At 52.8% G+C, this 115,343-nt stretch carries 100 protein-coding genes, 2 pseudogenes and 1 other annotated feature (1 of these 103 running past the window's edge); of the genes and pseudogenes, 62 read left to right on the forward strand and 40 right to left on the reverse strand.

The genetic code is table 11. The annotated features are described in order from the left end of the window. Nucleotides 1–440: 440 nt before the first annotated feature. Both ABK821_RS11715 and mdtD read left to right on the forward strand, forming a co-directional pair. On the forward strand, nucleotides 441–1,142 hold the full coding sequence (locus tag ABK821_RS11715) for a FadR/GntR family transcriptional regulator (RefSeq protein WP_138362624.1): 702 nt from the start codon (nucleotides 441–443) through the stop codon (nucleotides 1,140–1,142). Nucleotides 1,143–1,154: 12 nt separating this feature from the next. Continuing rightward, nucleotides 1,155–2,552, forward strand: a complete 1,398-nt coding sequence (gene mdtD, locus ABK821_RS11720; protein WP_142503245.1) for a multidrug transporter subunit MdtD — start codon at nucleotides 1,155–1,157, stop codon at nucleotides 2,550–2,552. Here mdtD and rbsR read toward each other — a convergent pair. The 7 genes from rbsR to kup form a co-directional block, all read right to left on the reverse strand. Then, nucleotides 2,549–3,532, reverse strand: coding sequence for a ribose operon transcriptional repressor RbsR (gene rbsR, locus ABK821_RS11725; RefSeq protein ID WP_171034933.1), 984 nt, complete (start codon nucleotides 3,530–3,532; stop codon nucleotides 2,549–2,551). The two genes, mdtD and rbsR, sit on opposite strands and share 4 nt — an antisense overlap. Before the next feature lie 12 nt (nucleotides 3,533–3,544). Continuing rightward, nucleotides 3,545–4,474, reverse strand: a complete 930-nt coding sequence (gene rbsK, locus ABK821_RS11730) for a ribokinase (protein WP_343178180.1) — start codon at nucleotides 4,472–4,474, stop codon at nucleotides 3,545–3,547. A 101-nt stretch (nucleotides 4,475–4,575) separates the two neighbouring features. Continuing rightward, a complete protein-coding gene (rbsB, locus tag ABK821_RS11735) occupies nucleotides 4,576–5,466 on the reverse strand; it encodes a ribose ABC transporter substrate-binding protein RbsB (RefSeq protein WP_138362620.1) in 891 nt (296 codons plus the stop codon). A gap of 27 nt (nucleotides 5,467–5,493) precedes the next feature. Then, nucleotides 5,494–6,459 carry a ribose ABC transporter permease gene (gene rbsC / locus ABK821_RS11740; protein ID WP_343178181.1) on the reverse strand — a complete coding sequence of 322 codons (966 nt, stop codon included), beginning with the start codon at nucleotides 6,457–6,459 and terminating at the stop codon, nucleotides 5,494–5,496. A gap of 5 nt (nucleotides 6,460–6,464) precedes the next feature. Next, the gene (gene rbsA / locus ABK821_RS11745) at nucleotides 6,465–7,970 is read right to left on the reverse strand and encodes a ribose ABC transporter ATP-binding protein RbsA (RefSeq protein WP_142503243.1); all 1,506 of its coding nucleotides are present in this window, start codon (nucleotides 7,968–7,970) and stop codon (nucleotides 6,465–6,467) included. A gap of 10 nt (nucleotides 7,971–7,980) precedes the next feature. Further along, a complete protein-coding gene (gene rbsD, locus ABK821_RS11750; protein WP_308562206.1) occupies nucleotides 7,981–8,400 on the reverse strand; it encodes a D-ribose pyranase in 420 nt (139 codons plus the stop codon). 180 nt (nucleotides 8,401–8,580) lie between these two features. Further along, nucleotides 8,581–10,449 (reverse strand): low affinity potassium transporter Kup, encoded by a 1,869-nt coding sequence (gene kup, locus ABK821_RS11755; protein WP_142503242.1) that lies wholly within the window; start codon nucleotides 10,447–10,449, stop codon nucleotides 8,581–8,583. Nucleotides 10,450–10,788: 339 nt separating this feature from the next. Here kup and ravA point away from each other — a divergent pair, with 339 nt between their 5' ends. After that, nucleotides 10,789–12,288 carry an ATPase RavA gene (gene ravA, locus ABK821_RS11760; protein ID WP_308562203.1) on the forward strand — a complete coding sequence of 500 codons (1,500 nt, stop codon included), beginning with the start codon at nucleotides 10,789–10,791 and terminating at the stop codon, nucleotides 12,286–12,288. After that, nucleotides 12,285–13,733, forward strand: coding sequence for an ATPase RavA stimulator ViaA (viaA, locus tag ABK821_RS11765; protein ID WP_138362614.1), 1,449 nt, complete (start codon nucleotides 12,285–12,287; stop codon nucleotides 13,731–13,733). Before ravA ends, viaA begins: the two co-directional genes overlap by 4 nt. A 7-nt stretch (nucleotides 13,734–13,740) precedes the next feature. Here the strand turns inward: viaA and asnA are convergent, their stop codons facing one another. Beyond that, entirely contained in the window at nucleotides 13,741–14,733 is a 993-nt protein-coding gene (asnA, locus tag ABK821_RS11770) for an aspartate--ammonia ligase (RefSeq protein ID WP_142503239.1), read from the reverse strand. Between the two features lie 152 nt (nucleotides 14,734–14,885). Between asnA and asnC the strand changes: the two genes are divergently transcribed. The 13 genes from asnC (at nucleotide 14,886) to ABK821_RS11835 (ending at nucleotide 26,381) form a co-directional block, all read left to right on the forward strand. After that, nucleotides 14,886–15,344 carry a transcriptional regulator AsnC gene (gene asnC, locus ABK821_RS11775; RefSeq protein ID WP_138362612.1) on the forward strand — a complete coding sequence of 153 codons (459 nt, stop codon included), beginning with the start codon at nucleotides 14,886–14,888 and terminating at the stop codon, nucleotides 15,342–15,344. Between the two features lie 90 nt (nucleotides 15,345–15,434). After that, complete coding sequence (gene mioC / locus ABK821_RS11780) at nucleotides 15,435–15,875, forward strand: FMN-binding protein MioC (protein WP_138362611.1); 441 nt, start codon at nucleotides 15,435–15,437, stop codon at nucleotides 15,873–15,875. A 379-nt stretch (nucleotides 15,876–16,254) separates the two neighbouring features. Next, nucleotides 16,255–18,144 carry a tRNA uridine-5-carboxymethylaminomethyl(34) synthesis enzyme MnmG gene (gene mnmG / locus ABK821_RS11785; protein ID WP_343178182.1) on the forward strand — a complete coding sequence of 630 codons (1,890 nt, stop codon included), beginning with the start codon at nucleotides 16,255–16,257 and terminating at the stop codon, nucleotides 18,142–18,144. Nucleotides 18,145–18,258: 114 nt separating this feature from the next. After that, a complete protein-coding gene (rsmG, locus tag ABK821_RS11790; protein WP_138362609.1) occupies nucleotides 18,259–18,882 on the forward strand; it encodes a 16S rRNA (guanine(527)-N(7))-methyltransferase RsmG in 624 nt (207 codons plus the stop codon). A gap of 615 nt (nucleotides 18,883–19,497) precedes the next feature. Next, on the forward strand, nucleotides 19,498–19,878 hold the full coding sequence (gene atpI, locus ABK821_RS11795) for a F0F1 ATP synthase subunit I (protein WP_138362608.1): 381 nt from the start codon (nucleotides 19,498–19,500) through the stop codon (nucleotides 19,876–19,878). An 8-nt stretch (nucleotides 19,879–19,886) separates the two neighbouring features. Then, nucleotides 19,887–20,702: a F0F1 ATP synthase subunit A gene (gene atpB / locus ABK821_RS11800; protein WP_138362607.1), complete on the forward strand. Its 816-nt coding sequence runs from the start codon at nucleotides 19,887–19,889 to the stop codon at nucleotides 20,700–20,702. A gap of 48 nt (nucleotides 20,703–20,750) precedes the next feature. After that, a complete protein-coding gene (atpE, locus tag ABK821_RS11805) occupies nucleotides 20,751–20,990 on the forward strand; it encodes a F0F1 ATP synthase subunit C (RefSeq protein ID WP_000429386.1) in 240 nt (79 codons plus the stop codon). A gap of 55 nt (nucleotides 20,991–21,045) precedes the next feature. Continuing rightward, nucleotides 21,046–21,516 (forward strand): F0F1 ATP synthase subunit B, encoded by a 471-nt coding sequence (gene atpF, locus ABK821_RS11810; protein WP_110276038.1) that lies wholly within the window; start codon nucleotides 21,046–21,048, stop codon nucleotides 21,514–21,516. 14 nt (nucleotides 21,517–21,530) lie between these two features. Continuing rightward, the gene (gene atpH, locus ABK821_RS11815; protein ID WP_138362606.1) at nucleotides 21,531–22,064 is read left to right on the forward strand and encodes a F0F1 ATP synthase subunit delta; all 534 of its coding nucleotides are present in this window, start codon (nucleotides 21,531–21,533) and stop codon (nucleotides 22,062–22,064) included. 12 nt (nucleotides 22,065–22,076) lie between these two features. Continuing rightward, on the forward strand, nucleotides 22,077–23,618 hold the full coding sequence (gene atpA / locus ABK821_RS11820) for a F0F1 ATP synthase subunit alpha (RefSeq protein ID WP_138362605.1): 1,542 nt from the start codon (nucleotides 22,077–22,079) through the stop codon (nucleotides 23,616–23,618). Nucleotides 23,619–23,668: 50 nt separating this feature from the next. Next, nucleotides 23,669–24,532 (forward strand): F0F1 ATP synthase subunit gamma, encoded by an 864-nt coding sequence (gene atpG, locus ABK821_RS11825; protein WP_004107278.1) that lies wholly within the window; start codon nucleotides 23,669–23,671, stop codon nucleotides 24,530–24,532. Nucleotides 24,533–24,558: 26 nt separating this feature from the next. After that, entirely contained in the window at nucleotides 24,559–25,941 is a 1,383-nt protein-coding gene (gene atpD / locus ABK821_RS11830; RefSeq protein WP_343178183.1) for a F0F1 ATP synthase subunit beta, read from the forward strand. Between the two features lie 20 nt (nucleotides 25,942–25,961). Beyond that, on the forward strand, nucleotides 25,962–26,381 hold the full coding sequence (locus ABK821_RS11835) for a F0F1 ATP synthase subunit epsilon (RefSeq protein WP_001251970.1): 420 nt from the start codon (nucleotides 25,962–25,964) through the stop codon (nucleotides 26,379–26,381). Nucleotides 26,382–26,792: 411 nt separating this feature from the next. Here the strand turns inward: ABK821_RS11835 and ABK821_RS11840 are convergent, their stop codons facing one another. After that, the gene (locus ABK821_RS11840; protein WP_308562170.1) at nucleotides 26,793–28,964 is read right to left on the reverse strand and encodes a right-handed parallel beta-helix repeat-containing protein; all 2,172 of its coding nucleotides are present in this window, start codon (nucleotides 28,962–28,964) and stop codon (nucleotides 26,793–26,795) included. A 345-nt stretch (nucleotides 28,965–29,309) separates the two neighbouring features. Here ABK821_RS11840 and glmU point away from each other — a divergent pair, with 345 nt between their 5' ends. The 8 genes from glmU (at nucleotide 29,310) to ABK821_RS11880 (ending at nucleotide 39,672) form a co-directional block, all read left to right on the forward strand. Beyond that, nucleotides 29,310–30,680: a bifunctional UDP-N-acetylglucosamine diphosphorylase/glucosamine-1-phosphate N-acetyltransferase GlmU gene (gene glmU / locus ABK821_RS11845; protein WP_343178185.1), complete on the forward strand. Its 1,371-nt coding sequence runs from the start codon at nucleotides 29,310–29,312 to the stop codon at nucleotides 30,678–30,680. A gap of 241 nt (nucleotides 30,681–30,921) precedes the next feature. After that, a complete protein-coding gene (gene glmS / locus ABK821_RS11850) occupies nucleotides 30,922–32,751 on the forward strand; it encodes a glutamine--fructose-6-phosphate transaminase (isomerizing) (protein WP_343178218.1) in 1,830 nt (609 codons plus the stop codon). A 318-nt stretch (nucleotides 32,752–33,069) separates the two neighbouring features. Then, on the forward strand, nucleotides 33,070–34,110 hold the full coding sequence (pstS, locus tag ABK821_RS11855) for a phosphate ABC transporter substrate-binding protein PstS (RefSeq protein ID WP_138362601.1): 1,041 nt from the start codon (nucleotides 33,070–33,072) through the stop codon (nucleotides 34,108–34,110). A 145-nt stretch (nucleotides 34,111–34,255) separates the two neighbouring features. Next, the gene (gene pstC / locus ABK821_RS11860) at nucleotides 34,256–35,215 is read left to right on the forward strand and encodes a phosphate ABC transporter permease PstC (RefSeq protein ID WP_138362600.1); all 960 of its coding nucleotides are present in this window, start codon (nucleotides 34,256–34,258) and stop codon (nucleotides 35,213–35,215) included. Then, entirely contained in the window at nucleotides 35,215–36,105 is an 891-nt protein-coding gene (gene pstA, locus ABK821_RS11865) for a phosphate ABC transporter permease PstA (RefSeq protein WP_138362599.1), read from the forward strand. The genes pstC and pstA overlap by 1 nt, the downstream gene beginning before the upstream one ends. Nucleotides 36,106–36,153: 48 nt before the next feature. Beyond that, nucleotides 36,154–36,927 carry a phosphate ABC transporter ATP-binding protein PstB gene (gene pstB / locus ABK821_RS11870; protein ID WP_138362598.1) on the forward strand — a complete coding sequence of 258 codons (774 nt, stop codon included), beginning with the start codon at nucleotides 36,154–36,156 and terminating at the stop codon, nucleotides 36,925–36,927. Nucleotides 36,928–36,940: 13 nt separating this feature from the next. After that, nucleotides 36,941–37,666, forward strand: a complete 726-nt coding sequence (phoU, locus tag ABK821_RS11875; RefSeq protein ID WP_138362597.1) for a phosphate signaling complex protein PhoU — start codon at nucleotides 36,941–36,943, stop codon at nucleotides 37,664–37,666. Between the two features lie 827 nt (nucleotides 37,667–38,493). Then, on the forward strand, nucleotides 38,494–39,672 hold the full coding sequence (locus ABK821_RS11880) for an alpha/beta hydrolase-fold protein (protein ID WP_343178186.1): 1,179 nt from the start codon (nucleotides 38,494–38,496) through the stop codon (nucleotides 39,670–39,672). 59 nt (nucleotides 39,673–39,731) lie between these two features. Here ABK821_RS11880 and yieH read toward each other — a convergent pair whose 3' ends face one another. Then, entirely contained in the window at nucleotides 39,732–40,397 is a 666-nt protein-coding gene (gene yieH, locus ABK821_RS11885) for a 6-phosphogluconate phosphatase (RefSeq protein ID WP_343178187.1), read from the reverse strand. Between the two features lie 166 nt (nucleotides 40,398–40,563). Between yieH and ABK821_RS11890 the strand changes: the two genes are divergently transcribed. Next, nucleotides 40,564–41,901, forward strand: coding sequence for an NCS2 family permease (locus tag ABK821_RS11890; protein WP_142503234.1), 1,338 nt, complete (start codon nucleotides 40,564–40,566; stop codon nucleotides 41,899–41,901). 57 nt (nucleotides 41,902–41,958) lie between these two features. On the opposite strand, the gene ABK821_RS11895 is transcribed toward ABK821_RS11890, so the two are convergent. From ABK821_RS11895 to rpmH, 7 genes are all read right to left on the reverse strand, one after another. Further along, entirely contained in the window at nucleotides 41,959–42,525 is a 567-nt protein-coding gene (locus ABK821_RS11895) for an NADPH-dependent FMN reductase (protein WP_142503233.1), read from the reverse strand. Between the two features lie 37 nt (nucleotides 42,526–42,562). Next, the gene (locus tag ABK821_RS11900; protein WP_343178188.1) at nucleotides 42,563–43,300 is read right to left on the reverse strand and encodes a hypothetical protein; all 738 of its coding nucleotides are present in this window, start codon (nucleotides 43,298–43,300) and stop codon (nucleotides 42,563–42,565) included. A 236-nt stretch (nucleotides 43,301–43,536) separates the two neighbouring features. Further along, nucleotides 43,537–44,901, reverse strand: a complete 1,365-nt coding sequence (mnmE, locus tag ABK821_RS11905) for a tRNA uridine-5-carboxymethylaminomethyl(34) synthesis GTPase MnmE (RefSeq protein WP_142503231.1) — start codon at nucleotides 44,899–44,901, stop codon at nucleotides 43,537–43,539. Nucleotides 44,902–45,076: 175 nt separating this feature from the next. Then, nucleotides 45,077–46,723, reverse strand: coding sequence for a membrane protein insertase YidC (yidC, locus tag ABK821_RS11910; protein ID WP_138360901.1), 1,647 nt, complete (start codon nucleotides 46,721–46,723; stop codon nucleotides 45,077–45,079). 2 nt (nucleotides 46,724–46,725) lie between these two features. Continuing rightward, complete coding sequence (yidD, locus tag ABK821_RS11915) at nucleotides 46,726–46,983, reverse strand: membrane protein insertion efficiency factor YidD (RefSeq protein WP_004871831.1); 258 nt, start codon at nucleotides 46,981–46,983, stop codon at nucleotides 46,726–46,728. Next, the gene (gene rnpA / locus ABK821_RS11920) at nucleotides 46,947–47,306 is read right to left on the reverse strand and encodes a ribonuclease P protein component (protein WP_138360902.1); all 360 of its coding nucleotides are present in this window, start codon (nucleotides 47,304–47,306) and stop codon (nucleotides 46,947–46,949) included. The genes yidD and rnpA overlap by 37 nt, the downstream gene beginning before the upstream one ends. Nucleotides 47,307–47,321: 15 nt before the next feature. Further along, entirely contained in the window at nucleotides 47,322–47,462 is a 141-nt protein-coding gene (gene rpmH, locus ABK821_RS11925; protein WP_000831330.1) for a 50S ribosomal protein L34, read from the reverse strand. A 620-nt stretch (nucleotides 47,463–48,082) separates the two neighbouring features. Here rpmH and dnaA point away from each other — a divergent pair. The 4 genes from dnaA to gyrB all read left to right on the forward strand — a co-directional run bounded on the left by dnaA (nucleotide 48,083) and on the right by gyrB (nucleotide 54,313). Then, a complete protein-coding gene (dnaA, locus tag ABK821_RS11930; protein ID WP_138360903.1) occupies nucleotides 48,083–49,483 on the forward strand; it encodes a chromosomal replication initiator protein DnaA in 1,401 nt (466 codons plus the stop codon). Nucleotides 49,484–49,487: 4 nt separating this feature from the next. Beyond that, nucleotides 49,488–50,588, forward strand: a complete 1,101-nt coding sequence (gene dnaN, locus ABK821_RS11935; RefSeq protein ID WP_138360904.1) for a DNA polymerase III subunit beta — start codon at nucleotides 49,488–49,490, stop codon at nucleotides 50,586–50,588. A gap of 208 nt (nucleotides 50,589–50,796) precedes the next feature. After that, on the forward strand, nucleotides 50,797–51,870 hold the full coding sequence (gene recF / locus ABK821_RS11940; protein ID WP_142503230.1) for a DNA replication/repair protein RecF: 1,074 nt from the start codon (nucleotides 50,797–50,799) through the stop codon (nucleotides 51,868–51,870). A 28-nt stretch (nucleotides 51,871–51,898) separates the two neighbouring features. Continuing rightward, nucleotides 51,899–54,313 carry a DNA topoisomerase (ATP-hydrolyzing) subunit B gene (gyrB, locus tag ABK821_RS11945; protein ID WP_308562146.1) on the forward strand — a complete coding sequence of 805 codons (2,415 nt, stop codon included), beginning with the start codon at nucleotides 51,899–51,901 and terminating at the stop codon, nucleotides 54,311–54,313. Here the strand turns inward: gyrB and ABK821_RS11950 are convergent. The 4 genes from ABK821_RS11950 to ABK821_RS11965 are packed head-to-tail and all read right to left on the reverse strand — an operon-like array spanning nucleotide 54,310 to nucleotide 60,906. Further along, complete coding sequence (locus ABK821_RS11950) at nucleotides 54,310–55,494, reverse strand: DUF3322 domain-containing protein (protein WP_138360907.1); 1,185 nt, start codon at nucleotides 55,492–55,494, stop codon at nucleotides 54,310–54,312. The genes gyrB and ABK821_RS11950 overlap by 4 nt on opposite strands. Next, the gene (locus tag ABK821_RS11955) at nucleotides 55,475–58,858 is read right to left on the reverse strand and encodes an SbcC/MukB-like Walker B domain-containing protein (RefSeq protein WP_343178189.1); all 3,384 of its coding nucleotides are present in this window, start codon (nucleotides 58,856–58,858) and stop codon (nucleotides 55,475–55,477) included. Before ABK821_RS11955 ends, ABK821_RS11950 begins: the two co-directional genes overlap by 20 nt. Then, nucleotides 58,851–59,456, reverse strand: a complete 606-nt coding sequence (locus ABK821_RS11960) for a DUF4194 domain-containing protein (RefSeq protein ID WP_138360909.1) — start codon at nucleotides 59,454–59,456, stop codon at nucleotides 58,851–58,853. The genes ABK821_RS11955 and ABK821_RS11960 overlap by 8 nt, the downstream gene beginning before the upstream one ends. Beyond that, nucleotides 59,443–60,906: a DUF3375 domain-containing protein gene (locus ABK821_RS11965; RefSeq protein ID WP_343178191.1), complete on the reverse strand. Its 1,464-nt coding sequence runs from the start codon at nucleotides 60,904–60,906 to the stop codon at nucleotides 59,443–59,445. Before ABK821_RS11965 ends, ABK821_RS11960 begins: the two co-directional genes overlap by 14 nt. Nucleotides 60,907–61,068: 162 nt before the next feature. Here ABK821_RS11965 and yidA point away from each other — a divergent pair, with 162 nt between their 5' ends. Both yidA and ABK821_RS11975 read left to right on the forward strand, forming a co-directional pair. After that, nucleotides 61,069–61,881, forward strand: coding sequence for a sugar-phosphatase (gene yidA / locus ABK821_RS11970; RefSeq protein ID WP_343178192.1), 813 nt, complete (start codon nucleotides 61,069–61,071; stop codon nucleotides 61,879–61,881). A 149-nt stretch (nucleotides 61,882–62,030) separates the two neighbouring features. Next, nucleotides 62,031–63,269 (forward strand): DUF3748 domain-containing protein, encoded by a 1,239-nt coding sequence (locus ABK821_RS11975; protein WP_343178193.1) that lies wholly within the window; start codon nucleotides 62,031–62,033, stop codon nucleotides 63,267–63,269. Here the strand turns inward: ABK821_RS11975 and ABK821_RS11980 are convergent. Beyond that, nucleotides 63,259–63,588: a YceK/YidQ family lipoprotein gene (locus ABK821_RS11980; RefSeq protein ID WP_171034869.1), complete on the reverse strand. Its 330-nt coding sequence runs from the start codon at nucleotides 63,586–63,588 to the stop codon at nucleotides 63,259–63,261. The two genes, ABK821_RS11975 and ABK821_RS11980, sit on opposite strands and share 11 nt — an antisense overlap. A 243-nt stretch (nucleotides 63,589–63,831) precedes the next feature. After that, nucleotides 63,832–63,907 (forward strand) — a sequence feature (ROSE (Repression Of Heat Shock gene Expression) occurs in the 5'-region of heat shock genes and acts as an RNA thermometer to modulate expression.). On the opposite strand from ABK821_RS11980, the gene ibpA reads away from it, so the two are divergent. The 3 genes from ibpA (at nucleotide 63,901) to ABK821_RS11995 (ending at nucleotide 66,819) form a co-directional block, all read left to right on the forward strand. Then, complete coding sequence (ibpA, locus tag ABK821_RS11985; RefSeq protein WP_004126917.1) at nucleotides 63,901–64,314, forward strand: small heat shock chaperone IbpA; 414 nt, start codon at nucleotides 63,901–63,903, stop codon at nucleotides 64,312–64,314. Its footprint overlaps the feature before it by 7 nt. 96 nt (nucleotides 64,315–64,410) lie before the next feature. Then, nucleotides 64,411–64,839: a small heat shock chaperone IbpB gene (gene ibpB, locus ABK821_RS11990; RefSeq protein WP_138360914.1), complete on the forward strand. Its 429-nt coding sequence runs from the start codon at nucleotides 64,411–64,413 to the stop codon at nucleotides 64,837–64,839. A gap of 318 nt (nucleotides 64,840–65,157) precedes the next feature. Continuing rightward, nucleotides 65,158–66,819 (forward strand): putative transporter, encoded by a 1,662-nt coding sequence (locus tag ABK821_RS11995; protein WP_138360915.1) that lies wholly within the window; start codon nucleotides 65,158–65,160, stop codon nucleotides 66,817–66,819. On the opposite strand, the gene ABK821_RS12000 is transcribed toward ABK821_RS11995, so the two are convergent. Continuing rightward, complete coding sequence (locus tag ABK821_RS12000) at nucleotides 66,787–67,533, reverse strand: GntR family transcriptional regulator (RefSeq protein ID WP_138360916.1); 747 nt, start codon at nucleotides 67,531–67,533, stop codon at nucleotides 66,787–66,789. The two genes, ABK821_RS11995 and ABK821_RS12000, sit on opposite strands and share 33 nt — an antisense overlap. A 222-nt stretch (nucleotides 67,534–67,755) precedes the next feature. Here ABK821_RS12000 and ABK821_RS12005 point away from each other — a divergent pair, with 222 nt between their 5' ends. The 5 genes from ABK821_RS12005 (at nucleotide 67,756) to ABK821_RS12025 (ending at nucleotide 72,079) form a co-directional block, all read left to right on the forward strand. Further along, nucleotides 67,756–69,375: an alpha-glucoside-specific PTS transporter subunit IIBC gene (locus ABK821_RS12005; RefSeq protein WP_138360917.1), complete on the forward strand. Its 1,620-nt coding sequence runs from the start codon at nucleotides 67,756–67,758 to the stop codon at nucleotides 69,373–69,375. Further along, entirely contained in the window at nucleotides 69,372–70,694 is a 1,323-nt protein-coding gene (locus tag ABK821_RS12010) for a 6-phospho-alpha-glucosidase (RefSeq protein ID WP_138360918.1), read from the forward strand. Before ABK821_RS12005 ends, ABK821_RS12010 begins: the two co-directional genes overlap by 4 nt. Nucleotides 70,695–70,852: 158 nt before the next feature. Beyond that, nucleotides 70,853–71,200 (forward strand): YidH family protein, encoded by a 348-nt coding sequence (locus ABK821_RS12015; protein ID WP_138360992.1) that lies wholly within the window; start codon nucleotides 70,853–70,855, stop codon nucleotides 71,198–71,200. Then, nucleotides 71,190–71,552, forward strand: coding sequence for a DUF202 domain-containing protein (locus ABK821_RS12020; protein ID WP_343178194.1), 363 nt, complete (start codon nucleotides 71,190–71,192; stop codon nucleotides 71,550–71,552). The genes ABK821_RS12015 and ABK821_RS12020 overlap by 11 nt, the downstream gene beginning before the upstream one ends. Continuing rightward, the gene (locus tag ABK821_RS12025) at nucleotides 71,549–72,079 is read left to right on the forward strand and encodes a radical SAM protein (RefSeq protein ID WP_343178195.1); all 531 of its coding nucleotides are present in this window, start codon (nucleotides 71,549–71,551) and stop codon (nucleotides 72,077–72,079) included. Before ABK821_RS12020 ends, ABK821_RS12025 begins: the two co-directional genes overlap by 4 nt. Before the next feature lie 12 nt (nucleotides 72,080–72,091). Here ABK821_RS12025 and dsdA read toward each other — a convergent pair whose 3' ends face one another. Both dsdA and dsdX read right to left on the reverse strand, forming a co-directional pair. Continuing rightward, entirely contained in the window at nucleotides 72,092–73,420 is a 1,329-nt protein-coding gene (gene dsdA, locus ABK821_RS12030; RefSeq protein WP_308562109.1) for a D-serine ammonia-lyase, read from the reverse strand. A gap of 17 nt (nucleotides 73,421–73,437) precedes the next feature. After that, nucleotides 73,438–74,775, reverse strand: coding sequence for a D-serine transporter DsdX (dsdX, locus tag ABK821_RS12035; protein ID WP_142503220.1), 1,338 nt, complete (start codon nucleotides 74,773–74,775; stop codon nucleotides 73,438–73,440). 203 nt (nucleotides 74,776–74,978) lie between these two features. On the opposite strand from dsdX, the gene dsdC reads away from it, so the two are divergent. Then, on the forward strand, nucleotides 74,979–75,926 hold the full coding sequence (gene dsdC / locus ABK821_RS12040) for a DNA-binding transcriptional regulator DsdC (protein WP_277753113.1): 948 nt from the start codon (nucleotides 74,979–74,981) through the stop codon (nucleotides 75,924–75,926). Between the two features lie 68 nt (nucleotides 75,927–75,994). Here dsdC and emrD read toward each other — a convergent pair whose 3' ends face one another. The 4 genes and pseudogenes from emrD to tisB all read right to left on the reverse strand — a co-directional run bounded on the left by emrD (nucleotide 75,995) and on the right by tisB (nucleotide 78,646). Further along, entirely contained in the window at nucleotides 75,995–77,179 is a 1,185-nt protein-coding gene (gene emrD, locus ABK821_RS12045) for a multidrug efflux MFS transporter EmrD (RefSeq protein ID WP_343178197.1), read from the reverse strand. A gap of 174 nt (nucleotides 77,180–77,353) precedes the next feature. Then, nucleotides 77,354–78,187 carry a DMT family transporter gene (locus ABK821_RS12050; RefSeq protein WP_138360994.1) on the reverse strand — a complete coding sequence of 278 codons (834 nt, stop codon included), beginning with the start codon at nucleotides 78,185–78,187 and terminating at the stop codon, nucleotides 77,354–77,356. Nucleotides 78,188–78,224: 37 nt separating this feature from the next. Further along, nucleotides 78,225–78,350 (reverse strand): annotated as a pseudogene (locus ABK821_RS12055) (hypothetical protein); the annotation flags it as partial. A gap of 206 nt (nucleotides 78,351–78,556) precedes the next feature. Continuing rightward, nucleotides 78,557–78,646, reverse strand: a complete 90-nt coding sequence (gene tisB / locus ABK821_RS12060; RefSeq protein WP_138360924.1) for a type I toxin-antitoxin system toxin TisB — start codon at nucleotides 78,644–78,646, stop codon at nucleotides 78,557–78,559. Nucleotides 78,647–79,228: 582 nt separating this feature from the next. Here tisB and ivbL point away from each other — a divergent pair. The 3 genes from ivbL (at nucleotide 79,229) to ilvN (ending at nucleotide 81,410) form a co-directional block, all read left to right on the forward strand. Continuing rightward, complete coding sequence (gene ivbL / locus ABK821_RS12065; RefSeq protein WP_138360925.1) at nucleotides 79,229–79,324, forward strand: ilvB operon leader peptide IvbL; 96 nt, start codon at nucleotides 79,229–79,231, stop codon at nucleotides 79,322–79,324. 103 nt (nucleotides 79,325–79,427) lie between these two features. Beyond that, nucleotides 79,428–81,116: an acetolactate synthase large subunit gene (gene ilvB, locus ABK821_RS12070; RefSeq protein ID WP_138360926.1), complete on the forward strand. Its 1,689-nt coding sequence runs from the start codon at nucleotides 79,428–79,430 to the stop codon at nucleotides 81,114–81,116. Nucleotides 81,117–81,119: 3 nt separating this feature from the next. Then, the gene (ilvN, locus tag ABK821_RS12075; protein ID WP_138360927.1) at nucleotides 81,120–81,410 is read left to right on the forward strand and encodes an acetolactate synthase small subunit; all 291 of its coding nucleotides are present in this window, start codon (nucleotides 81,120–81,122) and stop codon (nucleotides 81,408–81,410) included. A 1-nt stretch (nucleotide 81,411) separates the two neighbouring features. Here the strand turns inward: ilvN and ABK821_RS12080 are convergent, their stop codons facing one another. Next, nucleotides 81,412–82,203: a DeoR family transcriptional regulator gene (locus ABK821_RS12080; RefSeq protein ID WP_138360928.1), complete on the reverse strand. Its 792-nt coding sequence runs from the start codon at nucleotides 82,201–82,203 to the stop codon at nucleotides 81,412–81,414. Between the two features lie 334 nt (nucleotides 82,204–82,537). Here ABK821_RS12080 and rbsK (ABK821_RS12085) point away from each other — a divergent pair, with 334 nt between their 5' ends. The 8 genes from rbsK (ABK821_RS12085) (at nucleotide 82,538) to ABK821_RS12120 (ending at nucleotide 91,582) form a co-directional block, all read left to right on the forward strand. Next, nucleotides 82,538–83,458 (forward strand): ribokinase, encoded by a 921-nt coding sequence (gene rbsK, locus ABK821_RS12085; RefSeq protein WP_343178198.1) that lies wholly within the window; start codon nucleotides 82,538–82,540, stop codon nucleotides 83,456–83,458. Between the two features lie 27 nt (nucleotides 83,459–83,485). After that, entirely contained in the window at nucleotides 83,486–84,802 is a 1,317-nt protein-coding gene (gene fucP, locus ABK821_RS12090) for an L-fucose:H+ symporter permease (RefSeq protein WP_138360930.1), read from the forward strand. Nucleotides 84,803–84,813: 11 nt separating this feature from the next. Beyond that, on the forward strand, nucleotides 84,814–85,827 hold the full coding sequence (locus ABK821_RS12095; protein WP_343178199.1) for an aldose 1-epimerase family protein: 1,014 nt from the start codon (nucleotides 84,814–84,816) through the stop codon (nucleotides 85,825–85,827). 207 nt (nucleotides 85,828–86,034) lie between these two features. Next, nucleotides 86,035–86,625: a transcriptional regulator UhpA gene (gene uhpA, locus ABK821_RS12100; RefSeq protein WP_138360932.1), complete on the forward strand. Its 591-nt coding sequence runs from the start codon at nucleotides 86,035–86,037 to the stop codon at nucleotides 86,623–86,625. Next, nucleotides 86,625–88,127, forward strand: coding sequence for a signal transduction histidine-protein kinase/phosphatase UhpB (uhpB, locus tag ABK821_RS12105; RefSeq protein ID WP_071259134.1), 1,503 nt, complete (start codon nucleotides 86,625–86,627; stop codon nucleotides 88,125–88,127). The genes uhpA and uhpB overlap by 1 nt, the downstream gene beginning before the upstream one ends. A 9-nt stretch (nucleotides 88,128–88,136) precedes the next feature. Then, entirely contained in the window at nucleotides 88,137–89,465 is a 1,329-nt protein-coding gene (locus tag ABK821_RS12110; RefSeq protein ID WP_071259136.1) for an MFS transporter, read from the forward strand. A gap of 144 nt (nucleotides 89,466–89,609) precedes the next feature. After that, nucleotides 89,610–91,001 (forward strand): hexose-6-phosphate:phosphate antiporter, encoded by a 1,392-nt coding sequence (gene uhpT / locus ABK821_RS12115; protein WP_138360933.1) that lies wholly within the window; start codon nucleotides 89,610–89,612, stop codon nucleotides 90,999–91,001. A 128-nt stretch (nucleotides 91,002–91,129) separates the two neighbouring features. Further along, a complete protein-coding gene (locus ABK821_RS12120) occupies nucleotides 91,130–91,582 on the forward strand; it encodes a DUF1198 domain-containing protein (RefSeq protein WP_343178200.1) in 453 nt (150 codons plus the stop codon). A 60-nt stretch (nucleotides 91,583–91,642) separates the two neighbouring features. On the opposite strand, the gene ABK821_RS12125 is transcribed toward ABK821_RS12120, so the two are convergent. Continuing rightward, on the reverse strand, nucleotides 91,643–91,966 hold the full coding sequence (locus ABK821_RS12125; RefSeq protein WP_317359902.1) for a DNA-binding transcriptional regulator: 324 nt from the start codon (nucleotides 91,964–91,966) through the stop codon (nucleotides 91,643–91,645). Then, nucleotides 91,950–92,309: a type II toxin-antitoxin system RelE/ParE family toxin gene (locus tag ABK821_RS12130; RefSeq protein ID WP_308562075.1), complete on the reverse strand. Its 360-nt coding sequence runs from the start codon at nucleotides 92,307–92,309 to the stop codon at nucleotides 91,950–91,952. The genes ABK821_RS12125 and ABK821_RS12130 overlap by 17 nt, the downstream gene beginning before the upstream one ends. A 226-nt stretch (nucleotides 92,310–92,535) precedes the next feature. Between ABK821_RS12130 and nepI the strand changes: the two genes are divergently transcribed. After that, on the forward strand, nucleotides 92,536–93,717 hold the full coding sequence (gene nepI, locus ABK821_RS12135) for a purine ribonucleoside efflux pump NepI (RefSeq protein ID WP_343178201.1): 1,182 nt from the start codon (nucleotides 92,536–92,538) through the stop codon (nucleotides 93,715–93,717). A 142-nt stretch (nucleotides 93,718–93,859) separates the two neighbouring features. Here the strand turns inward: nepI and ABK821_RS12140 are convergent, their stop codons facing one another. The 7 genes from ABK821_RS12140 to ABK821_RS12170 all read right to left on the reverse strand — a co-directional run bounded on the left by ABK821_RS12140 (nucleotide 93,860) and on the right by ABK821_RS12170 (nucleotide 104,319). Then, a complete protein-coding gene (locus ABK821_RS12140; RefSeq protein WP_343178219.1) occupies nucleotides 93,860–94,762 on the reverse strand; it encodes an EamA family transporter in 903 nt (300 codons plus the stop codon). 209 nt (nucleotides 94,763–94,971) lie between these two features. After that, the gene (gene murP / locus ABK821_RS12145) at nucleotides 94,972–96,405 is read right to left on the reverse strand and encodes a PTS N-acetylmuramic acid transporter subunit IIBC (RefSeq protein WP_343178202.1); all 1,434 of its coding nucleotides are present in this window, start codon (nucleotides 96,403–96,405) and stop codon (nucleotides 94,972–94,974) included. Between the two features lie 24 nt (nucleotides 96,406–96,429). After that, nucleotides 96,430–97,332, reverse strand: coding sequence for an N-acetylmuramic acid 6-phosphate etherase (gene murQ / locus ABK821_RS12150; protein WP_343178203.1), 903 nt, complete (start codon nucleotides 97,330–97,332; stop codon nucleotides 96,430–96,432). 161 nt (nucleotides 97,333–97,493) lie between these two features. Next, nucleotides 97,494–98,660, reverse strand: coding sequence for a multidrug effflux MFS transporter (locus tag ABK821_RS12155; protein WP_343178204.1), 1,167 nt, complete (start codon nucleotides 98,658–98,660; stop codon nucleotides 97,494–97,496). A 50-nt stretch (nucleotides 98,661–98,710) separates the two neighbouring features. Then, nucleotides 98,711–100,075 carry an efflux transporter outer membrane subunit gene (locus ABK821_RS12160; protein WP_395033944.1) on the reverse strand — a complete coding sequence of 455 codons (1,365 nt, stop codon included), beginning with the start codon at nucleotides 100,073–100,075 and terminating at the stop codon, nucleotides 98,711–98,713. A gap of 3 nt (nucleotides 100,076–100,078) precedes the next feature. Further along, the gene (locus tag ABK821_RS12165; protein ID WP_138360941.1) at nucleotides 100,079–103,186 is read right to left on the reverse strand and encodes an efflux RND transporter permease subunit; all 3,108 of its coding nucleotides are present in this window, start codon (nucleotides 103,184–103,186) and stop codon (nucleotides 100,079–100,081) included. Then, nucleotides 103,186–104,319, reverse strand: a complete 1,134-nt coding sequence (locus tag ABK821_RS12170) for an efflux RND transporter periplasmic adaptor subunit (protein WP_138360942.1) — start codon at nucleotides 104,317–104,319, stop codon at nucleotides 103,186–103,188. The genes ABK821_RS12165 and ABK821_RS12170 overlap by 1 nt, the downstream gene beginning before the upstream one ends. Nucleotides 104,320–104,946: 627 nt before the next feature. On the opposite strand from ABK821_RS12170, the pseudogene ABK821_RS12175 reads away from it, so the two are divergent. The 7 genes and pseudogenes from ABK821_RS12175 to ABK821_RS12205 all read left to right on the forward strand — a co-directional run. Next, a pseudogene (locus ABK821_RS12175) lies at nucleotides 104,947–105,144 on the forward strand (GNAT family N-acetyltransferase); the annotation flags it as partial. A gap of 151 nt (nucleotides 105,145–105,295) precedes the next feature. Then, nucleotides 105,296–106,105, forward strand: coding sequence for a lipoprotein NlpA (gene nlpA / locus ABK821_RS12180; protein WP_343178205.1), 810 nt, complete (start codon nucleotides 105,296–105,298; stop codon nucleotides 106,103–106,105). Nucleotides 106,106–106,129: 24 nt separating this feature from the next. Then, nucleotides 106,130–106,990 carry a DMT family transporter gene (locus ABK821_RS12185; protein ID WP_142503208.1) on the forward strand — a complete coding sequence of 287 codons (861 nt, stop codon included), beginning with the start codon at nucleotides 106,130–106,132 and terminating at the stop codon, nucleotides 106,988–106,990. Between the two features lie 251 nt (nucleotides 106,991–107,241). Beyond that, nucleotides 107,242–108,021 carry an MBL fold metallo-hydrolase gene (locus ABK821_RS12190; RefSeq protein WP_138360945.1) on the forward strand — a complete coding sequence of 260 codons (780 nt, stop codon included), beginning with the start codon at nucleotides 107,242–107,244 and terminating at the stop codon, nucleotides 108,019–108,021. A 14-nt stretch (nucleotides 108,022–108,035) separates the two neighbouring features. Further along, nucleotides 108,036–108,989: a helix-turn-helix domain-containing protein gene (locus ABK821_RS12195; protein WP_343178206.1), complete on the forward strand. Its 954-nt coding sequence runs from the start codon at nucleotides 108,036–108,038 to the stop codon at nucleotides 108,987–108,989. Between the two features lie 812 nt (nucleotides 108,990–109,801). Beyond that, the gene (locus tag ABK821_RS12200; RefSeq protein WP_138360947.1) at nucleotides 109,802–110,707 is read left to right on the forward strand and encodes a glycosyltransferase family 2 protein; all 906 of its coding nucleotides are present in this window, start codon (nucleotides 109,802–109,804) and stop codon (nucleotides 110,705–110,707) included. Then, on the forward strand, nucleotides 110,695–111,984 hold the full coding sequence (locus ABK821_RS12205; RefSeq protein ID WP_138360948.1) for an O-antigen ligase: 1,290 nt from the start codon (nucleotides 110,695–110,697) through the stop codon (nucleotides 111,982–111,984). Before ABK821_RS12200 ends, ABK821_RS12205 begins: the two co-directional genes overlap by 13 nt. A gap of 17 nt (nucleotides 111,985–112,001) precedes the next feature. Here ABK821_RS12205 and ABK821_RS12210 read toward each other — a convergent pair whose 3' ends face one another. Further along, nucleotides 112,002–113,399 (reverse strand): PLP-dependent aminotransferase family protein, encoded by a 1,398-nt coding sequence (locus tag ABK821_RS12210; RefSeq protein ID WP_142503204.1) that lies wholly within the window; start codon nucleotides 113,397–113,399, stop codon nucleotides 112,002–112,004. A 227-nt stretch (nucleotides 113,400–113,626) separates the two neighbouring features. Between ABK821_RS12210 and ABK821_RS12215 the strand changes: the two genes are divergently transcribed. Then, entirely contained in the window at nucleotides 113,627–115,249 is a 1,623-nt protein-coding gene (locus tag ABK821_RS12215; protein WP_343178207.1) for an ABC transporter substrate-binding protein, read from the forward strand. 18 nt (nucleotides 115,250–115,267) lie between these two features. Continuing rightward, nucleotides 115,268–115,343: the 5' portion of an ABC transporter permease gene (locus ABK821_RS12220; RefSeq protein ID WP_138360951.1), read on the forward strand. 866 nt of this gene lie beyond the right edge of the window; 76 of the gene's 942 nt are visible here — the first part of the coding sequence; the start codon lies at nucleotides 115,268–115,270; its stop codon lies beyond the right edge, outside the window.

Genomic DNA, 115,343 nt, shown 5'->3' on the forward strand with positions numbered 1-115,343 from the left:
CAGAGACTTGGTATTCATTTATTGTCCGAAGACATTAAGAATCCATGTCACTTTGAGTGCCCACACAGATTGTCTGATAAATTGTTAAAGAGCAGTTGCGACGCGCTTCAGCGCTCTGTCGCGAGGTCCCGTATAATACGTTTTCCTCATTCAGAGTCAAGCGTTAATTTTTGCTTTTCCCTGTCGGTTTTCACGGTGACTTTTCACCGCTTAACCCCGCTGACCCGGCGGCTTGCGTGCCGTTGTTCCGTGTCAGTGGAGGCGCATTATAGGGAGTAATTCCGGTGTGACAAGGGGTAATTGCAAAAAACTTTCCAACTGTCTCTTTTTTCATCATTTTACTGTGTAATATGACAAAAACCGTTATTTTGCCGTTTTAACCAACCAGGTAAGCCGCCAGATGGCATACTGGCAGAGTCGAAAAGAAAGGAACTGCATTTATGTCTTTAAGCGCACAGCAACTGGCGGCACAAAAAAATATCTCCTGGGTTTTAGCGGAGAAACTGGCTCAAAAAATACTGACCGGTGAATATCAGCCAGAAAGCATTCTTCCGGGAGAGATGGAATTAGGCGAACAGTTTGGTGTAAGCCGTACCGCTGTGCGTGAAGCGGTTAAGACACTGGCAGCAAAAGGAATGCTTCTGCCACGCCCACGCATCGGAACCCGGGTTATGCCCCGCAGCAGTTGGAACTTTCTCGACAAAGAGTTACTGTCATGGTGGCTCACAGAAGATAACTTTGCAGAGGTTGTGAACCATTTTCTCATTATGCGCAGCAGCCTGGAGCCTCAGGCCTGCTTTCTGGCGGCAGCATCAGGCACTTCAGAACAAAAAGCGCAGCTCAATACCTTAATGGAGGAGATGGTTGAACTGAAAAGAAATTTTCAGCGTGAACGCTGGATTGACGTCGATATGGCCTGGCATGAACACATATATGAAATGAGCGGAAACCCTTTCCTGACCTCTTTCGCCTCCTTATTCCATTCGGTCTATCATACCTATTTCACGTCGATTACTCAGAATGAAGTAGTAAAGCTGGATCTTCATCAAGCAATAGTTGACGCAATTCTGGACAACGACGGTCCACGAGCATTTAACGCTTGCCAGGCGTTATTGAGCGCACCACCCCATTCAGGCAAATAACAAGGGCATCGAATGACCGGAAAAAAAGGGCACAGTATGGCCGGGCTGCCGTGGATTGCAGCAATGGCCTTTTTTATGCAGGCGCTGGACGCCACCATTCTGAATACCGCCCTCCCGGCTATCGCCCACAGTCTCAACCATTCTCCACTAGCGATGCAATCAGCTATCATCAGCTATACACTTACCGTAGCCATGCTTATTCCGATCAGCGGCTGGCTGGCCGACCGCTTCGGCACACGGAAAGTGTTTATCATCGCCGTGAGTCTGTTTATTCTGGGTTCGCTTGCCTGCGCCCTGTCGGGTTCACTGATGGAGCTGGTCATCTTCCGTGTCATTCAAGGCATCGGCGGAGCGATGATGATGCCGGTGGCGAGGCTGGCATTATTGCGCGCTTATCCACGTAGTGAATTACTGCCGGTATTAAACTTCGTTACGATGCCCGGACTGGTCGGCCCGATACTCGGACCGGTACTCGGTGGCGTCCTGGTCACCTGGGCCAGTTGGCACTGGATTTTCCTGATCAATATTCCCATTGGCATTATCGGGATTATTTACGCCCGCAAATATATGCCGAATTTCACCACCCCCAGACGCCGTTTTGATTTGTCAGGCTTTCTGCTATTTGGCTTCAGTCTGGTGCTGTTTTCCAGCGGAATAGAACTGTTTGGCGAAAAGCTCGTTGCGACATGGATTGCCCTGATTATCCTTGCCTTGAGTATTGTTTTACTGGTGATCTATATTCGCCACGCGCGCCATCATCCCACACCGCTCATTTCGCTTTCTTTATTTAAAACACATACGTTTTCCGTAGGCATTGCGGGGAATCTGGCCACCCGCCTCGGCACCGGGTGCGTTCCGTTCCTGATGCCTCTGATGCTACAGGTCGGCTTTGGCTATCCGGCGATTATCGCGGGCTGCATGATAGCGCCTACGGCTATCGGTTCAATTATCGCGAAATCAACCGTCACGCAGATTCTTCGCTGGTTTGGCTACCGGAAAACGCTGGTTGGGGTCACGGTATTTATCGGACTGATGATTTCTCAGTTTTCACTGCAATCACCGGATATGGCGCTCTGGATGCTGCTATTACCGCTATTTGTACTGGGAATGGCGATGTCCACTCAGTTCACAGCAATGAATACCATCACTCTCGCAGATTTGACCGATGAAAACGCCAGCAGCGGTAACAGTATGCTGGCGGTTACCCAACAACTCTCCATCAGCCTCGGTGTCGCCATAAGCGCAGCAGTACTGCGCTTTTATCAAGGATTCGATAGTGCAAATACTATTGAACAGTTTCACTACACCTTTATTACCATGGGGGCGATCACCGTGGTATCGGCGCTGGTATTTACATTATTAAGCGCGAAGGATGGCCGTAATCTGATTAAGGAGCGGCACAAGCATTAGGCTGAGCCGCGAATCACCAGTTCCGGCGTCAATTGGACACGCTGTTGTTTTTGTTCTGGCTCGGCCATACGGTGGATTAGCACATCAATGGCCAGTTCGCCCAGTTCATCTTTCGGCTGATGAATGGTGGTCAGCGGTGGCGTCATGTAGCGCGCCAGTTCAATATCGTCATAGCCCACCAGCGCCATATCCTGCGGAATATGCAATCCTCGCTGATAAAGGGCCTGATAGGCGCCCACCGCCATAGCGTCGTTACCGACAAATACCGCCTGCGGTCGCTCAGGCAGATCCAACAGCTTCTGCATGGCGCTAAACCCACCGCCAAATTCAAAATCGCTGCTAATCACATATCCTTCAGGTACAACTAACCCGGCGCGAGCCATCGCTGAGTGATAGCCTTCCAGACGTAGCCGCGACGGCGTTTTATCCAGCGGCCCGGCAATGCAGGCGATCCTTATATAACCTTGATCAATCAGATACTGCGTCGCCATATCGCCTCCCAGCAGAGAGTTATCCTGAATCAGGTCGCTATCGCCGTCGAATGGTGCCCAGTCCATCATTACTGTCGGTACAGAAGGATAGCGCTGCATAATCTCCGGGGAAGGTTGGTGAGTTTCAGTGCACAACAGCAGTAAACCATCGACGCGCTTTTGCATCAGCGTTTCCAGATTGCGGTTCATACGCTGCTCATCGCCTTCGGTATTACACAGCACGAGACTGTATCCGCGTTCAAAACAGCTACGCTCCACGCCGCGTACCAGCTCCGAGTAAAAGGGATTGGTACTGGCGGTAATGAGCATGCCTATGGTGCGAGTTTGATTTAATTTGAGGCTGCGCGCCAACGCAGAGGGCGCATAATTCAGGCTCTTAATCGCAGCATTAACTTTAGCGGTAATGGCGTCGCTGACGAAGCGATCTTTGTTGATGACATGAGAAACCGTCGAAGTGGAAACGCCCGCAATGCGGGCTACATCCTTCATGGTGGCCAAGCGTTACCCCTGTTGACGTAAAAATTCGTCTATCTCTTCTCGCCATGGCACGGAGGGCTGGGCGCCTTTACGGGTGACCGCGATCGCCGCGGCAGCATGGGCAAAACGAATCGCTTCAGACAGTACGCTGCCTTCAAGTAACGCGGTAACCAGGGCACCGTTAAAAGTATCGCCAGCGGCAATGGTATCAACTACCTGCACGTTAAAGCCAGGAACCCGGCGACTTTCACCGTCGCTGCTGGCCCAGACGCCACGGCTGCCAAGCGTAATAATCACTGTACCGATACCTTTATCATGGAGCACATTCGCCGCTTTTGCCGCATCATCGTCATTTTCCACTCGAACACCGGTCAGCTTTTCCGCTTCGGTCTCGTTAGGGGTAATAATATCCACCAGCGCTAACAGTTCATCAGGCAGTTCACGGGCTGGAGCAGGATTGAGTATCACTAAAGTCTGATTCTGGTGTGCGATTTTCGCCGCCGCCAGTACGCTTTCCAACGGTGATTCCAGTTGCATCAGCAATGCCTGCGCGCCGACGATACGATCTTTTTCTGCCTCAACCTGAGCAACGGAGAGCGCAGCATTAGCGCCGGCATGAATACCAATAGTATTTTCGCCTTCAGCGTTCACAAAAATCAGCGCCACGCCAGTTGATTCACCGGCAACGGCTCTGACTGGCGCGACATCGATGTTATCGCTTTTCATCTGGCGACAAATACGTTCGCCAATATCGTCATCGCCGGTACAGGCAATAAAGGAGATATTTGCTCCGCTACGCCCGGCAGCAACAGCCTGGTTTGCACCTTTACCGCCAAAGGCGACCTGATAATGATGACCAGTGACCGTTTCCCCCGGTGTAGGGAAATCGTCGAGGTTGAGGATATGATCGACGTTGATACTGCCAAGGACGACAAGTCTGCCTGCGGTTTTCATAATCAATATTCCCGGGAAGCGCGCCACCGGAACCCGGTGGCGCATGCCCTGCTTTTCTTTATTATGTTGTCCCTCGGACTGTCACCAGCCCGAATAACACATTATTGCTTAATGACCAGTTTCAACTCAACCGGGTAGCTGGCATCCACTTTTTCGCCCTTCAGCACTTTATCGGCAATCTCAACACCCTTCACGCCGATCTGTTCCGGTAACTGGGCGATGGTCGCAGCCAGTTTGCCACTTTTTACCGCTTTCTCGCCATCCGCAGTACCATCAAATCCAACAACCATCACATCAGATCTACCCGCAGTTTGCAGCGCACGCAGGGCGCCCAGCGCCATCTCATCATTCTGGGCAAATACCGCCTGCACATCCGGATGCGCCGTCAGCAGGTTTTGCATAACGTTCAGGCCCTTAGTACGGTCAAAATCTGCCGGTTGGCTGGCCAGAACGTTAAATTTATGCGCAGCAACGGCCTGCCGGAAACCTTCTCCACGTTCGCGTGCCGCAGATGTCCCCGCAATCCCCTGTAATTCAATGATTTTCGCTTTGTCGCCAAGTTTCTTCGCGATATAGTCACCGGCCATTTTGCCACCAAGCACGTTATCGGAAGCAATATGGCTAACCACTTCGCCTTTTGATGCCTGGCGGTCGAGAGTGATGACCGGAATTTTGGCCTGGTTCGCCAGCTTCACAGCGTTGCCAACCGCATCAGAATCCGTTGGGTTAATCAGCAGCAATTTCGTGCCGCGAACGGTTAAATCCTGAACGTTGGCCAGTTCTTTTGCCGGGTTGTTCTGCGAATCCAGCACCACCAGGTTATACCCCAGTTTGTCAGCTTCTTTTTGCGCGCCATCTTTCAGCGAGACGAAGAACGGATTGTTAAGCGTAGAGATAACCAGAGCGATGGTATCTTTGGCCATCGCGTTTGCGCTAATGGTCGCACTTAACGCGACAGCAGAGACCAGGGTCGCCAGTTTTTTCATATTCATAGTTAAGATGTCCTGTAGAGTTCTCAGTTACTGCTTCTTGTTATCTACCAGTACCGCCAGCAAAATGACCACCGCTTTCACGATCATCTGGTAATAGGATGAAACACCTAATAAATTCAGGCCGTTGTTCAGAAAACCAAGGATCAACGCCCCAATTAACGTGCCGACAATACGGCCTTTACCGCCAGAAAGACTGGTACCGCCGAGCACAACCGCAGCTATCGCATCCAGTTCATAACCGGTGCCCGCCGTCGGTTGCGCGGAAGAGAGACGAGCGACTTCAATAATTCCGGCCAGCGAGGCGGTCATGCCGCATAAAGAATAGACGATGATTTTAACTTTATTGACGCTGATGCCGGAAAGGCGCGTTGCTGCCTCATTACCGCCAAGCGCGTAAATATAACGACCGAGACGAGTCTGGTGCAGCATGTACCAGGCGGCGAGAAAAACAATCGCCATAATCCATACCGGGGTAGGGATCCCCAGCGGGCGGCCAATCCCGAACCAGCCAAACAGATCGGCATTGTCGGTAAAGCCGGTATTTACCGGGCTACCATCGGTATAAACCATGGTCACACCGCGCAACAGCAGCATCATCACCAGCGTGGCGATAAATGCCTGGACTCGCCCTTTCGCCACAATCACGCCTGTGACTGCGCCGATGGCCGCGCCTAATGCCAGCGCAGCGACAACAGCCACCAGCGCGTTCACCTCAATCCCGACAATTGATGCGGCTACCGCCCCGGTAAGCGCCAGCAGGGAACCGACGGACAGGTCGATACCTGATGTCAGAATAACCAGCGTCATTCCCACCGCCATAATGGCGTTAACTGACGTTTGTTGCAGAATATTGAACAGGTTATTCACGGTAAAAAAGTTGGGGCTCATGGTGGAAACAATCGCGATCAGCACCAACAGGGCAATCAACGATTTTTGCTCCATCAGCCACGCTTTTGTGAAATAGCGACGACCAGAAACAGCCGGGTTATTCATCTTTTTTACTCCTGATTCACTCGGTTAAGCTTGCCCACGGCGGCAGCCATCAATACTTCCTGAGTGGCCTGCTCGCGTGTGAATTCACCGCCGAGATGCCCTTCATGCATCACGATGATGCGATCGCTCATACCCAGCACTTCTGGCATCTCCGAAGAGACCAGAATGATGCTCAGCCCTTCAGCTTTAAACTGGTTAATCAGTTGATATATTTCTTTTTTCGCGCCCACATCCACACCGCGAGTCGGCTCGTCGAGGATCAACACCTTCGGGCGGGTCATCAGCCCACGAGCTATCGCGACCTTCTGCTGGTTACCACCAGAAAGCAGTCCAATGGACTGCTCCATCGAGGGCGTTTTTACATTAAACAAACGGATAAAATCACTCACCGCCTGCTGTTCATCTTTGTGTTTGAGGCTCCCCCCACTGCGGCTGAAGTAACGCAGTGCGGTGAGGGACATATTTTCTTTGACCGACATGCCCAACACTAAGCCATCGCGCTTACGGTCTTCAGAAATGTAGACAATACCGTTCGCCAGGCCATCCTGCGGAGAACGAGTCACCACTTCGCGCCCATCAAGCGTGACCGAACCGCTGCTGCGTGGCAGAGCGCCGTACAGCACCTTCATCAGTTCAGTACGCCCCGCGCCCATCAGCCCGGCAACGCCAAGAATCTCGCCCTGATGCAACGTAAAGGAGATGTTTTCCACACCCGAACCACACAGGTTATCAACCTTCAGACGAACCGCACCTGGCGCTTTATCCAGATGCGGATACTGATCTTCCAGCTTGCGACCCACCATCATCTCAATCAGCAGATCTTCATTCAGACTGGCGACTTCGCGCTCGGCGATAAACTGCCCGTCGCGGAAAACCGTAACATCATCGCAAATCTCAAAGATCTCTTTCATACGGTGGGAAATATAGACAATACCGCGGCCCTGCGATTTCAGTTCACGGATCACGCGGAACAGGGATTCGGTCTCGGTATCGGTCAGGGCGTCGGTCGGTTCATCCATAATGATGACCTTCGACTCGAAACTGAGGACTTTAGCGATCTCCACCATTTGTTGATCGCCGATTGACAGATCGCCCACCAGCTTTTGGCTATTGAAGCGTAAATTCAGCTTCGCCAGCAGCTTGTCGGCTTCGGCATACATCATTTTCCAGTCGATTTTGCCAAAGCGATTGACGAACTCTCGACCGAGGAAAATATTCTCAGCAATCGTCAGTTGCGGGATAAGATTAAGCTCCTGATGAATGATGCCGATACCGGCTTCCTGAGAGAATTTGGGGCCGTTAAACGTGGTCTCTTTCCCCAACCACAACAACGAGCCCGCGTCGCGGGAGTAGATACCGGTCAGCACCTTCATCATGGTGGACTTACCGGCGCCATTTTCCCCGACCAGCGCCATCACGCGCCCTGGATAAACGTTTAGCGAAGCGCCGGAAAGCGCCTTGACGCCAGGAAAGGCTTTATCGATGCCTTTTAATTGCAATAAGGCTTCCATATTAACGGCCTCAGAACGTGACGCCGGCGCAGAGAATAATGTTCGCATACGGGGAACACTCCCCGCTGCGAATCACCGCCTGACTATCCGCGGTTTCTTTTTTGAACTGCTCATGACTGGTGTAACGAATTTCAATGGTGTTTCCCTGGTGTTGCTGCAGTTGCTCAAGATGGCTGAGCAACGTTGCGTGGAGCTGCGGATTAAGCGTTTTAATCTCTTCCGCGAGGATAGCCGCTTCAACCTGCATTTCGCTCGTCACAACCTCCAGAACCTGCATAAAGGAGGGCACCCCGTGAGTTAATGCCATATCAATACGCGCGCTGCTGCCGGGAATGGGTAACCCGGCGTCACAAACCACCAGCGTATCGGTATGACCCAGACGGGAAATGACCGACGAAATATCAGCATTAAGCACGATACCTTTTTTCATTTTCTCTTTTACTCCACGAGCGAAACGTTTCGCTGAGGTAAGTATGAGCACGACAAAAACAAAAAACCATCAGCAAGAGTAAGAATTGTGATCGCTATCGAAACGTTTCGCACACGGGAGAAAAGAAAGAGGGAACAGTTCAAATAACAAAAACCCTTCACGAAGAAGGGTTTTAACTAATCAGATCTCAACCTGGGTTCCGAGCTCAATAACCCGATTAGGCGGAATTTCGAACTGATCAGGCGCCCGCAAAGCATTGCGCTGCAGCAGAAGATACAGTTTGCCGCGCAGACGCAGATACCAGGGGCGTTTGCCGATGATCAGCGATTCATGCGACATAAAGAAGGAGGTCTCCATCATCCGGCAGCTCAAACCTTCCAGCCCGCAACGGTGGAAAACCTCTTCGACGTTCGGCGTTTCGCGCCAGCCATAGCTGGCAACCACCCGCCAGAATGAAGGCGACATTTGCTCGATTTGTACGCGGCGAACGTTATGCACGTATGGCGCATCTTCGGTACGCAGCGTCAGCAGAATGACTCGCTCATGCAGCACCTTGTTATGCTTCAGATTATGCAACAGGGCAAAAGGAATCACGTTCAGCGCACGGGACATGTACACCGCGGTGCCGGGTACGCGCACCGGCGGCGATTTCTCAAGAGATGAGATCATCGCCTCCAGAGAATTACCATGCTCATGCATCCGGCGCAGCAGGCGAAAACGCTCGCTCTTCCAGGTGGTCATGATGATGAACATGATTAAACCAAGCGTCAGTGGCAGCCAGCCGCCGGAGACTATTTTATCCAGGTTGGCCGAGAACAGCGGGACATCAATGCACATAAAGGCCAGCAGCAACAGCGCCACAACAAACTTATTCCAGAGCCAGTTTTGCCGCGCCACCGTCGTGAACAGAATGGTGGTCAGCACCATCGTCCCGGTAACCGCAATACCGTATGCGGCAGCCAGATTCGACGAATGCTCAAAATTAACAATAACAATAACCACCGAGATATAGAGCAACCAGTTGATAAACGGGATGTAAATCTGGCCCGACTCCATTTCCGATGTATGAATAATACGCATCGGCGACAGGTATCCCAGGCGCACCGCCTGGCGAGTCAGCGAGAAGACCCCGGAGATAACCGCCTGAGAGGCGATAACCGTCGCCAGGGTGGCGATAATCAGCATCGGAATCAATGCCCACCCCGGCGCCAGCAGGAAAAACGGGTTTTTAATCGCTTCCGGATGTTTTAACAACAGCGCGCCCTGGCCAAAATAGTTTAGCACCAGAGAAGGTAACACCACCGAAAACCACGCCAGGCGAATAGGTAATTTACCGAAATGCCCCATATCGGCATAAAGCGCCTCCACACCGGTAATCGACAGAACCACCGCGCCCAGCGCCACAAAGGAGACAGTTTTATATTCGAGGAAGAAGTGAACCGCCCAGTAGGGGTTCAGCGCCTGCAGAACGACCGGATTAGCAAAGATGCTACGCGCGCCAAGCACTGCCAGCAGCAGGAACCAGATTAGCATGATCGGCGCGAACAGCTTGCCCACCATACTGGTGCCGTGTTTTTGAATAACAAACAGCAGCGTCAGGACGATAATGGATATGGGGACAACCCAGGTATCCAGATCCGGGGCGATAATTTCCAGCCCCTCTATCGCCGACATCACAGAGATAGCAGGAGTAATCACCACCTCACCATAAAAAAAACTCCCACCGATAAGCCCGAGGATCACCAGAACGGATGTCGTTCGGGCAGACGTATTTCGTCCCGCCAAAGACATTAACGTCAGTATTCCACCTTCACCGGCATTATCCGCCCGCATAACGAAGGTAATATATTTGAGCGATACGGTGAGAATTAATAGCCAGAAAATGAGCGACAGGAAGCCAAAAACAGCATCATGCTCCACGCCGAAGCCAAACTGACCAGACAGACATTCACGAAGTGTATACAGTGGGCTGGTACCGATATCGCCGTATACCACGCCGATTGCCGCCAGCGTTATTGCCGACAACGATTGCTTATTATCAGAGCTCATAGACTAGTCTTTTCGTTTATACACAGCACTGTTCAGGCTGCCTCTGCGTTAGCTGCGCTCAGAAACCCGAGGTCATCTTTATGACGCTCCGAAGAATTCATCCCTTGCCGCCTTGACGCATCCTGAACAATTTTGTGTATATCAAACAGATGTGTTCCTGATCCCTTGGCCCACAAAAAGCGCACAGTATGCACGATTATTTGCTGAATCGTACCCCTAACCGACATCATCTTAACCTGAAGCAAAGAAAATAAATGGATTCTTCGGTCTATTACCACCCCTGATCAAGCATCTATACTCGACTCAACAACGACATCCTGAAAAGCACGCAACTCAATTATGGCTCAATCACATTTACTGGCAGAAAGAATTTCCCGTCTCAGCGCCGCTCTTGAAAATGGACTCTTTGAACGCAGCCATGCAATACGGCTTTGCCTGCTTGCTGCGCTAAGCGGCGAGAGCGTTTTTCTGCTGGGCCCGCCGGGTATCGCCAAAAGCCTGATAGCCCGTCGCCTCAAGTTTGCTTTTCAGCAAGCCCGCGCGTTTGAATATCTGATGACCCGCTTCTCGACGCCGGAAGAAGTCTTTGGCCCGCTCTCCATCCAGGCGCTGAAAGATGAAGGCCGCTACGAACGTTTAACCACGGGGTACCTGCCGGAAGCCGAAATTGTTTTTCTCGATGAAATCTGGAAAGCCGGTCCGGCGATCCTTAACACGCTGCTTACGGCGATAAACGAACGTCATTTCCGCAATGGCGCGACCGAGAAAAAAATCCCCATGCGCCTGCTGGTGGCGGCATCGAACGAATTACCTGAAGCGGACAACAGCCTCGAAGCTCTCTACGATCGTCTGCTCATCCGTTTGTGGCTCGATAAGGTACAGGACAAAACCAATTTCCGTTCAATGCTGATAAGCCAGCAGGATGAGAACAACAATCCCGTTCCGGCTAATTTGCAGGTCAGCGACGAAGAGTTCCGGCAGTGGCAACAGGATATCGGCAACGTCAAGCTACCGGACAGCGTTTTTGAACTGATTTTCCAGCTGCGCCAGCAACTGGATACGCTGCCAAATGCGCCTTACGTTTCAGATCGTCGCTGGAAAAAAGCCATCCGCCTGCTGCAGGCCAGCGCCTACTTTAGCGGCCGCGATGCGATTGCGCCTGTCGACCTGATCCTGTTAAAAGATTGCCTGTGGCACAATATTGAAACCATGAATCTGATGTCCGCGCAGCTGGAAACCTTAATGACCAGCCACGCCTGGCAGCAGCAGGCGATGCTTACCCGACTGGGGGCGATTCTCCAAAGGCGTATTCAGCTTCAGCAACAGCACAGCGACAAAACCGCGCTGAAGGTAACGCGCCTGGGCGGAATGTTTAGCCGTAAACCCCATTATGAACTGCCTGCGTCTGTGCAGGATGCCACCTTAACGCTGCTCCTCCAGCAGCCGCTCAAACTACACGATCTGGACGTTATTCATATTACATTTGTCCGTGACGAGCTATCCCATTGGCTGGAAAAAGGCGGTGAGATCCGCGGTAAACTCAACGGTATTGGTTTTGCCCAGCCGTTGAATATGGATGTCGATACCAGCCAGCACCTCGTCGTACGCGATGTCAGTTTACAGGGGTCGCGTCTCTCTCTGCCCGGCAGCGAATCGCAGGAAAATATGCCGACCGAAATCAGGCAGCAGTTAGAAGCACTGGATGACGAGTGGCATCAACAGCATCACCGATTCAGTGAACAACAAAAGTGTCTGTTTATTCCCGGTGAGTGGCTGGGGCGAATTGAAGCCAGCCTGCAGGACGTCGGGACGCAGATTAAACAGGCGCGCCAGTCATGACGCTGGACATGCTGAATGTCATGCTGGCAGTCGGCGAAGAGGGAATGATCGATGAGATGCTGCTGGCGCTGCTGGCGGCACCTCAGTTAGCCGTTTTCTTTGAAAAATTTCCTCGGCTTAAAAATATCATCGCGGACGACATTCCCCGCTGGCGTGAAACGATTAAATCGCGGCTAAAAGAAACTCACATTCCCGCCGAACTGGATGCGGAAGTTCAGCGTTATCAACAATCTCAACGGCTTTCCACCTCGCAGTTCATCGTCCAGCTCCCGCAAATCCTGAACCAACTGGACAAGCTTCACTCCCCTTTTGCCGCCCAGGCGCAGCAACTGGTGGCGAACAACCCCACGTTTACCCCGTCATTACATACGCTCTTTCTCCAGCGCTGGCGTCTGAGTCTGGTGGTGCAGGCAACCTCTCTCAATCAGCAGTTGCTGGATGAAGAGCGCGAGCAACTGCTAAGCGAAGTTCAGGAACGAATGACCCTCAGCGGACAACTGGAGCCGGTGCTGGTGGAAAATGATAACGCCGCCGGACATCTGTGGGATATGAGCGCCGGAGAACTGAAGCGTGGGGATTATCAGTTGATCGTTCGCTATGGTGATTTTTTAACTCAACAACCTGAACTCATGCAGTTGGCCGAGCAATTGGGTCGCGCACGTGAAGCGAAAATGGTGCCCAAAAAAGATGCGCCGATGGAAACTTTCCGCCGTCTGGTACGCGAGCCAGCCACCGTGCCAGAGCAGATCGACGGACTTCAGCAGAGCGATGATATTCTGCGTTTGCTGCCGCCGGAGCTGGCGACGCTTGGCATTACCGAACTGGAATTTGAGTTCTACCGTAAGCTGGTGGAAAAGCAACTGCTGACCTATCGACTACACGGCGATGCATGGAAGGAAAAAATCACCGAGCGCCCGGTCACTCGCCAGGACGTCGATGAACAACCGCGCGGACCGTTTATCGTCTGCGTCGATACCTCCGGTTCTATGGGAGGGTTTAATGAACAGTGCGCGAAAGCGTTTTGCCTGGCGCTGATGCGCGTTGCGCTGGCGGATAACCGCCGCTGCTTTATTATGCTGTTTTCCAGCGAAGTAGTGCATTACGAACTCACCAGCCCGCAGGGCCTGGAACAGGCGATCCGCTTTTTAAGCCAGCGTTTTCGGGGGGGTACTGATCTGGCCAGTTGCTTGCGGGCCATTATTGAGCGAATGCAAAACCCGCAATGGGTGGACGCTGATGCGGTGGTCATTTCCGATTTTATCGCCCAGCGCTTGCCGGATGAGGTAATCAATAAAGTGGGAGAGCTACAGCGTAAATATCAGCACCGTTTCCATGCGGTTGCGATGTCAGTACACGGTAAGCCCGGCATTATGCGCATTTTCGACCATATCTGGCGCTTTGATACCGGGTTACGCAGCCGCCTGTTGCGACGCTGGCGACGTTAAGCCGTCATTAAAGAAGCGCGGTAACGCTTTGACGAACCTGCTGCGGCCATACGCCGCACTGGACCTGACCAATATGCTCAAGCTGCAGAAGCAGCATGGTCAGGCGAGACTGGCCAATGCCGCCGCCGATAGTCTGCGGCATTTCTCCGCGCAGTAGCGCCTGATGCCAGTCCAGCAGCAGGCGATCCTCATCACCGGTGATGGCAAGCTGGCGTTTCAGCGCCTCAGCATCCACGCGAATCCCCATGGAAGAGAGTTCGAATGCATCTTCCAGAACCGGGTTCCACACCAGAATATCACCGTTCAGACCAGCAAAACCTTCCGTCGTCGGCGTACTCCAGTCATCATAATCCGGCGCGCGAACGTCGTGACGCTTGCCGTCAGACAGCTTACCGCCAATCCCCATCAGGAATACCGCCCCAAGCTCTTTGGCGATTGCCCGCTCGCGGCCCTTAGCGTCAAGCTCCGGGTAGCGGCTTAAAAGCTCCTGGCTATGGACAAACTGGATCGTCTCCGGCAGAAACGGCTTGAGGCCAAATTCTTTACTGACGGCGTCTTCGGTAGCTTTGATCCCGGCATAGATCGCGGCAACGGTTGATTTCAACGTTCCGCAGTGGCGTTCTTCGTCGCCCATTACGCGCTCCCAGTCCCACTGATCAACGTAAACGGAATGGATGGCGGTTAACCGGTCTTCATCGGGGCGAAGGGCTTTCATGTGCGTGTACAGCCCTTCTCCCGCACTGAAATCATGTTGTCCCAGGGTTTGACGCTTCCACTTCGCCAGTGAATGAACCACTTCAAACCGGGCATCTGGCAGCGTTTTCACTTTCACCTGCACCGCTTTCTCGCAACCAGAAAGGTTATCCTGGGTCCCGTCTCCCACACGGCTTAAGATTGGCGCCTGGACTTCAATCAGGCCGAGCTTCTCTTCAAGCTGACGGGAAAAGTGAGACTTAACGAAACTAATCTGTCGTTGTTTGGCGATATATGCGGTTTTCATTATTTATAACTCCTGCGTCCTGTTGCCACTGATTAAGCAACAAAAGCGCGATACAATTCAATAATCCAACAACAAAAAGGTCATCATAGTTTTAATCCATTAAAATATAGCGCTAAAATAGAGTGATCCATCAAACTTCATAAGAAAAAGCTATGGAAAATTATCAGATCGACAATCTGGATCGCGGCATCCTCGAAGCCTTAATGGCCAACGCGCGCACTGCCTATGCAGAACTGGCAAAACAGTTTGGCGTCAGTCCAGGAACCATTCACGTCCGGGTAGAGAAAATGAAGCAGGCGGGGATCATTACCGGCGCCCGTATAGATGTCAGTCCAAAACAGCTGGGTTACGACGTGGGTTGCTTTATCGGTATCATTCTGAAGAGCGCGAAAGATTATCCTTCCGCCCTGGCAAAACTGAATAGCCTGGATGAAGTAACGGAAGCGTATTACACCACCGGCCACTACAGCATCTTTATAAAAGTGATGTGCCGATCGATCGATGCCCTTCAGCATGTACTTATCAACAAGATCCAAACAATTGATGAAATTCAGTCCACTGAAACATTGATCGTCCTGCAGAACCCGATTATGCGTACCATTCGCCCCTGATCGGGCCTTTTAATCCCACATTTTTCCACAGGTAGATCCCAACTCTCACACAGCGTACAATACGCCACTCTGAATAGTTGAGGGGCGATCATGGCAGACATTACTCTTATCAGCGGTAGCACCCTGGGTAGTGCGGAATATGTATCAGAACATCTGGCGGAAAAGCTTGAAGAGGCTGGTCACAACACGACTATTCAGCACGGTCCATTGATTGAGGATCTGCAAGCAGAAGGGATCTGGCTGGTTATCTCTTCAACCCACGGGGCTGGCGATATTCCCGATAACCTGGTGCCATTTTACGAAGCGTTACTGGAGAAGCAGGTCGATCTTTCTGCGCTCCATTTTGGCGCGGTCGGCATCGGTAGCCGTGAATACGATACCTTCTGCGGGGCGATTGATAAGCTCGAAACAGCGCTCAAAGCCTGCGGAGCAAAACAGATCGGCGAAACGCTGAAGATTAACGTCCTCGAACACGAGATTCCTGAAGATCCGGCTGAGATTTGGCTGGGATCCTGGAAGAATTTGCTCTGAGAAATGTAAAGATCCTATTTTTTTCTGTGGATAACCATGCTTAAAAGCTTGGATCAACCGGTAGTTATCCAAGTATAACCGTAGATTGTTTTTTGTGCTGTGTATAACCATTCATTTTGATCCCAGCTTATACGGACCAGGATCACCGATCATTCACAGATAGTGATCCTTCTTAAGCGTTTGATCTTAAATCGCGGATCTGACTTATCCACAACATGAGTCGATCCTAATAAGAGATCACAATAAAACAGATCTCTAAATAAAAGATCTTCTTTTTAATACTCAGGATCCCGGCGCTTTCTCCGAAGGTGAAAGTTGAGTAGAATCCACGGCCCGGGCTTCAATCCATTTTCAAACCGCTTTATGCGAGGCATACCACATGTTTTATCAGGATCCTTTTGACGTCATCATCATTGGCGGGGGTCATGCAGGCACTGAGGCCGCAATGGCCGCAGCGCGTATGGGGCAACAGACCCTGCTTTTGACACACAATATCGACACGCTGGGGCAAATGAGCTGCAACCCGGCAATTGGCGGTATTGGGAAGGGACACCTGGTAAAAGAAGTGGATGCACTCGGCGGGCTGATGGCAAAAGCCATCGACCAGGCGGGTATCCAGTTTAGGATACTAAACGCAAGCAAAGGTCCGGCCGTTCGTGCAACCCGCGCGCAGGCGGATCGCATGTTATATCGCCAGGCGATACGTACGGCACTGGAGAATCAGCCGAACCTGATGATCTTCCAGCAGGCGGTTGAAGATCTGATTGTTGAGAACGATCGCGTCGTGGGCGCCGTGACCCAAATGGGGCTCGAATTCCGCGCTAAAGCCGTTGTTCTTACCGTCGGGACGTTTCTCGACGGCAAGATCCATATCGGTCTGGATAACTATAGCGGCGGTCGCGCCGGTGATCCGCCGTCGATCCCGTTATCTCGCCGTCTGCGTGAACTTCCGCTGCGCGTCAGCCGTCTGAAAACCGGGACACCACCGCGTATTGACGCACGCACCATTGATTTCAGCGTTCTGGCGCAGCAGCACGGTGATAATCCAATGCCGGTTTTCTCGTTTATGGGGGATGCTTCCCGGCATCCGCGCCAGGTACCGTGCTACATCACGCACACTAACGAAAAAACCCATGACGTTATCCGCAATAATCTTGATCGTAGCCCAATGTACGCCGGCGTGATCGAAGGCATTGGCCCACGTTATTGCCCGTCGATCGAAGATAAAGTGATGCGTTTTGCCGATCGTAACCAGCATCAGATTTTCCTTGAGCCGGAAGGGCTGACCTCTAACGAAATTTATCCGAACGGTATCTCCACCAGCCTGCCGTTCGATGTGCAGATGCAGATCGTTCGCTCAATGCAGGGAATGGAAAATGCGAAAATCGTTCGCCCTGGTTATGCCATTGAGTACGATTTCTTCGATCCGCGGGACCTGAAACCAACGCTGGAGAGCAAATTTATCCAGGGTTTATTCTTCGCCGGGCAAATCAACGGCACGACAGGTTACGAAGAAGCGGCCGCGCAAGGCCTGCTTGCTGGTCTGAACGCCGCCCGTCTGTCCGCTGAAAAGGAGGGCTGGGCGCCTGCGCGTTCTCTGGCTTACCTCGGCGTGCTGGTGGACGATCTCTGCACGCTGGGTACCAAAGAACCGTACCGCATGTTTACCTCCCGTGCGGAATACCGCCTGATGCTGCGTGAAGATAACGCCGATCTGCGTCTGACCGAAGTAGGGCGTGAACTGGGTCTGGTGGATGATGAACGCTGGGCGCGCTTTAACGAAAAACTGGAACGCATTGAGCGTGAACGTCAGCGCCTGAAAGCAAGCTGGGTTAATCCTCAGGCGGAGAGCGCAGCGGAAGTTAACGCTCATCTGACAGCGCCTTTGTCTCGCGAAGCCAACGGCGAAGATTTGCTCCGTCGTCCGGAGATGACCTACGAACAGCTGGTGCAACTGTCGCCGTTTTCGCCGGGTCTTGACGATCAGCAGGCGGCTGAGCAGGTGGAAATTCAGGTAAAATACGAAGGCTATATCGCGCGTCAGCAGGATGAGATCGAAAAACAGCAGCGTAATGAAAATACTTTATTGCCAGCCACTCTTGATTATCGGCTGGTTAACGGACTGTCGAACGAGGTGATTGCTAAATTGAACGATCATAAGCCATCTTCGATAGGACAGGCATCGCGCATTTCCGGGATCACCCCGGCGGCAATCTCCATTTTGTTGGTGTGGCTGAAAAAGCAGGGAATGCTGCGCCGCAGCGCCTGATCTTTCCCTGAACGATACATTAAGCGGATAACGTATCCGGTATCCGCCCGATTCATTTCTCAGCCCGGTCAGCGTATCGCCTCCGGGCTCATTATTTTTAGACAGGTACTGACCGTGCTCAATAAACTTTCTCGCCTGCTTGACGAAGCGAGTATTACGCTTACCGATCACCAGAAAAACCAATTGGTGGCCTACGTGGGCATGTTGAATAAGTGGAACAAAGCCTACAACCTGACATCCGTTCGCGATCCGAACGAGATGCTGGTGCGCCATATTCTCGATAGCATTGTCGTTGCACCCTACCTTAAAGGGACACGTTTTATTGATGTGGGTACCGGGCCTGGGTTACCGGGGATCCCGCTGGCTATTGTGCGTCCTGAGTCCCACTTTACCTTGCTGGACAGTCTCGGTAAGCGCGTGCGTTTCCTGCGGCAGGTACAGCATGAGTTAAAGCTGGATAACATCACCCCGGTGCAAAGCCGTGTAGAAGCCTTCCCGGCTGAACCGCCGTTTGATGGTGTGATTAGCCGGGCATTTGCGTCGCTAGCTGACATGGTGAGCTGGTGCAAGCATTTGCCTGCTGAGAACGGACTTTTCTATGCGCTCAAGGGATTAGCGCAGGAAGATGAAATGGCAAATCTGCCTCAGGGATATACCGTTAATGAGGTTCGTGAGCTACATGTTCCGCAACTGGAAGGGGCGCGTCACCTGGTCGTGATTCAGGCAAAAAAAATTTAATTTTTATCAAAAGATGTGACAAAAAGCCGGATTATGCATGTTACAGAAATACTGGTTTCGGCAGAGGATTACTGAAGACGCTTTAACCTTGCTTTTACTGCGCCTTTTCTTTCGGTTAACTTTGTCACCTGCTTTACACACTAAATAGTCAACATTGAAAATATCAGTATGCTAAAAATCAAGGAGATTGCAGCCCATAGTGATGTTAAAAAATTATTATGGATGTCAATGAAAGGTTTTTATTGTATATGGTGTTGTTTTAGAAAAAATACCTGATTTTTATGTTGATTATCAAAAGGATGAAAAAATGCGTTTTATGTACAGAATTAATTCAACGATAAGCTCAATGTTTATTATGTGATCTAAAGCACGCTTTAATTGCCGTGTTTTCGCGTTGTTTGCGGTTTTGTACCCGTGCTCACAGATTGATGAAATTCAGGAAAAGTTGTCAGTCGGAAGATAATTAAACATTTATTCACTATTTTGCTACTTATTGTTTGAAATCACGAGGCGTCACCGTATAATTTGTCCGCTTTTTGATGCTTGACTCTTCGCCTCAAAGGACGTTTTATACGACACGCGACATACCTCAAAGGGAGCAGGAGTAAAAACGTGATGTCTGTGTCGCTCTTGAGTCGAAACGTTGCTCGTAAGCTTCTGTTTATTCAGTTACTGGCGGTAATGGCAAGTGGACTGCTGTTTAGCCTCAAAGACCCTTTCTGGGGCATCTCCGCCGTTAGCGGAGGTTTGGCGATTGTGTTGCCAAATGTAATTTTTATGATTTTTGCCTGGCGTCATCAGGCACATACACCTGTTAAAGGCCGTGTGGCCTGGACCTTCGCTTTCGGCGAAGCCTGCAAGGTGTTGCTGACCTTCACCCTTCTGGTGGTGGCGCTGGCGGTTTTCAACGTGGCATTTTTGCCGCTGATAGTGACGTGGGTTTTGGTGCTGGTGGTACAAGTTCTGGCGCCAGCTGTAATTAACAACAAAGGGTAAAAGGCATCATGGCTTCAGAAAATATGACGCCGCAGGATTACATAGGACATCACCTGAAGAACCTTCAGCTGGACCTGCGTACATTCTCGCTGGTGGATCCGCATAACGCCCCGGCCACCTTCTGGACGCTCAACATTGACTCCATGTTTTTCTCAGTGGTGCTCGGTCTGTTGTTCCTGTTTATGTTCCGCAGCGTGGCGAAAAAGGCGACAACCGGCGTTCCTGGCAAGTTTCAGACCTTTATTGAGATGATCATCGGCTTCGTCCATGGCAGCGTCAAAGATATGTACCATGGCAAGAGCAAGGTCATTGCGCCGCTGGCTCTTACCGTGTTCGTCTGGGTATTCCTGATGAACCTGATGGATCTGCTGCCAATCGACCTGCTGCCGTACATCGCTGAGCACTGGATTGGTCTGCCGTCATTGCGTGTCGTACCGTCCGCTGACGTCAACATCACTCTGTCGATGGCGCTGGGCGTGTTTATCCTGATTCTTTTCTACAGCATCAAAATGAAAGGCGTGGGCGGGTTCGTTAAAGAACTGACTCTGCAGCCGTTCAATCACTGGGCGTTCATTCCTGTCAACTTAATCCTTGAAGGGGTAAGCCTGCTGTCTAAACCTGTATCATTGGGTCTGCGACTGTTCGGCAATATGTATGCCGGTGAGCTGATTTTCATTCTGATTGCTGGTCTGTTGCCGTGGTGGTCACAGTGGATTCTGAATGTGCCGTGGGCCATTTTCCACATCCTGATTATTACGCTGCAAGCCTTCATTTTCATGGTTCTGACGATCGTTTATCTGTCGATGGCATCTGAAGAGCATTGATTTTTTACCAACATACTACGTTTTAACTGAAACAAACTGGAGACTGTCATGGAAAACCTGAATATGGATCTGCTGTACATGGCTGCCGCTGTGATGATGGGTCTGGCGGCAATCGGTGCTGCGATCGGTATCGGCATCCTCGGGGGTAAATTTCTGGAAGGCGCCGCGCGTCAGCCGGATCTGATTCCTCTGCTGCGTACTCAGTTCTTTATCGTTATGGGTCTGGTGGATGCTATCCCGATGATCGCTGTAGGTCTGGGTCTGTACGTGATGTTCGCCGTCGCGTAGTAAGTTGTTCGAAAGAAACCAAGCCACAGAGTAATTTTTTAAGAGGTATTGTGCTGTGAATATGAACGCAACAATCCTCGGCCAGGCCATCGCGTTTGTTCTCTTCGTATGGTTCTGCATGAAGTATGTATGGCCGCCTTTAATGGCAGCCATCGAAAAGCGCCAGAAAGAGATTTCTGACGGTTTAGCTTCTGCAGAACGCGCTAAGAAAGATTTGGACCTTGCACAGGCCAACGCGACCGACCAGCTGAAAAAAGCGAAAGCAGAAGCCCAGGTGATCATCGAGCAGGCGAACAAACGCCGTTCGCAGATTCTGGACGAAGCGAAAGCTGAAGCAGAACAGGAACGCACTAAGATCGTCGCACAGGCGCAGGCTGAAATTGATGCCGAACGTAAACGTGCTCGTGAGGAACTGCGTAAGCAGGTTGCTATCCTGGCTGTTGCTGGCGCCGAGAAGATCATCGAACGTTCCGTGGATGAAGCTGCTAACAGCGACATCGTGGATAAACTTGTCGCTGAACTGTAAGGAGGGAGGGGCTGATGTCTGAATTTGTAACGGTAGCTCGCCCCTACGCCAAAGCAGCTTTTGACTTTGCCGTCGAACACCAAAGCGTCGAGCGCTGGCAGGATATGCTGGCGTTTGCCGCTGAAGTGACTAAAAACGAACAAATGGCAGAGCTACTCTCTGGCGCGCTGGCGCCGGAAACGCTCTCTGATGCGTTTATCGCGGTTTGTGGTGAGCAACTGGACGAAAATAGTCAAAACCTGATTCGGGTGATGGCTGAGAATGGTCGTCTGAATGCGCTCCCTGATGTTCTTGAGCAGTTCATTCATCTGCGCGCTGCCAGTGAGGCAACCGCTGAGGTAGAGGTTATTTCTGCCACCCAAATGAGTGAAGAACAGCTTGCGAAGATCGCCAGCGCGATGGAAAAACGTCTGTCACGCAAAGTTAAGCTGAATTGCAAAATCGATAAGTCTGTAATGGCAGGCGTTATCATCCGTGCGGGTGATATGGTCATTGATGGTAGCGTACGCGGCCGTCTTGAACGCCTTGCAGACGTCTTGCAGTCTTAAGGGGACTGGAGCATGCAACTGAATTCCACCGAAATCAGCGAACTGATCAAGCAGCGCATTGCTCAGTTCAATGTTGTGAGCGAGGCTCACAACGAAGGTACTATTGTTTCTGTAAGTGACGGTGTTATCCGCATTCACGGCCTGGCCGATTGTATGCAGGGTGAAATGATTGCCCTACCGGGTAGCCGTTACGCTATCGCACTGAACCTGGAGCGCGACTCCGTCGGCGCGGTTGTGATGGGTCCGTACGCTGACCTTGCCGAAGGCATGAAGGTTAAATGTACTGGTCGTATCCTGGAAGTTCCGGTTGGTCGTGGCCTGCTGGGCCGCGTGGTTAACACCCTGGGCGCGCCAATCGACGGTAAAGGTCCGGTTGAGCACGACGGTTTCTCCGCCGTTGAAGCTATCGCGCCGGGCGTTATCGAACGTCAGTCCGTTGATCAGCCGGTGCAGACCGGTTATAAAGCCGTCGACTCCATGATCCCAATCGGTCGTGGTCAGCGTGAACTGATCATCGGCGACCGTCAGACCGGTAAAACCGCGCTGGCAATCGACGCCATCATCAACCAGCGTGATTCCGGCATCAAGTGTGTCTACGTGGCTATCGGTCAGAAAGCGTCCACCATTTCTAACGTGGTGCGTAAACTGGAAGAACACGGCGCGCTGGCTAACACCATCGTTGTGGTTGCTACCGCATCTGAATCTGCCGCACTGCAGTACCTGGCGCCGTATGCCGGTTGCTCAATGGGTGAATATTTCCGCGATCGTGGTGAAGATGCGCTGATTATTTATGACGACCTGTCGAAACAGGCTGTTGCTTACCGTCAGATCTCCCTGCTGCTGCGCCGTCCGCCTGGACGTGAAGCATTCCCGGGCGACGTATTCTACCTCCACTCTCGTCTGCTGGAGCGTGCTGCACGTGTTAACGTCGAGTACGTTGAAGCTTTCACCAAAGGTGAAGTGAAAGGGAAAACCGGTTCTCTGACCGCGCTGCCGATTATCGAAACCCAGGCGGGTGACGTTTCCGCGTTCGTTCCGACCAACGTAATTTCTATTACTGATGGTCAGATCTTCCTGGAAACCAACCTGTTCAACTCCGGTATTCGTCCTGCGGTTAACCCGGGGATCTCCGTTTCCCGTGTCGGTGGTGCAGCGCAGACCAAGATCATGAAGAAACTGTCCGGTGGTATCCGTACCGCACTGGCGCAGTATCGTGAACTGGCAGCGTTCTCCCAGTTTGCATCTGACCTTGACGATGCAACCCGTAAACAGCTTGACCACGGTCAGAAAGTGACTGAACTGCTGAAACAGAAACAGTATGCGCCGATGTCCGTTGCGCAGCAGTCTCTGGTTCTGTTTGCTGCAGAACGTGGTTATCTGGCGGATGTCGAGCTGGCGAAAATCGGTAGCTTCGAAGCCGCTCTGCTGGCTTACGTCGACCGTGATCACGCTCCGTTGATGCAAGAGATCAACCAGTCCGGTGGCTATAACGACGAAATCGAAGGTAAGCTGAAAGGCATCCTCGATTCCTTCAAAGCAACCCAATCCTGGTAACGTCTGGCGGCTTGCTTTAGGGCAGGCCGCAAGGCATTGAGGAGAAGCTCATGGCCGGCGCAAAAGAGATACGTAGTAAGATCGCAAGCGTCCAGAACACGCAAAAGATCACTAAAGCGATGGAAATGGTCGCCGCTTCCAAAATGCGTAAATCGCAGGAGCGTATGGCGGCCAGCCGTCCTTATGCAGATACTATGCGCAAAGTGATTGGTCACCTTGCGAACGGCAATCTGGAATATAAGCACCCGTACCTGGAAGAACGCGACGTTAAACGCGTGGGCTACCTGGTGGTGTCTACCGACCGTGGTCTGTGTGGTGGCTTGAACATTAACCTGTTCAAAAAGCTGCTGGCGGAAATGAAAGCATGGTCCGATAAAGGCGTTCAGTGCGAACTCGCAATGATTGGCTCTAAAGGCGTGTCGTTCTTTAATTCTGTTAGCGGTAATGTTGTCGCCCAGGTGACAGGTATGGGAGATAACCCATCCCTGTCCGAACTGATCGGTCCGGTAAAAGTGATGTTGCAGGCCTATGATGAAGGCCGTCTGGACAAGCTGTATATTGTCAGCAACAAATTTATTAACACCATGTCTCAGGTTCCAACCATTACTCAGTTGCTGCCGTTACCGGCATCAGAAGATGGTGAGTTGAAGCGTAAATCCTGGGATTACCTGTACGAACCCGATCCGAAAGCGCTGCTGGATACCCTCCTGCGTCGTTATGTGGAATCTCAGGTTTATCAGGGCGTGGTAGAAAACTTGGCCAGCGAGCAGGCCGCACGTATGGTGGCGATGAAAGCCGCGACCGACAATGGCGGCAGCCTGATTAAAGAGCTGCAGTTGGTATACAACAAAGCTCGTCAGGCCAGCATTACTCAGGAACTCACCGAGATCGTCGGTGGAGCATCCGCGGTATAACCAGGTTAATTCGTAGAGGATTCAAGATGGCTACTGGAAAAATTGTCCAGGTAATCGGCGCCGTGGTCGACGTCGAATTCCCTCAGGATGCCGTACCGCGCGTGTACGAGGCTCTTGAGGTACAAAATGGTAGTGAGAATCTGGTGCTGGAAGTTCAGCAGCAGCTTGGCGGCGGTATTGTTCGTACCATCGCGATGGGGTCTTCCGACGGTCTGCGTCGTGGTCTGGGTGTCAAAGATCTTGAGCACCCGATCGAAGTCCCGGTCGGTAAAGCAACGCTGGGTCGTATCATGAACGTACTGGGTCAACCGGTAGACATGAAAGGCGACATCGGTGAAGAAGAGCGTTGGGCTATCCACCGCGCAGCGCCTTCCTATGAAGAGCTGTCAAGTTCTCAGGAACTGCTGGAAACCGGCATTAAAGTTATCGACCTGATGTGTCCGTTCGCGAAGGGCGGTAAAGTCGGTCTGTTCGGCGGTGCGGGCGTAGGTAAAACCGTAAACATGATGGAGCTGATCCGTAACATCGCGATCGAGCACTCCGGTTACTCCGTGTTTGCGGGCGTAGGTGAACGTACTCGTGAGGGTAACGACTTCTACCACGAAATGACCGACTCCAACGTTATCGACAAAGTATCCCTGGTGTATGGCCAGATGAACGAGCCGCCGGGAAACCGTCTGCGCGTTGCGCTGACCGGCCTGACCATGGCTGAGAAGTTCCGTGACGAAGGTCGTGACGTTCTGCTGTTCGTTGATAACATCTATCGTTACACCCTGGCCGGTACGGAAGTATCCGCTCTGCTGGGCCGTATGCCTTCAGCGGTAGGTTACCAGCCGACCCTGGCGGAAGAGATGGGCGTTCTGCAGGAACGTATCACCTCCACCAAAACCGGTTCTATCACCTCCGTTCAGGCGGTATACGTACCTGCGGATGACTTGACTGACCCGTCTCCAGCCACCACCTTTGCGCACCTTGACGCAACCGTGGTACTGAGCCGTCAGATCGCCTCTCTGGGTATCTACCCGGCCGTTGACCCGCTGGATTCCACCAGCCGTCAGCTGGACCCGCTGGTTGTTGGTCAGGAGCACTACGACACCGCGCGTGGCGTACAGTCCATTCTGCAGCGTTACCAGGAACTGAAAGACATTATCGCCATCCTGGGGATGGATGAACTGTCTGAAGAAGACAAACTGGTGGTAGCGCGCGCACGTAAGATCCAGCGCTTCCTGTCCCAGCCGTTCTTCGTGGCGGAAGTATTTACCGGTTCTCCGGGCAAATACGTCTCCCTGAAAGACACCATCCGTGGCTTTAAGGGCATCATGGAAGGCGAATACGATCACCTGCCGGAGCAGGCGTTCTACATGGTCGGTTCTATCGACGAAGCCGTGGAAAAAGCCAAAAAACTTTAACGCCTTAATCGGAGGGTGATATGGCAATGACTTACCACCTGGACGTCGTCAGCGCAGAGCAACAGATGTTCTCTGGTCTGGTCGAGAAAATCCAGGTAACGGGTAGTGAAGGTGAACTGGGTATTTACCCGGGGCATGCGCCGCTGCTCACCGCCATTAAGCCTGGTATGATTCGCATCGTTAAGCAGCACGGTCATGAAGAGTTTATCTATCTGTCAGGCGGCATTCTTGAAGTGCAGCCCGGTAGCACGACCGTTCTGGCTGATACGGCAATTCGTGGCCAGGATCTCGACGAAGCGCGAGCTCTGGAAGCGAAGCGTAAGGCCGAAGAGCACATTAAGAGCTCTCACGGTGACGTGGATTACGCTCAGGCGTCTGCGGAACTGGCCAAAGCGATCGCCAAACTGCGCGTTATCGAGTTGACCAAAAAAGCGATGTAACACCGGCTTGCAAGTCAAAAAGCCAGTCTGCTTTCCAGGCTGGCTTTTTTTATGGAACCGTTTCATAAATAGCGAAACTAAAAAGCAGGTTTAAAATTTTGTGACTAATATCTCATTTTTGTTGATCGATTAAACAATGAAGCGTAGACTTGTTTTTGTGATGTGAGTCACATAAAAATAATCCATCAAAACATAATCGCTATTCAGGAAGACATCATGAAACTGATCAATAAAATCGTCGCTTTCTTCAGTGCTATGAACATTACTTTTGGTACTTTCAACAACTAAGAAGCAAGCTCTCCAGACTGCACTTGCGCTGTACCGCTAACTAAAACGACAACACATGCGGTGTGAGGCAGGAAAGAAAGTGATAAGGTCGCCCTCCGGCGACCTTTGTTTTTTATGGTGAGATTAGTTGCGGTTAAGGAAGTTACCGGTATTGAAACTCCCGTCCGCATTGCGTAGCAGCGGATCCGGCAGCGTCAGCGTCTGGTAATCGGCGCTGTTGATGCTTTGCCCTTTAGTATTGATACTTTTACCGCCGTGGATAAAGTAGTTGCTGTCGTCGATGTTACCGACCACGGCATCATCATATTTCCCCGGCTGAGTTCGTAGCGAAAGGTTGTCGCTAAACACGCCTTGCGTATCCGGTGCCCCATAAGGGCTTGGGCGGAAGATATAGTTGAAGCGCTGGTTATCCACCGCGACGTTATTTTCCACCACCAGCTTGCCGGGGTTAAAGTTGTCGGTAAAACCGTCCAGATGGTTGCCGATGGCGATGCTGTTACGTACCTCATGAGCAACCGGCTGCCCTTCTCCGCCGAGCTTAAAGCCGTTGCTGGTGTTATTGCGGGCAATTGAATTCTCGATCACCACAACGCCGTTAGCGCCGTCTTCAATCTTGTTAAACAGATCGAATCCGTCGTCGATATTATCGTGCGAATAACAACCCTCCAGCCGATTTCCCTCCCCTACGCGCATCTTCACCGCGAAGCCATCAGCGTTAATTTTCCCAGGATCTTCATTACTAAAGGACTCTGAATTGACCACCCGGTTATAGCTGGCCCATAGCGGTCGGCCAACATTTGCCGGAGAGGAAATTTGAATCCCGGTATCATCGTTACGATAAGCGACAACGTTCTCAATCAGGTTATGGCTACCCTGCACGCGCAGACTTTTGTCCGTAACCTCTATGCCATCAATATGCCAGTAACTGGCGTCCAGCAGCAGCCCGTGAATCACGGCTTTTCCTTCAACCTTCAGCGTCTTGACTTTATCTTTTAATCCACTGGCGCTAAGAGGAATTGTCGTTTGCGGATAATCTCCGGCAGCTAACAGAATTTGCCCGCCAGGTGGGATGAGTTCGACAGCGGAGGCTAAATCCAGCGGCGAATCTGCTGTTCCTTTCGCCTGGGGTTGTCCGTCAGGTGCGGCATAGAGCTTGTCCCCTGTCACATTGGTACTTTGTTCAACCGTCAGCGTTTGAGTTATCGCTTGTGCGCCGGAGGCTGGGGTAAAGCTGATTTCGAACGTGCTTTTATCTTTCAGTACGACAGGCTGGGTAAACATCTCTCCGGCTTTTACCGCTTTGTTCTGCCCGATCACCACTTCATCCTGGCGAATGGTTATGTGTCCGTCATCATTGGTACGAGCCTGTAACACGTAATCTTTGCTTTGGCTTTTTGTTCCAGAGGTTATTTGCATAACCGGTGGCCAGCTTTTGGCGACATAGGGTGCAGAAGGAACCGTTTTTGCCGTAGATGTGGTGAGCGAAGCATCGCTGATGGTGATTTTTGCGTTACGTGAGGCAAAGAAACCCACGTAGTAATGTTTTTTATCCTGCTGAGCGATCAGGTCGGCATGAGGAACCTTCAGGTCAACCCACTGATTGCTGTTCATCGGTGCCCACGCGGTTATAAACCCATCGTTAGTGCGCTCCAGCTTGAGCTGAAAAGTCGGTGTTTGCTGTAAGTCTATCTTCTCTTTATAGCTCTGGCGTTTTATTGTTGCACCTGCGTTCCCCCAGGGGTGGATAATCCCCTCCCGGCTGATAGCCTGTAACTTGATATGTGAGTTATCTTTTTTATCCTGAGTCATAATGGCGTTCATCACCATATTGGATGCTGCCGGAAACTCTTCGTAGCCGACTTTTAGCGGTTGTTGGCGCGGATTGCCTTTCACGTCGCGGACCAGCAATCCGGCCCCTTCCTGAGCAGCCGGGCGAGCGCCATTTTCCGGTCCAAACTGATTGACGGTGACCGTCGCTTGCAGGATAAAATTCTGGCTGGTGGGCAGTTCGGTATAAAAGAAGGTCAACCCATCGTGGGCGTTGGCTATTTTACCGCCGCGGCTCTCGATGGTGATCGGTTGGCTAAGATCCGCGATATCGCTGGGCGTCAGCTTCTTCCCGGCGATCGTCACATCATTGACGCCAATTTTTTCTGGCAGGACGTTGGAGGAAAAATTGCTGTCGGTTGATTGTCCAAAGGTGATAGCCCGCCACTGATGCGCGTCGTTAGCCTGCAGCGGTAACGCAATCATCGTACTGCATAAGGTTAATGCCAGAGGTATTTTGTTCGTCATTTTTTTCTCCTGGGTAATATTTGAATGACATTATCAGGAAAATGAAATGGCGTTTCTATTTATTGCGTCACAATTAATGAATAGTAAAACCGTGTTTTATTTTTATGGTTTTCTTTATTCATGCATCAAAAAAACAACGAAAGCAGTGGGATAGCCGTTATAACCCATCGTAAAATTGATGTTTTAGTGCCAAACAGGTTTGCGCCGGAGAAAAATCCACCTCTAAAATGGAGTTGAGCGTGAAGCTTGTATGTTTTATCTCCGTCTCGTTTCATGATGAAAAATATGTAGATATTTCAACGTGAAAGGCTTTTACTTTTTGTTCTAACAGCTGTCAGGATGCGTATGTCAAATAGTGCGATGAGCGTGGTGATCCTTGCCGCAGGCAAAGGTACCCGCATGTATTCCGATCTTCCTAAAGTGTTGCATTCGCTGGCCGGGAAGCCGATGGTGCAGCATGTTATTGATGCGGCTAAAGACTTAGGGGCCTCAGCCGTGCATCTGGTGTACGGACATGGCGGCGATCTGCTTCGTCAGACGCTGCGCGAAGATAATCTTAACTGGGTCTTACAGGCGGAGCAGCTTGGTACCGGCCATGCAATGCAGCAGGCGGCACCGTTCTTCAGCGACGATGAAGATATCCTGATGCTGTATGGTGATGTGCCGCTGATTTCTGTTGAAACATTAACGCGTCTTAGAGAGGCGAAGCCGCAGGGTGGGATTGGTCTGTTGACAGTGAAGCTGGACGATCCGAGCGGTTACGGCCGTATTACGCGTGAGAACGGTAAAGTGACCGGTATCGTTGAGCATAAAGATGCTACCGACGAACAGCGTCAGATCCGGGAAATTAATACCGGTATCCTGATCGCTAATGGCGCGGACATGAAGCGCTGGCTGGCAAAACTGACCAACAATAACGCTCAGGGTGAATATTACATTACCGATATCATTGCGCTGGCGTATCAGGAAGGCCGCGAAATCGCTGCTGTACACCCGGATCGTTTAAGCGAAGTGGAAGGCGTAAACAACCGTCTGCAACTCGCTCGTCTGGAGCGCGTTTATCAGTCTGAGCAGGCCGAAAAGCTGCTGCTGGCCGGTGTGATGCTGCGCGATCCTGCGCGTTTTGACCTGCGCGGCGTTCTCACCCACGGGCGTGATGTTGAAATTGATACTAACGTTATCATTGAAGGCACAGTCACCCTCGGCCACCGCGTGAAGATTGGCGCGGGTTGCGTCATTAAAAACAGCGTGATTGGCGATGACTGTGACATCAGCCCGTACAGCGTGGTGGACGATGCCCACCTGGAAGCGGCCTGTACTATTGGTCCGTTTGCCCGTCTGCGTCCTGGCGCGCAACTGCGGGAAGGTGTTCACGTGGGCAACTTTGTCGAAATTAAAAAGGCGCGCCTGGGTAAAGGCACTAAGGCCGGGCATTTGTCCTATCTGGGCGATGCCGAGATTGGCGATGACGTTAATATCGGCGCGGGGACCATCACCTGTAACTATGATGGCGCGAATAAACATAAAACGGTTATTGGCGATGATGTATTTGTCGGTTCGGATACGCAACTGGTCGCGCCGGTCACCGTGGGTAAAGGTGTGACCATCGCTGCGGGAACAACCGTTACCCGCGATGTTGCGGATAACGAACTGGTGTTAAGCCGCGTGCCGCAGGTGCACAAACAGGGCTGGCAGCGTCCGGTGAAGAAGAAGTAACTCTTTTTGCCGGATGGTGGCTTTGTCTTACCTGACCTACGTTCGATAACGTTCTGTAGGCCGGATAAGGGTAAGCGCTATCCGGCAGATGAGGGATGAGGCGATAAAGATATATCGCTCGCCCAAAAGCAGTACCTATAAAAATAACCCCACTCTCTACAAGGCTCGGGGCGCCCGAAATACGGGTATTAACAGGTCAGCGACAACGACAGGCATAATGCCAAAATCGGAATTAAAAACTATGTGTGGAATTGTTGGCGCAGTCGCGCAGCGTGATATTGCTGAAATCCTTCTCGAAGGTTTACGCCGTCTGGAATACCGCGGTTATGACTCCGCTGGTCTGGCGGTTGTGGATAACGAAGGCCATATGAACCGTGTTCGTCGCCTCGGGAAAGTACAAATACTGGCTCAGGCGGTAGAAGAACATCCTCTCCACGGCGGAACCGGGATTGCCCATACCCGCTGGGCAACGCATGGTGAGCCGTCTGAAGGTAACGCACATCCGCATGTTTCTGACCATATTGTGGTGGTGCATAACGGTATCATCGAAAACCATGAGCCGCTGCGTGAGCTGTTGCAGTCCCGGGGCTACGTTTTTGTCTCCGAAACGGACACCGAAGTGATTGCTCACTTAGTGCACTGGGAACTGGAGCAAGGCGGGACGCTGCGGGAAGCGGTTATGCGTGCGATTCCGCAACTGCGCGGCGCGTACGGCACGGTAATCATGGATACCCGTCACCCGGATACGCTGCTGGCGGCGCGTTCTGGCAGCCCGCTGGTTATCGGTCTGGGTATGGGCGAAAACTTTATCGCTTCTGACCAGCTGGCGCTGCTGCCGGTAACCCGTCGCTTCATCTTCCTGGAAGAAGGCGATATTGCGGAAGTGACCCGTCGTTCGGTCTCCATTTTCGATAAATTCGGCGCGGAAGTGAAACGTCAGGATATCGAATCCAGTCTGCAATATGACGCGGGCGATAAAGGCATCTACCGCCACTACATGCAGAAAGAGATCTACGAACAGCCGAATGCGATTAAAAATACGCTGACCGGGCGTATCAGCCACGGTGAAGTGGATTTAAGCGAGCTGGGGCCAAAAGCGAACGAACTGCTGTCTCAGGTTGAACATATTCAGATTATCGCCTGCGGCACGTCGTATAACTCCGGTATGGTTTCTCGCTACTGGTTTGAAGCGCTGGCCGGTATTCCGTGCGACGTCGAAATCGCCTCTGAATTCCGCTACCGCAAATCCGCTGTGCGTCGTAACAGCCTGATGATCACCCTGTCTCAGTCTGGCGAAACGGCGGATACCCTGGCCGGTCTGCGCCTGTCGAAAGAGCTGGGCTATCTGGGTTCTCTCGCCATCTGTAACGTTCCGGGTTCTTCCCTGGTGCGTGAATCCGATCTGGCGATGATGACCAACGCCGGGACGGAAATCGGCGTGGCCTCCACCAAAGCGTTTACCACTCAGCTGACCGTTCTGCTGATGCTGGTGGCGAAGCTGGCGCGTCTGAAAGGTCTGGATGCGTCTATCGAGCACGACATCGTTCACGGTTTGCAGGCGCTGCCGAGCCGTATCGAACAGATGCTGTCTCAGGACAAGCGTATCGAAGCGCTGGCGGAAGATTTCTCTGACAAACACCATGCCCTGTTCCTGGGCCGTGGCGATCAGTATCCGATCGCGCTGGAAGGCGCGCTGAAGCTGAAAGAGATCTCTTATATTCACGCAGAAGCGTATGCGGCAGGTGAGCTGAAACACGGCCCGCTGGCGCTGATCGATGCAGATATGCCGGTTATCGTGGTGGCGCCGAACAACGAACTGCTGGAAAAACTGAAATCCAACATCGAAGAAGTCCGCGCCCGTGGCGGCCAGTTGTACGTCTTCGCCGACCAGGATGCCGGTTTTGTCAGCAGCGACAACATGCACATCATTGAGATGCCGCATGTGGAAGAGGTGATTGCACCGATCTTCTACACCGTTCCGCTGCAACTGCTGGCGTATCACGTTGCGCTGATCAAAGGCACCGACGTGGACCAGCCGCGTAACCTGGCGAAATCTGTTACCGTTGAGTAATCGTGATGATGCCCTGCGAAAGCGGGGCATTTTTTCTGCGCTGTTCTGTTTTTAATCAATTCTCCCGTCGTTTTAATGTGACAAACCGTCATCTTCAGCTACTGTTTTCAGTGTCATTAAAAGAAAATCTTCATGACATCTCAACGTCATAAAATGATTAAACATGTTGTTTATTAATGCTTTTTTTGGTGGTTTATTTCATCGTTTTTGATTGTCATAAAACTGTCATATTTCGTACATTTAACTGTCACCTGTTTGTCCTATTTTGCTCATCGTAGCCACTTAACAATGATTTACGAAAATCTTGCAGGAGACATTATGAAAGTCATGCGTACCACTGTCGCAACTGTTGTCGCCGCGACCTTATCCATGAGCGCGTTCTCTGCTTTTGCAGCAGCGAGCCTGACAGGTGCAGGTGCAACTTTCCCTGCGCCAGTGTATGCCAAATGGGCGGATACCTATCAGAAAGAGACCGGTAACAAAGTCAATTACCAGGGTATCGGTTCCTCTGGCGGTGTAAAACAAATCATTGCTAACACCGTAGATTTCGGTGCTTCTGATGCTCCTCTGACTGATGAAAAACTCGCTCAGGAAGGTCTGTTCCAGTTCCCGACCGTTATCGGCGGCGTCGTACTGGCGGTTAACCTGCCTGGTGTGAAATCCGGTGAGCTGGTGCTCGACGGTAAAACCCTGGGTGATATCTATCTGGGCAAAATCAAAAAATGGGATGATGCTGCGATTGCTAAGCTCAACCCTGGACTGAAGCTGCCTTCTCAGAATATCGCGGTGGTTCGTCGCGCCGATGGTTCCGGTACGTCCTTTGTTTTCACCAGCTACCTGTCGAAAGTAAACGAAGAGTGGAAATCTAAAATCGGTGCCGGTACGACCGTAAACTGGCCGACCGGTCTGGGCGGTAAAGGTAACGACGGCATCGCCGCTTTCGTTCAGCGTCTGCCGGGCGCTATCGGCTACGTTGAGTACGCTTACGCCAAACAGAACAACCTGGCCTACACCAGGCTGATTTCCGCTGACGGCAAGCCGGTTAGCCCGACCGAAGATAACTTTGCTAACGCCGCGAAAGAGATCGACTGGAGCAAATCCTTTGCCCAGGATCTGACTAACCAGAAAGGTGAGAACGCATGGCCGATCACCTCCACGACTTTTATCCTGGTTCACAAGACCTCGACTAAACCGGCGCAAACCACGGAAGTGCTGAAGTTTTTCGATTGGGCATACAAAAATGGCGGTAAAGAAGCTAATGCGCTGGACTATGCGACGCTGCCGGAAAACGTCGTTGAGCAGATTCATGCTGCATGGAAGACCAATGTGAAAGACAGCAGCGGTAAAGCGCTGTACTAATAGAATATCTTTAACGAACTGGCGGATGGCGCTACGCTTATCCGCCCTACAGTTCCGACTGTAGGCCCGATTTGTAGGCCGGATAAGCGTAGCGCCATCCGGCATGGGCAAACTTCGTAAACGCGTTTAATGAAAAGAGTAATTTATGGCTGCAACCAAGCCGACATTTAACCCTCCGGGGAAAAAAGGGGACATTATTTTCAGCGTGCTGGTAAAACTGGCGGCGCTGATTGTGTTATTGATGCTTGGCGGCATCATTGTCTCCCTCATCATCTCCTCCTGGCCAAGTATTGAGAAATTTGGTTTCTCCTTCCTGTGGACCAAAGAGTGGGATGCGCCAAATCAAATTTTTGGTGGCCTGGTACCGATTTACGGCACGCTGGTAACCTCTTTTATCGCACTGCTGATCGCCGTACCGGTGAGTTTCGGTATTGCACTGTTTCTGACGGAACTCTCTCCCGCATGGATGAAGCGTCCGCTGGGCATTGCCATTGAACTGCTGGCGGCGATCCCCAGTATCGTTTATGGCATGTGGGGCCTGTTTATCTTCGCGCCGCTGTTTGCCACCTGGTTTCAGGAACCGGTCGGGAATATTCTTTCCAATATTCCGTTTATCGGCGCGCTGTTCTCCGGCCCGGCATTTGGTATTGGTATTCTGGCGGCGGGCGTTATTCTTGCCATTATGATCATTCCTTACATTGCGGCCGTTATGCGCGATGTCTTCGAACAAACCCCGGTGATGATGAAAGAGTCTGCCTATGGCATCGGCTGCACGACCTGGGAAGTGATCTGGCGTATCGTCCTGCCGTTCACCAAAAATGGGGTGATTGGCGGCATTATGCTCGGGCTGGGGCGTGCGCTGGGGGAAACCATGGCGGTAACCTTTATCATCGGTAATACCTACCAGCTCGACAGCGCCTCGCTATATATGCCAGGCAACAGTATTACCTCTGCGCTGGCGAACGAATTTGCCGAAGCGGAGACGGGTCTGCACGTTGCCGCGCTGATGGAACTGGGCCTGATTCTGTTTGTGATTACCTTCATTGTGCTGGCGATTTCTAAGCTCATGATTATGCGCCTGGCGAAGAATGAGGGGGCACGCTAATGGCGACGCTTGAAATGCAAACCACCACAGAACTGGCGGAGTCCCGCCGTAAAATGCAGGCTAAACGCCGCATGATAAACCGCATCGCATTGACACTATCAATGGCGACGATGGTGTTCGGTCTGTTCTGGCTTATCTGGATCCTGATGTCCACCGTGACGCGTGGTTTCGACGGTATGAGCCTGGCGCTGTTTACCGAAATGACGCCGCCGCCGAATACGGCGGGAGGCGGTCTGGCGAACGCTCTGGCGGGGAGCGGGCTGTTAATTTTGTGGGCAACGGTACTGGGTACGCCGCTTGGCATCATGGCGGGGATTTATCTGGCGGAATATGGCCGTAAGTCCTGGCTGGCGGAAGTGATTCGTTTTATTAACGATATCCTGCTTTCCGCGCCGTCTATTGTGGTCGGTCTGTTTGTTTACACCATCGTGGTGGCGAAAATGCAGCACTTTTCCGGCTGGGCGGGCGTGATTGCGCTGGCGTTGCTGCAGGTGCCAATCGTCATCCGTACCACCGAGAATATGCTGAAGCTGGTGCCGGATAGCCTGCGTGAAGCGGCTTATGCGTTGGGAACGCCGAAATGGAAAATGATCTCGGCGATTACCCTGAAAGCGTCTGTTTCCGGGATCATCACCGGGGTACTGCTGGCGGTTGCCCGTATTGCCGGTGAGACTGCGCCACTGCTGTTTACCGCGCTCTCCAATCAGTTCTGGAGCACCGATATGATGCAGCCGATTGCTAACCTGCCGGTAACGATTTTCAAATTTGCCATGAGTCCGTTTGCAGAGTGGCAGCAACTGGCATGGGCCGGGGTATTGATTATCACCCTGTGCGTATTGCTGCTGAATATTCTGGCGCGCGTGATTTTCGCTAAGAATAAACACGGTTAATTTTTTGCGGCGTGGCGAAACGCGGCGCCGAATGAGGAAGAAAACGAGATGAGTATGGTGAATACGACCCCGGGTAAACTTTCAGTGCGTAACCTGAACTTTTACTACGGCAAATTCCATGCCCTGAAGAACATTAACCTGGATATTGCTAAAAACCAGGTGACGGCGTTTATCGGCCCGTCTGGGTGCGGTAAATCTACGTTACTCCGTACGTTCAACAAGATGTTTGAACTGTACCCGGAACAGCGTGCGGAAGGTGAAATTCTGCTGGATGGCGACAATATTCTTACCAATACCCAGGATGTCGCTCTGCTGCGTGCCAAAGTGGGGATGGTGTTCCAGAAGCCGACGCCGTTTCCGATGTCGATTTACGACAATATCGCCTTTGGTGTGCGCCTGTTTGAGAAACTTTCCCGTGCGGATATGGATGAGCGCGTGCAGTGGGCATTGACCAAGGCTGCATTGTGGAACGAAACCAAAGATAAGCTGCATCAAAGCGGATATTCTCTTTCTGGTGGTCAGCAGCAGCGTCTGTGCATTGCGCGTGGTATCGCCATTCGCCCGGAAGTTCTGCTGTTGGATGAGCCGTGTTCAGCGCTGGACCCAATTTCCACCGGGCGTATTGAAGAGCTGATCACTGAGCTGAAGCAGGACTACACCGTGGTGATCGTGACGCACAACATGCAGCAGGCTGCGCGTTGTTCCGACCATACGGCATTTATGTATCTTGGCGAGCTGATTGAATTCAGTAACACGGACGATCTGTTTACCAAGCCCGCGAAGAAACAAACTGAAGACTACATTACTGGCCGCTACGGTTGATTTGGAGCTAACCATGGACAACCTAAACCTTAACAAACATATTTCCGGCCAGTTCAACGCAGAACTGGAAAGTATCCGTACCCAGGTGATGACCATGGGTGGCATGGTGGAGCAGCAGCTTTCTGATGCGATCACTGCGATGCATAATCAGGACAGCGAACTGGCGAAGCGCGTTATTGATGGCGACAAACAGGTCAATATGATGGAAGTAGCCATCGATGAAGCCTGCGTGCGTATTATCGCTAAACGTCAGCCCACAGCCAGCGACCTGCGTCTGGTTATGGCGATTATCAAGACTATCGCGGAACTGGAACGTATCGGCGATGTTGCGGATAAGATTTGTCGCACCGCGCTGGAAAAATTCTCCCACCAGCATCAGCCGCTGCTGGTGAGCCTGGAGTCGTTGGGCCGTCATACCGTACAGATGCTGCATGATGTGCTTGATGCCTTCGCGCGTATGGATCTTGATGAAGCGGTGCGTATTTATCGCGAAGATAAGAAAGTCGACAAAGAATATGAAGGCATCGTGCGGCAACTGATGACTTATATGATGGAAGACTCGCGCACGATCCCAAGCGTCCTGACCGCGCTGTTCTGTGCCCGTTCTATTGAACGTATCGGCGATCGCTGCCAGAACATCTGCGAATATATTTTCTACTTTGTTAAAGGCCAGGATTTCCGTCACGTTGGCGGCGACGAGCTGGATAAACTGCTCGCCGGGAAAGATCCGAAAGAGTGATTTCCACATTAAGCAAAATAAAACGCCAGCCATTGTTGTAATGCCGATCAGTTAAGGATCGGTTGACCGATCCAGTGGCTGTGTAAGAATCCGGAAATGCTCACCCATCTCCGGATTCTTTATGTGTATCACTTCGGCTCTTGATCGGGTTTGTTGCTACAACCCTACTTGTAACCCTCTGACTTTCCTCGGTGACTTGGTGACTTTCTCGAACGAGGCGTGATTTCTCGTTATCCTGAATAATCCGTGATTGCCACTCTGCGCAACCCGCGATTTTGATCGTGGAATACATTAACTAAGCGGCAAACTCTTTCTGCATCCGACCTCACCGGTATTCTGGCTACCAAAAAATATGTCGAACTGAAAATTCGCGGTAAATCACAATTTATCCTTTTGCTTATTGCTGGTGGATTAAAAATTGCTATGTTGAGGACTGAAACTGGATTGCTACCGCTTTGCGGGCTAAACCTGACATCTCCTTTCCGGAGGTGTCAGGTTTTATGCTTTTAGGGCTGGCAAAAAACAGACAGCAGATTAACCGCGGGTGGGTTCAGGCTTTTTTATCTCAAGATGGTGGGATGAGAACCCCGAAGAAACAATATCCTTAATTCAGGCATCATCATTTTTATACTCAGTTCCCCTGGCGATGGCCGCGACTGAGAATATCACCAGACGCCCAGCGTCAGGCTGCGCTGGAGAAGGACCTTAGCGCAACGATATAAGGGGGGACAGAGCGACAAAAACGAAAAAATAAACAGGCGGTCTGCTTCTGTACCCATTCTGACTCCTGTACTTGTTCAAACAGAAAATAAAACGAGAGACTTGATATGAAAAGAAACATCGCTTGTCTGACGCTGGCCATCACTACACTATTGGGTAGTACGGCTATTCCTGTCGTTGCTGCACCGCTTCCGGCTACGCCGAGCACTGCGATCCCGGTCAGCCAGTACGTTACGCAGGTTAATGCCGATAAGAGTATTACCTTCCGTCTGTTTGCCCCGGACGCAAAGCGCGTCTCCGTGGTGACGGGGGCGACGCCGGATACGTTCGTCTCCCATGATATGATCAAAGACACGAGGGGGATCTGGACATGGAAGAGTGAAGTACTGGCCCCTGACCTCTACGAATATTATTTTGATGTCGACGGGTTCCGTTCAGTCGATACCGGTAGCCGTTATCAGAAACCGCAGCGTCAGGTGAATACCAGTCTGATTCTGATTCCTGGCAGCATTCTTGACGATCGCGCGGTCGCTCATGGTGAACTACGGACCTTAACCTACCACTCCAGGGCGCTGAATTCGGAGCGTCGTGCCTACGTATGGACACCGCCTGGCTATACCAGAACAGGCGAACCGCTGCCGGTGCTCTATTTTTATCACGGCTTTGGCGACAGCGGTTTATCGGCCATCGATCAGGGCCGCATCCCGCAAATTATGGATAACCTGCTGGCAGAAGGGAAAATTAAGCCCATGCTGGTGGTGGTGCCGGATACCGAAACGGATATACCTGAAGCGATTGCGGAAAACTTCCCGCCTCAGGATCGTCGTAAGAATTTCTATCCGCTGAATGCGAAAGCGGCCGATAAAGAGCTGATGCACGATATCATTCCGTTGATTGATGAGCGCTTTAATGTGCGTAAAGACGCGGATGGCCGGGCGCTCGCCGGGTTATCGCAGGGGGGATATCAGGCGCTGGTTTCCGGGATGAACCATCTTGAAAGCTTTGGCTGGCTGGCAACGTTTAGCGGCGTGACGACCACGACGGTACCGAATGCGGGCGTCGAAGCGCAATTACATCAGCCGCAGGCTATCAATAAACAGTTGCGTAACTTCACCGTCGTGGTGGGTGAGAAAGATACGGTTACCGGGAAAGATATTGCAGGCCTGAAAGCTGAACTGGAAAAGCAGAAAATCAAGTTTGATTACCACGAATATCCCGGCCTGAATCATGAAATGGATGTCTGGCGCCCGGCCTACGCCGAATTTGTGCAGAAGTTATTTAAGTGAAAAATAGGCCCTAAGCGTAGCGCATTCGGGATATACCCGGATTGCGTTACGCTTCGGTACTATAGCGTGATATCCCATCCGCGCGCTTTCCACAATTCTGGCAACTGCGCCAGATCGGTAAATGTCGTCACATGCGGATGATTGATTGGCTTGTTGTGCGGGTCGGCGCAGAAGTAGAACACCTCCATGCCTGCGTCAATCCCCGATCGGGCACCTGCGCTGGAATCATCGACCAGAATGCAGTTCTCTACGTTAACGTTCATCGCTTGTGCGGCATGCAACATCAGCGCCGGGTCCGGTTTCCAGCGCTGAATGTCGTAGCCGCTGTAAAGACGCTCGTGGAAATGGTGCAGCATGCCTGTTTTGCCCAGCGAGTGCGTCATTTTACTGACTGGCCCGTTGGAGACCACGCACATCGGCACGTTGACCGCATCCAGCAGCGCAGGCGCGCCAGAGATAACGTCCAGCTCAGTATCAAACAGGCGTGCGACTTCGGCGCGGTAAACCGGCTCAAGCGTCGCTTTTTCCAGATTAACACCGTACTCCGCATTAATGGTGTCGATAATCTCGTACAGCTTTACCCCTTTGAAGCGCTTAAAAATCTCGTCTAAATCCAGCGTAATGCCAAATTCTTTGAACATGTGAACGTAAGCACGGGAGCAGATCACCTCGCTGTCGACCAGCGTGCCGTCACAGTCGAAAAATACTGCTTCTGGTTGGGTCATATCGTTTCCATTTTAATAAGTTAACGTTTTCGTCATACTGATTTGTGAGACGCAATCGTTGCCGTATAAGCAAAATCGATGAAAAAAGTATCCCACAGCTGCCCTTATTGTCGCATTTTGGTATAGGATAGCGACGAATTTTCCCTCCTTTGTTCGGAAACCGATAATGAGTCAACAACAAACCAGCCAGTCTTCTGGCCAGGGACTGCTGGAGCGAGTGTTCAAACTACGCGAACACGGTACGACGGCACGCACGGAAGCGATAGCAGGGGTCACCACCTTCCTGACGATGGTGTACATCGTTTTCGTTAACCCACAAATTCTCGGCGTGGCGGGGATGGATACCAGCGCCGTGTTTGTTACCACCTGCCTGATTGCCGCATTCGGCAGCATCATGATGGGGCTGTTTGCTAACTTGCCGGTCGCGCTGGCACCAGCAATGGGACTGAACGCCTTTTTTGCTTTTGTGGTGGTTCAGGCGATGGGCCTGCCGTGGCAGGTTGGGATGGGTGCTATTTTCTGGGGTGCGGTCGGCTTGTTGCTGCTGACGATTTTCCGCGTACGCTACTGGATGATTGCGAATATCCCGGTCAGCCTGCGCGTGGGGATCACCAGCGGTATCGGCCTGTTTATCGGCATGATGGGCCTGAAAAACGCGGGCGTGATCGTGGCAAACCCTGACACCCTGGTAAGCATTGGCAAGCTGACTTCTCACAGCGTGCTGCTGGGCATTCTTGGATTCTTTATTATCGCGATTCTGGCTTCCCGCAATATTCATGCTGCGGTGCTGGTGTCCATTGTGGTGACGACGCTGCTGGGCTGGATGCTGGGAGATGTTCACTATACCGGTATTATTTCCGCGCCGCCGAGCGTCACAACAGTAATTGGGCATGTGGACCTGGCTGGTTCACTGAATCTTGGCCTGGCGGGCGTTATTTTCTCCTTCATGCTGGTGAACCTGTTCGACTCCTCCGGTACCCTGATTGGCGTCACCGATAAAGCCGGTCTGGCTGATGCGCAGGGCAAGTTCCCGCGCATGAAGCAGGCGCTGTTTGTCGATAGCGTCTCGTCGGTTGCAGGTTCCTTTATCGGTACTTCTTCCGTCACCGCTTATATCGAATCTTCTTCCGGAGTTTCCGTGGGAGGCCGTACCGGCCTGACGGCGGTCGTCGTGGGGATTTTGTTCCTGCTGGTTATTTTCCTGTCGCCGCTGGCCGGAATGGTGCCGGGCTATGCCGCCGCCGGGGCGCTGATTTACGTTGGCGTGCTGATGACCTCCAGCCTGGCGCGCGTGAAGTGGGATGATCTGACGGAAGCGGTTCCGGCGTTTATTACCGCCGTGATGATGCCGTTTAGTTTCTCTATCACCGAAGGTATTGCCCTGGGCTTTATTTCTTACTGCGTAATGAAGATTTTTACAGGCCGTCTGCGTGACCTCAGCCCGTGCGTGATTGTGGTTTCACTGCTGTTCTTGCTGAAGATTGTGTTTATCGACGCGCACTAAGCGCCGAATATCCGGAGGCCCGGTAAGACGCGTAAGCGCGCCGCCGGGCATTTCGGATTACGCTTTAACGCGCTGAATGTAATCGCCAAACGCGGTGAGCTGGCCGGTAAGATGATCAATCGTGCTTTGATCAACCACTTCCCCGGTTTGTGGGTCAACTTTATTCTGAATCACACCGCCCATAAACTCCGGTTTGTTCATTACCATCGCATCAAGGAATACCAGAATCTGACGCAGATGATACTGGCAGCGTGCGCCGCCGATTGCCCCCATTGAGCTGGTCTGGATCAGTACCGGTTTCCCGGCTAACGGCTGTTCTGGCAGTCGGGACAGCCAGTCGATGGCGTTCTTCAGTCCACCAGGAACCGAGTAGTTGTATTCTGGTGTGACGATGACGACGCCGTCTGCTTTACGGATTTGTTCCGCCAGCGCTTCAACGCTTGCCGGGAAGCCCTCTTCCTGTTGCACATCAGCGTCATACAGCGGAATATCGCCAATCGAAGGTAATGCGCTGACCTCCATGCCTGCCGGGGCAATTTTCGGCAGCGTGCGGGCGACCATACCGTTAAATGAACCTTTGCGCAGGCTCCCCAGTAACGTAACAACATTCAACGTATCAGACATGATTGCTCCTTTGCATCATGATGGCCGGCAAAACCGGTCAGTTGAGAGAAAAGGCCTTTTCTGGTGGTAAGCTGGTAAAGCGCATCAGTCGGGCGGACGGCGCCTTTGCACGCGCTTGCGCATCCGGCAGGCTACGCCAGCCCTCTTTTCCGTTATATTCCCATACTTTCAGTTGGCCAATATCCGGTGTTGCGGCGATAGACCATACCAGTACTGTTTCAGCATCACAGACAGCCTCGATTGACTGTATTCCGGTCGTACGCAGTCTGCCTGATCCTGGAAGAAGTTGCAGATTAAGCGGCGATTCACCGGTGAGTTTCAGGGTGCTTTTTCGCAGCGCGATGAGCTGGGCACGCGCTTCGTCAGGATCATGTTGATTGTTAATCCATAAATGCTCGTTGCTGTCAAAAGCATGGCACTCTGCGTCGTGCAAGGAATGTAAGCCGTGGGCAGCGTGCTGTAATTCCATATCCAGACCGCAATCGCCTTCGGTGGTTAATGCGACGCCAATGATATTTCCGGCATAGGAGAGAGAAAAACGCGGAAGATGTTCATCGCGAAAAGCCGGTTTTCCATTCTCATCATCAATTATTTCGGGAAGTTCGCTGATGCCATACAACATAAAGAGTAGCTCGGCGAGTAACGATCGCGATGCATAATAGCGATTTTGACGGTATGCAGGCAGGTGTCTTGCGGACTGATGACAAGCCGCAGACAGGCGTGTGGATAGTGGCTCTCGCGTGTTGAGTATCCCTCTAGCAAAATGCGTTGCCATTCGTCGCTCCGTGATTAATGGTCAATGATAAAAACAGCGAATAACATTATCACTCAGAATTACCAGGTTTTACTGCGGAAATTCCCCCCTGGAAAGGGAAATAATGTGAATTTTACAATTTATTGCGTGAGACAATCAAAACAGGAGGATAGCGATTTGCCATGGGACTGTATGAGGAGGACAAAACCCGCTTTAGCGAGTGCTAAAGCGGGTTAGTCAATACTCACAAACTACACTTACTTACCGATACAAAAGCTGGAGAAAATCCGTCCTAACAGGTCGTCGGAAGTAAACTCTCCGGTGATTTCGCTTAATGCTTGTTGAGAGAGCCTCAGTTCTTCCGCCAGCAGTTCGCCGGCCCATGCCCCCAGTAACTGCGCTTTACCCTGTTGCAGATGCTCTGCGGCCTCGGACAGCGCCTGAAGATGGCGACGACGGGCAAGGAAGCCGCCTTCCATATTGGTTTCGAAGCCCATGCTCTGTTTAAGATGGTTGCGCAGTACGTCTACGCCCTCGCCGGTACGCGCGGAGAGGCGCACAACTGAGTGGCTATTTACTTCGCTTAGCCCCAGCGTCTCGCCGGTAATATCCGCTTTATTACGCACGACGGTAATCGGCAAGTTCTTTGGTAAACGGGCGATAAAGTCCGGCCAGATATTCACCGGGTCGGTGGCTTCAGTCGTAGTGCCATCCACCATAAACAGCACGCGGTCAGCTTGTTCAATTTCCTGCCAGGCGCGTTCGATACCAATGCGTTCCACTTCGTCGTTCGCGTCGCGCAGACCGGCGGTATCAATGATATGCAGCGGCATACCGTCGATATGAATATGTTCGCGCAGCACGTCGCGAGTAGTGCCGGCAATATCGGTGACAATAGCTGCTTCACGGCCCGCCAGGGCGTTCAGCAGGCTCGATTTTCCGGCATTCGGGCGGCCGGCAATCACCACCTTCATCCCTTCGCGCAGCAGGCTGCCCTGGCGCGCTTCGGCGCGGACGGCGTCGAGATCGGCGATCACTTCGTTGAGCTGCGCTTCGATTTTGCCGTCGGAGAGGAAGTCGATCTCTTCGTCCGGAAAGTCTATGGCCGCTTCCACATAGATGCGCAGGTGAGTGAGCGCTTCCACAAGATGGTTAACGCGGGTGGAGAACGCCCCTTGCAACGAGTTCAGGGCGGATCGTGCCGCCTGTTCGGAGCTGGCGTCAATCAGGTCGGCAATGGCTTCCGCCTGCGCCAGGTCAAGCTTGTCGTTGAGAAACGCGCGCTCGGAAAATTCGCCGGGTCTGGCGATACGTACGCCCGGTAGCGTCAGAATGCGTTTCAGCAGCAGATCGAGGATTACGGGGCCGCCGTGTCCCTGTAGTTCCAGCACATCTTCGCCGGTAAAGGAGTTCGGGCCGGGGAACCACAGCGCAATCCCCTGATCCAGCACGCTGCCGTCGCCGTCTTTAAATGGCAGGTAGTCGGCATAGCGCGGCTTTGGCAATTTGCCCAGCACCGCCTGCGCGACGTCGTGCGCTTTCAGGCCTGAGATGCGCAGAATGCCCACTCCACCGCGTCCCGGAGGGGTGGCCTGGGCGACGATAGTGTCGTTATGGCTCATAATGACTCTCTATGTAAATGTAAAAAAGGCGGTCTGTTGACCGCCTTCTCTGGCATTTAATTTACCGTAGACTCTCAAAATAATTCACGTTGCAGGACAAAACGGCTAATCGTTTTGAACCGCAGACGCGCTGGCTACGAAGCCTGCGCATCTGCTACCTGAAGAACAAAGAGTATCAGGTTTTTTTCTTCTCACGGCTATGCAGGCCGCGTTTTTCCAGACCACGGTAAATCAGCTGCTGCTGAATAATGGTGACCAGGTTGCTGACGATATAGTAAACCACCAGACCAGACGGGAACCACAGGAAGAACACCGTGAAGATGACCGGCATAAAGGTCATGATCTTCTGCTGCATCGGATCGGTCACGGTGGTCGGGGACATCTTCTGAATGAAGAACATCGTCGCGCCCATGATGATCGGCAGGATGTAGTACGGGTCCTGTGCAGACAGGTCGTGGATCCACAGGATAAACGGCGCATGACGCAGTTCAACCGAGGCGCTCAGCATGTAGTACAGCGCAAGGAAGATAGGCATCTGGATAATCAGCGGGAAGCAGCCACCCAGCGGGTTAACCTTCTCCGCTTTATACAGCGCCATCATTTCCTGGCTTTGACGCTGTTTGTCGTCGCCCAGACGCTCGCGCATTGCCTGAATCTTCGGCTGCAGCATACGCATCTTCGCCATAGAGGTGTACTGCGCTTTAGTCAGCGGGTACATGATGCCACGAACGATGAAGGTGATAACGATGATGGAGAAGCCCCAGTTGCCGAGGAAGCTATGAATCCATTTCAGCAGTTTGAACAGCGGCTGAGAGATGAACCACAGCCAGCCGTAGTCAACGGTCAGATCAAGATGCGGCGCAACGGCGGCCATTTTATCCTGAATGGCCGGGCCAACCCACAGTACGCTATCCAGCTTATCGGTCTGGCCTGGCTGCACCAGGACCGGCTGCGATTTATAGCCGATAGCCACAAGACCGTTACCGAGGTTGGAGGTGTAGAAGCTGTTGGTACCGTTATTCTGCGGAACCCATGCGGTAGTAAAGTACTGCTGCAGCATGGCAACCCAACCGTTTTTGGTGCTGACGTTCAGGTTTTCGTTATCGAGAATGGTATCAAATTTGTATTTTTCGTATTTCGACTCGGAGGTTGAATACGCCGCACCACGGAAAGTGTGCATTGTCGTCAGGCCACCGGTCTGAGTGTCGCGATGGGTCGGCAGATTGGCGGTTTGTTTTAGTTGACCGAAAGTCGACACTTCCAGCGGTTTTTCGCTGGCGTTATGTACGCTGTAGCCAACGTTCACCGCATAGTCACCGCGCTTCAGGGTGAAGGTTTTAGTGAAAACGTTGCCTGATTTATCTGTGTACGTCAGTGGAATGACGATTTCGTTCTGGCCGTTAGCCAGCACAAACGCATCTTTATCGACGTTATACAGCGGACGTGGTCCGTTAGCCGGGTTGTCCGGGCCATCACGGCCGGTTAAACCGCTCTGTGCCTGATAGGTAAACTGCGGCGTGGTTTCCAGTAACTGGAACGGTTCAGTCGATTTCAGCTCTTTTGGATAATCCAGAAGCAGCGCTTGCTCAACATCTCCACCGCGGGTGTTAATGGTCAAATCAAGCACATCGGTTTTAACCGTAATCAGTTTCCCCTGGCCACTGGCCGGTACGCCCTGGTCGGCGGCGCTACCCGCTGCTGTGGTCGTTGTCTGCGTGGTCTGCTGCTGAGGCTGAGGATTGTTATCCTGCTCCCAGGCTTGCCAGATCATGAAAGACACGAACAACAAAGCGATGATAAGAAGATTGCGTTGCGAATCCATCGTTAGTGTTCTCTGGTATCAAATGGTCCAGGCGGGACGGGATCGTCACCACCAGGGTGTAAAGGGTGGCATTTTAATACGCGTTTCACCGTCAACCAACTGCCTTTTATCAATCCAAACCTGCGCAATGCCTCAATTCCGTATTGAGAACAGGTTGGCGTGAAACGACAGTGCGGCCCGAGTAGCGGACTAATCAGGCGTTGATAGACCCGAATCAGGCCTATCAGGACCCGCGAGCCAGGCGACAGTGGCGGCGCCATAATTTTTCCAACGCTTCCGAGAGAGCACGGTTATCGAGGTCGGCAACCCCTTTCTTTGCCACCACCACGAAATCCATCGGCGGGAGTTCGTGTTGACGTAAACGGAAGCTTTCACGCGTCAGACGTTTAATCCGGTTGCGTTCATGCGCGCGCTTAACGTTTTTCTTGGCGACCGTAAGACCGATGCGGGGATGCCCCAGCGAATTTTGGCGGCCGAGGATGGTGATTTGCGGCGTGCCAGCCCGTAATGGCTGCTGGAAGACGAAAGTGAAATGATTGGGAGTTAACAAACGTAACTCCCTGGGAAATGCGAGCTTAACCACTCAGGGTTAGCTTTATTACTTGGAAACGGTCAGACGAGCACGGCCTTTAGCACGACGACGTGCCAGAACCTGACGACCATTTTTAGTAGCCATACGAGCACGGAAGCCGTGAGAACGGTTGCGCTTCAGTACAGACGGTTGAAAAGTGCGTTTCATGGCGATTTCTACCTAAACTTGAATAATTTCACTGACTTTCACGTAAACCCGAACAAACTTTGCACGGCCTACGCCTCAGCGTGGGTGATTAAAGAGGCCGGATTGTAATAATTGTACACTCCGGAGTCAATTCTCTTTCCTTATTTCTCGCACCTTGCCGCACAAAAAATAAGCGATGACGCGTTGCGGAAAACGGTATTACGCGCCGGGTGGGGGATTATACGGCGTGATGAGTAAAGCGCAAGGATCGCAAAGGATCTTCGTTAGATCGATTAAGTCCAAAACGCGCGCAGGTCATTAATTTTTCCAATATGCGGCTGAAATCGTACTCTACTCCAGCCAGGATCGATTACACTTACCGGGCTTCGATCCTTCCTGTGGATAAATCGGGAAGAATCTGTTGAGAAACACAAGATCTCTTTCTCAGTTTAGGCTATGATCCCCGGTCCCGATCGGGATCCAGGGATCCGCATCGGGTAACAACCGCAAATAGCGGTTCGCACGTCACCCCTTTTGTGCAGGGGCTTTTCGGCTATGCAGGGTCTTGTCGACGTGTGCCAACAATCATGATTGTTTCAGTTTCTCTTTGTATATCGATTTTTGTTCGAGTGGAGTCCGCCGTGTCACTTTCGCTTTGGCAGCAGTGTCTTGCCCGATTGCAGGATGAGTTACCAGCCACAGAATTCAGTATGTGGATACGCCCTTTGCAGGCGGAATTGAGCGATAACACGCTGGCACTGTATGCGCCAAACCGTTTTGTGCTCGATTGGGTAAGGGATAAATACCTCAATAATATCAATGGGCTCCTCAATGATTTTTGTGGTGCGGATGCCCCGCAGCTGCGTTTTGAAGTCGGCGCTAAGCCTGCTGTTCAACCGCAGAGAGGCACGGTGAGCGTTGCGGCAGCCGCGCCTGCCGCGCAGATCCAGACGACGCGCGTTGAGCCAACTATCGTGCGGTCTGGCTGGGATAACGTCCCGGCGCCGGCAGAGCCGACCTATCGCTCCAATGTTAATGTAAAGCATACGTTTGATAACTTCGTCGAAGGTAAATCTAACCAGCTGGCGCGCGCGGCGGCACGCCAGGTTGCCGATAACCCAGGCGGGGCATACAACCCACTGTTCCTTTATGGCGGCACCGGTCTGGGGAAAACCCACCTGTTGCACGCAGTCGGTAATGGCATCGTGGCGCGCAAACCCAACGCGAAAGTGGTCTATATGCACTCTGAGCGCTTTGTGCAGGACATGGTAAAAGCCCTGCAAAATAACGCGATTGAAGAGTTTAAACGCTACTACCGTTCCGTTGATGCCCTGTTGATCGATGATATTCAATTCTTTGCGAATAAAGAGCGTTCGCAGGAGGAGTTTTTCCACACCTTTAATGCCCTGCTGGAAGGTAATCAGCAGATCATTCTGACGTCGGATCGTTATCCGAAAGAGATCAACGGCGTTGAGGATCGTCTGAAATCACGCTTCGGCTGGGGGCTGACGGTGGCGATTGAACCGCCAGAGCTGGAAACCCGCGTGGCAATCCTGATGAAAAAAGCTGACGAAAACGACATTCGCCTGCCCGGCGAGGTAGCGTTCTTTATTGCTAAGCGACTACGCTCTAATGTGCGTGAGCTTGAAGGGGCGCTGAACCGCGTGATCGCCAACGCCAACTTTACCGGCCGGGCGATTACCATCGATTTCGTGCGTGAAGCGCTGCGCGATCTGCTGGCTTTACAGGAAAAACTGGTCACCATCGACAATATTCAGAAGACGGTGGCGGAGTATTACAAAATTAAAATCGCGGATCTGCTTTCCAAGCGTCGATCTCGCTCGGTGGCGCGTCCTCGCCAGATGGCGATGGCGCTGGCAAAAGAGCTGACCAACCACAGTTTGCCGGAAATTGGCGATGCGTTTGGCGGTCGCGACCATACCACCGTCCTGCACGCCTGTCGTAAGATTGAGCAACTGCGTGAAGAAAGCCACGATATCAAAGAAGATTTCTCTAATTTAATCAGAACATTATCCTCGTGACGCTATGAAATTTACCGTAGAACGTGAACATTTATTAAAACCACTGCAACAGGTCAGTGGTCCGTTAGGTGGTCGTCCGACGCTACCGATTCTCGGCAACCTGCTGCTGCAGGTTACCGATGGCGCGCTGTCGCTGACCGGTACCGATCTGGAAATGGAAATGGTCGCGCGCGTCGCGCTGATTCAACCGCATGAAGCGGGGGCGACGACCGTTCCGGCGCGTAAATTTTTTGATATTTGCCGCGGTTTGCCGGAAGGTGCGGAAATCGCGGTCCAGCTGGAAGGCGAGCGGATGCTGGTGCGCTCCGGGCGTAGTCGTTTCTCGCTTTCCACGCTGCCTGCAGCAGACTTCCCGAATCTTGACGACTGGCAGAGCGAAGTGGAATTCACCCTGCCGCAGGCGACAATGAAGCGTCTGATCGAAGCAACCCAGTTCTCAATGGCGCATCAGGACGTGCGTTACTACTTAAACGGCATGCTGTTTGAAACCGAAGGGAGCGAACTGCGCACTGTCGCGACCGATGGCCACCGTCTGGCGGTCTGTTCGATGCCGCTGGAAGAGTCGCTGCCGAATCATTCGGTGATCGTGCCGCGTAAAGGGGTGATTGAACTGATGCGTATGCTTGACGGCGGTGAGACTCCGCTGCGCGTACAAATCGGCAGCAATAATATTCGTGCCCACGTCGGCGATTTTATCTTTACATCGAAGCTGGTTGATGGCCGTTTCCCGGATTATCGCCGCGTATTGCCGAAAAATCCGGACAAACACCTTGATGCGGGCTGCGATATTCTCAAACAGGCCTTTGCCCGCGCGGCGATTCTCTCCAACGAGAAATTTCGTGGCGTGCGCCTGTACGTCAGTGAAAATCAGCTGAAAATCACCGCCAACAACCCGGAACAGGAAGAAGCGGAAGAGATTCTGGACGTCACCTATGCCGGCGCTGAGATGGAGATCGGCTTTAACGTCAGCTACGTGCTGGACGTGCTGAACGCGCTGAAGTGCGAGAATGTGCGTATTCTGCTGACGGACTCGGTATCAAGCGTGCAGATTGAGGATGCGGCATCGCAATCCGCAGCCTACGTCGTCATGCCTATGAGATTGTAGAATCTGCAAAGGGGCTGGTTTACTTGCCATTTCGCCTTCCGGCAGTGCTCGACAAAACGCTATGCGTTTTGGACGTCTGTAAGACGGTCCGAAGGACGAGCGGAGCGAGCAAATGCTCACGTACTTCGTGTACGCTCCGCTTTCTGCGCGCTGGCGGTAGACGAACTGGCTGCGACACCCACGCCCCTTGAATGATGACGAGCTGACTATGTCGCTATCCCGACTGCTAATCAAAGATTTCCGTAATATCGAAAATGCGGATCTCGCCTTATCTCCCGGCTTTAATTTTCTGGTTGGCGCCAACGGCAGCGGTAAAACCAGCGTGCTGGAAGCTATCTATACGCTCGGCCACGGTCGGGCGTTTCGCAGTTTGCAGATTGGTCGGGTGATCCGTCACGAGCAGCCGTCCTTTGTTCTCCACGGTCGTTTGCAGGGCGAGGAGCGTGAAGTTTCCATCGGCCTGACCAAGGATAAGCAGGGTGACAGCAAGGTTCGTATCGACGGCACCGACGGCCATAAAGTGGCGGAGCTGGCGCACCTGATGCCGATGCAGCTCATCACGCCTGAGGGCTTTACTTTACTCAACGGCGGCCCCAAATACAGAAGAGCGTTCCTTGACTGGGGATGCTTTCACAATGAAGCCGGGTTCTTCACCGCCTGGAGCAACCTGAAGCGGCTGGTAAAGCAGCGCAACGCCGCGCTGCGTCAGGTCAGCCGCTATGCCCAACTGCGGCCCTGGGATCTGGAACTGATCCCGCTGGCGGAACAAATCAGCCGCTGGCGCGCCGAATACAGCGCCGCTATCGTCGACGACATGGCGGACACCTGTCGGCAGTTTTTACCGGAGTTCGCTCTCACCTTTTCTTTCCAGCGCGGCTGGGAGAAAGAAACGGATTATGCCGAGGTGCTGGAGAAGAATTTCGAGCGTGATCGTATGTTAACCTACACCGCCCATGGCCCGCACAAAGCGGATTTCCGCATTCGTGCTGACGGTGCGCCGGTGGAAGATACTTTATCGCGTGGGCAGCTTAAACTGCTGATGTGCGCTTTACGACTGGCGCAAGGCGAGTTTCTGACTCGCGAGAGCGGGCGGCGTTGCCTGTACCTGATAGATGATTTTGCCTCGGAACTTGATGACGCGCGGCGCGGGCTGCTGGCCAGCCGTTTAAAAGCCACGCAGTCGCAGGTTTTCGTCAGCGCCATTAGCGCTGAGCACGTTATGGACATGTCCGATGAAAATTCGAAGATGTTTACCGTGGAAAAGGGTAAAATAGCGGATTAACCTAAGATGAAATGAGCGAGAAACGTTGATGTCGAATTCTTATGACTCCTCCAGTATCAAAGTCCTGAAAGGGCTGGATGCGGTGCGTAAGCGCCCGGGTATGTATATCGGCGACACGGATGACGGCACCGGCCTGCACCACATGGTATTCGAGGTTGTGGATAACGCTATCGACGAAGCGCTCGCGGGTTACTGTAAAGACATCGTGGTCACTATTCACAGCGATAATTCCGTCTCCGTACAGGATGACGGTCGCGGTATTCCGACGGGTATTCACCCGGAAGAGGGGGTTTCTGCTGCGGAAGTGATCATGACCGTGCTGCACGCGGGCGGTAAATTCGACGATAACTCCTATAAAGTCTCTGGCGGTCTGCACGGCGTGGGTGTTTCGGTGGTTAACGCCCTGTCCCAGAAGCTGGAGCTGGTTATCCAGCGTGATAACAAAATCCACCGTCAGATCTATGAGCATGGCGTACCGCAGGCGCCGCTGGCGGTAACCGGTGAAACGGAAAAAACCGGTACCATGGTGCGTTTCTGGCCAAGCTATGAAACCTTCACCAACGTCATTGAATTTGAATACGAAATTCTGGCGAAACGTCTGCGTGAGCTCTCCTTCCTGAACTCCGGCGTCTCTATTCGCCTGCGTGATAAGCGCGATGGTAAAGAAGATCATTTCCACTATGAAGGCGGCATCAAGGCGTTTGTTGAGTATCTCAACAAAAACAAAACGCCGATCCACCCGAATATCTTCTACTTTTCCACCGAAAAAGACGGCATCGGCGTGGAAGTGGCACTGCAGTGGAACGACGGTTTCCAGGAAAACATCTACTGCTTTACCAACAACATTCCCCAGCGTGACGGCGGTACGCACCTGGCGGGCTTCCGTGCGGCGATGACCCGTACCCTGAACGCCTATATGGATAAAGAAGGCTACAGCAAGAAAGCCAAAGTCAGCGCCACCGGCGACGATGCGCGTGAAGGCCTGATTGCCGTGGTTTCCGTGAAGGTGCCGGACCCGAAATTCTCCTCCCAGACCAAAGATAAACTGGTTTCCTCCGAGGTGAAATCGGCGGTGGAGCAGCAGATGAATGAGCTGCTGAGCGAATACCTGCTGGAAAACCCGTCTGACGCCAAAATCGTGGTCGGCAAAATTATCGACGCCGCCCGTGCCCGTGAAGCCGCGCGTCGCGCCCGTGAAATGACGCGTCGTAAAGGCGCGCTGGATCTGGCGGGTCTGCCGGGTAAGCTGGCGGATTGTCAGGAACGCGACCCGGCGCTGTCCGAACTGTACCTTGTGGAAGGGGACTCCGCGGGCGGCTCTGCTAAACAGGGTCGTAACCGCAAGAACCAGGCGATTCTGCCGCTGAAGGGTAAAATCCTCAACGTGGAGAAAGCACGCTTTGACAAAATGCTCTCTTCCCAGGAAGTGGCGACGCTTATCACCGCGCTGGGCTGCGGCATCGGTCGTGATGAGTACAACCCGGATAAACTGCGCTATCACAGCATCATCATCATGACCGATGCGGATGTCGACGGCTCGCACATCCGTACGCTGCTGTTGACCTTCTTCTACCGTCAGATGCCGGAAATCGTCGAGCGCGGCCACGTCTACATTGCGCAGCCGCCGCTGTACAAGGTGAAGAAAGGCAAGCAGGAACAGTACATTAAAGACGATGAAGCGATGGATCAGTATCAGATTGCGATCGCTCTGGATGGTGCGACCCTGCATACTAACGCCAGCGCTCCGGCGTTAGCTGGTGAACCGCTGGAACGACTGGTCTCAGAGTATAATGCCACGCAAAAAATGATTGGCCGTATGGAGCGCCGCTTCCCGAAAGCGCTGCTGAAAGAGCTCATTTATCAGCCGACGCTGACGGAAGCCGATCTTAGCAACGAGCAGACGATTACCCGTTGGGTGAACGCGCTGGTTACGGAACTGAACGAGAAAGAGCAGCACGGTAGCCAGTGGAAGTTCGACGTTCGCGAGAACGCCGAACTGCAGCAGTTCGAACCGATTGTTCGCGTGCGTACTCACGGCGTGGATACCGACTATCCGCTGGATCACGAGTTTGTCACCGGTGGCGAATACCGTCGCATCTGCACGCTCGGCGAGACGCTGCGCGGTCTGATCGAAGACGATGCGTTCATCGAACGCGGCGAGCGCCGTCAGCCGGTAGCGAGCTTCGAGCAGGCGCTGGAGTGGCTGGTGAAAGAGTCCCGTCGAGGACTTGCGATTCAGCGCTATAAAGGTCTGGGCGAGATGAACCCGGAGCAGCTGTGGGAAACCACCATGGACCCGGACAGCCGCCGCATGCTGCGCGTCACCGTCAAGGATGCGATTGCCGCCGATCAGTTGTTCACTACCCTGATGGGCGACGCCGTTGAACCGCGTCGCGCCTTTATCGAAGAGAACGCCCTGAAAGCGGCAAACATCGATATCTAAGCTATGCTCCCCGGCGGTTGTTGTACCGTCGGGGATAGTTCCTCCAGCGCCTGCTCTATCCAGCGCGGCGAAATATGTTCCTGCTCCAGACGAACGCCCTCTCCAAAGTGATTCTCTGTCAGCGCCTGATAAAGCTGCTGCTCCGACTCTGTCAGGTTGGATAACAGCCGTGTGCAGGGCTTGTCTTCTTCAACCCAGGATGATCTGTGCATTAGCAGGGTATTTTCATCCATTAAAAAACTTTGGGTATGGGGGAAAAGTTGACGGAACTGACTAAGAATTGCAAAGCCGTGGGTATCAATATCTCCCCAGTAATAGAGTTTTTTGTGACAAATCCAGCGAGCGGATGACAACATATCAAAGCCGTACCCGCGTCCAAAAATCACCATACTTCCTGCTGGTCCTGAGAAAGTCAAAAAACTGATTTCGTTTTCAATAACAAAAACGGCAACAACGGCTAAGTCCAGGGAAGCGAATTCGCGGCTATCGATCTCCCGGTCGCTATCTGGCTGGTCAATGAGGCGGTATCGGACGCGCTGAGGCTTATCACGAAAGCCAAAACGGCGATTAAATTGTGAAATGCCACGCGCCTGCAGGTCGATGGCCTCTGGTTGCAAAGTGAGATTGAGTAATTCCGTTAAGATACCGCGATGTTGTTCGATAAATTTACTGTTGATGTCAGGAAGATCGATCTGTCGTAAGTAGATGTCAGGGCGAGGGTTCTCTTGCAGCCAGGCAATAATGGCCAGCAACCGTGCCCAGTCTTGCTCTGGCACGCGTAACGGATATTTTATCAGCCAGCTATGCAGCGTGGGTTGGGCAGAAACAATTTGCTGGTACAGATAGCGATATTTTTCAGCCTGCTTGTGCAAACCGAGTATTTTTATTGCCGTGGCGGCGGAATCAACCCAGATTTTTGCCGGCAAACGGTTGACGCCGATCACCCGATGGCGGACTTCCCGCCATTCAAGCCGGAATCCCTTTTTTTCACTCTGAGCCAGTGAGCTAATCCACTGACGAACCTCATTAAAACGTGAGGAAAGGTCGTCCGAGGTCGGCTTTTTACAGGTCAGGCGCAGCGGAAAGTAGCCGCTGTCTTCGGTTATCTCACGTAACAGCACGCCTTTTTCCCACAGTTTGCGTAACTGCGTTTTGAGCGCTTCAGGCGTTGTCCAGCTCATGCCTTTTCTCTACTTTTTCCTGCTGATAGGCGTCAATGCTGATATTACGCAGACGCGAAATTTTCCCTGCCTCGTTATGAACAAATCCTACGTTTGCCACATAAGGCTCAATAATATGGATTTTTTGCAGCGGCGTGACGATGAGTAACTGCAGATTTAAGCGCTTAAAAAGCTCCAGCCCATACTGAGCGGATTCGTCGGAACCTCGACCAAACGCCTCATCAATCACCACGAAACGGAACGAGCGTGAGCGTTTCTCTCCCCATTCAAGGCCGAACTGATAAGCCAGGCTGGCGGCGAGAATGGTATAGGCCAGTTTCTCTTTTTGCCCGCCGGATTTACCACCGGAATCTGAATAATGTTCATGCTCGCTATCATCCTCCCGCCAACGCTCGGAGGCGGAGAAGGTGAACCAGTTGCGCACATCCGTCACTTTTGCGGTCCAGCGTTTGTCCTGATCGCTTAATCCCTCGCGCCCACGGAAACGTTCAATGATACGTTTTACCTGTAAGAACTTATCTTCTGAATACTGCTCATCTTCGGAGCCCGTCAATGCGCCTTCCGTGCAGACGCGTAGCTCACTCTGAAAATCACGAATATCCGCATCGGTGCTCAGTTGGGCCACCAAAGAAATATAGCGTCCAGGATTGTAATCAACGGGGACCAGGGAGTCGTTAATCTTCTCGATTCGTTCTTTAATCGTCTCTCTTTCCCGGTTGAGCTGGCTCTGAAAGCCTGCGATATCATTGATGGTGTTTTCGTTGAGCAGTTGCTTAAAACGTGCTTCGAAACGCGGGAGATCGTCGGCTTGCAACGCATTCAGCATCTGACGATATTCCTCGGCGGATTCGAGACTGGTATCAATATCCTGTGTCTCCAGGGAGAACTGGTGATTATACTCTGCCATCCTGTTAATGATTTTGTCGCGGGAGCGGACCAGTTTTTTATCTTCGCTGTCAATTTTATCCTGCAACCAACCCCGCATCTCCTGCTGGCAATTATCGCAGGACTCAACGCTGATTTGCCTCCCGGGGAGCGCTTCTTCACGCCACTGTTCCAGTTGCGGATAATATTGCGCCATTCCCCCTTCATTTGCCATTTTTTGTACGGATTCCGCTTCCAGCAAGCTCTCTTCCGCGCGTTCTATTTTTTCCTGTGTGCGCCCACGCAGATCGATTTTATCCGCATGAGTCGTCTCAAGAGACTGAATTTCCTTCAGAACATCATCCAGACGTTGGTTCAGGACTGCCAGTTGATCGGATGCTGCCTCAAGCTCGCGTTTTTCCGCTTCCATTCGGGCAATTTCCTGAGCCTGCGGCTGCCAGTTCATGGCTTGATAATCGTTATGTTCGCTGAGACGATTATAAATATCGCGCTGTTGTTGCAAATTTCTGAGCTTTTCATCAACAGCGGCTAATTTTCCACCGAGTTCCGCAAGCTCTTGCTCAAGGTTTTGCGCCAGTTTCAGCAGGACGGCGATTTTCTCCTTGTTACTCCAGCCGAGGATAAAGCGGCTACGGTCGTTAATATCATGACGGTCATCTTTTTCGTGGCGCTCGCCCGGTGATTTTATCTGACCGCTGCGGGTAATCGCCTTATTTTCCCGGCGGAATTGTTCCAGCGTTTCGCAACAAGCATGGTTAAATTGTTGATGTAGCCTTCTTTCCAGCCAGTCATACCAGCCTGTATTGGGTTTGATTTGTAGCTTTTCACTCAGCGCGCCGGGAACCGGAGAGACGGGCGTGTGATGCGAACTGACATGCACTCTGAAATAACTTAACCGACCGTGAAGATGATTATTTTCAACCCACTGAGCGACCTGCTGATAGTCCCCGTCGGCAACCAGAATAGAGAGGCCAAAGCCACGTAAAAGACGTTCTGCCGCGCCTTCCCATGCTTTTTCTTCTTCGCGAACAGCAAGTAACTCACCAACAAAGGGAAGACGTTCTTCGGAGAATCGGAGCGCCTCGCAGATAGCGGCGCGTAATTGAATTTGTCGTACTTCAATATTACTGCGGCGTAAACGAAGATTGTCTATTTCTGCATTGAGTCGCTGGTGTGTTTCGCGTTTATGGGAAAAGGCGACATGCAGGTCGTTTTTTTGCTGCTGTAATTCGGCTTCGCGATCGGCAATCTCATCGGCGTTATTTTGCAGAAGCTGTCGTGTCGCCAGCCATTCGTCATGATCTTTAACCGGCGCAAGATTAATTTTTCCTAACAGCGCGTTATAGTTTTCCGCCGCTTTCAGACGCCGATTCTTCTCCTGCTCACGATGGGCTATTTCCAGGCGCAATTGTTCAAGGCGATCGCCGCCATTTGCCGCAATATCAGTGCGTAACTGCCTTTCCTGATTTCGTTTTTGTTGTAATTGTTCAGCGGTTATCGTGAGAGTGTTTGTATAGCGCTGTAGCTCATCCCTGAGGTTTGTCAGCCTTTTTTCAAGCAGTGCTTGTTTCAGCCGCGCAAACCAGCCTGCCAGGGCATCGCGACAGACGCGCATGTTTTCTGTTTCCTGAAGTAATAGCGTATGCCTGTCGCACTCAGCAACGAGCGGAGTTAAGTGTTCAATCTGTCGACGGGCTTTCAGAATCGATTCATGGGCGCGATTAAGATCTTCAAAATGTTCAATCAGATGTTTAATTCGCTGAGCCATATCAAAAGGTTCCAGCATATGGCTACGCACAAAATCAGTGAGATTACCAACCGATTTCATCGATACGGTCTGGTGAAACAGCTCCAGCGCCTGCTCATTATTAATACCGAAGCGCCGCCGGAACCAGGTGCCATAAGGTGGAAATGAATCAAATATTTCCGCGTTATTTTTACGTAGTTTTTTTCGTAGATTATTAATATCAGAGCCGAAGCCGGAAAAATCCCTGGCGATGGTGAGTTCACCCTCTGACGCGACATAAAAAGTTACCGGCTTTCCGGCAGGTTCTTTTAACGAAAATACCTGTGCCAGAGTAACGGTTTGGCTAAATCCTTGATTATGAAAAACACCGAGAATTACGGAATAGTTTCTATGGTCGCGGAGCGCGACGGGTTTTCCACCCATGCTGTTTTCCAGCCGCTCCGATTTGTAGTATCCCAGAACATATGAACGCAACGAACGCTCTTTGTTTTCTGCGCCTGCCGCTTTGTTGTAGGCGATGCGGTGAGCTGGCACCAGTAATGTGGTTACCGCATCCACCAGGGTTGATTTTCCTGAGCCAATATCCCCGGTGAGAAGCGCATTTTTTCCCTGTAGGTTAAAGGTCCACACCTGGTTGTTGAAGGTCCCCCAGTTAAAAATTTCCAGTCGCTCAAGGCGAAAACCAGCGGAAGATTCGTCGCTGCTGAAATCAAGCTCCAGTGCATCAGTCATGATTATCTCCCCTGAGATGCTGGTTATAGGCCTGCAAGCGCGTATCAAAATCAGATAACCACTGTGCGTCAACAAAAGCTTTCAAAATACGCCGTACTTCCCATGTTTGATTTTGGTTACGTAAAGGACGCAGAAATCCCATTTCCGCAATTTTATTGATATGGCGCCCAATCTGATCAACCAGACGCGCTTCATTGGTGCTTTCAGTTGTGAAGACTCGCATCAAATCAACAATCTGTTCTTGCGTCATAATCAAACGGGTTTCGCTCCCGCTGGCGTCAAATTCCGCCATTTTTTTGCGTAATAGCGCCAGTAGCAAGCTGACAGGAAAGGACAAAGGGCGGCGGGAAATCAGGCGAGGAACGGATTCATCGTCGACATTATCAGGCGCTGAGCGCAAAAAAGCATAACCTTCTGCTTCGTCCAGATGAAGTTCCAGGTTCATCACCCGGCAATAATCACGAACCTGAATTTGTAAACGCAACAGCGCGCCCCAGAGATGCGGATCGTTCTCCTGATACACCACGCCTTTCAACAGCGAGATAATCAGCGTCGAAAGCGCGCTGTCGTGTGAAATTTGCGACTCATTCTGCTCCATGGCCTGCCTCCTTTGTACGGGTAAAAATAACGGTGTTAATGTGCGCCGCCTTTTTTTCACCTGAAGCAGTGAGCCAATATACGGTCTCGCTGCTGCTTTCATCAAAAGTGGCTGTTGTTGATTCACTGGCGAGCTGAATATAAGTGACCAGTTCGGCAAGCCCTTGTTGCAAGGGATACAGGGATAGCAACGCTTGTAAACTGATTTGTGAACGTGTTTGTAACACCTTGCGAATATTGTGTAATAAACGGGATTTATCAACCGTGATTTGTGAAAACAGGATATCAATATCTATTGACTCGTCGCCTTGTTCCAGTACTTGCTGAATAATTTTGGTTTTTACTGGAGGGGTATAAAGCGGACGTTCGCAAGGTAATATAATCTGTGGCTGGGGATCGCTAATATTCATTATGTCGCCTTCGGGTGGCAGTGATTTGAGGGCGACAGCGTGGTGCTCAATATTATGCAAAATTTCCATAATTCGCTTATTCTCCAGCCAGGCTTGATCGTCAAGAAAACGACGTAACTGTTGCGAAAGTTGTGCCACGGTACGCTGTGTATTTTCTCCAGCTTCCAGCCAGTCATAATGAATGCGTTTAAAGCGATGGTCGGGGTGTGTTTCGGCAATGGCATCAAGGGAGAGTAATTTTTCCAGTAAACGGGATAACTCTTCCTGTCTCGTTTGCGACATCAAAAAATCCCAGAAAGCGCGAAAACTACGTCCTTGATCTGATTCGGTTATCGCGTCCCGTTCGCCAAGCACTTGCGTCAACAGATCGCCTTTCGTGCCGTTCCATAATGCAATGCGCTCACGAACATTGCGGTCAAGCTGACGAAAATTATGCTCAACCTGGCGGAAATCAGAGAGGAGTTCTCGGGATAAATGTACGATCTGTTGGAAACGTTCTTTTTGCGCGGTGCTGTCTAACAGCGTCAGTTTACCCTTGCGGATTGCAGCTATTTCGGCGTCAATATTGTCGCGCTGCTGTTCGAGTTCCTGAATGCGTAATTGCGGATTATTTTCACTCCCGGAGATAACTTGCTTGAGTAGCTCAAACAATGTCACCAGTCTGGATTCTGTACCGATAAAAGCAGAGTCACTCAGTTTATCCAGCCAGCTCAGCGCCTTTTCGGTCGCTGGCGTCAGGTCAAACCAGGGCGTGTCATCGCCGGGCGGATAAAACTTACGTAGCCATCCCCGTTCAGGCGCTGCCCAGTCATTAAGATAATCCCGCGCAGGACGAGGATAAAAGTTATCGCCATACTGCTGACGTAAGATATAGAGCGTATCTTCCAGTTTTTCCGTTAACTCTTCCTGAGGAATACTGCGGGCGTTCGGCAAAGAAAAAGCCTGCCACAGAAAGCTGGCAATTAGCGCTGCTGAATCTGCTCGTAAAAGTTTCCATGCCGGATGGTTCGTGCGCATGGTATCCAGAGTGGCGAAATCCATAAATGCGCATCTCCTGAAAATATAAGGTTATTTTCCATCTTACCTTCTTTAAATTTATTAAGAAAAGGGGAAAACACCGCCATTTACTATCCTCTTTAATATGCTGTTTTTTGAGCGGAATCGCGTTAGCATGAGGACGGACTTATTTAATCCGGGGAACTCATGGCTATCAAACTCATTGCTATCGATATGGATGGCACCCTTTTGCTGCCCGATCACACCATTTCACCTGCGGTAAAAACGGCGATTGCCGCCGCGCGCGCCCGTGGCGTTAACGTGGTGCTGACCACTGGCCGTCCGTATGCGGGTGTCCATAGCTATCTGAAAGAGCTTCACATGGAACAACCCGGTGACTACTGCATCACCTACAATGGCGCGCTGGTGCAGAAAGCGGGCGATGGCAGTACCGTTGCGCAAACGGCGCTGAGCTATGACGATTACCGCTTTCTGGAGAAGTTGTCCCGCGAAGTCGGCTCACACTTCCACGCGCTGGATCGCAACACGCTGTACACCGCAAACCGTGATATCAGCTACTACACCGTACATGAATCCTATGTCGCCACCATTCCGCTGGTGTTCTGTGAAGCGGAGAAAATGGACCCGGCAACGCAGTTCCTGAAAGTGATGATGATTGATGAACCCGTCATCCTTGATCGGGCCATTGCGCGTATTCCGGCGGAAGTAAAAGAGAAATATACCGTGCTAAAAAGTGCGCCGTACTTCCTCGAAATCCTGGATAAACGCGTCAATAAAGGCACTGGCGTGAAGTCGCTGGCCGATGCGCTGGGGATCAAGCCGGAAGAAATCATGGCGATTGGCGATCAGGAAAACGACATCGCGATGATCGAATATGCAGGCATGGGTGTGGCGATGGACAACGCGATTCCGTCGGTGAAAGAGGTGGCCAATTTTGTCACCAAATCCAACCTGGAAGACGGCGTGGCATACGCAATTGAGAAATATGTATTAAATTAAACGATCTGGTTCATTATCTCATCTGTGTTTATCACGATTAGGTAATGAAAAGGATATTAGTTACCCCTGTCCCTGCATTCGGACCATAGCCATTTTTCGGCGGTTCAACTACTCTGAAGCGCTATATACGCTTCAGAGTTTAACCCGATATGAAACAAATCACTTTCGCTTCGCGTCATCATCAGCTTACGAATACCAACACCTGGACGGCGGACAGCCAGTGGCTGGTTTTTGATGTGCGTCCGTCAGGCGCCTCGTTTACCGGTGAGACGATTGAGCGCGTCAACGTACGGACTGGCGAGGTTGAGGTCATTTATCGCGCTACGCAGGGCGCGCACGTTGGCGTGGTGACCGTTCATCCACAAGACGATCGCTATGTGTTCATTCATGGCCCGGAGAACCCGGACGAGACGTGGCATTATGATTTCCACCATCGTCGCGGCGTGATAGCGGCGCAAAATCGCGTGACGAATCTGGATGCAATGGACATCACCGTGCCGTATACGCCCGGCGCGCTGCGCGGCGGCAGCCATGTGCATGTGTTCAGTCCGAACGGCGAGCGTGTCAGCTTCACCTATAACGATCATGTACTGCGTGAGCGCGATCCGGCGCTGGACTTGCGCAACGTCGGCGTTGCGGTGCCGTATGGCCCGGTTACGGTGGCGGTTCAGCATCCTCGGGAGTACAGCGGCAGCCACTGGTGCGTGTTAGTGAGCCAGACCACGCCGGCGCCACGGCCGGGCAGCGATGACATTAACCGCGCCTACGAAGAGGGCTGGGTGGGCGATCATGCGCTGGCGTTTATTGGCGATACGCTATCGATAAAAGGCGATAAAGTACCGGAGCTTTTTCTTGTCGAACTTCCGAAAAGTGAACAGGGCTGGAAGCGGCAGGGAGATGCGCCGCTGGCAGGCACTGATGCCACAATGCCCGCCCCTCCGGCTGGCGTGATTCAGCGTCGCTTAACCTTTACTCATCAACGCCGTTATCCTGGACTGGTGAATATGCCACGCCACTGGGTACGTGCTAATCCACAGGCATCAGAAATTGCCTTTCTGATGCGTGATGATAGCGGCGTGGTTCAGCTATGGCTGGTTTCGGTGCCGGGGGGAGAAATGCGGCAGCTAACTTACAATCACTCAGACATCCAGTCGGCGTTTAACTGGCACCCGTCGGGAAAATTGCTCGGTTTTGTGTTGGAAAACCGCATCGCGCTGTGCGACGGGCAGAGTGGAGAAATCACCTTTTTAACTGTCGGACACAATAATCCTCCATCGGCGGATGCGGTCGTCTTTTCGCCAGACGGTAAACAGGTGGCCTGGATGGAGGAGGTGGACGGTTACCGGCAGCTATGGGTAACCGCAACGGGGCACGGCATTAAGGATTAGGCATTGGCGCGGGTGGGATCAATGAATTGGTCGCCAGCGTCTCTTTCTCGCTCTTTTCCACACGGGATTTGACTGAGCTATCGGTACGGAACATATCCCACGGCAGCAAGAGCGTATCCATTACGGCGGTGAACGGCATATCCAGTGCAACCAGAGACTTGACGCCCAAACTGGTATTGTCATCGCCCAGCATTTGCGCACTGGAACGGGTCCCTGGGTAGGTTCCTTCTTTGCCGCCGGTATGTGACATGACGCTGGAGCAACCACCCAAACTTATTATCCCGCTAAACAGGATTAGCTTTACCAGACTGCTTTTCATCATTCTTCCGTCATCGTTACGGGCGTTGATATAACTTTCTATCGGTTATATCGGGCCATTCCATGGATGCATAGTGTTATTGCGCCGCACTGTGGCAAGCATCGCACTTTGCCTTTGGTGCTGTCACTTCAGTCTAAGCAATAGATTGCAAACTGCAAAAAAAATCGCTGTCTTCGCCTTGAAAAAAACAGGGATATACCCATTTTAAGAGTGTAAACCGTTGAGAATATGCCGAATGGGTATTCCGGTTAATAACGGCCTGTCCAGTATGGAGGGCCAGATAATTCTCGCTGATTTCAGGAGCTAAGTATTATGCGTAATTTCGATCTCTCCCCATTATATCGTTCTGCTATCGGTTTCGACCGTCTTTTTAATCTGTTGGAAAATAATCAAAGTCAGAGTAATGGCGGCTATCCTCCGTATAACGTTGAGTTAGTAGACGAGAACAACTACCGCATCGCGATTGCCGTTGCCGGGTTTGCCGAGAGTGAACTGGAAATTACCGCCCAGGATAATCTGCTCATTGTGAAAGGCGCCCATGCTGCAGAGCAGAAAGAGCGCACATATTTGTATCAGGGAATTGCCGAGCGCAATTTCGAGCGTAAATTCCAGCTTGCGGAAAATATACATATTCGCGGCGCCAACCTGGTAAACGGTCTGCTGTATATCGATCTGGAGCGCGTTATTCCTGAAGCGAATAAACCGCGTCGTATCGAAATCAACTAATTAGGGTATTTACCCTAAAAATTGCCTGCCGTCAGGGGGCAATGCAAATCCACGGAATTTGCAGATATCTACTCGCTTCTTAGAAGGAGAAATACTATGCGTAACTACGATTTATCCCCATTGCTGCGTCAATGGATCGGTTTTGACAAACTGGCCAATGCCTTGCAAACCGCCGATGAAAGCCAGAGCTTCCCACCTTATAACATCGAAAAAAGCGATGATAACCACTATCGCATTACGCTTGCGCTGGCTGGTTTTCGTCAGGAAGATCTGGAAATTCAGCTGGAAGGCACACGTTTGACGGTAAAAGGTACGCCTCAGCAACCGGAAAAAGAGACAAAATGGCTGCATCAGGGACTGGTTAACCAGGCATTTAGCCTGAGCTTTACACTTGCCGAAAATATGGAGGTGACCGGGGCAACCTTTACCAATGGCCTTTTGCATATTGATTTGACCCGCAATGAGCCAGAACAGATAGCACCGCAGCGCATTGCAATCAGCGCACGTCCCGCGTTAACTCGCTAATTAAGCGAACAGTTATTAGCCCCGATTTTTCGGGGCTTTTTTTATGTGATTGAGAAAGCATTGTTCAGATTGCTGACATAGTGCGTTCTTCAGGAATTGCCCAACGGTGCTTTGGTTGATGTTTAACCTATTGATATGTTAGATATTACAGGTTATATCAAACGTCTCCCGATACCCGGAATAAATGCGAACGCAGCATCTTATACAGATTTGTTATTTAATTTAATGCCGTGATTATTGTGCGCCAGGCGGCATACAGCCTGTCAGCTAGCAGTCATACTCCTCTTTGTTCGTAATGTTATTCACAGGGAATAGACGATGAGTGACATAGCATTGACTGTGAGCGTATTGGCGCTGGTGGCGGTAGTCGGATTGTGGATCGGCAATGTGAAAGTGCGCGGTGTCGGCTTTGGTATCGGTGGCGTGCTGTTTGGCGGAATTATCGTCGGTCACTTTGTGGACCAGGCAGGCGTTGCGCTCAGCGGCCCGATGCTGCATTTTATTCAGGAATTTGGCCTGATTCTCTTCGTATATACCATCGGTATTCAGGTTGGTCCGGGCTTTTTCGCTTCGCTGCGGGTTTCCGGTTTACGGCTTAATCTTTTCGCGATTTTAATTGTTATTCTCGGCGGTCTGGTGACGGCGGTCCTGCATAAATTGTTTGATATTCCTCTTCCTGTGGTGCTCGGTATTTTCTCCGGCGCGGTAACCAATACGCCGGCGCTGGGCGCCGGGCAGCAGATCCTGCGCGACCTTGGCGTGCCGCTTGATACCGTCGACCAGATGGGGATGAGCTATGCGATGGCCTATCCGTTTGGTATCTGCGGTATTTTGCTGACGATGTGGCTGGTACGGCTGTTTTTTCGGGTCAACGTTGAAAATGAAGCTCAGCAATTTGATAAGAACAGCGGCAATGGTCATGTGCATCTCCAGACTATCAACGTGCGGGTGGAAAATCCCAATCTGAACAATATGGCGATTCAGGATGTACCGTTGCTTAACAGCGACAAGCTGATTTGTTCGCGTCTCAAGCGTGAGGACATGTTAATGGTGCCGTCGCCGACTACCCTGATTCAGCTAGGCGACCTGCTCCATATGGTTGGGAGACCAGAGGATTTGCATAACGCCCAACTGGTCATTGGTAAAGAAGTCTCCACTTCGCTCTCGACCCGCGGTACCGATCTGAAAGTTGAGCGTGTCGTGGTCACCAACGAGAAAGTGTTAGGCAAAAAAATTCGCGATTTGCACTTTAAACAGCGCTATGACGTGGTGATCTCGCGCCTTAATCGTGCCGGGGTTGAGTTGGTCGCCAGCAGCCATTCCAGTCTGCAGTTTGGCGATATTCTTAACCTGGTCGGTCGCCCGGAGGCGATTGACGCCGTTGCCGCCGAGCTTGGCAACGTCCAGCAAAAACTGCAGCAGGTGCAGATGCTACCTGTGTTTATTGGTATCGGTTCAGGCGTGCTGTTGGGATCGATCCCCCTGTTTATTCCGGGGTTTCCGGTGGCGCTGAAACTGGGGCTGGCGGGCGGGCCGCTGATTATGGCGCTGATCCTCGGGCGGATTGGCAGTATCGGTAAGCTGTACTGGTTTATGCCGCCCAGTGCTAACCTTGCGCTACGCGAGCTTGGCATTGTGCTATTCCTGGCGGTAGTTGGGCTGAAATCCGGCGGCGACTTTGTGGCGACGCTAATTGAAGGCGACGGTATGCGCTGGATTGTCTACGGTATCTTTATCACGGCAATACCGCTGCTGACCGTCGGCATTCTGGCGCGTATGTTGGCGAAGATGAATTACCTGACGCTGTGCGGCATGCTGGCCGGCTCAATGACCGATCCGCCTGCACTGGCGTTTGCTAATAACCTGCATGCGACCAGCGGCGCGGCGGCGCTCTCTTACGCCACCGTCTATCCGCTGGTGATGTTCTTACGCATTATTACCCCGCAGCTACTCGCGGTGCTGTTCTGGGGGATGGGTTAACGGATTTTCCGCATGGACGCGGCGCAGATGGTAGTCCACCTGATACTCACTGGCGTTACGGAACATGACTGAATAGTTAAGAAACTCGCCGCTGTCGCTGTAGGAAAGGGAGGTAATGCGCAGCAGAGGCGTCTGCTCCGGTACATTCATGGACTGCGCCAGCTGCTTGTCGGCCAGCACCGGGGTTAGTGTTTCGTAGTTACCGCTGATCGTTATCCCGCATTCCTTCTCAATGTAGTCAAACTTTGACCCCTCCAGATGTACCAGCGACAGATTACGGAACAGCTTCACCGGCATATAACTGTCTTCCAACATTAGCGGTTTGCCCTCAACATAACGCACCCGGCGCGAGAAGTAGATCCGTTCATTAATTTGTATCCGCAACTGACTGGCGATAGCCGGGGGGGCGGGCATGACTTCGAAGACTAATACCTGACTTATAACCTCTTTACCCTGCTGGCGCAGCACTTCGGCCAGCCCGGTCAGATTGGTGGTTTCATGATGTACGTCTTTACGGGCGACATAGGTTCCGGAGCCGTGCCGACGTACCACCAGCCCCCAGTCGACCAGTAAATCAGTCGCTTTACGGATCGTCATGCGCGCGACGCCAAACTCTTCTGCCAGTTTCTGTTCACCAGGTAATGGGCTGCCAATGTTGTAATCAGATGAATTGAGCCGGATTCTTAGCCTTTCCGCTATTGATTTGTAGATCACTATCAGACCTCTTTTTCCCTTTAAATTCTGCGCAATGAGCCTTTTGATGTCTAATTTTTATGTAAAAAGTAGACATTATTGGTGGAATTAAAACCATGAATGCGATCACGAATCGAAGCGGCGCGTCATGTTCTCAGAATAGCAATTTCTTATTCTCGTCTCAGGCCAGCAATCACTACAAAAAAGGCCTCTCCCTACTGGTTGTTATATGAGGATGTAAAAATGCTCAGTCAAATACAACGCTTTGGCGGCGCTATGTTTACCCCGGTTTTACTCTTTCCTTTTGCCGGGATTGTGGTCGGTATCGCCATTATGCTGCGCAACCCGATGTTTGTTGGTGAAGCGCTCGCTGCACCGGATAGTTTATTTGCTCAAATCGTTCACATTATTGAAGAAGGCGGCTGGACGGTTTTCCGTAATATGCCGCTGATTTTCGCCGTTGGCCTGCCAATTGGCCTGGCCAGACAGGCTCAGGGGCGGGCCTGTCTGGCGGTACTGGTCAGTTTCCTCACCTGGAACTATTTCATTAATGCCATGGGGATGACCTGGGGCCACTTCTTCGGCGTCGATTTTTCTGTTGAACCGACGACTGGCAGCGGCCTGACGATGATTGCCGGAATTAAAACCCTCGATACCAGTATTATCGGCGCGATTGTCATCTCGGGGCTGGTGACTGCCCTGCATAACCGCTATTTCGATAAACCTCTGCCGGTATTTCTGGGTATTTTTCAGGGGTCGTCGTTTGTGGTTATTGTCGCTTTCCTGGTGATGATCCCCTGCGCCTGGTTAACTCTGCTCGGCTGGCCAAAAGTTCAGTCAGGTATTGAATCACTGCAGGCCTTTTTACGCTCGGCCGGGGCGCTGGGCGTGTGGGTCTACATCTTTCTTGAACGCATCCTGATCCCGACCGGATTGCACCATTTTGTCTATGGGCCGTTCATCTTCGGTCCGGCGGTTGTGGAAAGTGGTATTCAGGTCTACTGGGCGCAGCATTTGCAGGCGTTCAGCCAGAGCACCGAGGCGCTGAAAACCCTGTTCCCGGAAGGCGGATTTGCGCTGCACGGTAACTCGAAAGTCTTTGGTTCGGTGGGGATTGCGCTGGCGCTGTATTTTACCTCTGCGCCGGAAAACCGCGTCAAAGTCGCCGGACTGCTGATTCCCGCCACCCTGACTGCCATGCTGGTAGGCATCACCGAACCCCTGGAGTTTACCTTCCTGTTTATCTCGCCGCTGCTGTTTGCCGTCCATGCGGTTCTGGCGGCCACTATGGCGACGGTGATGTATATCTGCGGTGTGGTGGGCAATTTTGGCGGCGGTCTGCTTGACCAGTTCCTGCCGCAAAACTGGATCCCGATGTTTCATAACCACGCTTCAATGATGTTTATCCAGATAGGCATTGGCGTGTGTTTTACCGCGATCTACTTCGTTATCTTCCGCACTCTGATTCTGCGCCTGAACCTGAAAACGCCAGGCCGTGAAGAGAGTGAAATCAAGCTCTACAGCAAAGCGGATTACAAGGCTGCGCGTGGACAGACAACGACGCCCGCGCCGGACGCAAAACTTGGGCAGGCAGCCGGGTTCCTCCAGGCGCTGGGCGGCGCGGACAATATCGAAAGCATTAATAACTGCGCCACGCGCTTACGTATCGCGCTCCACGATATGGCGCAGACCCAGAGTGATGACGTTTTTAAAGCGCTGGGCGCGCACGGCGTGGTTCGCCGTGGCAATGGTATCCAGGTGATTGTCGGCCTGCATGTGCCCCAGGTCCGCGACCAGCTTGAAACCCTGATGAAAGATTCCCTACAGACCGAACAAACCACCATGACGGAGGCAGTATCATGAAAAAATTCTCAGTTGTTATCGCAGGCGGCGGTAGCACATTTACCCCGGGCATCGTTCTGATGCTACTGGCGAACCAGGACCGTTTCCCGCTGCGAGCGCTGAAATTTTACGACAATGACGGTGCGCGCCAGGAGATTATCGCCGAGGCTTGCAAAGTGATCCTCAAAGAGCAGGCGCCGGAGATTGCGTTTAGTTACACCACCGATCCCGAAGCGGCGTTTACCGATGTGGATTTCGTGATGGCGCACATCCGCGTAGGAAAATACCCGATGCGGGAAAAAGATGAAAAAATTCCTCTGCGCCACGGCGTGCTGGGTCAGGAAACCTGCGGCCCCGGTGGTATTGCCTATGGCATGCGCTCTATCGGCGGCGTACTGGAACTGGTGGACTATATGGAAAAATATTCACCGAATGCCTGGATGCTGAACTACTCCAACCCGGCGGCGATAGTGGCCGAGGCGACGCGCCGTTTGCGCCCGAACGCCAAAATCCTCAATATCTGTGATATGCCGATCGGCATTGAAGGGCGGATGGCGCAGATTGTCGGCCTGCAAGATCGTAAGCAAATGCGCGTGCGTTATTACGGGCTGAACCACTTTGGCTGGTGGACGTCGATTGAGGACTTGCAGGGTAACGACCTGATGCCGAAACTGCGGGAATACGTCGCGAAACACGGTTATGTCCCGCCATCTAACGATCCGCATACTGAAGCGAGCTGGAATGATACGTTCGCCAAAGCGAAGGATGTGCAGGCGCTGGACCCGGACACCATGCCGAATACCTATCTGAAATACTATCTGTTCCCGGACTATGTGGTACAGCACTCGAACCCGGAACGTACCCGCGCGAACGAGGTGATGGATCACCGTGAAAAACAGGTATTTGGCTCCTGCCGCGCCATTATTGAAGCGGGCCACTCCTCCGCTGGCGAGCTGGAAATTGATGAACACGCGTCTTATATCGTCGATCTGGCAACGGCAATCGCCTTTAATACGCAGGAACGGATGCTGCTGATTGTGCCAAACAACGGGGCGATTCATAACTTTGATGATGAAGCGATGGTGGAGATCCCTTGCCTGGTGGGGCATAACGGGCCGGAACCGCTGACGGTTGGTGACATTCCGCAGTTCCAGAAAGGGCTGATGAGCCAGCAGGTGGCCGTCGAGAAACTGGTGGTCGATGCCTGGGAGCATCGCTCTTATCAGCGTCTGTGGCAGGCGATTACGCTCTCCAAAACTGTGCCGAGCGCGTCGGTCGCCAAAGCGATTCTTGATGATTTGATTGAAGCCAATAAAGCATACTGGCCGGAACTGCGCTAACGATGCAGACTGGCATCCACCGGATGTCAGTCTGCGTGTTTCAAGGCCAACATGGCGGTATCGGCTGCAGAACTTTCTTTACCCAGAGGCGATTATTAATGCCTTCCGCTTTGGCTCTCAGGTAGAATCGCCGATATTTTACGCAATCGGGAGCCATGATGAAAATTTCCCGCCTCGGTGAAGCGCCGGACTATCGCTTTTCACTGGCCAATGAACGTACTTTTCTGGCGTGGATCCGCACGTCGCTCGGTTTTCTGGCCGGAGGCGTCGGTCTTGACCAGCTGGCGCCGGATTTCGCTACACCGCTGATTCGCGAGATCATTGCTCTTCTGCTGTGCTTGTTTGCCGGTGGTCTGGCGATTCACGGCTACTTGCGCTGGCTGAGCAATGAAAAGGCGATGCGGCTCAAGCAGGATCTTCCCTATACCCGCGCTCTGCTACTTATCAGTATTCTGCTGACGCTCGTCATTGTGGTGGTTACGGTCCTGGTGTTCTATGCCGGATAATCGTCGGATACGTCGCGAAAGCGACCCAGGGCTGCAGCCGGAACGCACGTCACTGGCCTGGTTTCGCACCCTTTTAGGCTATGGCGCGCTACTGGCGCTGGCGCTTAAGCACCACTGGCATCAGGCAGGGCTGCCATTCTGGCTCTCACTGTGTATTTTGCCGTTCGTCGCGATGATTCTTTGGCGCTATACCCGCAGCCGTAATTTGATGCATGTCGGGCAAAGCGATTTTGCCCGGCCGCAGGCGGTTCGTGATAAATTTTTGATCGCATTCGCAGTACTTTCGTTGTCATTGTTGTTTGCTATAACGCACATACGACAGATGATTTTGTTAATTAAGGATGTGACATGACAGGATGTCAGGCCGATTATAGTGACGTTTGGCACAGTGGCGACGGCAAAACCCTGATGAACGAGACTCCCGTTCGGGAAGTCATGATTTATCGCCACGAGTGTGAACACCCGGCGCGTGTTTATCACCAGTTAAGCGTGCAGGGCGCGACGGTTATCCAGTTTGTTCCCCATCTGCAGTCCGCTGACGCCAGGCTTTGGGGAGACTTCCTTTGCGCGGTATTTGCTATTTGGGTCAAAGAAGATGTTAACCGTGTCATGGTCTCGCTGTTTGAGGCCACGCTACATGCCTGGCGCGGCGAAGCGGTGCGTTATGACGATACGCCACCGGGGCCGACTTGCGCAGGCTGTATCTGGTTAAAATTATGCGGTGGCGGCTGCCCACAACTGCGTCTGGAGGATGGCACCAGCGCGTTATGCGAAGGGTACCGGCAGTTTTACAGCTGGAGCGCACCCTATATGCGCGTCATGCGGGATCTGATTAAACAGCATCGCTCACCGATGGAACTGATGGCGATGCTGCGTTAAGGTCAATGGCGTTTAGCGCCCTTTCGCCAGGTATCGGGCCATCTCCTCTTCCGGCACCATGCCGCCGCCGGTCGCCCACACCAGATGGGTCGCGTTCTGCATCTGTTCTGCGGTGAAATTGTGCATTTGCTGATATACCAGGCTGGCGCACACCCGTTGCGGCCCGGCCATTCCCGCCAGCGCGGACGGTTCCAGGCGAATACCATCTTCCTGCGCCAGCCAGCCCAGCATGTCATACATGGTCTGGTCATCAAGGGTGTAAAACCCATCCAGCAGACGCTCCATTGCCCTCCCTACAAAGCCCGAAGCGCGGCCAACCGCCAGACCGTCGGCGGCGGTCTGGTTATCGATTCCAAGATCCTGCACCGAAATTTGGTCATGCAGGCCGGTATAGACGCCCAGCAGCATACAAGGTGAGTGGGTCGGTTCGGCGAAGAAGCAGTGAACGTTGTCGCCAAATGCCAGCTTCAGACCAAACGCCACGCCGCCAGGGCCGCCGCCAACGCCGCAGGGCAGGTAGACAAATAAGGGGTGTTTGGCATCCACAACGCGCCCTTCGCGGGAAAACTGCGCTTTTAGCCGCTCTCCGGCCACGGAATAACCGAGGAACAGCGTGCGCGAATTCTCATCGTCAATAAAGAAGCAGTTTGGGTCAGACTCCGCCGCTTTGCGTCCTTGCTCGACCGCCACGCCGTAATCCTCTTCGTATTCCACGACCGTTACGCCGTGGCTACGCAGTTTGGCTTTCTTCCAGGCGCGGGCATCGGCGGACATATGTACCGTCACCTTAAAGCCGATACGCGCGCTCATAATGCCAATCGACATACCCAGGTTACCTGTGGAACCGACGGCGATGCTGTACTGGCTGAAAAATTGCTCGAATTCCGGGGTTAACAGCTTGCGGTAGTCGTCGGAAGGCGCCAGCAAACCGGCATTGATCGCCAGCTTTTCTGCGTGGGCCAGCACCTCGTAAATGCCGCCCCGCGCTTTAATGGAACCCGAAATGGGCAAATGGCTGTCTTTTTTCAGCAGCAGATCGCCGCTAATGGGCTGGCTGAAGGCATTCTCCAGCCTGGCCTTCATTGCCGGGATGGCGACCAGATCAGATTCGATAATCCCACCGGTTGCGGCGGTTTCCGGGAAGGCTTCCGCCAGATATGGCGCAAAGCGATCGAGCCGGGCATGGGCATCTTCAACGTCATTTTCCGTCAGACCAACATAGGGTAAACCTTCCGCAAGGGAGGTGGTGCCTGGGTTAAACCAGGTCGTTTCTTTCAGGGCTATCAGCTCCTCCAGCAGAGGAAACCGGGCGATTAAGGTGGTCATATCAGCGTTTTTCATATTACGTCTCTTTGCGCTCAGATAATGAAAGAAAGCAGGAATGTGCTCGCCAGTGCAAGTAACGAAGCGATAAAGGTTGCGGTGGTATAATATTTGAACGTTTCGTTGAGGCTTGCGCCGCAGTACTGTTTAACCAGCCAGAACAGGGAATCCGTGACGATAGTGCAGCCAATCGCGCCGGAGCCGATGGCGATAGCGATGATCTCGGGGCTGACGTTGGGATAGAGTGGCAGCATTGGCGCCACGATGGCGGTTGCGCCCATCATCGCAACGGTAGCGGAACCCACTGCGGCGTGCAGAATCAACGCCACCAGCCAGGCCAGCAGAATTGGATGCATGTCCAGATTCGACAGAATTACCGCCAGAGTATCGGCCAGGCTGCTGGTCTTAAGGATTGCGTTAAAGGCCCCACCCGCGCCGATAATCAGCAGAATATTGGCAATCGAACCGAAGCCGTTTTCCGTATGCGTCAGCAGGGCACCCATGCCTATTTCCTGGCGGAGCCCCAGCACATAATAGGCGACAAAGACGGCGATAAACATCGCGGTGATGGGGTTGCCGATAAATTCCAGCAGCATATACAGCGTGCCGCCTTTGGTCATATTCAGTTCGGCTATGGTTTTGACCAACATCAGGCCAATCGGCAGCAGAACCGTAAACAGCGTTGCGCTAAGTGAGGGTAGCGTCTCTTCTTTACGTACTTCGAGATTGGAAAATTCAGTGGGAACCGCTTTAAACGGCAGACGGTTGCCGAGCAATCGCAGGAATAGCGGCCCACCAACCAGCGAAGCCACCAACCCAACCAGCAGACCATAAACGATAACGGAACCGATATCCGCGCCCAGTTTATTCGCCACAAACAGTGCAGCCGGATGTGGTGGCACCACGCAATGCACCGCCATGAGCGCGGTACACAGCGGAATAGCCAGCTTGAGCAATGACGTGTTGGTCTTTTTCGCAATGGAAAACGCCAGTGGAATAAGCAGAACAACGCCCACTTCAACGAATAACGTGATCCCGCAAATCAGCCCCACCAGCACCATGATCACGTCAGCGGAAAGCCAACGGCAGCGCTGGAGCGTCAGGCCGATGCGTTCCGCTGCCCCGGAAACCTCCATCATTTTACCGAGAATGGTCCCGAGGCCAATAACCGCCGCCAGAAAGCCTAACGTGCCGCCAATACCGCTCTCAATAGCATTGACCATATCCAGTGGGCTCATCCCCATCATGGCGCCGACGAAAAAGCTCGCCAGCAGTAGCGCCAGGAATGGATGAAGCTTCAGTTTGATAATAGTTAGCACAATTAACACGATGCTTATCAGCAGCGTGCTGACAACCCAGATCTGAGATTCCATGCCCCACCTCACCTGTGAATAATCTGTGGTTATTGAACAGAAAATCGGCAACTGCTGACAAACGATATAAATGGCGCTTCAGATGAATCAGATTGAATCAAAGTGGTGATTTGGCTCTAAATAAGATGGTTTAATGTGCAATGAGTCACTTTTATTCATCTTTAACCTAAGTCCGGGACGCAAAGTTTCTTACAATCGGCACAATGAAAGTGAAAGAACAGGAAAGGGAGGCGCAAAAAGCGATGGGGAATCGACTGCTTAACGGCTGGCAACTTTCGAAGCTATATACTTTCGAGGTCGCCGCCCGGCACGAGTCGTTTGCGCTGGCAGCGGAAGAGCTGTCGTTGACGCCGAGCGCGGTTAGCCACCGCATAAATCAACTGGAAGAGGAACTGGGGATTCAGTTGTTTGTACGGTCGCATCGCAAGGTGGAACTTACCCATGAAGGCAGACGGGTGTTCTGGGCGCTGAAATCCTCCCTGGACAGTCTCAACCAGGAGATTCTGGATATTAAAAACCAGGAACTGTCGGGGACATTAACGGTCTATTCGCGCCCGTCCATCGCCCAGTGCTGGCTGGTTCCGGCGTTGGGCGATTTTACCCGCCGTTACCCCTCCATATCGCTCACCGTGCTGACCGGCAACGATAATGTCAATATGCAGCGAGCGGGAATCGATCTGGCGATCTATTTTGATGACACGCCTTCGTCGCAGCTTAGTCATTATTTTCTGATGGATGAGGCTATCGTGCCGGTTTGCACGGCGGATTACGCGCATCAGCATCAGCTTCAGCAGAACCCTGGCAATCTTCGTCACTGTACGCTGCTGCACGATCGCCAGGCCTGGAGCAATGATTCCGGTACCGATGAGTGGTTTAGCTGGGCGCAACAGTTTGGTATTGACTTGCCGCAATCGTCGGGAATTGGCTTTGATCGTTCGGATTTAGCGGTGATAGCGGCGATGAATCACGTCGGCGTGGCGATGGGGCGTAAGCGGCTGGTGCAGAAGCGGCTCGACAGCGGTGAGCTGATGGCACCGTTCGGCGACATGACCCTGAAATGCCATCAGCACTATTACGTGACGACCCTGCCGGGCCGTCAGTGGCCGAAAATCGATGCGTTTATCAACTGGTTGCAGCACCATGCACAATAATAATGGCTCGTTTTCTATAATCCGGGTTAGACATTTGAGTCGCAACCCGGAAGAAGGCGACCCAGGGCTTAAACCGGCAGCCGGTGATGATGAAAACGAGATGCCAGCGGCAGCCAGCATAGCAGAATCAGCAATCCCATCAGCATCATCAGTAGCCCCAGGCTGCTCTGGCCGGTTTGCGGCATCATCGCGGACAGCCATGCCAGCACGCCGGAACCGATATTCTGCAATCCTCCCACCAGCGCTCCGGCAGTACCGGCAAGAAACGGGAATGGCTCCATTGCGCCGCTGGTCGCCAGCGGAAACAGCATTCCTGCGCCAAAAAAGAACAATGCGGCGGGCACCAGCAGCGTCCAGATGGTCATCACGCCTAACAGCGCAGGGAGCCACATCAGGATCCCTGCCAACAGGCAGCAAACTACCGACTGCCACATTAGCATCGGGAAGCGCTTATTCGGGCGTCCGGCAAACCAGGCGCCAAAAAATGCCGCCGGAATCGGCACGATAAACAGAATACTCACTGACATGCTGCTCAGGCCCAGCACGGCGCCCATCAGCACGCCGGAACAGGCTTCAAAAACGGCGATCCCCGCCAGACCACCAATCAACATCAGCAGATAGCAGTTAAATGCGCCGGTACCAAACAGGGTTTTATAATTGGTTATCAACCGGCTGCGCGGCGCGCTGGCTGGCCGGGTTTCCGGCATCCAGCGCGCCATGCTGAAAGTTACGCCAGCGCACAGCACTAGCAGAAAAATATAGCAGGCCCGCCAGCTCCAGAGGGTGCCAAGGATACCGCCTATCAGCGGCGCCAGCAGCGGGCTGACCAAAATCCCCATATTAAGCAGACTATTAGCATGTCTTAGCTGCGCGCCTTCATACAGATCACGCGGCAGAGTACGCGCCATAACGCCGCCGACACCGGTGCCCATCCCCTGCATGGCGCTGGCGGCAATCAGCACTGGCAGGCTATGGGTGGTGATAGCAATCAGCGTCGCCAGCATAAAAACAGACATCCCGGCCAGGATCACCGGGCGGCGGCCAATGCGGTCAGACAGCGGGCCATAGAAGAGCTGCGATACGCCATAGGTCAGTAAATAAGCGGCCATGACGCTCTGCACAGCGCCCTCGCGGACGTTGAGTGATACCGCCATATCAACAATCGCCGGAATATAAATGGTTTGCGCCATCTGACCAACGGCCACCAGCAATACCAGCATCAACAATAAATTGACGTTCTTATGCCGTTTCATTCGATGAATACTTTGTAAAAAATAGATATAAAGAATATGTGACTGGAACATACGGTAATAGCGGAGAAATCTACCATATAAAAATAACAGGGCAACCATACGGCGGTGATTGTCGGAGGAGAATCGGGCTGGTTTTGTAAACCAAAATCGGCAACTAATGTTGCCATGTATAATTTATGATAACCGCAGCAGAATCGCCCCAACAGCAATCCCGCAAGCGGCAAGAATACGCAGCGGAGCGACTTTTTCTTTTAACAGGATCAAAGCGATAATCGCGCCGAAAAGAATCGACGTCTCACGCAGGGCGGCGACCACCGCCAGCGGCGCCTGGGTCATCGCCCACAGCGCCAGACCGTAGGAGCCCATTGTACCGACTCCGCCGACCAGGCCTTTCTTCCAGTGCTGGCGCAAATAGCGGCTGGCCTGCGGGCGTCGGGCGATCAGCGCCCAGCCCAGCAGACAGAATCCATTCATAAAAAAGGTCCATAGCGTATAGCCCAGCGCGGTTCCCGAAAGTCGCACCCCGGTTCCGTCAACCAGCGTATAACCGGCAATAAAACAGGCGTTGATTAGCGCCAGTACGATACCCGTACTTGAGCTGGCCCGGCCGTTAAAGGCCATCGCCAGAATAGCCAGGCAGATGATGCCAATTCCGAGCCACGCCACCGGGGAGAGACGATCGCCGAGGAGGGCAACGCTGATTATGGCTACCAGTAGCGGCGCGGTGCCACGCATTAGCGGATAGGACTGGCTCATATCCGAGACCTGATACGTTTTCGCCACCAGTACCGTGTACACCACCTGTAGTGCGCAGGAGACGGCGAGAAACGGTACGCTGGCGAGTGCGGGTTGTGGGGCGAAAGGGAGTAGAGCAAGGGCGATTAGTGAGGCGGAACCGCAAACGCCTACCGCTGCGTACATTTTATCGCCGCTCGCTTTAACGATAGCGTTCCAGCTGGCGTGCAGCAGGGCTGCAAACAGTAAAATGCAGAAGACGGTTATGGTCATCACGGCCCGAAAACAGGGAATAGATCGTTACTGGACTCTAACATGCGTGCGCTTCGGCAGCCAGAGGTGACGAAAGGGCGAAGAACAGGCGAGCCGTGACCCGCGGTTCATCCCACACCGGGCGAAATCCCAGATTTTCATAAAACGACGGGGCATGGGGATTCCCCGCTGTGTCAGTTTTCCTCCAGGCGGCGCAGCATGTTGTCATTTTGCGCCAGGATTTCGTCGCGTAGCGTGGCAAAACCGGGTGTGTTCGGCGTTGTTGCGGGTAATCTGCAGCGCTGGCATAGTCCTCTCCATCAGATCGGTTAATGGGTAGCCTGCAGAGGGGCGGTTTCCCGCCCCTCTCAGGTGCGACTTGAACCTGAATCAGCGGAACTGCTTCAGGACGGCATCAAGTAGTTGCAACACGGCAACCATGAGTTTCAGGATCAAAACGATAATATCCACTCCGCTCATACGCGTCTCCTCTGGTTCAGGAGCACGACCAGCTGGCGTACCTTTCCGCCGCCTGTTGCCAGCCAGAGTATATCCGTCATATTTCTGGTGCAGCCCCGTTGGCTGTGACCTAAATTATTCGGGATATTTGTTGACGTAACACAGTGTGCTCGGCTGGGGTTAAGGCGCTGACGGCACCACCCGTTTCAGCCAGGACTTGATTGCGCCGGTAAAAGTGCGGCCCCAGATGTCACTCTGCGTACTTTTGCAGTATAGAATAAATACTGTATGTATGAACAGTATTTATTGGACAAATTTACGCGCGCGATCGATACTCTAAATCAGCAAAAACCATGGTCAAAATTGCGCCTTCTTCGCCGATCGCGTATACTTTTGCCGTTGACGTAATACAGTGTGTTTGCGGCCACCAACCGGAAAGCGCTGAGCAAAAAACCTCGCCGGGCGGGGTTTTTTGTTTTTATCCCCTCGCAAATTAATGTGATCTTCCACACAGTTTTTTGTGGATGAAAATAAATCCATTGTGAAATGGTACAAGCTGTGTTTGTATAAATTCATTCACTATTTCGATACAACAGGTCCCTAATGAACGCAGCCATGCTGACTCCGACCCTACTACTCACCGCGCCTGCCGCGGTGGTCGTCGTGTCTGTGGTGGTCGTCGTCGGCAATGCGCCGTAGGGTCCGGAACAACACGAATTCCAAAACCCCGCCGGCGCAAACCGAGCGGGGTTTTTCGTTTTATGCCCCCCGGTAAGTCGGCCCAGAATAAAAGGACTGGAGCATGGCAAGTTCGGGCACAACATCACAAAAAATGCGCTTCACTGGCGCGCAGTTAGTCGTTCATTTACTGGAACGTCAGGGGATCACCACCGTTAGCGGTATACCGGGCGGCTCCATCCTTCCCATTTACGATGCATTAAGCCAAAGCACGCAGATTCGCCATATTCTGGCGCGTCACGAGCAGGGGGCGGGGTTTATCGCTCAGGGTATGGCGCGTACTGAAGGTAAACCGGCGGTGTGTATGGCCTGTAGCGGTCCAGGAGCGACTAACCTGATCACCGCTATCGCCGACGCTCGTCTGGATTCGATTCCGCTGGTTTGCATCACCGGCCAGGTGCCTGCCTCAATGATTGGTACCGATGCCTTCCAGGAAGTCGACACCTACGGTATTTCTATCCCCATCACCAAACATAACTACCTGGTGCGTAATATTGCTGAATTGCCGCAGGTGATGAGCGATGCCTTTCGTATCGCCCAGTCCGGGCGGCCAGGGCCGGTGTGGATAGATATTCCTAAGGATGTTCAGGCGGCGACCATTGAGCTGGACGTGCTGCCGGAACCGGGTACCCGGACGGCGGCGCCGGCGTTCGATAGCGCCTGCGTGCGCGAAGCGGCAGCGATGATTAACGCCGCGCAGCGCCCGGTGCTCTATCTGGGCGGCGGGGTTATCAACGCTCCTGAGCAAATTCGCCATCTGGCGGAGAAAGCGAACTTACCGACGACCCAGACCCTGATGGCGCTGGGGATGTTGCCAAAAGCGCATCCGCTGTCGTTAGGCATGCTGGGGATGCACGGCGCGCGCAGTACCAACTTTATTCTTCAGGAAGCGGATTTACTGGTTGTTTTAGGCGCACGTTTTGATGACCGGGCGATTGGTAAAACCGAACAGTTCTGCCCGAATGCGAAGATTATTCACGTCGATATCGACCGTTCAGAGCTGGGTAAAATCAAACAGCCGCACGTGGCGATTCAGGGCGATGTGGGCGAAGTGCTGAACCAACTGATCCCGCAGGTTGAGGCGCGGCCTCGCAGCGAATGGCTGCAACTGGTGGCTGACTTGCAGCGTGAGTTCCCTTGCCCTATTCCGCAGGAGAAAAACCCGCTCTCGCATTACGGGCTGATTAACGCCGTTGCCGCCTGCGTTGATGATGACGCGATCATTACCACCGATGTGGGACAGCATCAGATGTGGGTTGCTCAGGCTTATCCGCTGAACCGTCCGCGCCAGTGGCTGACCTCTGGCGGTCTGGGTACCATGGGTTTTGGCCTGCCCGCCGCAGTTGGCGCGGCGCTGGCTAACCCGCAGCGCAAGGTTATCTGTTTCTCCGGCGACGGCAGCCTGATGATGAATATTCAGGAGATGGCCACCGCGGCGGAAAATCAGCTGGATGTGAAAATCATTCTGATGAATAACGAAGCGCTGGGGCTGGTTTATCAGCAGCAGAGCCTGTTTTATAAGCAGGGCGTGTTCGCTGCAACCTATCCGGGTATGATCAATTTTATGCAGATCGCTGCCGGTTTTGGTCTGCAAACCTGTGATTTAAATAACGAAGCTGACCCGCAGGCGGCGCTGCAGGCGATTATCGACCGACCGGGTCCGGCATTGATTCACGTGCGTATCGATGCTGAAGAAAAAGTGTATCCGATGGTACCGCCGGGTGCGGCCAATACTGAAATGGTGGGGGAATAAGCCATGCAACAGTCAACTCATGAAAACGTTATTCTACAGCTCACCGTGCATAACCATCCTGGCGTGATGACCCACGTTTGCGGTCTGTTTGCCCGCCGCGCGTTCAACGTGGAAGGCATCCTTTGTTTGCCGATTCAGGGTAGTGCCCAGAGCCGTATCTGGCTACTGGTGAACGACGATCAGCGTCTAGGGCAAATGATTAGCCAGATTGAAAAGCTGGAGGATGTCGAGAGCGTGGTGCGTAACCAGTCCGATCCTTCCATGTTCAGCAAAATTGCTGTCTTTTTTGAATGAGTTATTCGCTTTCAGAATCTGGGGTGATGACGTTTATCGAACCATTCCGGCAGTGTGAGGCATAATCTGCCGGTAATGGACGGTCGCTGATAAGCACATCAAATGCCGATAATGGAGCAAGACTGGCAGGCGCGACATCGTCGAATAGCGCGTAGCGCGCGAGTAGTATCTTTCGCAGGCCGCGATCCATCGCTTTACGTTTGGTGGCCAGGTCTTCAGGATTGAACCAACTGACGCCAAAATATTCATGTACTCCACTGGCGGAGATAAATACTTTACGCGGATTGAGTGAATCGAGCGCCGATGGATTGATGGTATCGTAGAAGGCATCACTTTTAGCCCGATAGGTTCCGCCACACAGGATGGCTGTGGCGTTGGGCTTTTCATTGAGCGCCATAAATACCTGATGCGAATAGCAGATACCGGTAAAGGTAATGTCATCGGGGATCATGTTGATGATCAGCGGCATTTCTCTGCCGTTATCAAAAAAGATCAGATCGTTTTCGCTTACCAGACCCGCCGCAAGAATAGCAATGGGTAAATCGTCGCGATGATGTTTTTGCGTAGGCACAAGGGAGGGCGTGAGCGAGGGAGATGAAGGTTTGTTCACCATGACGATATAGCCGCCGAGCAGGGTAAGCGGCAGAGGCTCATCATTTTCCTGGTTGAGATCCCGGCGAATCGTCATCACGGAGACTTCCAGCATGCGTGCGGCGTCTTTAAGATGGACGCGATCGGTTTTCTTCAGCAGTTCCATCAGGCGACGTATACGTTCTTTTTGTTTGGTCTCCATTCATACTCTCCGCGAAGTAAACTAATGATGTTATTTTTATAACATTTTTCAGTGGGAAAACATTGCACACATCCATTACTATACAGTGACTATTCGCAATAAAAAACCCTGGTAGCCCCCATATTTTCACTTAAATTTATTCTTTTTCAGTGTGTTATCTTTTGTTTTTGCCCTTTTCACTTCGCTTTTCTCCGTTGAGGGCCGCTCTCCGTTGCTCGTTAAACAATCCATGAATGATTCAGTAATCGCGATCATTGTCACAAATGATACCAAAGTAACATGATAATGTTATTATAATATCATTGTTACATGGTTGTTTCTGAGAGGTAGTAAAATGGATATCGCGGTTATTGGCTCTAATATGGTTGATCTCATCACCTATACCAATCAAATGCCAAAAGAGGGGGAGACGCTTGAGGCGCCGGCATTCAAAATTGGTTGCGGTGGGAAAGGCGCAAATCAGGCCGTTGCGGCAGCTAAGCTCAATTCGAAAGTAATGATGCTGACCAAAGTGGGAGATGATATCTTCGCGGATAACACGATTCGTAACCTTGAGTCCTGGGGGATCAATACCACTTATGTTGAAAAAGTACCTTGCACCAGCAGTGGCGTTGCGCCGATCTTTGTGAATGCTAACTCCAGTAATAGCATTCTTATTATTAAAGGTGCAAATAAATTTCTTTCTCCCGAAGATATCGATCGCGCTGCTGAGGATTTAAAAAAATGTCATTTGATTGTTTTACAGCTTGAAGTTCAGTTAGAAACTGTTTACCACGCAATCGAATTTGGTAAAAAGCACGGTATCGAAGTTTTATTAAATCCAGCGCCGGCATTGCGTGAATTAGATATGTCTTATGCCTGTAAGTGTGATTTCTTTATTCCTAATGAAACCGAGCTGGAAATATTAACCGGTTTGCCAGTTGATACGTACGATAATATTCGCAATGCCGCACGCAGTCTCGTTGAAAAAGGTCTCAACAATATTATTGTTACTATGGGAGAGAAAGGCGCGCTGTGGATGACTCGTGATCAGGAAGTTCATGTCCCGGCATTTAAGGTCAGCGCAATAGATACCAGTGGCGCAGGAGATGCTTTTATTGGTTGTTTCGCTCACTATTATGTCCAGAGTGGCGATGTTGAATCGGCCATGAAAAAGGCAGCGCTCTTTGCCGCATTTAGCGTCACAGGAAAAGGTACACAATCCTCTTATCCGAGTATTGAGCAGTTTAATGAATTTCTGTCATTAAACGAATAATCACTCTGCACTATCAAAGGTAGCACTATGAACGATAAAAAAATCATTCAGATGCCTGATGGTTATCTGAATAAAACACCTCTGTTCCAGTTTATTTTGTTATCCTGCTTATTCCCGTTATGGGGATGTGCTGCAGCATTAAATGATATTTTAATTACGCAGTTTAAGAGCGTATTTGCATTGAGTAACTTTGCTTCTGCGTTGGTACAAAGTGCATTTTATGGTGGTTATTTTCTCATTGCGATCCCGGCATCGTTAGTAATTAAAAATACCAGCTATAAAATTGCCATCCTTATCGGACTTACACTTTATATCGTTGGTTGTACGCTCTTTTTCCCGGCTTCGCACATGGCAACCTACACCATGTTTTTGGCCGCAATTTTCGCCATAGCTATTGGTTTAAGCTTCCTGGAAACGGCGGCGAACACCTACAGTTCAATGATCGGTCCGAAAAATCATGCCACATTACGATTGAATATTAGCCAGACGTTTTATCCGATAGGTGCGGCGACCGGGATTTTACTCGGCAAATATTTAGTCTTTTCTGATGGTGAAAGCCTGGAAAAGCAGATGGCGGGTATGAATGCCGAACAGATCCATAACTTTAAAGTATTGATGCTGGAAAACACTCTTGAGCCTTACAAATACATGATCATGGTTCTGATAGTGGTCCTGGTGTTGTTCCTGCTGACGCGATTCCCGACCTGTAAAGTTGCGCAGTCCGAGAATCATAAGCGTCCGTCTGCGATCGATACGTTGCGCTATCTGACCACTAATGCACGTTTCTGCCGTGGCATTGCCGCCCAGTTTCTGTATGTCGGCATGCAGGTAACGGTCTGGTCGTTCACTATCCGTCTCGCGCTGGAGATGGGGAATATTAATGAGCGTGATGCCTCAACGTTTATGATCTACAGTTTTGCCTGTTTCTTTATCGGCAAGTTTATCGCCAACCTTTTGATGACCCGTTTTACACCGGAAAAAGTACTGATTATCTATTCGATCATCGGTGCGTTGTTCCTGGCGTACGTTGCGCTGGCACCGAGCTTTAGCGCGGTATATGTGGCGGTACTGGTAAGCGTGCTGTTTGGACCGTGTTGGGCAACCATCTATGCAGGCACATTGGATACAGTCGATAACGAACATACTGAAATGGCTGGCGCCGTGATTGTGATGGCGATTATTGGGGCGGCGGTTATTCCGGCGATTCAAGGTTTCGTCGCCGATATGTTCCACTCCCTGCAGATCTCTTTTCTGGTGCCGATGCTGTGTTTTATTTACGTTGGCGTTTATTTCTGGCGTGAGTGCAAAGTCCGTCGTGCGCTCACCGAAGCGGCAGCATCCTGAGGAGAATTCCTGTGACAACACGTTTACCTTTATGGCGTCAGTTATTTAGCGAGCAACCCCGTACATTACTGGCGAATGATGACTTTACGGTAATGGCATTCCGCTATGCCAGCGGCGTAGAGGCGTTGCGGGTGGAAAACGCGCGCGGTTATCTGGTGATATTGCCCTGGATGGGACAAATGATCTGGGATGCAGTGTTTGACGGTCATGACCTGACAATGCGCAATATGTTCAGTGAACCGAAACCGGCAGCGGAGGTGGTCGAAACCTATGGCTGTTTTGCATTTCATTCCGGGTTACTGGCGAATGGCTGCCCGTCACCGCAAGATACCCATCCTCTGCATGGTGAAATGGCCTGCGCGGCAATAGACGATGCCTGGCTTGAGCTCGGGGAAGGGGAGCTGCGCGTGACGGGACGTTATGAATATGTGATGGGTTTTGGACATCATTATGAGGCGCGGCCAGCGGTAGTATTCCGCAAAGCGAGTGCGCTGTTTGATATTCAGATGGCGGTGACTAACCTTGCCGCTGTCGCTATGCCATTACAGTATATGTGCCATATGAACTATGCTTACGTGCCGGAGGCAACATTTAGCCAGAATATTCCTGATGACGCGTTCTCGCTGCGTGAATCGGTACCAGCCCATGTGAAGCCGACTGCGTCGTGGTTAGCGTTTAATCAACGGATCCAGCAAGGTGAGACATCGCTGTCTATATTGAACGAACCTCAGTTTTACGATCCGGAAATCGTCTTTTTTGCGGATGATCTGGCGCGTTACACCGCTACTCCTGAATTTCGCATGATAGCGACTGATGGGACCATGTTCATCACCCGTTTTTCAAGCTCGGAGCTTAATTACGTCACCCGCTGGATTCTCTATAATGGCGATCAACAGGTCGCGGCCTTTGCGCTACCCGCTACCTGTCGGCCGGAAGGGTTTCTGGCAGCCAGGGCCAATGGTACTTTGGTTTCACTCGCACCACAGCAAACTCGCACTTTCACGGTGACCACCGGTATTGCATGAGGTGGATAATTCTGTTCAATGCTTTGGGCAGTAACGCGTTTATATACAAACGCACTCCAGTTGCATCAAGGCGGCGAGTCTGAGAAGCCCCCGGCGCTTACTTAAGTAAGTACCGGGGGAGCAGACGCAGACAGTGCAGAGGTAGCTTGAAGGATGACGTGTATCTCGCTAAGGTAGGCGCGTTTTTTACACCCGCCAGGACATGCCATGACCACTATCGCCCTTATTGACGATCATCTTATCGTCCGCTCCGGCTTTGCCCAATTGCTGGGGCTGGAAGCCGATTTTCAGGTTGTCGCCGAATTCGGTTCTGGTCGCGAGGCGCTGGCGGGACTGCCCGGTCGCGGCGTGCAGGTCTGCATCTGCGATATCTCCATGCCGGATATCTCCGGGCTGGAGTTATTAAATCAGCTTCCTAAAGGGATGGCGACGATAATGCTGTCGGTACATGACAGTCCGGCGCTGGTGGAACAGGCGCTGAACGCCGGTGCGCGCGGCTTCCTTTCCAAGCGCTGTAGCCCTGACGAGCTGATTGCCGCGGTACATACGGTGGCGACGGGCGGCTGTTACCTGACGCCGGATATCGCCGTTAAACTGGCGGCCGGACGGCAGGACCCGCTGACCAGACGTGAACGCCAGGTGGCGGAAAAGCTGGCGCAGGGAATGGCGGTGAAAGAGATCGCCGCCGAGCTGGGGCTGTCGCCAAAAACGGTACACGTACATCGCGCCAATCTTCTGGAAAAACTGGGCGTCAGCAACGACGTTGAGCTGGCGCGCCGCATGTTTGATGGCTGGTGATGAAAACCATCCTCTCCCGGTTAATTACCGTTATCGCCTGCTTTTTTATCTTCTCCGCCGCGTGGTTTTGCCTGTGGAGCATCAGCCTGCACCTGGTTGAGCGCCCGGAGCTGGCGGTACTGCTGTTCCCGTTCGGTTTACGCCTGGGGCTGATGTTGCAGTGTCCACGCAGCTACTGGCCGGTATTGCTGGGCGCGGAATGGCTGCTGGTCTGGTGGCTGGCGCAGGAAGTGGCGCTGGCGCATCTACCGCTTTTGATGATCGGAAGCCTGTTGACGCTGCTGCCTGTGGCATTAATCTCCCGCTATCGCCATCAGCGCGACTGGCGCACCCTGCTGTTACAGGGCGCGGCCTTGACGGCGGCGGCATTGTTACAGTCTCTGCCCTGGTTAGGCCAGGGGGAAGAGACGTTAAACGCGCTGCTGCTGACGCTTACCGGCGGGTTGACGCTGGCGCCCATCTGTCTGGTGTTCTGGCATTACCTGACCAGCACCACCTGGTTACCGCTCGGCCCGGCGCTGGTCTCGCAGCCGGTGAACTGGCGCGGGCGGCATCTGGTCTGGTATCTGCTGCTGTTCACCGTCAGCCTGTGGCTACAGCTGGGTCTACCGGCTGAGCTGTCACGCTTTACGCCGTTCTGCCTTGCGTTGCCGATTATTGCGCTCGCCTGGCATTACGGCTGGCAAGGGGCGCTGATCGCGACGTTGATGAACGCCATCGCGCTGATTGCCAGCCAGACCTGGCACGATCATCCCGTTGATTTACTGCTTTCTCTGCTGGCGCAAAGCCTGACAGGGCTGCTGCTTGGCGCGGGGATTCAGCGCCTGCGCGAACTCAACCAGTCGCTGCAAAATGAACTGGCGCGTAACCATCGTCTGGCGGAACGCCTGCTGGAAACGGAAGAGAGCGTGCGGCGCGACGTAGCGCGGGAACTGCACGACGACATCGGTCAGACCATCACCGCCATTCGCACTCAGGCGGGAATTGTACAGCGGCTGGCGGCGGATAATGGCGGCGTAAAACAGAGCGGGGCGCACATTGAGCAACTGTCGCTGGGCGTGTATGACGCGGTGCGTCGCCTGCTGGGGCGCTTGCGTCCACGCCAGTTGGATGACCTGACGCTGGAACAGGCTATCCGTTCGCTGATGCGGGAAATGGAGCTGGAAAGTCGCGGCATTATCAGCCATCTCGACTGGCGAATAGACGAGTCTGCGCTCAGCGAAAGCCAGCGGGTAACGCTGTTTCGCGTTTGTCAGGAAGGGCTGAACAACATTGTGAAACACGCTAATGCCAGCGCGGTTACGCTACAGGGCTGGCAGCAGGATGAGCGGCTGATGCTGGTGATTGAAGACGATGGCAGCGGCCTGCCGCCGGATTCCGGCCAGCAAGGCTTTGGTCTGACCGGGATGCGCGAGCGCGTGACGGCGCTTGGCGGCGTGCTGGCCATCTCCTGTACGCACGGCACGCGCGTTAGCGTGTCGTTGCCTCTGCGTTACGTTTAAGGAGCGGCGATGCTGACGTTTCTGAAAGCTCCGGCAAATGCGCCGTTGATAACTGATAAACACGAAGTTGATGCGCGTTACCGCTACTGGCGGCGACAGATCTTACTTACCATCTGGCTTGGTTACGCGCTGTTCTATTTCACCCGTAAAAGTTTTAATGCCGCCGTGCCGGAGATCCTCGTCAGCGGCGTGCTGACCCGCAGTGATATCGGCCTGCTGGCGACGCTGTTTTACATCACTTATGGCCTGTCGAAGTTTGTCTCCGGCATCGTCAGCGACCGTTCCAACGCCCGTTATTTTATGGGCATTGGGCTGATCGCCACCGGCGTGGTGAATATCCTGTTCGGTTTCTCCACGTCTCTGTGGGCCTTTGCATTACTGTGGGCGTTGAATGCCTTCTTCCAGGGCTGGGGAGCGCCGGTGTGCGCCCGTCTGCTGACGTCCTGGTACTCGCGTAATGAGCGTGGCGGGTGGTGGGCTATCTGGAATACCGCGCATAACGTCGGAGGGGCGCTGATTCCGATCGTCATGGCTGCTGCCGCTCTGCATTACGGTTGGCGCGCCGGGATGATGATTGCCGGAACGCTGGCGATTATCGTCGGCATTTTTCTCTGCTGGCGGCTGCGCGACAGGCCACAGGCTATCGGTTTGCCAGCGGTCGGGGACTGGCGGCATGATGAGCTGGAAATCGCTCAGCAGCAGGAGGGCGCAGGGCTGACCCGCAAAGAGATCCTGACCAAATACGTGCTGTTGAATCCCTATATCTGGCTGCTCTCGCTGTGCTATGTGTTGGTGTATGTGGTACGCGCGGCGATCAACGACTGGGGCAACCTGTATATGTCGGAGACGCTGGGTGTCGATCTGGTCACCGCCAACATGGCGGTCACGATGTTCGAGCTGGGCGGGTTTATCGGCGCGCTGGTGGCGGGCTGGGGCTCAGATAAACTGTTCAACGGCAACCGTGGGCCAATGAACCTGATTTTCGCTGCCGGAATACTGCTCTCTGTCGGTTCGTTATGGCTGATGCCGTTCGCCAGTTACGTGATGCAGGCGGCGTGCTTCTTCACCACCGGCTTTTTTGTCTTTGGCCCGCAGATGCTGATCGGCATGGCGGCTGCGGAATGTTCGCACAAAGAGGCGGCGGGGGCGGCAACCGGTTTTGTCGGTCTGTTTGCCTATCTTGGCGCATCGCTCTCCGGCTGGCCGCTGGCGCAGGTGATGGAAACCTGGCACTGGACCGGGTTCTTTGTGGTGATTGCCATTGCGGCGGGCATTTCCGCCCTGCTGCTGCTGCCGTTTTTGAATGCGCAGGCGCCGCGCGAGGCCAGCATTACGTGACGGACTTCACCTTTTTACCCCGAGTGGGGCAAAACTAAGACATTTTCCCGGTTTCGCCTGGACGCTGTCTCAGGCTGGTTGGGCGACTGATTTTTACAATGCCTGCAATAAAGCAGGCTTAAAAAATCAGGAGATACCCGTCCCATGCTGAACTTCTTAAACCAGGTGCGTAAGCCGACCCTGGATCTGCCGCTCGATGTACGGCGCAAAATGTGGTTCAAACCGTTCATGCAGTCCTATCTGGTGGTCTTTATCGGCTACCTGACCATGTACCTGATCCGCAAAAACTTCAACATCGCCCAGAACGACATGATCTCCACCTACGGGCTGAGCATGACGCAACTGGGGATGATTGGTCTGGGCTTCTCGATCACCTATGGCGTAGGCAAAACGCTGGTTTCCTACTATGCCGACGGCAAAAACACCAAGCAGTTTCTGCCGTTTATGCTGATTCTTTCCGCTATCTGTATGCTGGGCTTCAGCGCCAGCATGGGAAGCGGTTCCGTTAGCCTGTTCCTGATGATCGCCTTCTACGCGCTGAGCGGTTTCTTCCAGAGTACCGGCGGGTCGTGCAGTTACTCCACCATCACCAAATGGACGCCCCGTCGTAAGCGCGGCACCTTCCTCGGCTTCTGGAATATCTCCCACAACCTCGGCGGCGCTGGCGCGGCAGGCGTGGCGCTGTTCGGCGCGAACTACCTGTTCGACGGCCATGTGATCGGCATGTTTATCTTCCCGTCGATCATCGCGCTGATTGTGGGCTTCATCGGCCTGCGCTTTGGCAGCGACTCCCCGGAATCTTATGGTCTTGGTAAGGCGGAAGAGCTGTTCGGCGAAGAGATCAGCGAAGAGGACAAAGAGACCGAAGAAAATGAGATGACCAAGTGGCAGATCTTTGTGGAATACGTCCTGAAAAACAAAGTGATCTGGCTGCTGTGCTTCTCCAACATCTTCCTCTACGTGGTGCGTATTGGTATCGACCAGTGGTCTACCGTTTACGCGTTCCAGGAACTGAAACTCTCAAAAGAAGTGGCGATTCAGGGCTTTACCCTGTTTGAAGTGGGCGCGCTGGTCGGCACGCTGCTGTGGGGCTGGCTGTCGGATCTGGCGAACGGTCGTCGCGCGCTGGTGGCCTGCGTTGCGCTGGCGCTGATTATCGCCACCCTCGGCGTTTACCAGCATGCCAGCAACCAGTACGTCTATCTGGCGTCCCTGTTCGCGCTCGGCTTCCTGGTGTTTGGCCCGCAGTTGCTGATTGGCGTGGCGGCAGTTGGCTTCGTCCCGAAAAAAGCGATCGGCGCGGCGGACGGCATTAAAGGCACCTTCGCTTACCTGATCGGCGACAGCTTTGCCAAGCTGGGGCTGGGGATGATTGCCGACGGTACGCCAGTCTTTGGTCTGACCGGTTGGGCGGGCACCTTCGCCGCGCTGGATGCCGCTGCCATTGGCTGTATCTGCCTGATGGCGATGGTCGCGGTGCTGGAAGAACGTAAAATTCGCCGCGAGAAAAAGAAACAAACTTTGCAGACAGCCTGAGTGATTGGCTGTACGTCACGTTACCCGGCTTCTGTGCCGGGTTTTTTTATTTGCGCCGGGTGATGCTCACATTGCCTGTCGACAATTTGTCGCTATGATGAACATCCTGTTGAGTAACGGATGTACGCATGATTTGGATTATATTGGCCACGCTGATTGTGGTGTTTATTGTTGGCTTCAGGGTGCTCACCTCGGGGACCCGGCGTGCGATTCGTCGGTTAAGCGAGCGTCTGGGCATTAGCGTGGTGCCGGTGGAATCAATGATCGACCAGATGGGCAAAGCGCCGGGAGAGGCGTTTTTACAGTACCTGCATCGTCCTGATGAATCACATCTGCAAAATGCCGCCCAGATATTGCTGATCTGGCAGATCGTGATTGTGGATGGCAGCGATCAGAACCTGCAACAGTGGTATCGTCAGTTGCAAAAAACGCGTCTGGCCGCGCCAATTACTGACGCGCAGGTACGCCTGGCGCTGGGGTTTCTGCGCGAAATAGAACCGGATATGCAAGAGATTAACGCCTTCCAGATACGCTACAACGCCCTTTTTCAACCTGAAGATGGCGTGCACTGGTTGCATTGAGAACGGTATGTGCCATTTTGCATATAACGAATGGTGTTAATTGCTTATCAGCGAGATTCATCAGGCCAGCACTTTTAGTCCGTGCTTTTGCACAATGGTAAGAAGCTTCAATGCTATACCGCCGGGGCGCTTTGTGCCGCTCTCCCATTTTTGCACTGTAGAAACGCTGGTATTCAGATAGCGCGCGAAAACGGGCTGGCTGACGTTCAGCTTCTCGCGTAGTGCTTTGATTTCAAGCGGCTGAAGATCCTCCACGCTACTGAGGCATGCTTTGTCAAAGTTGCGCATCGTTTCCTGGGGAATGGCATCAACGCTGAATAATCCAGAAGCTGCGCTGTGAATAGCTTCAAAAGCAGGGCTTTTGAATTTATTTTTTGCAGTCATGGCAAATCTCCACCAATTCTTTACTTTTAATCAATGCCGTCATTTTATCTTCAGCGAGACCAGCATAATGTTTTGCTAACTCGCGGAACCCGGCTAATTCACCGTTGTCGATGTTTGCCATATCCTGTTTGGCATATAAAAATGTATAAAACCAATGTATACCGCCTTTTGCGAGGATGATCGCGCGATCGCGATTCTGATTGAGGCGTTTTTTGTAAACCCCACCACCAAGATCCTCCACTTTTCCCTGCATTGCTGCTGCAATAACCTTACATAACTCTTCGTCTTTGATTGCATGGGACTTTGCTACCCTGGCAAACCATTTGGTTTTAAATACACGCATCGGGTTGACATCCTGTAACCGTAAGTATAGCACTTGGTGCTATATTATGTCCTTTTCTTCCCACAGTGAATGCGAAGGGACGTCAATATCATGGCGCATTTTTCATCATGCGGTCGGGTAAGCATATTTCCCTGCAACAAAGGAAAGTTGCTAAAACGTTAAATACGTCACAATTTAGATGTTACACTGCACGGCTTTTCTGGCAGAGAAAGACGCAGGTAACGAAATGAGTACAAGAATTGCAGAACAATCCCATGCTGAGACGATTATCCGGCCAAACTGGTCGGCTGTTTTCGCTGTGGCGTTCTGTGTTGCCTGCCTGATCACCGTTGAGTTTTTGCCCGTCAGCCTGCTGACGCCGATGGCGCAGGACCTCGGAATATCTGAAGGCGTCGCCGGGCAGTCGGTAACGGTAACGGCGTTTGTCGCCATGTTTGCCAGCCTGTTTATCACCCAAATTATTCAGGCGACCGATCGTCGCTATGTGGTGATCCTGTTTGCCGTTTTACTGACGCTTTCCTGTCTGCTGGTCTCATTTGCAACTTCCTTCACGCTGCTGTTGGCCGGGCGTGCCTGCCTGGGGCTGGCGCTGGGGGGATTCTGGGCGATGTCGGCTTCGTTGACGATGCGTCTGGTGCCGCCGCGTACCGTGCCTAAAGCGTTGTCGGTTATTTTTGGCGCGGTCTCCATCGCGCTGGTGATCGCCGCGCCGCTGGGCAGTTTTTTAGGTGCGATTATTGGCTGGCGTCATGTTTTTAACGCGGCGGCGGTGATGGGCGTACTGTGTGTTATTTGGGTAGTGAAATCGTTACCTTCGCTGCCTGGCGAACCGTCTCACCAAAAGCAAAATATTTTCAGTCTGTTGCAACGTCCCGGCGTAATGGCGGGGATGATCGCCATCTTTATGTCCTTTGCCGGACAGTTCGCGTTCTTTACCTACATCCGCCCGGTGTATATGAATCTGGCGGGCTTTGATGTCGATGGCCTGACGCTGGTGCTGTTGAGCTTTGGCATCGCCAGTTTTGTGGGAACGTCGCTCTCTTCTTCTGTTCTTAAACGCTCGGTCAAACTGGCGCTGGCAGGCGCGCCGTTGGTTCTGGCCGTCAGCGCGCTGGTGCTGACGTTGTGGGGACGCGAAAAAGTGGTGGCGGCAGGGATTGCGATTGTCTGGGGGCTGTCGTTTGCGCTGGTGCCGGTAGGGTGGTCAACGTGGATCACTCGCTCCCTTTCCGATCAGGCGGAGAAGGCCGGGTCAATCCAGGTAGCGGTGATTCAGCTGGCTAACACCTGCGGCGCAGCCATTGGTGGCGTGGCGCTGGATCATTTAGGACTGCTGTCGCCGCTGGCGCTCTCCGGCACGTTGATGTTGCTTGCCGGCATATTGGTGGTAATGAAAGTACGGGTATAACGGGGGAGGAATGCTTCTGTCCCCCGGCCAGTAATGGATGCGGCTGACCGGCGTATCTACCATGCCATACGCCCTGAAACGAGTCGATCTCTGGCGTTCACAGCCTGATGCGTTGATAACATCCAGTGCCGCCAGATTATCGTCAGGTCGTTTTCACTCGCCGCCGTGAATCAAGGGCTATCAGCACCACCGATGAGAGAATCAGTAGCGTTCCCAGCCAGTCCGGAAGGGTAAAGGTAATGCCCAGCAACAGCAGGGAAAGTAAGGCGCTGCTCAGTGGTTCCGCACAGCTGAGAATACCCGCCTTCGCGCCGCCAATCCGCTGTGCGCCGTTCAAATAAAGACTAAAGGTAAGCGATGTGCCGATAACCACCAGGTAGAAAAACGCCAACAGCAGACCGCCAGTAACCACAAAATGATTGCTCTGCCCGGCGTAGAACGGTAACAGCATCGCACCGCCGAGCAGCATGCTCCAGCCGACAATCGGCAAGGTTCCGTAGCGGGCTATCAGCGTTGATGGATAGGTGGTGTAGAAGGCGGCGGCAAACGCCGAGGCAATTCCCCAGAAGAGCGCGGCGGGGGAAATCGACAGGGTTGTCGGATTGCCGTGGGTGACCAGCAGAAATGTGCCAATGAGTGAAGTACAGATAGCCGCCAGCACCAGCGGATTGGGGCGCATTTTACGGGCGACAGCAAACCAGGCGACGATAATCGTCGGCGACAGAAACTGCAGCACCGTCGCGGTGGCGGCGTTTGATTTTTCGATAGTTATCAGGAAAGTGTATTGTACGGTCAGTGCGCCAAATAAGGAGAAGATCAGCAGTCTGAAGGTATCTTTGTGGTTTTGCAGGATACGGAAAATTTTATCGCCGTGAACGAACGAGAGCATCAGGATAATCATGCCGGCGAACAACAGGCGGGTCATGGTCAGAAACGGCGATGACATCTGACTTTGCTGCATAATGAATTGTGCACAGACGCCGGAACTTCCCCACAGCACGGCGGCTATCAGTACATTCAGCATTCCTTTTTTGCTGGAGCCCATCTTTCCCTCAGGTGAAATATCGCAAAGACGCATCATAGCATGAGCGCGCCCGCACAGTGGGGGCGGAGATGGTTTTCAGACGATTTGGTCCGTTGCTGATCTCTGCGGTTTTCGGCGCTATTGATGGGAACGGGTAACCCGGTAAGCGTTGCGCCACCGGGCCATTGCCGCAAACTGCCGTGGTCAGCGATGTTAATCAGGACGGCACCTTAACTTAAATCGACATTTTTACTGCCGAACAGCCAGGTCAGCGCGAAGCCGCACAGGTAAGACACTGCCAGCCCCGCGGCATATACCGCCATTCCGGCATAGATGCCGCTACCGGACGTCATCAGCGGCAGCGCCACCAGCCCGGAAGGGCCAAACACCGTATTCAGGCCGACCGGTAACCCCATCCAGGCAATAAAACCGAGGAAAAACCCGCCGCAGGCGCCGCCGAGGCAGGCGGTGATAAACGGCTTCATTCGCGGCAGCGTGACGCCGTAAATCAGCGGTTCGCCGATACCGAGCACGCCGGGAATTATCGCCCCTTTAATCTGGGTGCGCAGCAGCGAACCATGCTTTGCCCGCCAGAACAGCGCCAGCGCCGCGCCCACCTGCCCGGCTCCGGCCATCGCCAGAATCGGGAACAGCGAGTTAAAACCTTGCGCGTCCACCAGCGCGAAATAGACCGGCACAAAGCCCTGATGCACGCCAAACATGACCGCCAGCAGAAACAGACCGGCCAGCACCGCAGAGCCGAACGGGTTGCCGTTAAGATGCAGGAACAGCCATGACATCCCGGTGAACAGCCAGCCGCCAATCGGCATAATGACGGTAAAGGTTATCGCGCCCATTATCAGCAGCGTCACCGCTGAGGTGAGGATCATATCGAGGTTGGCGGGCATAATACGGCGCACCTGCTTTTCCACCCACGCGCCGATAATGCAGGCGATCAGCACCCCGATAATGTTGCCGCGCGGGTCGATACTTTGCCCGAAGAAGGTCGAGATACCGGAATAAAAACCGCTGGTGGCTTCCGGGTTATAGCCGAGAACAAATAGCGCCGCGATAATCGCGCCATTCACCCCGGAGCCGCCGAACGCCTTCTGGGCGTTATAGCCGATCAGGATGCTCAGAAAGGTAAACATCCCCTTGCTGAAGACCTTCATATAACCGATCAGCGCCACCAGCGCGGCATTCGGATGGGTATTTTCGAGGATAAACATCTGCTCCGCCAGGGTGGCAAACCCCAGCAGCAGGCCGACGGCGATAAAACCGGGGATCAGCGGCGTGAAAATGGTGGCAAATTTGGCGAGAAACTTTTGTACGCCGCTGGTTTGCTTGCTTTTCAGTGCCTGTTTTTTCTCCGCGGCGACATCGGCCAGAGAGGGGACCTCCCTCGGGGTCTCTTCCAGCAGGGCATTCATTATCTCCGCTGCGGTTTGCGCCTTGCCGGGACCCAATACCACCTGAAACTGTTCGTCGCTGACGATAACCCCCATCACGCCGTCAATCTGACGGATAGCCTCGCTATCGGCCTGTGACGCATTGCGCAGGGTCAGGCGCAGGCGGGTCATACAGTTGCCTGCCTGCGCGACATTCCCGGCCCCGCCAACGTGGCTGAGGATCCGCACTATCATTTCTTTATTTATTTTTGCCATTGCAGATTACCTGTTTGTCAGCGGTCAGGCGCGGCTCAGCGCCTTGCGGATATAGCCCTTATTTTTCGCCAGCAGCGCCCCGGCTTCTGCGGCGCTTAAATCAGCCAGCACCATCACGATGGCCGTTTTACAGTGGCGGGCGCAGGCATCCAGCGCACGTTGGGCGGTCACGCGATCGCACCCGGTGGCTTCCATGACGATGGAAACCTGGCGCTCAATAAGTTTGGCGTTGGTGGCTTCAACATCCACCATCAGGTTGCTGTAGACCTTGCCGATGCGGATCATCGCGCCGGTGGAGATCATATTCAGCACCAGCTTTTGCGCGGTACCCGCCTTCAGACGCGTTGAGCCGGTCACCACTTCCGGGCCGACGACCGGCGTAATGGCGACATCCGCCAGTTGCGCCATTTCGCCGTGTGGGTTACAGCTGACCATAGCGACAAAGGCATTCTGACTGCGAGCATATTCCATCGCGCCAATCACGTATGGCGTGCGCCCGCTGGCGGCCAGGCCGACCAGCACATCACCGCTGCTGACGCTGAGGTTTTGCAGATCCATCGCGCCTTGCGCTTTGTTATCTTCAACGTTTTCGACGGCGCTCAGAATCGCTTTATGGCCGCCCGCGATGATCCCCACCACCTGCTCAGGGCGGGTACCGAATGTTGGCGGACACTCGCTGGCGTCGAGGATCCCCAGACGACCGGAAGTCCCTGCGCCAATGTAAATCAACCGCCCGCCCGCCTGCAGCGCCGCCGCAACCTTATCCACGACCAGGGCAATTTGTGCCAGCCAGGGGGTGATCGCGTGCGCCACCAGCTGATCTTCCTGATTAATCACCGTCAGCATCTCTTCGGTGGAGAGGGTGTCAATATTGGCGCTATTGGCGTTTCGGCGCTCGGTCGGCAGTTTGCTCAGGTCGATACTCATAAGAACCTCATTATTCACAGTGACAGGCAGTATAAGGAATTAATTATTCCTTTCGTGTGAAGATTATCACGATTGGGATGTTATGAATAATAGGAGATTTCAGTAAGAGCGGGAAACATGGCGGTAATAAAATTGGAATATTTTATTACCGCCAGAGGATGTTATTCGCTGACGTGTGGTTTTTTCAGGCCAATAAGCAGGGAGGCCAGGTAGGCAAGAGTCATGGCAAGGCTCATTTTTAGCATCGTTTCACCGCCGATCCCGGCCAGCGGCGCGGCAATGCCGCCAAAGACAAACATCAGCGTACCGAGCAGTGCCGACGCGGTGCCGGACTGGCGAGCGTTGATGGCATTCATTGCCTCCGCGCCTGCCACGGTACCGATTCCGCTCATGATGGAAACCGTGAAAAACAAGCCGATCAGGGCCAGCGTCGACAGGTGTAGCCAGGCAAACAACAGAGTGATGACAGCAAATGTCACCGCCAGCACCTGGCCGCTGCGTAGTAGCGGCTCGGCACTGATGCGGCGTGCCAGACGCGAAAAAATCAGCGCGGTGATAATCAGCCCGATACCGTTAAGGCCGAACAGCAGGCTGAACTGCATCGCGCTCATGGCGTATTCATTCTGGATAACGAACGAAGATGAGCCGATATAAGAGAACAAACCGGCCATCATAAAGGCCTGAATCAGGCAGTAGCGCATAAAGTGGCGATTTTTCAGCACAGGAGTATCAGTCTGCTGCTGTGTCACGGAAGCGGCGCTTTTTTTCGGCAGCGTTTCATGGAGAACCACCAGGCTGAGCAGCAGCAATATGATGCCGATAGCCGCCATAGCCCAGAACAGAATGCGCCAGTTAAACGCGGTGATGATCCAGCCGCCAATCACCGGCGACAGCACAGGAGCGATGCCGTTAACGGTCATCAGCAGAGCGAAAAACTGGGTCAGAAGGGTGCCCTGGTATCGGTCACGGGCGATGGAGCGTGACAGCACCGAACCGCCCGCTCCGGCGAAGCCCTGCAGAAAACGCCAGGCGATCAGCATATGAATATCGTAGGTTATCGCACACATCACCGAGGAGAAGATAAACAGCAGCAGAGAAAGCGCCAGCGGTTTTTTACGGCCAATCCGGTCGCTCAGCGGGCCAAAAAAAAGCTGGCCAAGGCCGAGTCCAATCAGCGCCGCGGTCAGCGATAGCTGGGTTTGCGTGCCGGTGGCGTTAAGCTGTTGGGTGATTTCCGGCAGCGCGGGCAGATAGAAATCGGTACACAGCGGCCCGATGGCACTGAGTAACCCGAGAACCACCACCCAGGAGAGGGATATTCGGGACATATTTACTGGCTCCTTGTCAGCATACCGGGCGTTGCCGCCCGGAATAAGCGTTAACTGGCTCCGCCTCCCAGCGACTGCCAGAGAGTAATACGGTTTTCCAGATCGGTTTGTTGAAGAGAGATTAGCGTTGCCTGTGCCGACCACAGCGTCCGTTGGGCGGTGAGCACCGACAGGTAATCTCCAACGCCGGCCTGGTAGCTCTTCATCGCAATATCCAGCGATTTTTGTTCCGCCGCGACATATTTTTTCTGCGCGTCCAGCTGTTCGTTGAGCGTTTCCCGGCGCGCCAGCGCATCGGCCACGTCCTTGAAGGCGCTTTGAATCGTCTTCTCATAGGTGGCGATTAGCCCTTTTTTCTCCGCTTCAGCATAGCGCAGTTGCGCCAGATTACTGCCGCCGGTAAACAGCGGCAGGCTAATGGACGGTGCGAATGACCACACCTGCATGCCGTGACTAAACAGAGAAGAGAGCGAGTCGCTACCAACTCCGGCGCTGGCGGTCAGCGAGATCGACGGGAAGAAGTTGGCCCGCGCCGCGCCGATATCGGCGTTAGCGCTCTTCAGATTATGCTCTGCTTCCTGAATATCCGGGCGACGTAGCAGTACCGAAGAGGATACACCCGCCGGGACCAGGGCGATACTGTGGCCGCCGAGACTCTCCAGCGTGCCGGGCAGCAGACTATCCGGTACGGTTTCTCCGGCCAGCAGATTGAGCGCATTTTTATCCTGCGCCACCAGCGTACGGTAGCTGGCGACGCTGGCGCGCGCCTGCTGATAGACGCTTTCCGCATCGCTGAGGTCACTTGCCGAAGCGGTACCTACGTCCATCTGGCGGGTGACGATTTTGCGTGAATTCTCCGCGCTGGCCATCGTTTCCTGAGCCAGCGCCAGATTACTGTTATCCGCCGCCAGCGTTATCCAGGCGGTGGTCAGGTCGGCGATCATCGTCAGGCGCGTATTCTGCGCGGTGTATTCACTGGCAAGCCAGGTCTCCCGCGCCGCACGCGTCAGGCTTTGGTTCTTGCCGAACAGATCCAGCTCAAAGCTGGAAACCGCGCCGTCGGCTTCCGATGACGACGTGAGCCCATTGGCGACCGTTTTGCTGCGGGTATGGCTCAGTTCCGCGTCGAGGGTCGGGAATAACGAGGCGCGGGTTTCGCCAAACTGGGCGCGCGCGGCTTCGATATCGGCCAGCGCTTTCTGCACGTCGCTGTTGCTGGTCAGCGCAATACTCACCACTTTTTTGAGGCGGGCGTCATTCACCACCTGCTGCCAGTCATTCACTACCGCGGTTGCCTCGCCGTGGCTACCGGGCAGGGTGGCGGGAATGGGCGCCGCCGGGCGCTCATAGTGCGGATCGAGAGAGACACAGCCTGCCGTCAGGAGCGCAACAAACACGAGGGAAAAACGAAACATAGCTTACTCCTGAGAAGAACGATAGCGGGTGAAGAAACGTTTCACCAGCACGAAGAACAACGGCACGAAGAAGATTGCCAGCAGCGTCGCCGTCAGGGTCCCGCCGATAATCCCGGTACCAATCGCCACGCGGCTGTTGGCGCCAGCGCCGGTGGCGATTGCCAGCGGCAGAACCCCGGCGATAAACGCCAGCGAGGTCATCACAATGGGGCGTAAACGCGTTTGCGCAGCGCGCATGGCGGCACGCGACAGGGAGTAGCCCTCTTCCAGCGCCGATTCGGCGAATTCAACGATCAGGATGGCGTTCTTTGACGACAGGCCGATAGTGGTGAGCAGCGCCACCTGAAAGTAGACATCGTTATTCAGACCGCGCATCCATGTCGCCAGCGCCGCGCCAAGCAGCCCGAGCGGGATCACCATGATCACCGAGAACGGTACCGACCAGCTTTCATACAGCGCCGCGAGGCACAGGAATACCACCAGAATAGAGATCGCATAGAGGCTCATCGCCTGGCCGCTGGCGAGTTTTTCCTGCAGCGACATGCCGCTCCAGGCCCAGGTGCTTCCGGCAGGCAGCTTATTGGCTAAGGCTTCCATCTTGTCCATCGCCGCGCCGGAACTAAACCCGCTGGCATTCTCGCCCTGGATTTCAAAGGCGGCGGAGCCGTTGTAGCGCACCAGGCTTTCTGGTCCGTATTCCCAATGGGTGGTGGCGAAGGCGGAGAACGGCGTCATGCTATCGTCGCTACTCCGGACGAACCATTTTCCGAGGTCGGACGGTACGGCGCGGGCGTCGCTTTCCCCCTGGATATAGACCTTTTTGACGCGACCGCGATCGATAAAGTCGTTGACGTAGGTCCCACCCCAGGCGCTGGAGAGAGTATCGGTGACATCGCTTAACGACAGCCCAAGCGACACCGCTTTATTGTTATCGATATCCACCCGGAGCTGCGGCATCTGCGGCAGATCGTTGGCGCGCACGGATTGCAGCTCTGGGCTTTGATGCGCCTCTGCCAGCAGCTGGCTGCGCATCTTCATCAGACTATCACGATCGGTGCCGCCGCTGGCCATCAGTTCAAAGGTGAAGCCATTGCTCTGCCCCAGACCATCCACCGAAGGCGGGGTCATGGCGAACAGCGTGGCGTCACGAATGCGGCCGAGTTCTTTATTGGCACGCAGAGCAATAGCCTGGGCGGTATTTTCCGCACCTTTACGTTCGGACCAGTTTTTTAGCGACACGAAAGCCATCCCGGTGTTCTGCCCACTACCGCTGAAGCTAAAGCCGTCGACGGTAAAGATAACGTCAGTATTGGCTTTCTCTGTGGTCAGGAACCAGTTGGTGACCTGGCGCCGGACCTCGGCGGTACGCACTGCCGTTGCCCCGGCAGGCAGGGTGTACTGGACCATGATTTCGCCCTGATCTTCTGTCGGCAGGAAGCTGCCCGGCAGTTTCCACATCGCCAGCGCCATGCCGCCGCAAATCAGCACAAAGGCACCCATCATCACCGCCGAGCGGCGCAGGCCGCCGACTACCCGGTGCTGGTAACCCTGTTCGGTGCGCCCCCACAGGCGGTTGAAGGCGCCGAAGAAGCCTTTGGTATGAGGTTTAGAATGGGTCAGCAGCGACCCGCACAGCGCCGGGGTTAAGGTCAGCGCGACCACTACCGACAGCATCATCGCCGAGATAATAGTGACCGAGAACTGGCGATAGATCACCCCGGTGGAGCCGCCGAAGAAGGCCATCGGCAGGAACACCGCCGAGAGGACCAGGGCAATGGCGATCAGCGCGCCGGAGATTTCTCCCATTGATTTTTCGGTGGCTTCGCGGGCGGGCAACCCTTCGTCGCGCATAATACGTTCGACGTTTTCCACCACCACGATGGCGTCATCTACCAGTAACCCGATCGCCAGCACCATCGCAAACAGCGTCAGGGTATTGATGGAGTAACCAAACAGCGCCAGTACGCCGAACGTTCCCAGCAGCACCACCGGAACCGCGACCGCCGGAATCAGCGTAGCGCGGAAGTTTTGCAGGAACAGATACATCACGCAGACGACGAGGACGATGGCTTCAAACAGGGTCTGAATCACATCTTCCACCGAGATTTTAATAAACTCGGTGCTGTCTTTCGGGTAGGCGATTTCGTAGCCCTGCGGCATCTGACGCTGGAATTCGGCAATCTTGCTTTTCACCAGCGTCGCGGTATTCAGGGCGTTGGCCCCTGGGGCCATCATCACCGCGATCCCCGCGGCCGGGTGGCCGTTGAGGTTGGCGGAGGCGGTATAATCTTCACTCCCCATTTCGACGCGGGCGACATCGCTCAGGCGCACCACCGAACCGTCGGCTTTGCTTTTGACGATAATATTTTTGAACTGGTCGACGGTTTGCAACCGTGACTGGGCGCGGACCGTCGCGGTCAGCTGTTGATGACTGGATGCGGGCAGCGCGCCGATTTTACCGGCGGAGACCTGCACGTTCTGCGCCTCTATTGCTGATTCCACATCAGAGGGCATCAGCGAATAGGAAGCCAGTTTGGTCGGATCCATCCAGATACGCATGGCGTGTTCCGCGCCAAAAACCTTCAGACTGCCGACGCCTTCAAGACGCGCCAGCGGGTCCTGCATGTTACTGACCAGCCAGTCGGAGATATCGGAACTGGTGGCTTTGTTATTTTTGTCATATACCGCGAGGATCAGCAGGAAGCTGCTCTGTGATTTTTCCACCGTCACGCCGGACTGTTGCACTTCGCTGGGCAGGCGTGATTTGGCCTGCTCGACTTTGTTCTGTACCTGAACCTGTGCGGTATCCGGGTTGGTACCCTGCTCGAACGTCACGGTGATGCTGACTGAACCGTCCGAGCTGCTGGTGGAGGTAAAATAGAGCAGATTATCCAGCCCGGTAAGCTGCTGTTCGATGACCTGGGTCACGCTGTTTTCCAGCGTTTCCGCAGAGGCGCCGGTGTAGGTGGCGGAGATTTTTACCGCCGGCGGCGCGACGTCGGGATACTGGGCGACCGGCAGAGTACGGATCGCCAGAACCCCGGCAAGCATAATCAAAATGGCGATAACCCAGGCGAAAACCGGACGTCGCACGAAGAAACGGGAGAACATCAGGCGTTATCTCCGTCATTTTGGGTTTCTTTGACTTCAACGGCTTTCACCTGTTGGCCGGGGGCGACTTTGCTGGAACCCTCGACAATGAGCTTATCGCCACTTTTCAGACCTTTGACTATCAGCCACTTGTCGCCATAGGTGTCGCCGGTTTCTACGCTGCGTTGCTCAACTTTATTGTGAGCGTCGACGACCAGCGCGATAGCGTCGCCTTTGGCGTCACGGGTGATACCCTGCTGCGGGGCGAGGATCGCATCGTTCATGATGCCTTCATCAATGCGGGCGCGAACGAACATCCCGGGCAGCAGTATGTGCTGCGGATTGGGGAAGATTGCGCGCAGCGTCACCGACCCGGTGGATTCATCCACTGCCACTTCGGTCAGCGCCAGACGGCCTTTTTGGTTGTAGGTGCTGCCATCTTCAAGGGTCAGGGTCACGTTAAGCGTATCGCTGTTGGTCGCGAGGCTTTGCTTACGCAGGCGCAACAGGTCGACGCTGGAGCGGGTGAGATCGACATACATCGTATCCAGACCGCGGATCGTTGCCAGCGCGGTATCCTGATCGGCGGAAACCAGCGCGCCCGGCGTGACCGAGGAGATGCCGATGCGGCCGGAAATGGGCGCTGTGACTGTTGTCCAGTTCAGGTTGATACGCGCGCTCTCCAGCGCCGCTTTTTTCGACTCGACGCTAGCTTTGTCCTGGTTACAGGTCGATAGCGCGTCGTCGGCGTCCTGACGGGAGACGCCGTTATCTTTGACCAGCACCGCGTAGCGCCGGGCTTTTTGACAATCGGCTGTCACCAGCGCCTGGGCCTGCTTCAGCGATGCGGCAGCTTCGTCGAACGTCGCCCGATAGCTGGCCGGGTCGATTTGGTACAGCGCCTGTCCGGCTTTGACCATATCGCCTTCGGTAAACAGGCGTTTTTGTATGATACCGCCGACTTGCGGCCGCACTTCGGCGCTAAGCGAAGCGGTAGTACGGCCCGTAAGGTTGCTCACCACCGGGACTGGCTGGCTTTTCAGGGTGACGACGCCCACTTCCTGGAGCTGTTGTTGTTGGGAGGATGTTTGTGCATTATCGCATCCGCTAAGGAGAAATAATGCTATTGCGATGGGGGCTATAGTGTATTTCATTATATTTTCTCAGGATGAACGACGTCCGCCCCGTAAAACTCACAGTCGGGGTGATGGGGTAGACGATGATGCATCTCCGGGCAAGCATAAAATAACAAAATGGAAAATAAATATTCCTGTTTGCAGTAAATGACGCTGATATTACCGTTATGAACTAACCGGTTTTTTAGATAATGCCTCTGACGGCAAGATGGTATCAGATAGTGATTACAGACTCTGAACCAGGACGTTTTGCCTGTCACAGGGCGTACATATATACCCGTCATACTTTAAGTTGCTTATGCGTTGGCTACGCTCGAACACCTCAGTCACATAGTTATCTATGCTCCAGGGACTCATGCCCTTGCCGCCTTTAAGCAACCCGAATTATTTAGGGTATCGGATAACCCTGATTTAAAATAATGAGAATAGTTATTCTCATTTTCTCCATTATACGTCAGTGCTGAATGATGGAAAGGCTTTTTACACAAATTTTAATGACTTAATTTTAGTCAGGGAATAATGGAGAAAAAAAGGATATTTTGTGAAAACCGAATAGGAAATGGTCTGTAAAAAATAAAAGGTGGAGATGACGGGTGACGCTGATAATAACAAATAACATTCAACCCACCGATCGGGAGGAATTGCTGGCTGTGCATTGGGTATCTGTGGATCAGGGAAGCCTCTCGCGGCAGCGGGTTGGGGCGCGAGTTGATGCAAGAAGTGGAAAACCCGGCGCGGTGGTGCGGTTGCAATCATATGCTGGTGGATACGTTCAGCTTTCAGGCGCTGCCGTTTTACCAGAAGCCGGGTTATCAACTGCTGATGATTTGGCAAATCGGCTGATCCTGTCTTCAGCATGGTACGGGGGCGCGTAAGCCGGGGAAGATGATTTTATTTCCAGTTGCCGCTTTTGCAGTTTAAAACCCAACCCGGAAGTCGTTATAGTTTTATACGGAAAAATAATAATTCTGTATGGATTAACGGGGTAATAACAATGACTTTGCGTTTACGGACAGCCGCCGCCGTCATGCTGGCAGGCCTGTTGCTGGTGGGCTGCGACCAGAAGGGCAGTGATGCGAAACATATTAAAGTCGGCGTCATTAATGGCGCTGAGCAGGATGTGGCGGAAGTGGCGAAGAAAGTGGCAAAAGAGAAATATGGCCTCAATGTCGAACTGGTGGGCTTTAGCGGTTCACTGTTGCCGAATGAGTCCACCAACGCCGGTGATCTGGACGCGAATGTTTTTCAGCATCGGCCGTTCCTCGAACAGGATAACAAAGCCCACAACTATCACCTGGTGGCAGTTGGTAATACTTTCGTCTTTCCAATGGCGGGCTATTCGCGCAAAATCAAATCTGTCGCTGAACTGAAAGATGGCGCGACTATTGCGATTCCTAACGATCCGACCAACCTGGGGCGTGCGCTGCTTCTGCTGCAAAAAGAGAAGCTGATCACGCTCAAGGCAGGTACAGGTCTGCTGCCGACGGCGGTCGATATTACCGACAATCCGCATCACCTGAACATCATGGAGCTGGAAGGGGCGCAACTGCCGCGGGTCATTGATGACCCGAAAGTTGACGTGGCGATCATCAGCACTACCTATCTTCAGCAGACAGGACTTTCGCCGGTACGAGACGGTCTCTTTATTGAAGATAAACGTTCGCCGTATGTGAACATTATCGTGACCCGTGAAGACAACAAAGATGCGGAAAACGTAAAAGAATTTATACAGTCCTACCAGTCACCGGAAGTGGCGAAGGCGGCTGAGACTATCTTCAACGGCGGTGCGGTTCCCGGCTGGTAACGATTAACACAAGGAGGCGTGGCGATGACCCGGCAACGCCAGGCAGATTTGCTGCTCATAGCCGCGACGGTTATCGCCGCCTGCGGATGGATTTTTTCCCGTGAAGCGATTGCCGGCATGCCGGTTTTCGCCTTCCTTGGTCTGCGCTTTTTCTTCGCTGCGCTGTTGCTGCTGCCGTTCTGCCGCGGTTATCGCGTCAACAAGCAGCACTGGCCGCGCATCATTATCAGCGGCCTGTGGTTTGCGCTAAACCTGTGTCTGTGGATCTATTCGGTATCGACAACTCCATCGCTGGGTGAAGGGGCGTTTATTATGAGCCTGTCGATGCTGTTTGTGCCGCTTACCGCCTGGGTGATGATGAAGGCGCGACCGGCGCGGGCATACTGGGAGTGTCTGCCGGTCGCGGTTATCGGCCTCGGATTACTGAGTCTGCATATGCCGATTGCGTTCCATCCCAGCCAGGGCTGGTTTCTGCTCACTGCGCTGGTACAGTCAATCTGGTTTTGCTACACCAGCAACTGCGCCCGCGAGGTACCGCTGATCCCGTTGACTACCGTACAGTTAGGTATTACCGGGATTGTCGGACTGGGGATCTCCGCCGCTTTTGAAAGCTGGGATCAGCCGTTTACGCTGCCGACCTTTGGCTGGCTGCTGGCCAGTATCGTTATTGCGACCAGTCTACGCTTCGGTTTGCAAATGAAGGGGCAGAAGTATGCCGCGGTCGCCAGCGCTGCGATTATTATGGTGCTGGAACCGCTGCTGACGGTGATCGCCGCTGCACTGTGGTACGGCGAACAACTGCCATTACAGAAGATTATCGGTGGTGTGCTGATCCTCGTCGCCCAGTTGTGGTTTCGTTGGCGGATGCTGAAGCCGCTACGCTAAAGCGCCCCGTTTTCTCCTGCGGTTCGCTCCACCGTCTCGCGCGGGAAAACGTCCGTTGTCCGCCAGTCGCCATATCGATCTCACCTTGTGCATCAGCACCGCTGCGTGTGCGGCACAGCCCTCTGTATTGCGCATATGGCGGCTGCCGTAAACTGGCCCAATCTCATCGCTCATTGACCAAACGGCCATATTTCGCCAGGACGGTGACAGGTACGATGTTTATCAGATGACTGCGAAGAGGAATGAACATCATGCAAATCACCCATATCCGTAATGCTACTCAGATTATTGAATACGCAGGTAAAAGATTTTTGATTGATCCTATGCTGGCGGACAAAGGCGCCTGGTCGGGATTCGCCGGTACTGCGCGTAGTGAGTTGCGTAATCCGCTGGTGGATCTGCCTTTTCCTGTCAAAGAGATAGTTGACGTTGATGCTGTTATCGTCACCCATACGCATGAAGATCACTGGGATGCGGCGGCGATCGCCGCGATCCCCAAAACGTTACCGGTTTATGTCCAGCATCAAGCCGATGGTCAGCTACTGTACGGGCAGGGTTTTTGCAATATTCATCTGCTTTCAGCGCACGGCAAGTTTGCTGATATCTCCCTGGTGAAAACGACGTCAGGTCAGCACGGTAGCGACCGTACTTATGCTATTCCGGCGATGGCTGAACGTCTGGGCGAAGCCTGTGGGGTCGTCTTCCGTCATCCGCAGGAAAAAACGTTATGGCTAGTGGGTGACACGATCTGGCGCGATGAGGTTGAAGCCGATATGGTCAGACTACATCCGGACGTCATCGTACTGAATGTCGGGTATGCTCACGTCATCGCTTTTGGGCCGATCATTATGGGTAAAGAAGATGTACTGAAGGCGCACTTCACTCTGCCGGAAGCCAAAATTGTCGCCAGCCATATGGAAGCGGTGAACCACTGTTTGCTGAGCCGGGATGAGCTGCGGCAGTACGTGGCTGATAATCGGATTGCCGATGCGGTCAGCATCCCGCAGGATGGGGAAAGTATGTTTTTTTAAAGCCGGAGCGGGCGATGAAACTAACGGAAGTGGCGATTGTGGCGGTGGACGGGTTTAGCCCGTTTCATTACTCGGTTCCCTGTATGCTATTTGGCGATACGGTCTCGGAAACCAAACGCTTTAATCTGCATATCTGCGCCGAACGGCCTGGTCTTCAGAGCGCTCGCGACGGCTTTATGCTAAATGCCAGCGGCGACTTTTCGATCCTGGAGCAGGCGGATATTGTTGTGGTGCCATATTGGGGGGCGGTGAATCAACGTCCTCCTCAGTCGTTGCTCGATAGTCTGCTGCGCGCGCGCAATAACGGTGCGGAAATTGTCGGTCTGTGCCTCGGGGCATTTGTGCTGGGCTACGCCGGATTACTGGACGGTAAACGCGCTGCAACACACTGGGCATTTGAGCAGGATTTTCAACGCCTGTTCCCGCAAGTGCGTCTGGATATTAATGCCCTGTACGTGGACGATGAGCGGATTATCACTTCGGCGGGCACTGCGGCGGCGATCGACTGTTGCCTGTATATTATTCGCCAGCGTTTCGGTAGCCTGGCGGCGAATCAGATTGCCCGGCGGATGATAATCGCTCCGCACCGTGAAGGCGGGCAAGCGCAATTTATCGCTCAGCCCGTACCGAAAAGCACCCGAGATACGCGGATTAACGGTCTGCTTGAGTATCTCCAGCAGCATATTTGCCAGCCGCACAATCTTGACTCTCTGGCGCAGGTGGCTGCAATGAGCCGCCGTACTTTGACCCGCCATTTCGTGAAAGCAACAGGTATGAGCCTTACCGACTGGCTGTCTGCGGAACGCCTGCGCCGCAGCCAGCTCCTGCTGGAAGCCGGGGATTTGCCTGTTGAGCAGGTGGCGGAGGAAGTGGGTTATCTCTCTGCGGTAACTTACCGCCAGCAGTTTAAATCGCGTTTTGGCGTCAGCCCGGCAGAGTGGCGTCGTACTTTTCGCCGCCGGACTTAATCGCCGCTAAGGGCGCAGTCGATTCCCGGCGCCGCGACCAATGGCATTGATCTGCATAGCAAAATCTCTTTTGCATCACTCTTGCATAAACGCAGGCTGGAACGCCTTTTGAGCGATAACAGTAATATGAAGACTGACGGAATGAGCGTATTTTAGTCTGGCACGGACGGTTTTAAGCCATAACTTAGAGCCTATCCCACCAGGCGTTATTGGCGCAGACAGTTTGAACACGGCCAGCGCGGAAGAACCGGAGCGTACACGTAGTACGTGAAGATTCTGAGCACTGCCCTGGTTCAAAATGGCAAGCAAAATAGCCCTAATGGGATAGGCTCTTACTCTGCATAAGTAACCAAAAGCGTCTTTTGAGACATTGTCATACTAATAATGAAATTAAGAATTAGTGTAATAGACAATGCGTCATATTCTGATGATTATCTATCTGAGCGTATGCGAATTATCTCAACTGTTTTCTCATTAAAACATGCAGTGGTTGTTTTTAAGACGGTTCGACTTTTATTAATCAGTTGACTTCACTATGCGCTATATCAACATCTTGTTGAATAACTAAATTTTATTTTTTGATCTGATTCCAGATAATAATTCTGATAAATTTATTTTCCTAAAATTACATTTTGATACAAATTGTTTCATATGGTTTCTTTTTTTGTTACAAGTTATTTGTTTTTCTACTAAAATTGGCTGGAACTATAATAAATAGATTTTTAATACTATCTGGATGTTATATTTTAAGATTTATCCTATTTGCTCGAAATATAAACTTATAAAACAGGCTATCCAACAGGAGTGCCCTTATGCCCTTTTTAAGCATTGTCGTCACAGCCCATGATTGTGAGCTAACTCTTGCTGAAACGTTGAAAAGTGTAAAAAAGGCCATTGATTGTGAAAATGATGTTGAAGTTATCATTCTTAATGACAGTTCTCATGATAGAACACAGCAAATTATTGAGCGCTATGCACAAAGCTTTTCTTCAGTTCAGATACAAGAAGTTCAGATGAGGAATGTCGGGAGCGTCAGAAACATTGCTGTACGGATGGCCCGTGGTGACTATATCACCATGGTTGACGATGATGATCTCCTTAAGCCCCGAAGTCTGCGTGATGCGGTGGCGTTTCTTAAGCAACACCGCCCCGATTTGCTGCTGACGCATCTGATTGAGACCCGTGACCCTGGCACGATTGATAACCACTGGGCGGGCTTTTCCCCGATTCAACTCACGCAGAACGAGGCCATTCGTCGTTTTCTGATCCATAAGGATTTTCAGGCGCATTTAATTGGTCAATTTATTCGTAAGGATATTTATCTTTGTGAGCCCATACCCGCCATGACCTGCTACGAGGATTTCGCCGTTTTCCCCTCTTTTCTGATGCGGTCGCAAAATATCTGGTTTCAGAAAGAGGGACATTATTATTATATTAAACGCAAAAATAGCCTCTCCAGTGCGTTGGATAGAGCAAAAATTAGTAATTTAGTTAACTGTACGAGAAAAATGGAAATCGTCTTTCCTCCCTCATTTCAGTGGCTGATTTACTGTCATTGGCTGGATATTTATCTGAAATATGCCCGCTTCTTGACTGAAAAACAGACTCATATTGTTGAAAAAAAGATAAAGGCAACATTGTCACCGGGATTTTTTATGTCTGGCGACGTGCGATTAAGTTATAAGAAAAAGGCAATCCAGGCATTATGGAAAAGATAAACCGCAATACTTATATGCTGACAATAATACTGTCGGCGATATCATTACTATTTCTGCTGCTGGATTCCGCTCAGCAGCGTGTTTTTTTCTATCTGGCGGTATATGCCAGCATACTGGGATTCGTTGTTGAACGCAAAAATCTCAGAAAAGTACGCCTGAAGGTCGCTCTGTTGCCGATGATCATGGGGGCGATGGAGCTGCTATGGTTTCTCTTTTTCGAGGTCAGGAATGGTCATGTCAACCATTATAATGACCACTTTCTCGGCGGTAAAAAACTGCTGCTGGGCAGTATTCTGGTGTTATACCTGGATAGCTTTAAATATCATCTCCATCGCGACATGGCGAAGAAGATTTTTATTATTGTTTCGGGAGTGAGTCTGTTACTGGCAACCGGATATGGTTTTATTCAGGAATGGCAGGGGATGCAGCGTATTGAGATGGCGATCAGTCGCCCCACGATTGCCGCTTATATCTATTCAACGCTGTCGCTGGCGTTTATCTATGCGTTGTTCCAGTTACGCAAAAAATCGGCTTATATGTTGGCTGTCGCGGTGATACTTATCTCATACCTGAATATTATCTTCACCGGTACGCGGGCGGCGATGGGGGTCTACCCGATATTGATCTTCTTGTTAACACTGTTTAACTTCAAAAAAAATATTCCGCTTAAACCAATGCTGGGCGTGGCGGTGGTTATTCTGTGTATTGTGGGGATTAACTTTAACGCCCATGTTAAACCTAAAATTCTCCAGACGGTGCATGAGATCTCGTCTTATCAGACCGGTAATGACGATACGTCGCTGGGAGCAAGATTTTCGATGTGGACGCTGGGCATTTATAACGGAGTCCATAAACCGCTTGGGCAATCGATGGAGAGCCGTGAGCGTTTAAGCGCTGATTATGTTCAGACTCATCCGGAGAATAAAACCGCGATGATGTACATTAACGTCCATCTGCATAACGAGCTGATTGATACCTTTTCGTTACAGGGCGTGATTGGGTTAGTCCTGCTTCTGGGGTTCTATATCGGCGGTGTTCTGCTTGCTCTTCGGCGTAATAATTTGCTGTTGTTTTTCATTATGCTATCGATGCTGATTTATGGCCTTACGGACGTACTGTTAATCAGCGCTGAATTTGTTGCTTTCTTTATTATTCTGATGGCATTCAGTACGCTCATTACCGATGAAAAAGCGGCGCCGGTCAGCGTAGTGCGAACTGGGAAATTTCCGGATCGGGCCGGGCGCCATGATCGACATTACGTAAGCCATGGTTCTTAATGCTTTTCGCAAAAGCGTTATCGCCCTTCGGCGATATACCTGGCCAAAAAGTCATATACTTCAGGTCGATGGCAGTAAGAGACGTTAAAACGCAGCCAGGGCTCCTGACAGGGTTCAACATGAAACAGGTGCCCTGGCGCCAACAGGATGCCGCGTTCGGCAGCGCTGCGGGTCATGGCTAACAAATCAACCTCATGAGGCAGGCGCGCCCAGAGAAACGGGCCGCCGCTGGGGCGATGGAATAATTGCAGGCCGATGCTCTCCAGGCGGTTGCATACGGCCTGTTGCGCGTCGGCCAGGCGGGTTGCCAGGCTTTTAAGATGCAGGCTCCAGCCTTTCTCCGTTAAAATTGTCCACAGTAGCGTTTCGGTGAGTTCTGACGTCGTGAGACCGTGAATCATTTTGTAGAGCATCAGTTTTTCATTGAGTGCTTCGTCGCAAGCGATAAACCCCGCTCGCAGTTCAGGCGACAGGGTTTTAGAGAAACTGCCGATATAGCATACCCGTCGGAGTTGATCCTGACTGGCGAGGGTTGTGGGTACCATCGGCGTCAGCCCGGCCATAATGTCGTTTTCTACCAGTGTGAATTCATAGGTATGTGCCAACCGTAAGAGCTGGTTGACCATTGTCGCGCTCAAGGATGAACCGGTGGGATTGTGTAGCTGGCTGGTGGTGAAGAACAGTTTGGGCCGATACTGGCGCAACTGCTGTTCCAGTGCCGATAAATCATAGCCGTCAGGGCGGCGCTGAATTCCCACCAGATTCAGACCAAATGCCCGTAGCTGAATAAAGAAGGTGCTGTTTCCCGGGGAGTCGACAAACACGGTATCTCCCGCCCGTGTTAAACAGTGAACCAGCAGGATCTGCGCCTGGGTAGCCCCTGAAGTGGTCATGATCTGATGAGCCGGTACGTGGATACCACGTCGGGCAAGGACCTGTTCTATCTGCTGACGTAGCGGCAACAGCCCTTGTGGTGATGCGTATTGCGTCAAACCATGGGTTTTGTTGCGTGCCAGCCGGGTTAAGGCCTGGCGCATGCCTTCGCCATACAGCCACTGCGGATGGATCCAGCCGCAACCTGCCTTTAATAAGGAATTATTCTCTTCATAGGCCCGTTGAATCAACCATAGTTTGTCCACTTTAACGCCAGCGGATTCCGGTTCAACGACACCTCGCGGCAGTGAATGACTCACGAAGTATCCCCGTCCCGCCTGAGAGACCAGATACCCCTCCGCAACCAGGCGACTGTAAGCGTTTGTCACCGTCATGACACTGACATGGAAAAAACGCGCCTGCTGGCGAATGGACGGTAGCTTGCTACCAGGGACGAGCTGCCTTTTGGCGATTTGTCCGGCAATTCGGTCGACAATTTGCCTGACCAACGGTTGTGCCGAGGCGGTGTTCAAAAGCCCCATATCCCCTCCGGGAATTGCTGATTTTTTGTTCTTTTCTGGTGCAGGACATGCACCGCAATGATGAGTTTTTACATCATTGCATACTGACGGTGCAGACCTAAGCTACTGTTATTAAATATTTCATTCTCGCTGTATATATGTGCTCAGACGGCCGGTTTCTATACTGACTACGCATCCCATTAATGTAAAGCGTGACTTCGTCCACTCGAAAATCTGAGGATATGGCAATGAAATATGACAGTGTATTCCCTGCGATTTTCGCTCCTCGTGTTCAGCGAGGTTTGCCATTGCTTGGCGCTTGTTCTATCGCCATCATGCAATGGTTTTTTACCGCCCCGGCCATAGCGAATACCTTACGTATTGTGCCCGCCTCCAATATCACGGTACTGGATCCAATATGGACCACCGCCTACGCCAGTCGTAATTTCGGTTATCTGGTGTTCGATACACTATTTGGTACGGATGCCAAAGGGGCTATTCAGCCACAGATGGTGCAGAGCTGGCAGGTGAGTGATGACAAGAAAACCTGGACCTTCACACTGCGTGACGGTCTGGTATTTAGTGATGGCACGCCGGTGACCAGTGCCGACGTGATTTCTTCACTCAAGAGATGGATGGCGCGGGATACGCTGGGGGGGTTAATGGCCAGCGCGCTGGACCACCAGGACATCGTCAATGAGAAAACATTCAAATTAGTGTTCCGCACACCGTTTGGACCGGTGCTGGAAGCGCTGGGTAAACCATCGTCAAACGTTCCCTTTATCATGCCGAAACGTATTGCCGATACCTCAGCTGATACGCCAATTAAGGAGATTGTCGGTTCGGGGCCTTATATCTTTGAGGCGGATCGCTTCCGTCCAGGGGAAAGCTTATGGTTTCGTAAAAACCCCGCGTATAAGCCGCGTAATGAGCCACCGTCAGGAACGGCTGGCGGCAAGAAAGTGTATGTCGATGAAGTGGAATGGAAAATTATCCGCGATCCGCAGACGCAAATGAACGCGCTATTGGCTAATGAAGTCGATATTCTCGAACAGCCCGCCTTTGAACAACTTCCCACCCTGAGCAAAACGGCCCACATACGGCTGGTGAATGCGCAGCCGAATGGCTATCAGTTTATGTTTCGCTTCAACTTTATTCAGCCTCCGTTTAATGATGTGAAGGTGAGGCAGGCGGCGATGCTGGCGCTCGGTCAGGAACCGATGCTACGCACTCAGGTAGGCGATGCAAAATACTATCGTACCTGCGCCAGTCTGTTTCCGTGCGGTACCCCTTATGCCAGCGATCCGGGCACGGCGTTCACCGGCAAGGCCGACCTGGCAAAAGCGAGAGCGCTACTGCGACAGTCTGGTTATAAAGGTGAGCCGATTGTGCTGCTGCGCCCGACTGATAACGCCACCATCGGCAAACTGCCCTTAGTTGCCCAACAAATGCTGCAGCAGGCCGGGTTCAAGGTTCAGGTCATGAACATGGACTGGTCGAGTCTGGTATCCCGGCGGGCGAAAAAAGATGCGCCGGGCGCCGGCGGCTGGAATGCCTTTATCAGCGCCTGGGGCGCAGAGGATGTCCAGAACCCGCTCAATAATGCCATGTTAAATGCCACAGGCGATAAAGGGTGGTTCGGCTGGCAAAACGATCCGCATCTCGAAGCGTTGAAAGCGCGTTTTGCCCGGGCGACAGACGATGCTGAGAAGCAGCAACTGGCCCAGGAAATACAGACTTACGCCTATCAGGTTGTTACCCATGTTCCGTTGGGACAATACATGATCCCCGCCGCGGTGCGCGACAGCATCAGCGGCATTGTGCCCGCAGGCGCCCAGGTGTACTGGAATATCCGTAAGAACGGCCAATAAGCCGCCCGGGAGGATGTTATGTTGCTATTTATCACCAAACGGCTGTTAGGCCTAATCCCGGTACTGATGATCGTGGCGGCGATCGTCTTCCTGA

Origin of the sequence: Klebsiella sp. KE9456 (genome assembly GCF_043832615.1) — a bacterium.
Classification (GTDB): Bacteria; Pseudomonadota; Gammaproteobacteria; order Enterobacterales; family Enterobacteriaceae; genus Klebsiella; species Klebsiella indica.

Bases quoted from the DNA above. Each gene is read 5' to 3' on its own strand.
- uhpT (WP_138360933.1), top strand. From the start codon at position 89,610: ATGCTGAACTTCTTAAACCAGGTGCGTAAGCCGACCCTGGATCTGCCG.
- rbsB (WP_138362620.1), bottom strand. From the start codon at position 5,466: ATGAATATGAAAAAACTGGCGACCCTGGTCTCTGCTGTCGCGTTAAGT.
- yidC (WP_138360901.1), bottom strand. From the start codon at position 46,723: ATGGATTCGCAACGCAATCTTCTTATCATCGCTTTGTTGTTCGTGTCT.
- ABK821_RS12170 (WP_138360942.1), bottom strand. From the start codon at position 104,319: ATGAAATACACTATAGCCCCCATCGCAATAGCATTATTTCTCCTTAGC.
- rbsD (WP_308562206.1), bottom strand. From the start codon at position 8,400: ATGAAAAAAGGTATCGTGCTTAATGCTGATATTTCGTCGGTCATTTCC.
- pstB (WP_138362598.1), top strand. From the start codon at position 36,154: ATGAGTATGGTGAATACGACCCCGGGTAAACTTTCAGTGCGTAACCTG.
- ABK821_RS12140 (WP_343178219.1), bottom strand. From the start codon at position 94,762: ATGGGCTCCAGCAAAAAAGGAATGCTGAATGTACTGATAGCCGCCGTG.
- ABK821_RS11980 (WP_171034869.1), bottom strand. From the start codon at position 63,588: ATGAAAAGCAGTCTGGTAAAGCTAATCCTGTTTAGCGGGATAATAAGT.
- nlpA (WP_343178205.1), top strand. From the start codon at position 105,296: ATGACTTTGCGTTTACGGACAGCCGCCGCCGTCATGCTGGCAGGCCTG.
- ABK821_RS12110 (WP_071259136.1), top strand. From the start codon at position 88,137: ATGCTGACGTTTCTGAAAGCTCCGGCAAATGCGCCGTTGATAACTGAT.
- ABK821_RS12185 (WP_142503208.1), top strand. From the start codon at position 106,130: ATGACCCGGCAACGCCAGGCAGATTTGCTGCTCATAGCCGCGACGGTT.
- ABK821_RS11975 (WP_343178193.1), top strand. From the start codon at position 62,031: ATGAAACAAATCACTTTCGCTTCGCGTCATCATCAGCTTACGAATACC.
- atpI (WP_138362608.1), top strand. From the start codon at position 19,498: ATGTCTGTGTCGCTCTTGAGTCGAAACGTTGCTCGTAAGCTTCTGTTT.
- rbsA (WP_142503243.1), bottom strand. From the start codon at position 7,970: ATGGAAGCCTTATTGCAATTAAAAGGCATCGATAAAGCCTTTCCTGGC.
- dsdA (WP_308562109.1), bottom strand. From the start codon at position 73,420: ATGAAAAACGCTGATATGACCACCTTAATCGCCCGGTTTCCTCTGCTG.
- ABK821_RS12160 (WP_395033944.1), bottom strand. From the start codon at position 100,075: ATGTTTCGTTTTTCCCTCGTGTTTGTTGCGCTCCTGACGGCAGGCTGT.
- mioC (WP_138362611.1), top strand. From the start codon at position 15,435: ATGGCAGACATTACTCTTATCAGCGGTAGCACCCTGGGTAGTGCGGAA.
- ABK821_RS12165 (WP_138360941.1), bottom strand. From the start codon at position 103,186: ATGTTCTCCCGTTTCTTCGTGCGACGTCCGGTTTTCGCCTGGGTTATC.
- ABK821_RS12210 (WP_142503204.1), bottom strand. From the start codon at position 113,399: ATGGGGCTTTTGAACACCGCCTCGGCACAACCGTTGGTCAGGCAAATT.
- ilvN (WP_138360927.1), top strand. From the start codon at position 81,120: ATGCAACAGTCAACTCATGAAAACGTTATTCTACAGCTCACCGTGCAT.
- glmU (WP_343178185.1), top strand. From the start codon at position 29,310: ATGTCAAATAGTGCGATGAGCGTGGTGATCCTTGCCGCAGGCAAAGGT.
- ABK821_RS12205 (WP_138360948.1), top strand. From the start codon at position 110,695: ATGGAAAAGATAAACCGCAATACTTATATGCTGACAATAATACTGTCG.
- ABK821_RS12025 (WP_343178195.1), top strand. From the start codon at position 71,549: ATGACAGGATGTCAGGCCGATTATAGTGACGTTTGGCACAGTGGCGAC.
- ABK821_RS11840 (WP_308562170.1), bottom strand. From the start codon at position 28,964: ATGACGAACAAAATACCTCTGGCATTAACCTTATGCAGTACGATGATT.
- uhpB (WP_071259134.1), top strand. From the start codon at position 86,625: ATGAAAACCATCCTCTCCCGGTTAATTACCGTTATCGCCTGCTTTTTT.
- yidA (WP_343178192.1), top strand. From the start codon at position 61,069: ATGGCTATCAAACTCATTGCTATCGATATGGATGGCACCCTTTTGCTG.
- ABK821_RS11955 (WP_343178189.1), bottom strand. From the start codon at position 58,858: ATGACTGATGCACTGGAGCTTGATTTCAGCAGCGACGAATCTTCCGCT.
- ABK821_RS12125 (WP_317359902.1), bottom strand. From the start codon at position 91,966: ATGACTGCAAAAAATAAATTCAAAAGCCCTGCTTTTGAAGCTATTCAC.
- yieH (WP_343178187.1), bottom strand. From the start codon at position 40,397: ATGACCCAACCAGAAGCAGTATTTTTCGACTGTGACGGCACGCTGGTC.
- ABK821_RS12050 (WP_138360994.1), bottom strand. From the start codon at position 78,187: ATGACCATAACCGTCTTCTGCATTTTACTGTTTGCAGCCCTGCTGCAC.
- uhpA (WP_138360932.1), top strand. From the start codon at position 86,035: ATGACCACTATCGCCCTTATTGACGATCATCTTATCGTCCGCTCCGGC.
- ABK821_RS12155 (WP_343178204.1), bottom strand. From the start codon at position 98,660: ATGTCCCGAATATCCCTCTCCTGGGTGGTGGTTCTCGGGTTACTCAGT.
- dnaN (WP_138360904.1), top strand. From the start codon at position 49,488: ATGAAATTTACCGTAGAACGTGAACATTTATTAAAACCACTGCAACAG.
- dsdC (WP_277753113.1), top strand. From the start codon at position 74,979: ATGAAAGTGAAAGAACAGGAAAGGGAGGCGCAAAAAGCGATGGGGAAT.
- ibpA (WP_004126917.1), top strand. From the start codon at position 63,901: ATGCGTAATTTCGATCTCTCCCCATTATATCGTTCTGCTATCGGTTTC.
- fucP (WP_138360930.1), top strand. From the start codon at position 83,486: ATGAACGATAAAAAAATCATTCAGATGCCTGATGGTTATCTGAATAAA.
- ABK821_RS11890 (WP_142503234.1), top strand. From the start codon at position 40,564: ATGAGTCAACAACAAACCAGCCAGTCTTCTGGCCAGGGACTGCTGGAG.
- ABK821_RS12120 (WP_343178200.1), top strand. From the start codon at position 91,130: ATGATTTGGATTATATTGGCCACGCTGATTGTGGTGTTTATTGTTGGC.
- ravA (WP_308562203.1), top strand. From the start codon at position 10,789: ATGGCTCAATCACATTTACTGGCAGAAAGAATTTCCCGTCTCAGCGCC.
- phoU (WP_138362597.1), top strand. From the start codon at position 36,941: ATGGACAACCTAAACCTTAACAAACATATTTCCGGCCAGTTCAACGCA.
- ABK821_RS11880 (WP_343178186.1), top strand. From the start codon at position 38,494: ATGAAAAGAAACATCGCTTGTCTGACGCTGGCCATCACTACACTATTG.
- recF (WP_142503230.1), top strand. From the start codon at position 50,797: ATGTCGCTATCCCGACTGCTAATCAAAGATTTCCGTAATATCGAAAAT.
- yidD (WP_004871831.1), bottom strand. From the start codon at position 46,983: ATGGCGCCGCCACTGTCGCCTGGCTCGCGGGTCCTGATAGGCCTGATT.
- mnmE (WP_142503231.1), bottom strand. From the start codon at position 44,901: ATGAGCCATAACGACACTATCGTCGCCCAGGCCACCCCTCCGGGACGC.
- rbsK (WP_343178180.1), bottom strand. From the start codon at position 4,474: ATGAAAACCGCAGGCAGACTTGTCGTCCTTGGCAGTATCAACGTCGAT.
- atpE (WP_000429386.1), top strand. From the start codon at position 20,751: ATGGAAAACCTGAATATGGATCTGCTGTACATGGCTGCCGCTGTGATG.
- rbsK (WP_343178198.1), top strand. From the start codon at position 82,538: ATGGATATCGCGGTTATTGGCTCTAATATGGTTGATCTCATCACCTAT.
- rpmH (WP_000831330.1), bottom strand. From the start codon at position 47,462: ATGAAACGCACTTTTCAACCGTCTGTACTGAAGCGCAACCGTTCTCAC.
- asnA (WP_142503239.1), bottom strand. From the start codon at position 14,733: ATGAAAACCGCATATATCGCCAAACAACGACAGATTAGTTTCGTTAAG.
- ABK821_RS12080 (WP_138360928.1), bottom strand. From the start codon at position 82,203: ATGGAGACCAAACAAAAAGAACGTATACGTCGCCTGATGGAACTGCTG.
- ABK821_RS12200 (WP_138360947.1), top strand. From the start codon at position 109,802: ATGCCCTTTTTAAGCATTGTCGTCACAGCCCATGATTGTGAGCTAACT.
- atpD (WP_343178183.1), top strand. From the start codon at position 24,559: ATGGCTACTGGAAAAATTGTCCAGGTAATCGGCGCCGTGGTCGACGTC.
- ABK821_RS12130 (WP_308562075.1), bottom strand. From the start codon at position 92,309: ATGCGTGTATTTAAAACCAAATGGTTTGCCAGGGTAGCAAAGTCCCAT.
- ABK821_RS12015 (WP_138360992.1), top strand. From the start codon at position 70,853: ATGAAAATTTCCCGCCTCGGTGAAGCGCCGGACTATCGCTTTTCACTG.
- ivbL (WP_138360925.1), top strand. From the start codon at position 79,229: ATGAACGCAGCCATGCTGACTCCGACCCTACTACTCACCGCGCCTGCC.
- ilvB (WP_138360926.1), top strand. From the start codon at position 79,428: ATGGCAAGTTCGGGCACAACATCACAAAAAATGCGCTTCACTGGCGCG.
- rbsR (WP_171034933.1), bottom strand. From the start codon at position 3,532: ATGAAGGATGTAGCCCGCATTGCGGGCGTTTCCACTTCGACGGTTTCT.
- mnmG (WP_343178182.1), top strand. From the start codon at position 16,255: ATGTTTTATCAGGATCCTTTTGACGTCATCATCATTGGCGGGGGTCAT.
- ABK821_RS12005 (WP_138360917.1), top strand. From the start codon at position 67,756: ATGCTCAGTCAAATACAACGCTTTGGCGGCGCTATGTTTACCCCGGTT.
- atpG (WP_004107278.1), top strand. From the start codon at position 23,669: ATGGCCGGCGCAAAAGAGATACGTAGTAAGATCGCAAGCGTCCAGAAC.
- ABK821_RS11715 (WP_138362624.1), top strand. From the start codon at position 441: ATGTCTTTAAGCGCACAGCAACTGGCGGCACAAAAAAATATCTCCTGG.
- ABK821_RS11960 (WP_138360909.1), bottom strand. From the start codon at position 59,456: ATGGAGCAGAATGAGTCGCAAATTTCACACGACAGCGCGCTTTCGACG.
- viaA (WP_138362614.1), top strand. From the start codon at position 12,285: ATGACGCTGGACATGCTGAATGTCATGCTGGCAGTCGGCGAAGAGGGA.
- pstA (WP_138362599.1), top strand. From the start codon at position 35,215: ATGGCGACGCTTGAAATGCAAACCACCACAGAACTGGCGGAGTCCCGC.
- tisB (WP_138360924.1), bottom strand. From the start codon at position 78,646: ATGAGCGGAGTGGATATTATCGTTTTGATCCTGAAACTCATGGTTGCC.
- ABK821_RS11950 (WP_138360907.1), bottom strand. From the start codon at position 55,494: ATGAGCTGGACAACGCCTGAAGCGCTCAAAACGCAGTTACGCAAACTG.
- ABK821_RS12010 (WP_138360918.1), top strand. From the start codon at position 69,372: ATGAAAAAATTCTCAGTTGTTATCGCAGGCGGCGGTAGCACATTTACC.
- ibpB (WP_138360914.1), top strand. From the start codon at position 64,411: ATGCGTAACTACGATTTATCCCCATTGCTGCGTCAATGGATCGGTTTT.
- atpB (WP_138362607.1), top strand. From the start codon at position 19,887: ATGGCTTCAGAAAATATGACGCCGCAGGATTACATAGGACATCACCTG.
- atpA (WP_138362605.1), top strand. From the start codon at position 22,077: ATGCAACTGAATTCCACCGAAATCAGCGAACTGATCAAGCAGCGCATT.
- ABK821_RS12020 (WP_343178194.1), top strand. From the start codon at position 71,190: ATGCCGGATAATCGTCGGATACGTCGCGAAAGCGACCCAGGGCTGCAG.
- murP (WP_343178202.1), bottom strand. From the start codon at position 96,405: ATGGCAAAAATAAATAAAGAAATGATAGTGCGGATCCTCAGCCACGTT.
- rbsC (WP_343178181.1), bottom strand. From the start codon at position 6,459: ATGAATAACCCGGCTGTTTCTGGTCGTCGCTATTTCACAAAAGCGTGG.
- pstS (WP_138362601.1), top strand. From the start codon at position 33,070: ATGAAAGTCATGCGTACCACTGTCGCAACTGTTGTCGCCGCGACCTTA.
- gyrB (WP_308562146.1), top strand. From the start codon at position 51,899: ATGTCGAATTCTTATGACTCCTCCAGTATCAAAGTCCTGAAAGGGCTG.
- pstC (WP_138362600.1), top strand. From the start codon at position 34,256: ATGGCTGCAACCAAGCCGACATTTAACCCTCCGGGGAAAAAAGGGGAC.
- ABK821_RS11835 (WP_001251970.1), top strand. From the start codon at position 25,962: ATGGCAATGACTTACCACCTGGACGTCGTCAGCGCAGAGCAACAGATG.
- atpH (WP_138362606.1), top strand. From the start codon at position 21,531: ATGTCTGAATTTGTAACGGTAGCTCGCCCCTACGCCAAAGCAGCTTTT.
- glmS (WP_343178218.1), top strand. From the start codon at position 30,922: ATGTGTGGAATTGTTGGCGCAGTCGCGCAGCGTGATATTGCTGAAATC.
- murQ (WP_343178203.1), bottom strand. From the start codon at position 97,332: ATGAGTATCGACCTGAGCAAACTGCCGACCGAGCGCCGAAACGCCAAT.
- emrD (WP_343178197.1), bottom strand. From the start codon at position 77,179: ATGAAACGGCATAAGAACGTCAATTTATTGTTGATGCTGGTATTGCTG.
- kup (WP_142503242.1), bottom strand. From the start codon at position 10,449: ATGAGCTCTGATAATAAGCAATCGTTGTCGGCAATAACGCTGGCGGCA.
- ABK821_RS11995 (WP_138360915.1), top strand. From the start codon at position 65,158: ATGAGTGACATAGCATTGACTGTGAGCGTATTGGCGCTGGTGGCGGTA.
- ABK821_RS11895 (WP_142503233.1), bottom strand. From the start codon at position 42,525: ATGTCTGATACGTTGAATGTTGTTACGTTACTGGGGAGCCTGCGCAAA.
- ABK821_RS11900 (WP_343178188.1), bottom strand. From the start codon at position 43,300: ATGGCAACGCATTTTGCTAGAGGGATACTCAACACGCGAGAGCCACTA.
- ABK821_RS12215 (WP_343178207.1), top strand. From the start codon at position 113,627: ATGAAATATGACAGTGTATTCCCTGCGATTTTCGCTCCTCGTGTTCAG.
- asnC (WP_138362612.1), top strand. From the start codon at position 14,886: ATGGAAAATTATCAGATCGACAATCTGGATCGCGGCATCCTCGAAGCC.
- nepI (WP_343178201.1), top strand. From the start codon at position 92,536: ATGAGTACAAGAATTGCAGAACAATCCCATGCTGAGACGATTATCCGG.
- mdtD (WP_142503245.1), top strand. From the start codon at position 1,155: ATGACCGGAAAAAAAGGGCACAGTATGGCCGGGCTGCCGTGGATTGCA.
- ABK821_RS12195 (WP_343178206.1), top strand. From the start codon at position 108,036: ATGAAACTAACGGAAGTGGCGATTGTGGCGGTGGACGGGTTTAGCCCG.
- ABK821_RS12190 (WP_138360945.1), top strand. From the start codon at position 107,242: ATGCAAATCACCCATATCCGTAATGCTACTCAGATTATTGAATACGCA.
- ABK821_RS11965 (WP_343178191.1), bottom strand. From the start codon at position 60,906: ATGGATTTCGCCACTCTGGATACCATGCGCACGAACCATCCGGCATGG.
- dsdX (WP_142503220.1), bottom strand. From the start codon at position 74,775: ATGGAATCTCAGATCTGGGTTGTCAGCACGCTGCTGATAAGCATCGTG.